Genomic DNA, 96927 nt, shown 5'->3' with positions numbered 1-96927 from the left:
CTGCCGGCCTGGTGGTGCATTCGGATCGCGGCAGTCAGTACGCCAGCGAAGCTTATCGTACGCTGCTCAGCCGACATGGCCTGCTCCTGAGCATGAGTCGCAAAGGAAACTGCTGGGACAATGCCGTGATGGAGCGATTCTTCCTGAACCTGAAAATGGAGCGGGTCTGGCAAGCTGACTATGCCAACCAGGCCGAGGCCATGGCCGACATCGCCGACTATATCGTCGGTTTCTACAACAACGTGCGCCTGCACTCCAGCCTGGGCTACATGCCGCCCACCCGCTATGAGCGCAGGCCACCCATACAACCTATCGCAGTGTCCGAAATTATTTGACCACCACAACCCTTACCGCCAAACGTTCACTGGCTGAACCGCGCTTCCAGTCGTGCCTTGGCCTCCGGCCAGTCGCGGTCGGTGAGGCTATAGAGGACGGTGTCGTCGAGGCGGCCGTCGGCCAATCGGCGATGATTGCGCAGCTGGCCCTCGCGCCGGGCGCCGAGCTTCTCGATGGCCTTCTGCGAGCGCAGGTTGCTGGCGGCGGTCTTGAGCTGCACGCGTACCATCTGCCATTCCTCGAAGGCCTGGCGCAGCATCAGGTACTTGATCGAGTCGTTCAGACCCTTGCCGTGTTCGCCCTGGTCGAGCCAGGTCCAGCCGATCTCGGCGGCCGGCAGCGCCGGAAGAAAGTCGGCGAAACGGGTGGTCCCGACGACGCGGTCCAGCAGCCGGATGGTGAAGACCACCGCACGCCCCTCGCGCTGCTCCGCCAGCGCGTGGCGGTACCAGTCCGGACGCAGCGGGCCGTTGAGATAGCCGAGCACCGCACGGTTGCGCATGGCCAGCTCGACCAGGCCGGGGATGTCCGCCTCCTGCAGCGGATCGAGGCGCAGCGCGCCGCGCTGGAGCATCACCGGTTGCGGTTTGAACATCGATTTCCATCCTCGTCGAAGCCTGCCGGGCGGTTTTCCTGAGAACGCGCCGGCAGCGCGAAGTGCCCTCCGGCGGCCGCCCGCCGGTGTCATGCGACCATGGTGCAAGCCGCGCGCGGGGCGGCCCGATTCATGGTAAATAGCCGGCATCAACAGGCCGCGTGAACGGGGTGAGCGGCGTCGAACGCAGGCGGGTGCGCACTACAGATGGCGCCCGTCCTGCCTTCCCGACCGCCCACGTACCACCCGGCCTGAATGGCGGCCCTTGCCTGCCTGTCGCCACCCTGTTTGCGGAGTACCGATGTCCCTGTCCAGCGGGCTGATCGCCGTGGTCGCCCTTCTTTATATGGCCGTGCTGTTCGCCATCGCCTTCTACGGCGACCGCCGCCGCGAGCCGATGGCGCCGCGTGTGCGCGCCTGGGTCTACAGCCTGTCGCTGGCGGTCTACTGCACCAGCTGGACCTTCTTCGGCGCGGTCGGCCAGGCCGCCGAGCAGCTCTGGGCGTTCCTGCCGATCTACCTGGGCCCGGCCCTGCTGCTGCTGTTCGCGCCGCAGATCATCCAGAAGATGCTGGTGATCAGCAAGCAGGAGAACATCACCTCGATCGCCGACTTCATCGCCGCGCGCTACGGCAAGTCGCAGTTGCTGGCGATCGTGGTGACGCTCATCTGCCTGGTCGGCGTGCTGCCGTACATCGCCCTGCAACTCAAGGGCATCGTGCTCGGGGTGAACCTGCTCAGCGGCGGCAGCGCCGAGAGCGTCGGCACCCGTGCGCTGGACACCGCGCTGATCGTGTCGATCGCGCTGGCGCTGTTCACCATCCTGTTCGGCACCCGCAACCTGGACGTGACCGAGCACCATCGCGGCATGGTCCTTGCCATCGCCTTCGAATCGATCATCAAGCTGCTGGCCTTCCTCGCCGTCGGCGCCTTCGTCACCTTCGGGCTCTACGACGGCCCCGGCCATCTGCTGCAGGCGGCCCACCAGTCGCCCCGGCTGGAATCCTACTGGCAGGAGACGGTGAACTGGCCGTCGATGCTGGTGCAGACGGTGGTGGCGATGATGGCCTTCGTCTGCCTGCCGCGGCAGTTCCACGTCGCGGTGGTGGAAAACACCCATCCGCGCGACTTCCGCCTGGCGCGCTGGGTGTTCCCGCTTTATCTGTTGCTCGCGGCGCTGTTCGTGGTGCCGATCGCTCTGGCCGGGCAGTTGCATCTGCCCAGCGGCATCGTCCCGGACTCCTTCGTCATCAGCCTGCCGCTGGCCGAGCAACACCCCTGGCTGGCGCTGCTGGCGTTCATCGGCGGCGCCTCGGCGGCCACCGGCATGGTCATCGTTGCCAGCGTGGCGCTGTCGACCATGGTCTCCAACGACATCCTGCTGCCCTGGCTGCTGCGCCGGCAGAAGACCGAGCGGCCGTTCGAGGAATTCCGCCACTGGATGCTCTCGGTGCGCCGCATCAGCATCCTGGTGATGCTGTTGCTGGCCTACGTCAGCTACCGCCTGCTCGGCTCCAACGCCAGCCTGGCGACCATCGGCCAGGTCGCCTTCGCCGCCGTCACCCAGCTGGCCCCGGCCATGGTCGGCGCGCTCTACTGGAAACCGGCCAACCGCCGCGGCGTTTTCGCCGGCCTCGCCGCCGGCGCGGCGATCTGGTTCTACACCCTGGTGGTACCGCTGATGGCCGCCGGGCTGGACTGGCCGCTGACGCTGTTCCCCGGTCTGCAGTGGCTGCGCACGCACGCCTCGGACTTCGGCGTGAGCGTGCTGACCCTCGGCGTGATCCTCTCGCTGGCCGGCAACTTCCTGCTGTTCTTCTGGGTGTCGATCATCACCCGCACCCAGGTCTCCGAGCACTGGCAGGCCAGCCGCTTCATCGGCCAGGAAATCAACACCCAGACCGGCAACCGCCGGCTGCTGGCCATGCAGGTGCGCGACCTACTGGCACTGGCCTCGCGCTTCGTTGGCGCCGAACGGGCGCAGGAGAGCTTCCGCCGCTTCGCCGTCCGCCAGGGGCAGAACTTCGCCCCGAAGCAGCCGGCCGACGCCAAGTGGATCGCCCACACCGAGCGCCTGCTGGCCGGCGTGCTCGGCGCCTCCTCGACCCGCGCGGTGGTGAAGGCGGCCCTCGAAGGCCGGCAGATGGAAGTCGAGGACGTGGTGCGCATCGTCGGCGAGGCCTCCGAGGTGCTGGAGTTCAACCGGGCCCTGCTGCAGGGCGCGATCGAGAACATCACCCAGGGCATCAGCGTGGCGGACAAGTCGCTGCGCCTGGTGGCCTGGAATCGCCGCTACCTGGAGCTGTTCGACTATCCCGAGGGGCTGATCACGGTCGGCCGGCCGATCGCCGACATCATCCGCTACAACGCCGAGCGCGGCCTGCTCGGCCCCGGCGACATCGACGAGCACGTCGCCAAGCGCATCTACTGGATGGAAAAGGGCACGCCGCACACCTCCGAGCGCCTGTTCCCCAACGGCCGCGTGGTCGAACTGATCGGCAACCCGATGCCCGGCGGCGGCTTCGTCATGAGCTTCACCGACATCACCGCGTTCCGCGAGGCCGAACAGGCGCTCAAGGACGCCAACGAGGGTCTCGAGCAGCGGGTGGCCGAGCGCACCCACGAATTGTCGCAGCTGAACCAGGCGCTGAGCGAGGCCAAGAGCACGGCCGAGGCCGCCAACAAGTCGAAGACGCGCTTTCTCGCCGCGGTCAGCCATGACCTGATGCAGCCGCTCAATGCCGCGCGGCTGTTCTCCGCCGCCCTCGCCCACCAGCAGGAAGCGCTGCCGCGCGAGGCGCAGGAACTGGTGCGCCACCTGGACAGCTCGCTGCGCTCGGCCGAGGACCTGATCGCCGACCTGCTGGACATCTCGCGCCTGGAAAGCGGCCGCATCACCCCGGACCGCAATCCCTTCCCGCTGGCCAGCCTGTTCGACACCCTCGGCGCCGAGTTCACCGCGCTGGCGCAGGAGCAGGGCGTGACCTTCCGCGTGCACGGCAGCCGCCTGCGCGTCGACAGCGACATCAAGCTGCTGCGGCGAATCCTGCAGAACTTCCTGACCAACGCCTTCCGCTACGCCGAGGGCCGGGTGATCCTCGGCGTCCGGCGCGAGCCCGGCGCCCTGCGCCTGGAGGTCTGGGACCGCGGCCCGGGCATCCCGGAGGACAAGCGGCACGAGATCTTCGAGGAATTCAAGCGCCTGGACAGCCACCGCACCCGCGCGGAAAAGGGGCTGGGCCTCGGCCTGGCGATCGCCGACGGCCTCTGCCGGGTCCTCGGCCATCGCCTGGAGGTGCGCTCCTGGCCAGGCAAGGGCAGCGTCTTCAGCGTCAGTGTGCCGCTCGCCAGCGCACCCAGCCGGGCGAAGGTCGCCGCGCTGCGCGACAACGGGCAGCCCGCCCTGGCCGGCACCCAGGTGCTGTGCATCGACAACGAGGACAGCATCCTCGCCGGCATGCACAGCCTGCTGTCACGTTGGGGCTGCCAGGTGTGGACGGCGCGCAACCGCCTCGAGTGCGAGCACCTGCTCGACGGCGACGTGCGCCCGCAGCTGACGCTGGTCGACTACCACCTGGACGAAGGGGAAACCGGCACCGAACTGATGGCCTGGCTGCGCACCCGCCTGGGCGAACCGGTGCCGGGCGTGGTGATCAGCGCCGACGGCCGCGCCGAACTGGTGGCCGCGGTGCATGCGGCGGGGCTGGATTTTCTCGCCAAGCCGGTAAAGCCGGCGGCGCTGCGCGCCCTGATGAGCCGGCATCTGACTTTGTCGTAGGATCAGCGAGCCGATCGGGCGGAAAGCGGTCTGGCGGCGGTCAGGCCCGCACGCGCTGCCGCTGCAGCAGATGGCGGGCTTCCTGCGAGCCCTGGGCGGCGGCCTGCTCGAGCCAGTGACGCGCCTGCGTCGGCTCGTGGTGACGGGCCTCGGAGTACAGCCGACCGAGCGCCAGCTGGGCCTGGCAATCGCCCGCGCGCGCGGCCTGGCGCAGCATCTCCAGGCCGATCCGGCGGTCGCGCTGGCTGTCGCACTCCTTGCACAGCAGGCGACCGAGCCGACTCTGCGCTTCGACAACGCCCTCGCGCGCCGGCTGCTTGAGCAGGCGCCCGGCGATACGCTTGGCACTGTCGGTGCGGGCCAGCGTTTCGCTGTCCAGCAGCCAGCGCGCCACGCGCAGAGGCAGAACGGAAGTGGTCGGATACTTGGCGGGAGACTTCGAAGTGAGAGAGCGCATTCTCATGGGACGAAGGTAACGTGAACGACGGCCGCGCACTCTACTCCTTTTTTTCAGGAGATAAAGGCTTGTCAAAAACGTGATTTTGCGATCCGCCGCACATGAAAAATTAATCCACAAAAGCTGTGGATAACTCCGTGGACAATTGGCTGACAACTTCCCGAAGGCCCGCTGCCACGGGGCTCCCAGACAAACTGGCGGTTTTTTCACCAATGAAAATTTGTCTTTATTTTCAAGTACTTACCAAAATGCTTATGAAGCGCACCAGTTTGCGACACTTTGTCATAAGCGCTTGACAGCCCTGGAGGTGAATGTGCACAAGTTTGTGGCAACCCGTCGCAACCCCCGGCCGGAAGCCTCCGAAGCCCCCGTCAGCACGCAGTTTCACGGCATTTTCCGGAACCTTTTTGACGCATTGAAGTCATGGGCGCCCCATCGGCGACCGTTCGTCGGAAGCCCGGGGGAGCGGGCAGCGCGCCTTTGCCCATGAGGTCATCCGCTCGGCTGGCGATCGCCCTCGCCCTGTTCGTCGTCCTGGCTGCCGCGATCGGCGCCGGCGCTCATCGCGCCTGGCAGTCGCTGAAGGCCGACCTGGGCATCCACGACCTGCAGTGGAGCCAGCTCCGGCTCGGCTGGAAGTCCATTCGCCTCGGCGAGCTCGAGTTCCTGGCCGCGACGGATGCCGGCAACTTCACGTTGGAAGCACGGCAGCTGGAGCTGACCCTGGAACGGCTGCTGCCGGCGCCCAGGCTGGGCCGTCTCGGCATCGAGACGCTACAGGTACGTCAGCAACGATCGGCGGCGCCCGGAATGGCGGAGGACACCTCCCTGCCGGATATCGACGTCCTGGTGCAGGACCTGGCGCGCTGGCTGCCGCTGCAGGTAGCCATCGAGCGCTTCCAGCTCGCGCTCCCCTGCCCCACCGGATTCTGTGAGGAACAGGGCGGCATCCGCCTCGAACACAGCGGCAATCTTCCGGCTTCCGCGCAGCTCTTCGCCCACCTGGATCACGCCGGCCGGCGCCTGTCGCTGGAGCTCGACGCCAGCGGTCTGCTGGCCGGGCAGACCGACCTCGGCCTGCGCGGCTTCATCGACGGGGAGCCCCGCCTGTCACTGAACAACCGGATCGAGCGGCGTCCCGACGGTCGGCACTGGCAGGGCAGCCTGGCGCTCGCCCGGCTGCCGGAAGCCGCCTGGCTGCAGGCCTGGCTCGGACGCTGGCTCAGCCCCGGCATGGCGCTGCCGGTCGGGCCGCCCGAGGACATGCGCCTCGGCGGGGGCTGGGCATTGCGGGTGCCCGGCTCGGTGCAGCGCTGGGAGGACTGGCGCGCACTCGAAGGGGACGCCTCGCTGGCCCTGCACCTGCCCACGCCCTGGCCGGTGCCGGGCCTGGGGCTGCTCCAGGGCGAGCTGGAGCTGAACGCCAGCCAGCGGGAGGAAGGATGGACGCTCGGCGCGCTGCAGGCGGCGCTCGACCTGCAGCCGGACCCGGCTTCGCTCGCCGAGCTGCCCCCCGCGCTGCGGCCGGGCCGGCTGGCCCTCGAGGCCCGGTCGGAGTCAGGCAACGAGGCGGACGCGCCCCTGAGGGTGCCGGTGAAGTCGACGGCAACCAACGCCGCCGGACTGAACGCCACCTTCGAAGGCACCCTGCTGGCCGACCGCCAGTGGCCACCGACCGTGCAACTGCAGCAGGCGCACCTGCGCGCCGAACTCCCGCCTTGGACCACGCCCGAGCTGACGGCCTCTTCCATACGCGGCGACCTGCGTCTGCAGGGAGGCCTGGCTTCCGACCGCCTGGAGCTGCGACTGGAGAAGGGGTCGCGCGTCACCCTCGGCCCACTGCAACTGCCGTCCGCCGGTATCTCGGCCGAGCGCGTGCAGGCCGATGTCTCGGGGCTCGGGCTGTCGTTCACGCCTCCGGACCAGCGCTGGCAGGTCGCCGGCCCCGTCGACCTCACGGCCGGACGGCTGCTTCACGCCGAGCTCCGTCCGCTGCCGTGGCGCTGGCAGGGCCGGGTGACGGCCGATCCGGCACGCAGCAGCCTGCAGGGGCGGCTGACCAACGAGGCCGGCCTCGCCATCGACACCGAGGTGGAACAGCCGGCTGGCGGCGCGCTTTCCGGCCAGTTCCGCCTGGGCGAATTGTTCCTGCGCGGCGGCAACCCCTTCGCGGCGACATTGCAGGCCTGGCCGGAGTTGCTGCAGCTGGATTCCGGGCGGGTCTCCGCGCAGGCCAGCCTGTCGCTGCCGCCGCAGGGCGCGTCCAGCGGCAGCCTGCAGCTGGACGCCCGCGGCCTGTCGGGCATCTACGACACCACCGAGCTCAACGGCCTGCAGGGCAGCCTGGCGCTCACCTGGGACGCACGCCAGCTGGCGCTCGAGGTGCCGGAGCTGCACCTGGAAGAGGCGAACCCGGGGCTGTCGCTCGGCCCGCTGCAGGTGCGCGGGCGCTACCGTGCGCCACTGGCCGAACCGGCGGCCGGCGTGCTCGGCTGGGACCTGGCTGAACTGCGGCTGCTCGGCGGCCATACCTGGCTCGAACGGGGCAGCCTGGATCTCGCCCGACAGGAACACAGCCTCCACGTCCAGGTGCGCGACCTGAGCGTCGACGCGCTCTTCGCCGCCTACCCCGCCGAGGGCCTGAACGGCAGCGGCACGCTCGACGGCGCCTTCACCCTGGGCCTTGGGCCGCAAGGCCCGACCGTGAACCAGGGGCGCCTCGGCGCACGCCCGCCCGGCGGCGTCCTGCAGCTGCGCTCGCCGCGCATCCAGGCGCTGGGGCGCTCCAACCCGGCGATGCGCCTGGTGACCGAGGCCCTCGACGACTTCCACTACCAGGTACTGACCAGCGACGTCCGCTATGCCGCCGACGGCCGCCTCAACCTCGGGCTGCGCCTGGAGGGCCGCAATCCCGCGCTGGAGGGCGGCCGGCCGATCAATTTCAACATCGATCTCGAAGAGAACATCCCGGCCTTGCTGACCAGCCTGCAGTTGAGCGATCGTGTCAGCGAAACCATCCAGAAGCGAGTCCAGCGTCGCCTGCAATCGGCCGATGAGCCCTCGCCCCGCTGAACAGGAGTCAACCGCATGCGGTGTCGCCCCCTCGTGTTCGTCCTGCTCGCCGGCCTCGCGGCCTGCACCCCGCGCGTGGAGCTGGCCGTCCCCAACGAGCCGATCACGATCAACCTCAACGTGAAGATCGAGCACGAGATCTACATCAAGGTCGACCGCGCGCTCGACGCGATCATCAACGAAGACAGCGGACTTTTCTGAGGAGCCTTTTCATGTTTCGGACCATCGGGACCCTGCTGCTGGCGCTGTGCCTGAGCCTGCCGGCGGCGGCCATGACGCTCAACGAGGCGATGTCGGCCCTGGGATCGGCCAAGGCCAGCGGCCAGCTCGGCGAAAAGCCCGACGGCTATCTCGGCGTGGTGCGCAGCTCGGCGCAGGCCGAGGAGATCGCCGCACAGATCAACCAGGCGCGCCGCGCCGAGTACCATCGAGTGGCGCAGAAGAACGGCGTGAGCGTCGACGACGTCGAGGCGATCGCCGGCAAGAAGGCCATCGACAAGACCCCCGCGGGGCAGTTCGTGCAGATCGACGGCCAGTGGGTACGCAAGTAGCGCAACGGCGGTCAGGCGGGACCGCCGTTGCGTAGCCATCTCACCGTCACGGCTCGGTGAAGGAGCGATGCATCCCGTCGCTCAGCGGGCCGGCGATGTAGTTGAACAGCGAGCGCTCGCCCGTGAGGATGGCCACGCTCACCGGCACGCCCGGCAGCAGCGGATAGCGGGTGCCGCGGTGCACGAAGGCGTCCTCCGCGGGGCGGATGCGCACCCGGTAGTAGGGCACCTTCTGCTCGTCGAGCACCGAGTCCGGGCTGATGTCCACCACCTCACCGTCGATCGGCTGGAAACCGCGGGCGATGGACGACACCAGCTGTATCCGCGCCGTCTGGCCGGGGCTGACCATGCCGATGTCGCCGACCGGCAGCCGCGTCTCGACCAGCATCGGCTCGTCGGCCGGTACCAGCGTCATCAACGTGCCGCCGGGCTGGATGACGCCGCCCTCGGTGTTCACCTGTAGCGTCATCACCACGCCCTCGATGGGCGAACGCACCACCTGCCGCTCGCGGCTGTCGGAATACTTGTGCAGGCGCTCCTGCAGCTCGGCGACCTGCCGACGGACCTCGGCCAACTCCTTTTGCAACTCCTCGTTGCCGCCGGAATCCAGCGAGGTCAGCGCCGCCTGCTCCTGTTTCTGCGCGGCCAGCACACGGCCCAGGGAGGCTTCGGTCTCCTGCAGGGTGCCGCGCAGCTGTTCCTCGTCCTTGAGCAGTTCCAGGTGCTCGTAGCGGTTGGCCAAGCCTTCCTTCATCAGCTTCTCGCTGATGGCGATCTGTTGCCGCAGCAGCTTGAGCTTGGCGTTGGCGTGGGCGCTGCGGGCCTTGAGTTCCTTCTCCTCGGCGTTGCGCTGGGCGATCTTCTGCTGCTGCTCCTCGTAGCGGCTACCCAGGCGGCTCTTCTGCGCGATGAAGAGGTCGCGGTTGACCTTCACCTGCTCGGCGAAGTCCCGGGCCAGCTCCTCCGGCACCTGCATGTCGTCGGCGCCGGCCAGCTGGGCCTCCAGGCGGATGGCGCGGATGCGCAGCGCGCCCAGCAGGGCCTCGGTCTCGCGGCCTTCGGACAGCGTGGAGACGCGCTCCACCTCGGCCAGCGGCTCGCCGGCCGTCACGCGCTGCCCCTCGCGCACCAGGATGCGACGGACGATGCCGCCCTCCAGGTGCTGCACCAGCTTGGTCTGGCCCAGGGAGGTGACCTCACCGGTGGAATGGCTGGCGATGTCCAGGGTGAAGAGCGCCGACCAGAGCAGCAGCGCGCCCAGCAGCAGGGCCAGCAGGCGGATGGTCAGGCGGCTGCCCAGCAGTTCGTCGCCGGGTAGCGCAGGGTCGCTCTTGGCAGGCAGGAAGAGGCCGGTCAGGCGGCTGAGCACGGGGTGGGTGTCGAAGGCGGCCAGCAGGCGCCCCGGCCGCTCGTTCGTCGGCTCGTTCGGCTCACGCATGGCTGGCTCCTTCGCGGGTCGCTTCGCGCACGACGCGAGGCACCGGTTTGTGGTTGAGATCGACGACCGTATCGGCGCCGCCGAGGATGAAGGATTCGTTGCTCATCACCACCAGGGTGCGGCCTTCGCGCAGCAGGCGGCTGAGCAGCGCGGCGATGGCCTTGCAGCCCTCGGCGTCGACGCCTTCGGTAGGGTCGTCGAGCACCACCAGTCGCCCTTCCCCCAGCACCGCGCGCACCAGCGCCAGGCGCCGGCGGATGCCCAATGGAATGTGCGCGCCGCCGTTGCGCAGGGTCAGTCCGAGGCCTTCGGCGCCGCCCTCGACGAACCCACCGACCGCCAGCTCCCGGCAAAGCTCCAGCACGCGCGCATCCGGAGTGTCCGGGGCCAGTACGCAGAGGTTTTCGCGTAGCGTGCCATCGAAGAACTGCGGCTCCTGCGGCAGATAGGCCACCTGCCGGCGCCACCATTGCGGGTCGGCCTGGCGCAGATCCATGCCATCGACCAGCAGGTGTCCGCGCGAAGGCTCGAGCAGGCCCACCAGCAGGCGCGCCATGGTCGTCTTGCCGCTGCCGTTGGCACCGGTGAAGGCCAGCACCCGGCCGGCCTCGAGTGCGTAGTCGAAGTGTTCCAGCACCGGTACCGCCTGCTTCGGGTAGGCGAAGGCCAGGTCCTCGAAGCGCAGGCTGCCCCGCATCTGCCCCAGGCGCACGCCATCGGCGCGCTCGCGAGGAATGGCGCACAACTGGCGCACCAACTCGAGCGCACGCTGGCCACGGCCGATCTGCTCGCCCAGGCCCAGCGCCCGGGTCAACGCCGCCAGGGCACGGCTGGCGAGGATGTTGCAGCCGATCAGCGAGCCGACGTCGAGGTTGCCGGCCAGCACCTCCCGCGCGCCCAGGCCCATGATGGCCATGCTCAGCAGCAAGGTGCCCGCGTAGCTGGCGTTCTGCATGGTGTTCTGCAGGCGGTTGAGCTGGGCACGCTGTTCGGCCTGATCGCTGGCGCAGGCGTGCCACTTCTGCTTGAGCACGTCGGCCGCGGAGAAGGCACGCACCATCTCGCCGCCGGCAGTGAGGTTGTGCTGGTAGCCGGCGAGCTGGATGGCCACGCGGCTCTGCGCCTCCATCGGCTCGCGCAGGCGATGCTGTGCGAGCAGCGAGACCAGCGCCACCCCGGCCATCAGCAGCAGCGTCATGCACGCCAGGAACGGGCTGAGCATGCCCAGCACCACGACGAAGACGAAGGCGAACGGCATGTCCAGCAACGTCACCAGATTGGGGGCGCCGAAGCACTGCTGAACGGTGCCCTGCCCGGCCAGGATCTCGCGGCGAGCGCTGTGCGGCAGCTGCTCGACCAGCGCGTACTGACCCCTCGCGCTGCTTTCGAACAGGTTCTGGCTCAGCTCGCTGTCGGCGCGGGCGCACAACCACTGCGCCACCCGCAAGCGGGCGTTGCGCAACAGCACTTCGAATCCGACCGCCAGCAGCGCGCCCAGGGTCAGGGTCAGCAAGGTGGCGTCCACCCCCAGCGCCAGGTAGCGATTGAGCACGTGGATGCTGTAGAGCGAGCTGGCCAGGCCGAGCAGGTTGATCAACAGCGAGGACAGCAGCAATTCCAGACGGAGCCTGGGCTGCAGGGCGATACGGCGGAGAAACTCGTTCATCTCGGTACTACTCGGTCAAAGCAGGGCTCCCCCGCGCCGGGGCGCGAGGGGAACCGGGGTCACACCGTGTGAGGCTGGATCACGTCCTGTGGCAGGTTGTGTGCATCGGGTTGGTTGGCCAGCTCGGCCAGGGCCACCAGGCCGCTGCCATCCGTGCCGCTGGAGGTGTCGGCGTCGTAGTACAGCCGGGTCACGTCGCCGTTGGAGATCAGGAAGAAGGCCGAACCACTGTGCTGGTCACTACCGCTGATCGCCGCCTCCAGTTCGTCGAGCTGGCCGTCGTTGCCGGTACCGAACTGGAACTGGCCGGAAGCGAAGCTCACCCGGTAAACATCGGCGTTGCCCTGGGCCGCGAGCTTCGCCAGGGTATCCATTACGTCGCCGGTGTAGGCCTGGGAGACCGAGGTCAGGTTGCCCAGGCCACCGAAGGCCGTCGGATCGAAGGTCAGGCGGTCTACGCCGGCCTGGAAGTCCAGGATCGCGTCCATGCCGTCGCCCGGCGAGCTGTAGTGGAAGCGGTCCGCACCGGCGCCACCACGCAGCACGTCCGCCCCGCTGCCGCCCACCAGCAGGTCGTCGCCGTGCCCACCGTCGAGCACGTCGCTGCCGGCGCCGCCGAACAGGCGGTCGTTGCCGCCCAGGCCGGCCAGGTTGTCGGCGCCGGCTGTGCCGCTGAGCAGGTCGTCGCCCGCCCCCGCCTGGTCGTCGTTGCGCAGAGTCACGTCCTTGCTGATCAGCACATAGGGGCTGTCGGCGGCCGAGCGCAGGACGATGGACATCAGCTCATCGGCCTCCACCACCGTGTCGCCGCTGACCGAGAAGCTGAAGCTCGCGGTGGTGCTGCCGGCAGCGAAGGTGACGCTGCCGGAGGGCAGCGCACCGCCGAAGTCGTCGGCGTCCACGCCCTGGCCGGCGCCTGGCTGCAGGCTCCAGTAGAAGGTCTCGGCGTTGGCGGACGGGTTGCGGGTCACCTGGTAGGTCACCAGGGTGCTGCCGGCGTTGCCTTCCATCACGCTGTCCGGGCCGCTGATGCCAAGCCCCAGGTCGTCGTCGCGGATGGTCCCGCCGAGGCTGGTGGAACCGCCGGCGATGGCCGGGTGGCTGAACGTCAGGGTGAAGGACTCGTCGCCCTCGCGCAGGGAATCGCCACGTACCGGCAGGCTGAACACCATCTCCGAAACGCCGGCGGCCAGTGTGATGGTGCCGGTCAGGGGCACGCTGAAGTCGTTGGCGTCCACCGCCCCGGCAATGCTGTAGCTGATGGTCAGCGCCGCGCTGTCCGGGCCCGCGCGCAGGATCCGGTAGGTCAGCGGCGTGGTGGTGCCGGGGCCGCCTTCCAGGCGGCTGCTGTCCAGCGCGAGTACGGTCAGGGCCACGTCGTCGCCCTGGATGGTGGCGCGGGCGCTGCCCTGCAGCGGGTTGACGCTGCTGCCGCCGCCGCTGCTGGAGAGTTGCACGGTGAACTGCTCGTCGGACTCGCCCAGGTCGTCGCCGTACACCGCCACTTCCAGCACCTTGCTGGTCTCGCCGGCGGCGAAGTGCAGCACGCCGCCGGGCAGCACGCCCCCGACGAAGTCGGCCCCATCCGCCGGTGCCGAGCCGCTGCCCGCCACCGACCAGTCGATACTGGCGGCCGAGCTGGTGTCGCCGCTGCGGGTGACGGTGAAGCGGAAGACGGTGGTGGCCCCGCCGTTGCCCTCGGCCAGTACGCTGTCCACCACGCGGATGGCGAACTGGTTGTCGTCGTTGACGATGGTACCGCTGGCGCGGTCGTTGATCAGGTCGACGCCTTGCGGATCGCTCAGCACCACCTCGAAGCTCTGGTCCGGACCGAGCACGTCGTCGCCCTGCACGCGGATGACGATGTCCTTGTAGGTCTCGCCGTCGGCGAAGGTCAGGCTGCCGGAGGGCAGCACGCCGCCGACGAAACTGCCGGCGTTCGCCGGGTAGGTGCCGGCGCCCTGCAGCGCCCAGTCGACGCTGACGCTGCCGGCGCTGTCGCCCACCCGCTCGACGCGGTAGACGAACTCGGTCACCTGGCCCTGGTTGCCTTCGTCCAGGCGGTCACTGCCGAGGGCGGCGATGCTCAGGCCACGGTCGTCGTTGAGGATGGTGACGCTGGCCTCGCCGGTGAGGATGGTCGCTCCCTCCGGGTCGCTGAGAACCACGGAGAAGGTCTCGTCGCGCTCGCCCAGCGTGTCCGAATCCACATGGACGGTGATGGTCTTGCTGGTTTCGCCGGTGCCGAAGGCCACCACGCCGCTCAGGTAGATGCCGCCGAAGTCCTCGGCGTTGACCGGGTTGGCGCCGCTGGGCACCAGGTCCCAGAGCACGCTGACCGGGCCCGAGAGGTCGCCGCCGCGGGTCACGGTGAAGGTCACGGCGGTCTGCAGGCCGTCGCTGCCTTCCAGCACCTGGGCGGCGTCGGCGGCGATCCACAGCACCGGATCGTCGTTGAGCACCATCGAGTCCACCGGACCGGTAGTGATGGTGGAGCCATAGCTGGAGTTCTCCAGCCACACCTGGAAGCCCTCGTCCTCCTCGCCCAGCTCGTCGCCGCGCACGGCCACGGTGAAGGTCTTGCTGGTCTCGCCGTCGGCGAAGTGCACGGTGCCGCTCAGGGCCTCGAACTCGGCGTCGCTCAGAGCGTGGCTGCCCATTCCGGCGGCGCGCCAGTCGACGCTGGCGGTGCCGACCGCGCTGCCGCTGCGGTCGATGCGGAAAGTGAACAGCGTCAGGCCCTCGTCGCCCTCCACCGCTTCACGGGTCACCGCGCTCAGGGCGAGGCTGTCGTCGTCGTTGCGGAAGGTGCCGGTCTGGCCGTTGCCGACGATGTCGGTGTTGCCGGTCGGATTGGACAGTTGCAGGGTGAACTGCTCGTCACCCTCATCCAGGCCGTCGCCCAGTACGTCGATGTAGATGTCCTTGTGGGTCTCGCCGGCGGCGAAGACCAGTTGACCGGAAGGCAGCACGCCGCCGGGGAAGTCGGCGGCCGTGGCGCTGCCGGCCTGGACCTGCCAGTCGACGCGGGTCTCGCCGCTGGTGTCGCCGCTGCGGGTCACTGTGAAGTGCAGGCGGCCCGGGGTGCCGTCGTCACCCTCATGGACCGCTGCCACGACACTGGCCAGGGTCAGGTCGATGTCGTCGTTGCGGATCGCCCCGGCCGCACTGCCGGCGGCCGGATCGACGGTACTGCCGGCGCCCGGCTGGTAGAGCCCGACGCTGAAATGCTCGTCCAGCTCCACGTCGCGGTCGCTGCGCACCGGGATGGTCAGCACCATCTCGCTCTGGCCGTCGGCGAAGGTCAGGGTACCGCCGGTGGACAGGAAGTCGCTGGCGTCGGTGTCACCGTGGTTGATGCGCCAGCTGACCGTGGAGGTACCCTCGGTGCTGCCGGTGCGGGTCACGGTGAAGGTCAGGGCCGTGCCTTCGGCGGCGTCCGCCTCATTCCGTGCGATCGCGAACACGTCGTCGTCGTTGCGGATCAGCACATCCACCTGCTGGGTGGCGAAGCTGTGACTCAGGCTGTCGCCGGGCGCCTGCAGGCCGAGGGTAAAGCCCTCGTCGGCCTCCAGGGCGTTGTCGCCGGCCACCCAGACGACCACGGTCTGGCTCATCTGGCCCTCGGCGAAGGTCAGCTCGCCGAACGGCAGCTGGCCGCCGACGAAGTCGTCTGCCGAGGCCGGATTGGCACCGCTGCCGACGACACTCCAGGCCAGGGTGGTCGCCAGGCCGCTGCCGCTGCGGGTGACCAGGAAGCTGTAGCCGGTGGCGCCGTTGTCGCCTTCTACCGGCGTCGCAACGGCACTGAGGTTCCACTGCACGTCATCGCTGACGATGGTGCCGGTTGCGCTGTCCACCTTGATGTCCGAACCGGCGGAGGCATTGCCCAGCACCACCTGGAAGACTTCGTCCGTCTCCAGGGTGCGGTCGCCCAGCACCACGACGCTGATGGTCTGGCTGGCTTCGCCGGCGGCGAAGGCGAGGCTGCCGCTGGGCAGTACGCCGCCCAGGAAGTCGGCCGCGTCCGCTGCGCCCTGCAGCTGCCAGTCCACGCTGGTGGCGCGGTCCAGGTTGCCGCTGCGGCTGACGGTGAAGGTGTAGACGGTCTGCACGCCGTCGTGGCCTTCGATGTGATGGGCATCGGTGGCGACGATGTTCAGCGAGACGTCATCGTTGATGATGGTGGTATCCGTCGTGGCGTGGGTGAAGACCAAGTCGTCGGGGCTGCTCAAACTGAGACGGAAGTCCTCGTCGGCCTCACCGCTGTAGTCGCCGCGTACCTGTACGCGGATGGTCAGTTGCTCCTGGCCGGCGGCGAAGCTGACGCTGCCGCTGGTGGCTACGAAGTCGTCCGGCGAGGCTGGATTGGCGCCGATGCCGGCGACGCCCCAGTTGATGGTTTCGGTGCCGGAGAGCTTGCCGCTGCGGGTGACCACGAAATCGAACCAGGTGGTCTGGCCGTCGTCGCCTTCCGCCTGAGCGGCGGGGGCGGCGACGTCGATCACCACATCATCGGCGACGATCAGCCCGTCGGCGCTGGCCTGGTCGATCACCAGCCCACTGGACGGGTTGCTCAGCACCACGCTGAAGCTCTCGTCGCTCTCGGCCAGCAGATCGCCGCGCACGTTGACGGTAAGGGTGACGCTGGCCTGCCCCGCCGGCAGCACCAGGGAACCGGAAGGCAGAACGCCGAACGGGAAGTCGCCGCCATCGGCCGGGCTGAGCCCTTTGCCCACCACCGCCCAGTCGACGGTCTTGGCCTGCTCCAGAGCGCCGGTGCGGGTGATGGTGAAGGTGAAAGCGGTGGTGCCGCTGTCGCCTTCGGCCTTGCTGGCGTCGGTGGCGGCGATGCTGATGCTGGCGTCGTCGTTGAGGATGGTGCTGCTGGCGCTGCCGGTCTGGATCTGCGCGCCGCTGGCGTTGCCCAGGACGATGTCGAAGGACTCGTCGCCTTCGACCAGGGTGTCGCCGCTCACCAGCACGGTGATGGTCTTGCTCGATTCGCCGTCGGCGAACACCAGGCTGCCGCTGGGCAGGCCATTGTTGTCGCCGAGCTCATCGGCGCTGGCGAAGTCGGCCGTGCTGGCCGCGCCGGCGCCCAGGCGCCACGCCACCGAGGCACTGCCGCTGGTGTCGCCGGTACGGGACACGGTGAAGGTGAAGGCGGTGCTGCCGCCCTGCCCTTCGGCGCGGCTGACCTGCTCGGCGGCGATGTTGAAGGCCGCGTCGTCGTTGAGGATGGTGCCTTCGGCCGTGGCCTGGCCAATGGTGTCACCGGCAGTGCCCGCGCCCAGGCTGATCTGCACGCCGTAGGTCTCGTCGACCTCCGCCTGGACGTCCTGGCTGGACTGGATGCTGATGGTCTTGGTCAGCTCGCCCGGGGCGAAGATCACCGAGCCGGACATCGCCTGGCCGGCCAGGTCCGCCGCGTCGGCGCTGCCGTTGAGCAGGATCTGCCAGTTGATGGTCTGGCTCTGCTCGGTGCTGTGGCTGCGGGTGATGACGAACGTCTGCGCCTGTCCTTCGCTGCTGGCGCCCTGCAGCGGCGCGATGGAGAAGCTCGCATCGTCGTTGCGGATGGTGCCGGTGGCGGTGGTGCGGATCTGATCGCTGATGTCGCTGCTGAAGCTGCCGAGGACGATGCGGAACTGTTCCACCTGCTCCGGGGTGAGGTCGCCGACCACGGTGACGCTGATGGTCTTGCTGGTCTCGCCTGCAGCGAAGGTCAGGTTGCCGCTGGTGGCGCCGCTGAAGTCGGCGGCGCTGGTGGTGTCATGGAGCAACGACCAGGTCATTGACGAACTGCCGGTGGTCACACCGGAACGGGTGACGGTGAAGGTCAGCGTCTGGTTGGCGTCGCTCTCGGTGATCGAGGCGTCGGCGATGCTGATGCCGGTGTCGTCGTTGACGATGGTCAGGGTGGCGCTGCCCTGGTCGACCGGGCGGGTAATGCCAGGGCCGTTGAGGGTCTCCTCGTAGAACACGACGCGGAAGGCCTCGTTGGCCTCCACGCTGCCATCGCCGCGTACGCTGAAGGTGATGGTGCCGCTGGTGACGCCGTCGGCAAAGCCCAGGGTGCCGCTGGGCAGCACGCCACCGACGAAGTCCGAGGCGTCCGCCGGGTTGCCGTCGACGCCTTCAACGCGCCATTTCACCGAGCCCGAACCGCTGTAGCCACTGCGCACCACGTTCAGCGAGAAGGTGCTGGACTGGCCGCTACCGCTCTCGGCCAGGCTGCTGGCGCTCGGTGTGATGCTGTAGGCGGTGTCGCTGTCGTAGAGCGTGCCGCCGATGGTCATGCTGGTGCTTGAGCTGGCCGTCCAGGCGTCGCTGCCGAAGCGTACGGTGGAGCCGGTGGTGTCGGCCGGCGCGCTGAGGCGCAGGGTGAAGCCCTCGGTGCTCTCGATGGCGCCGTCGAGCTTGAGCAGGTCGGCCAGGGAGATGGCGTAGCTGCTCTGCCCGCCGGCCAGGGTGATGGTGCCGCTGGTGCTGACGAAGTCGGCGCTGCCGGCGGTGCCGCTGTCCAGGGTGTAGTTCAGCGTCACGTCGCTATCCAGACGACCGTTGCGGACGAGGGTGAAGTTCAGCGGCTGCCCTTCGTAGCCGCTGACGCTCGGGGTGTCGTTGCCGAAATAACCCACCCAGAGGCGGATGTCGTCGTTCTTCAGCGTGGTGCTGGCGGTTCCCTGTGCCGGGTCGATGCCCGTGGGGCCGTATTCGTCGCGGTAGCTGCCGGAGACGAAACCATCGTTGTAGGCGTCGTTCGGCGTGAGCAGGGTCAGGGTCAGACCGGCATCCGGTTCGACCACGGTATCGCCCGGGATGGTGAGGGTGACCTGTTTGCTGGTCTCGCCGGCGGCGAAGCTCACCACGCCATAGGTGGTGTTGCTGTACGGCGAAGTCACGCCGACCGCACTGCCACCATAGCCGCTGACCTGAGCCCCCCCGGTGCCGCCCCAGTTGATGTTGTCGCCCACCACCTTCCAGGCCACGCTGCTGGCGTAGTCCACGCTGCCGCCCGGCTGCGCGGTACGGGTAACGGTGAAGGTGATGGTGGTGCTGCCGGAACTGCCTTCGAACACCTGGGTGGCATTGGCGGCGACGGCGAGCAACGCGGCCGGTTCGTCGTTGAGCACCCAGCCATCCTGGTTGTGGCCGACCGATGGAGTCTCGATGTCGCCACCGAGGTTCTGCGGGTTGCTCAGCACCATCTCCACTTCTTCACGCCAGGTCTCGGTCAGGGCGTCGTCGATGGTGCGCAGCGTGACGGTATGGGTCAGCTCACCATCGAGGAAGGTGAAGCTGCCACTCAGGGTGCGCGTGGCGGCATCCCAGGACAGGCCAGGGTTGTTGGCCAGGATCCAGTCCATGTCCAGGTCGGCCGGGTCGATCTTGTACCAGTCGTTGCGGACACTGCTGGATTCGTTGGCCGTCTCCGAGCCGCCCAACACAATCTCCCAGTCCACCGAATCCTGGCCACGCTGGTCGCCGGCACGGGTGATGGTGAAGACCAGATCCGCGCCTTCGGCGACATGCTCGCTGCTGACGTCGAAGCGGGTGTCGTCGTTCTGCAGCACGGCGTAGTTGTTGGTGTAACCCGCAGAGCTGGAAGGGGCCTGGATGCTGCTGCCCGGGCTGGCCTGGGTCAGGTAGAGGCGGAAGGCTTCGTCGAACTCGCCCAGATCGTCGACCTTGGTGCGAATGGTGACGTACTTCACCGATTCGCCATCAGCGAACTCCAGGCGCCCAGACGGAATGGTGTCGTTCCAGAAATCGTCGGCGCTGACCGCGGTGTAGCCACTGACGCTGGTCTGCACCGCCCAGTCGACCCAGGCGGTGCCGGCCGTGGAGACGGTGCGGTACACGGCGAAGGTATGTTCGATGTAGCCATCCGCGGCAGTGCCGCCGTCGTTCTCGGTATCGCCTTCGGCGCGGGTACGCCCCGTGGTGGGGGTGTCCTGGATGTAGAACTCCGCCTCGTCGCGTTGGATCTCGCCGAACAGGTAGACGCCGCTGGCGCTGGTGCCGGTCTGCAGCGAGGTGTCGGTATAGATGTTCTGGTTGCCGGTCTGCGGCGCCACCAGTTCGTCGATGCCGCCGCCGTTGCTGAACAGCACCTTGAACCATTCGTCGTTCTCGATGGCGTCGTCGCCCCGGACGGTGATGGTGATGGTTTTGCTGCTTTCGCCACTGGCGAAGGTCACGCTGCCCGAAGGCAGGGTGCCGCCATTGAAGTCGGCCCCGTCGGCCGCGTACTCCCAGCGGCCGTTGCTGTAGGACCAGACGTCCTGGCCGGTGGTGCTCCAGTTGACGGTGGAGGTCTTGGCCAGGTCGCCGCTGCGGGTCAGGGTGATGGTGTAGGTGGTGTTCTCGCCGGCCACCTTCTCGGCCTGGCTGGCCTGGGCCCATTCGATGGTGACGCGGGTGTCGTCGTTGGCGATGGTGCTCTGGTAGCTGCCGTTGGCGCCGATGGAGGTGCCGCTGCTGGCGCCGCTGAGCACCAGGTTGAAGCGCGCGTTGCCCTCGATGCTGCCCACGCCGGTATCGCCGTAGGCGTAGACGGTGATGGTCTTGCTGCTCTCGCCGGCGGCGAAGCTCAGGGTGCCGGAGGGCGTCAGGTAGGCCGAGCCGTTGGTGAAGTCGGCGGCGTTGGTGTCCAGGTGCTGGACGCTCCAGTTCACCGTGCTGGCCTGGTCCAGGTTGCCGGTGCGGGTCACGGTGTAGGTGAAGGGGGCACCGGTGCCGTGGGCGCCGTCGCCCTCGCTGCGGCTTGTGGTGCCGGCGGTGATGTTCAGCTCGGCATCGTCGTTGCGCACGGTGCCGGTGGCGCTGCCGGTGGTGATCTCGGTGCCGGCGGAGGCGTTCTCCAGCACCAGCTTGAGCACCTCGTCGGCCTCCAGCTTGCTGTCGGCGGCGATGCGCACGGTAATGGTCTTGCTGGTTTCGCCGGCGGCGAAGCTCAGGCTGCCGTAGGGGATGCCGTCGCCGTCCAGGGATACGCCGCCAGGCTGGCTGCCGTAGAAGTCGGCACTGTCCACGGCATTGGCGACGCTCGTGTCGACGCGCCACTGCACGGTACTGGCCTGACTCAGGTAGCCGCCACGGCTGACGCTGAAGGTGTAATCGACGTAGCCGCTGTTGCCCTCGCCCTTGTCCGCCGAGAGCGCGGCGATGCTCAGGGTGGCGTCATCGTTGGCAAGCGTGGTGGTGGCGCTGGCGGTGCCGATGCTGCTGTTGGCCGGCGGGTTGGACAGGGTGACGGTGAGCGCTTCGTCGTTCTCGTATTGCGAGTCGCCCTTGACGCGGATGACCACGCTGGCGGTGGCCTGGCCATCGGCGAAGCTGACAGTGCCGGTGGTGCCCTGGCCGTCGCCCAGGTCGTTGGCGTCGAGGCCGCCGCCGAGGGTCCAGGCCAGGTCGCGGGCACCGGACAGGGAGCCGCTGCGGGTCACGGTGAAGACGACGTCGCGCTCGCCGGTGTTGCCTTCGGCCTGGGTAACAGCACTGGCAGCGATGCTGAAGCTGGCATCGTCGTTGAGGATGCTCGTGGTGGCGCTGCCCTGCCCCGCCTCGACGGTGCCCCCCTGGGGATTGAACAGTTCCACCTGGAGCAGTTCATCGGCTTCCACCAGGTTGTCGCCACGCACGCGGATGGTGATGGTCCGGGTGTCGCTGCCGTTGGCGTCGAAGGCCACCGTGCCGCTGGGCAGGCCGCCGTTGTTGCCGTTGAGGTCCTGGCCGCTGGCGAAGTCGGCGGCGTCGAGACCGTTGGCGCTCTTCAGACGCCACTGCACCGAGCCGGCGGCGTCGCTCAGGCCGCTGCGGGTGACGGTGAAGGTGATGTCGGTGAAGACGCCCTGGGGGCCCTCCGCCTGGTCCGCCGGGGCGCTGATGCTGAAGTTGGTGTCATCGTCCTGCACCGTGGTGGTGGCCGTGGTGCCGGTCACCAGGCCGGCGCTGGGGTTGCTCAGGGTCAGGGTGAAGGATTCGTCGCCCTCCACGCGGGTATCGCCGACCAGCTCGAAGCTGACGGTCAGTTCGGACTGGCCCGGGGCGAAGCTCAGGGTGCCGCTGGGCAGGCCACCCAGGGTGTCGCTGGCATCGCCGCCGTTGCTGCCGGTGACGAGGTAGTCGACCGTGGCGCTGCCGGACAGCTCGCCGCTGCGCACGATGCGGTAGATCACGGTCTGGCTGCCGCTGCTGCCTTCGGTGACGCTGGCGCGCTCGGCGAACACGACGAAACCCTGGTCGTCGTTGCGGATCACGCCTTCGGCGCTGCCGTCCACCACGTTCTGCGGCGCGCCGTCGTCCAGGCGGGCGTTGTCCAGCTCGACGCGGAAGGTCTCGTTGGCCTCCACCTGCAGGTCGCCCTTGACCAGGATGGTCAGGGTCTTGCTCGCTTCGCCGGCGGCGAAGCTCAGGGTGCCGCTGCTGGCGTCGAAATCGGCGGCATCGGCGATGCCGGCCAGTGACCAGTCCACCAGCGCGGCCGAGCCGAGGTCGCCGGCGCGGGTCACGGTGAAGGTGAAAGCGGTGGTGCCGCCGTGGCCTTCGGCCTTGTCGGCGGCCAGCGGAGTGATCGAGAAGCCCATGTCATCGTTGCCGATGCGGGTCTCGGCACTGGCCACCGTCAACTCGGTGTTGCCGTCGCGGGCCTGCAGCTCGACGCTGAAGGTTTCGTCCAGCTCGATATGGCCGTCACCGGCCACGCGCACGGTGATCTGCGCGCTGGTCTGGCCCTCGGCGAAGGCCACGGTGCCAGACGGCAGGCCGGCATTGCCACCAAGAGCGTCCTGGCCGGCCATGAAGTCGGCGAGGCTGGCGGCGTCGATGCCCTGCTCGACCGCGACCTTCCAGTCGACGCTGGTGGCACGCAGGTCGCCGCTGCGGGTGACGGTGAAAGTGAAGCTGCGCTCCTGGCCGGCATCGCTTTCGCTGGCGCTGGCCTGGTCGGCGACGATGGACAGGCCGACGTCGTCGTTGCGCACCAGGGTGCTGGCGCTGCCGGTGAGCAGCTGGGTCTGGCCGTGGGCGGGGTTCTCCGCCGGGTTGCCCAGGGTCAGGGTGAGGGTCTCGTCGTTCTCCAGCACGGCGTCGCCGGCCAGGGTCAGCTCGATGACCCTGGAGGTTTCGCCAGGGGCGAATTGCACCAGGCCGTTGAGCGCGGTGCCGGCGGCGAAGTCGTCCGCCTGCAGGCCGCTGGCGACCCAGCTCACGCTGACCGGGGCGGACAGGTCGCCGCTGCGGGTGACGGTGAAGCGCAGGACCTGGGTCTGGCCGGCAGCGCCTTCGGCCACCTCCGGCTGTTGGGCCTGGATGCTGATCCCCACGTCGTCGGAGATGATGCTGCCCTGGGCCTGGCCGACCAGGATATCGGCGTGGCCGCTGGCGTTGCCCAGGGTGACGGTGAACGACTCGTCGCCCTCGACATCCCGGTCGCCACGCACGGCGACCTGGATCACCTTGCTGGTCTCGCCGGGGCCGAAGGTCAGAATGCCGGTCGGCAACACGCCATCGGCGAAGTCGCCCGCGTCCACCTGACCGGAGAGGCTCCATTCCACGGTGGTGGTGCCATTGGTGACGCCGGAGCGGGTCACGGTGAATTCATGAATGACGCTGCCGCCGTCGCCTTCCACCAGGCCGCTGCGGGTAGTGGTGATGGCCAGGCCGGTATCGTCGTTGGTAATGGTGGCGGCAGCCGAGGCGGTGCCCAGGCTGGAACCGGTGGAGGGGTCGTAGAGCTCCACCCGCAGGCCTTCGCTGGCTTCCAGGCGGTAGTCGCCGGCTACCTGCAGGGTAATGGTCTGGCTGGTGTCGCCGCTGGCGAAGTCGAGGACGCCGCTGGGCAGCACGCCGCCGACGAAGTCGCTGCCGTCCACCGCCGCACCGCCCTCGCCCACCACACGCCAGGCGACGCTGCCGCTGCCGCCGAGGTAACCGGTGCGACCGACGACGAAGCTCAGCTGCGCCACCTGGCCGTCGCCGCCCTCGGCGACGCTGGAGGCCTGGGCCTGGATGGAGAACTGCTGGTCGTCATTGAGCAGCAGGCCACTGAGGCTGCCGTTGCCGACAGTGGCGCCCGGGTTCGGGGTGCCGAGGCTGAGCACGAAGCTCTCGTCGCCTTCCAGCTGAGAGTCGGCGGCGATCTGCAGGACGATTTCCAGGCGGTCGACGCCGGGTGCGAAGGTCAGGGTGCCGCCGGGCAGCACACCGCCGACGAAGTCGCTGCCGTCCACGCCATTCACGGCGCCGGGGGTCAGGCTCCAGGTAATGCTGTCGGTGCCGGCGAGATCGCCGCTGCGCTCGACCACATAACGAATCTCGCGTGCGCCGCCGCTGCCTTCGAAGCTGTCCGCCTGGGGCAGCAGGTCGAATACCACGTCATCGTTGCGGATCAGGCCGTTGGCCTGGCCGACGGCGATTTCCGCGCCGGCGCTGGGGTTGCTCAGCACCACCTGGAAGGTCTCGTCGCCCTCCAGCACGCTGTCCGGGGACAGCGGCAGGGTCACCACCAGGCTCTGCACGCCGCGGCCGAACTCCAGGGTGCCGCTGAAGGCGGTGCCGGAGAGGAAATCGGCGATGCTGGCGGAGTCGGCGTCGCTGCCGAACACCACGCGCCAGTCGACGCTGGCGCTCTGAGTCAGGTCGCCCTGGCGCTGCACGGTGAAGTTGAGCTGGCGCGGAGTGTCGCTGTTGCCTTCGGCGGCGCTCAGGCCGCTGCCATCGAGAGTCAGGCGGGCATCGTCGTTGATCAGGCTGCCGTTGGCGCGGTCCTGGATCACGGTCATGCCCGGGGTAGCGGTGCTGATGACCACCTGCAGGCCCTCGGTGGGCTCGTAGTGGCTGTCGGCGCTGGGGCTGAAGCGGATCACCGCGCTGCTCTGGCCGGCGGCGAACTCAATGGTGCCGGACGGCAGGATGCCGCCGAAATCGGCGGCATCCACCGGGTTGTTGCCGTAGCCCTGGACGTGCCACTGCACGGTGCCCGGCAGGGACAGCTCGCCGGTCCGGGTGACCACGAACTCCAGGGTCTGCGGGCTGACGTTGCCCTCGCGGACATTGGCATTGCGGGCGCTGATGGCCACGGCTTGGTCGTCCGGGTCGATGCTGGCCAGGGCCGCGCCGACGTCGATCTGGCTGTTGGCGTCCTGGGCCTGGAGGGCGACGGTGTAGCTCTCGGTGCCCTCGATCTGGCTGTCGCCGTTGAGGCGCACGTAGATGACCTTGCTGCTCTCGCCGGCGGCGAACTGCACGGTGCCGCTCATGGGCTGGTCGGCAGCGAAGTCGTTGAGGTCGGCCGGCAGCTCGCCATAGCCGGCGATCTGGTAGCCGATCTGTCCGGCACTGCTGGTGTTGCCGGTGCGGGTGACGACGAAGGCCTGCACGCCACCGTTGCCGTTGCCCTCGGCGGTGGATGAGGTCAGTGCCTCGATGCTGTAGGTGGACTCGTCGGTGCGGATGGTGCCGTAGGCCTCGCCGTTGATGACCTGCACGCCGGCCGGCGGGTTGTGCAGGACGATGCCGAAGGTCTCGTCCAGCTCGGCCAGGTTGTCGCCCTTGACCCACACGGTAACCAGCTTCTCGGTCTCGTTGGCGGCGAAGGTCACGCTACCGCTGGGCATGCCGTCGGCCATGCCGAGCTGGTTCTGCCCGGCGACGAAGTCGTTGCCGTCGGCGGCCTGGACACCCACGCGCACGAAGCGCCAGTCGATGGACAACTCCTCCCCGAGCAGCTCGGAACGGGTCACGCGGAAGGTGATCGCGGTCTGCTGGCCCTGGCCGCCCTCGAACACGTCCAGCGCGACGCCGCTCAGGCTGACGCCGGTATCGTCGTTGACGATCCGGGTGCTGGCGCTGCCGCCGGAGACCCGCAGGTTGCTCTGGTCGCTCTGCAGGTTGACGGTGATGGTCTCGTCCTCCTCCACGTCGCGGTCGCCGCGCACGGTGAGGATGATGTCGCGGCTGGTCTCGCCGGCGGCGAACTGCAGGGTGCCGCCGGCGATGCCTTCGACCAGGTCGTCTGCGTCGATGCCACTGACCGACCAGCGCACCGAACCGCTGCTCTGGGCGTCGGTACGGGTGACGGTGAAGCTGACGGTGGTGGTCGTGCCGCTGTCGCCCTCGCTGACCTGCGCCTGGTTGGCGCGGATGGACACCAGGCCGTCGTCGTTGACCACCGTGGTGCTGGCGCTGGCGGTGCCGAGGGTGAGGTTGGCGCTGGGGTTGCCCAGGGTCACCGTCAGCACTTCGCTGGGCTCCACCACGCGATCGCCCAGCAGCGGGATAGTGACGGTCTTGCTCACCTCGCCGACGCCGAAGGTCAGGGTGCCGGAGGGCAGCGGGCCGCCGATGTCGGCTTCGTCCAGGCCGCTGGCGCTCCAGTCCACGCTGGCGGCGGCGCGGCCGTTGTCACGGCTGATCACGAAGGTCAGCAGCTGCCGGTCGCCCTCGTCGCCTTCCAGCATCTGCAGGCGGGTGGCGACGACGCTGACGGTGGCTTCGTTGTCGAGGATCTGGGTGCTGGTGCTGGACTGGCCGCCGAGCTGGCTGCCGGCGCTGGGGGCGCTGAGGGTGACGGTGGCGGTGCGGTCGCCCTGGGCCACATAGTCGCCGGGCACCGCGATGCGGATCTCCTGCGTCATCTGCCCTTCGGCGAAGGACAGCAGGCCGCCCGGCAGATTGCCGTCGAACAGGGCCGGGTCCAGACCATCGAGATTCCACTGCACCTGGGTGGCACCGCTGCCACCGCTGCGGCTGACAGTGAAGACCAGCACCAGGGTGTCGCCGTCGTCGCTTTCCAGCACCTCGGGGGCGCCGGCGACGCTGAGCACGGAGACCGGCTCGCTGGTCTCGCCACGCAGGGTCGGCGCGGGCATCGGTTCGAAGCCGGCCTGCAGCTCGCTGTTGGTGCCGGAGGAGAGGCTGGTGCCGATGCCGGTGTCGCCCCGCAGACTGGGGAACACGCCGAGGCCACCGCCGGCGACGCCGGAAGTGCCCTGGCTGGCCGCGCCGGTGCCGATGCCGGAGCTGACGCCGCCGAGCAGGCCCGGGCCCATGCCGTCGAGGTTGAGCATCGCCAGTTCCGGCGGCACGCCGGGGGGCAGCATGCCGCTGCCGGTCATGTCACCGGTGAGCGCGGCCTGCTCGGGGCGGAAGGTGACGTTTTGCTGGTCCAGGCCGATGTCCTGGCCGAACAGGCCGGTGATCTCGGGCCGGTAGGTGCTGTCGAAGGGCGCCGGCGCAGGAAGGGTTTCGTCCGGCATGGCTGCACTGGCCGGCTCCACCACGGGCGCGAAGGTATCCGCCGACAGCGCCAGCGGATCGACATTGTTGGCCGCGTCCTGCTCGAACAGTGCCTGCGCGGCATCGTCCGCCAACCAGGACCGTACCCAGCCGGAAGCCTCGGGCAGCTCCGCCCCTTCGACACGCGCCCGGGCCGCCAGGTTCTGGCGCAGGGAGGCGATCAGCTGCGGTGGCAGGCCGGCAGCCAGGAGCGTGTCGTGCATGGCCTGCAGCGCCTGCTCGAGCGAGGCGACCTCGGCGGACGCCTGTCCGGCCAGGAAGTCCACCACTCCCTGCACCGCACGCACCAGGGCATCGATCTGTGCGCTCGTCAACTCAGCCATGCTGGCTACTCCTGTCTACAACAACCTGTACGGAAAAGGACGCGCCCACAGCCGGATCGCCGCGAGCGCCGATGGATCGGTTAGCTGGCGTCGGCTTCAGCGTGCCATGGCGGTTTCGAGGACGGCGACGGGCATCGCCTGCTCGGCCGGGACGACGATGCCGGGCTGGCGGAACAGCGACGGGTGCAGGCGGCCGGTGGCCCGCAGCAGACGATAGGCTGCGATGATCTCGTCGATATCGGCGGCAGTGGCGTCGCTCTGCGCGTTGATCAGGCCGATTTCGCCATTGAGGATGTCGAGCAGTGAGCGGCGGCCCATTTCGCGCTCCTTGCGAGCCAGGCCGAGGAAGCTCTCGGCGATGCTGACCTGATTGCGTAGGTGCGCCGAGCGCTCACGCGAGGTCTGCCAGGAAGCCCAGGCGTTGAGCGCCTCCTCGATGGCCTGGACGCGCACGTAGTCGGCCTTTTCCTGGGCGCTGGCCACGGCCTGGTCGGCGGCGCGGGTGACATAGTGGGCGCGCATGCCCAGGTCGAACTGCCAGTCGAAGTTGACCATCGCCTTGGTGTCGTTGCGCAGGCCCGGCATGCCGTCGTAGTCCTCGAAACGGTCCTGGCTCAGGCGCAGCGACAGACGCGGCATCAATTCGCGGCTGCGCGTGGCGTCGCGTTCGGCGAGGGTGACTTCGGCGCGCTTGAGCGCGGCCAGCAGGTCGGGGTTCTGCTCGCCCACGCTGGCGAGGATGTCCTGCTCGGACTGCGGCAGGCGCCCATCGGGAATGGCCAGGGCTTCCAGTTGCTCGGGCGTCATCGCCGCTTCGCCGAAGATCACCCGGTAGCGGTTCATGGCCTCGCGCATGCGGCTGTCGGCCATGACCCGGCGCGCTTCGGCGCCGGCCAGCTGCGACTTGGCCTGCAACACGTCGGTGGCGTAGCCACGTCCGGCTTCCATGCGCGCGTCCTCCAGGGAGGTCTGCCGCTTGATGTTCTGTTCCGACTGGCGGGCATAGGCCTGCACACGCGCCGCCTGGATGACCTGCAGCTGGGCCTCGATGGCCGCCAGCGTCAGGTTCTGGATCTGCAGCTCACGCTCGGCTTCTTCCTTGTTCAGGACCACGCGGGCCGCGTCGACGCGCGACGAGGTGGCGCCGAAATCGGTGATCAGCTGGTTCAGCCCGATGCTCGCCTCTACCGGATCGAAATTGCCGTCGACGCCTTCGTCACGCCGAATGCGCTGGTGGCCGGCGCCGCCGCTCACCGTCAGCTTCGGGAAGTAGGCGGTCTTCTCGACGCTGACTTGCTCACGGGCGGTGGCCACGTCGGCGTCGACCATGCGCACCAGTTGGTGCTCGGTCAGAACGCGCTCGAGCTTGTCGGCGAAGCCCTGCTCAGCGAAAGCGTCGGCCGAACACAGCAACAGGCACGTAGCGGAGAACGCTCGTCGCGCAAGGAAGAAGGACTTCGTTGTCGGAAACATGTGTGCTTACCAATGGTCATCATTAGGGTGCGTTGGCGACGTTGTCGCGGCGGCGCGATACTAGCTTTGTGACATTGATCTAAAACTGACAAAACCTGACATTTGGTGTACCAATAGGAACCATTCGTCCGTACAGCTGTCTCCGCAGCCTTTTCCAAAGGCTCGGACTTTCCTGCCCACATGGGCGACGTGCGCAGAGGGCCCGGCGCACACCATCCATGCCAGAACGACCCGCTTCGCAACCCGCCCATGACCGAACTCATCCTCCTCGAAGACGAACCCGTGCTTGCCGTCGAACTGGACGAATTCCTTCGTGAATGCGGCTACCAGGTGACTGTGACGAATAGCCTCGCCAGCTTCGTCGCGGCTTTCGACGAGCAGCGCCACCGGCTCGCCGTCCTCGATCTCGGTCTGCCGGACGGCGATGGGCTCGAGCTGATAGGGCAATTGCGCGAACGCGGCAGCACCCTGGGCATCGTCGCCTTCACCGCGCGTAGCGCCACCGCCCACAGGGTCAGCGGCTTTCGCCAGGGCGCCGACCACTATCTGGCCAAGGGCTGCGATCTGGACGAGCTGGCCGCGGTACTCGAAGCCCTGCGCCGGCGTCTCGGCCTGCTGCCACAGCCGACGGCCACCTGGCAGCTCAGGCTTGGCCCGCGGCAGTTGCAGGCGCCCAACCAGCAGGACCTGCGCCTTTCGCACCAGGACATCCTGGTGTTGCACTGCCTGATGCGCCGCGCCGGCGAAATCGTCTCGCGCCGCGAAATCGTCAGTGCGCTGGACGAGGACTACCTGACCTACGACCAGCGACGCCTGGATACGCAGATTCGTCGACTACGCCGCAAGGTCGAGGAAACCACCGGCCTGGAACTGCCGCTCAAGACGCTGCGCAACAACGGCTACTGCTTCTACGAGCAGGTGCAGATCGTCGGCTGAACCCCGGGCGCGCCCATCAATCGGCCCACGGAGCCGCCAATGCGCTCAGGCGCCGCATCAGGGCCTGCATCGCCGACGTCAGTTCCTCCTCGTCCGGGCGTCGATCCAGACAATGATCGGCACCCATGGCATAGCCACGCAGCCGCTGCTCCAGGCACCCGGGCTCGATCAGCAGAATCAGGCCGATGCCCGGCCACGTCCGGTGCAGGTGCGGCACCAGCTCCAGACCGGCATCGTCGGCACCGGCTTCCAGCAGCACGATATGGGGTCCGAACCGCGCGACATCCTCGTCCTGCAGGGTGGCGACCAGGCTCATCGCCACGGCCAGGACCTGTCCGTGCAGGCACAGGCACAGCTCCACCAGCGCGTCGGGGACGGCCTCGACGACCAGCACGCGCAGTTGGCTCAGAAGCACGGCCTCGCTCGGCGGCGTCAGTAGCTCGTCCAAATCAGTCTCGTCGATCAGCCCGTTGCGGTTGCGTCACTTCGGCGCTGGCCGAATTGCGCGCAAACTTAGCGCAGCGCCACGGGCCTCAAATCGAGCAAATCTGAGCAAGGCGCCCGAACGCCTTGTCTAGTCATTAGAATCCGACGAACGTTCGTCGCCGTGCGCCTTCTCTCCGATGTTCCAGTCCCGCCTGCCCCTGCTGCTGTCCTGTCTGCTTCTGGTGTTTCCCTGGCACTTGCATGCCGAAATCCTGCGGCTGGATGGCGAGCCCCGGGGAACCACCGGCCATCTCGAGCGCCTGGTCGACCCGGACGGCCGGCACGACTATGCCAGCGCCATGGCGGCCAGCGACTGGGAGCCGTTGCCGGATTCGCTGCGCGCCGGCTTCACGCGCGACGTGGTGTGGCTGCGCCTGAGGGTGGAAGCCGGGGCGCAGGCGCCGGTGGACTGGGTGCTCACCCTGAACAACGCCCTGCTGGACGAGGTCACGCTGTACGATTTCGAAACCGATGGCCCGCCGAAAGTGCTACGCAGCGGGGAAGCGGTCGGCCGACCGCTCTGGCCAGTGGGCTACCGCACCCCCTCCTTCGCCGTGACGCTGCAACCCGAGCAGCCTCGCTGGCTGCTGCTGCAGCTCAAGAGCAAGAACGCGATGTCGGTCAGCGCACGCCTGATGCCATTCCCCCGGTTTGGCGAGTGGACGCGGCTGGAGTACCTGGGTTTCGGGCTGTATTTCGGCATCTACCTGGCGCTGATCGTCTTTCACGGTGTCTTCTGGCGCATGACCCGGGCGCCGGAAAGCGGCTGGTATCTGGTCTACGTAAGCTGCTGCGCCGCGATCGAGGCGCTCAGCTACGGCCTGCTGCAGCAGGCGTTCGGCCTCACGGTGGCGGTGAGCGACCCCATCCTCGGCTGCCTGCTGGCGGCAAGCCTGCCCATCGGTTTCATCTTCGCCCAGCGCCAGTTGCGGGTGCTCGACTACGCCCACTTCAGGCGCGTGCTCACGGGGCTGAGCATCGTGATCGCCCTGCTGTCGGCCAGTGCGGTGCTTGCCGGGCACTATCAGATCGGTGCGCCACTGGTGCAGATCGCTTCACTGCTGACCATCCCGCTGCTGGTGGGCATGGCCCTGCGCCTGCTACTGAAGGGACACGCCCCGGCGCGCTTCTTCCTGCTGGTGTTCGGTATCTACTACGTGGGGGTCGGTATCGCCTTCCTGCGCAACCTTGGCATGGTCCCGGCGACCTTCTTCACGGATAATGCCGTAGCGCTCGGCACCCAGTTGCATATGCTGCTGATGAGCTTGCGCATCATTCACTACTACCGCGAACTCAAGGAAGAAAGGCGCCGTGCGCGCCAAGACTACGAGCGCCTGCTGCAGGACCACAACCTCGAGCTGGAGGCCCAGATCACCGCGCGCACCCACGAACTGCGCGACGAGATTCGCCAGCGCACGCTGCTGGAAGGCGAGCTGCGCGAAGCGCTGCAGCAGGAGCAGCAGGTCCGCGAAGAACAGCGCGACTTCGTGGCCATGGTCTCCCACGAATTCCGTACGCCGCTGGCGATCATCGCCACGTCCGCGCAGCAGATATCGCGTAACCTGGCCGCACCGCCCGAACGCAACAGGGAACGCTGCCAGAACATCCGCGAATCGGCCTCACGCCTGCTGTCGCTGGTCGACAACTATCTCAACCACGACCGCATGGCGGAGAAGACCACCAAGCTGCGCCATGTCGAACAGGACCTTTCGCAATTGCTCGCCCTCGCCGCCACCGATCTTCCGGGCGGCCGCGTGCGGGTCGACTACCATACCGCCGTGCGTACGCTCAGCGGCGACACCGGCCTGCTGAGCATTGCGCTGCGCAACCTGATTGCCAACGCGGATCGCCACGCGCCGGCCGACAGCACGCTGGTGATCGACGTACGCAGTGACGACCGGCAACTGGCCATCCGCGTCATCAACGACGGACCGGAAATTCCCGAGGAGCAGGCCACCCTGCTGTTCCAGAAATATTTCCGCGGCAGCCAGGCACAACAGTCGCCCGGAGCGGGCCTTGGCCTCTACCTGGTGCGGCGCATTGCCGAACTTCACGGCGGCAGCGTCGAGCTGGAAAGCCGCGGAGCACAGGCGCCCATCTGCTTCTGCCTGACCCTGCCGACAACTGCCAGCGAACCCAGGTCGGCCACCGGATAGGGTGGGAGCGAACTGCGAAGCCCTGGAGACATGGACGGAAGGAAACAACGGGATGGCACAAACAGGAAAGCCCCGCTACACGCTTGGTGCGGCGGGGCTTTCCTGTTTCGATAATGGCGGAGAGATAGGGATTTGAACCCTAGGTACGGTTGCCCGTACAACGGATTTCGAATCCGTCCCGTTCGGCCACTCCGGCATCTCTCCAGCGGCGCGCATCATAACAGGTCGGTTGCTTTTGTCGACCCTGCACGCAAAATTTTCCGCTGCTTTCAGGCGCTTGCCGTGCCCGAGGCGATCAGCTCGTCAGCCGGGTCAGCGCCTCGCGGTACTTGTCGGCGGTCTTCTGCGCCACCTCGGCGGGCACGGCCGGGGCCGGCGGCTGCTTGTTCCAGCCGGTGCTCTCCAGCCAGTCGCGCACGAACTGCTTGTCGAAGCTCGGCGGGTTGCGCCCTTCGACGTAGCTGTCGGCCGGCCAGAAGCGGCTCGAATCCGGGGTCAGCACCTCGTCCATCAGGGTCAGGGTACCGCTCTCGTCGAGGCCGAATTCGAACTTGGTGTCGGCTATGATGATGCCGCGGGTAGCCGCGTATTCCACCGCGGCGGTGTAGAGGGCGATTGCCGTGTCGCGCACCTTGGCCGCCAGTTCGACACCGATCAGTGCCTCGCATTGGGCGAAGGAGATGTTCTCGTCGTGATCGCCGACCGCCGCCTTGGTCGAAGGCGTGAAGATCGGCTCGGGCAGGCGCGCCGCTTCCTTCAGCCCAGTCGGCAGCGCGATGCCGCAGACGGTGCCGGTCTGCTGGTATTCCTTCCAGCCGGAGCCGGCCAGGTAGCCGCGCACGATGGCCTCCACGGCGACCGGCTTGAGTCGCTTGGCGACCACCGCGCGCCCCTCGACCAGCGGCAACTCCGCCGCCGGCACCACGTCCTCGACGCGGTCGCCGGTGAAGTGGTTGGGCACGAGGTGCGCCAGCTTGGCGAACCAGAAGTTGGAGATCGCGGTGAGGATCTTGCCCTTTTCGGGAATCGGCTCGGCGAGGATGACGTCGAAGGCCGACAACCGGTCGGTGGCGACCATCAGCATGCGCGTGTCGTCGATCTCGTAGAGGTCACGGACCTTGCCGGAGTAGATCTTCTTCAGGCTCAGGGCGGCGGGTTGGGTCATGGGCTATTCCGCATGTGTCAGAAACGAAGACAGGCGATGTCCGGGGGCTCGCCTGTCAGAGGATCGCAGCAGCACCGGGCGGTCAGCCCAGGTTGTCCTGGATCAGCCGCAGGATGCGTTGGGCCACGTCGGCCGGGGCGACCGTGTCGAGGTTCTTCTCGACCGACACCTGCACGCTGTTGCCGACGTCGGTCAGGCGCACCTGATAGCGCTGGGCGCGCGCTTCGATTTCCTTCTCGTCCGGCTCGCTGCCGAACAGGCGCGCGAAGAAGCCCGGGCGCTCGTCCGGATTGACCGCACCTTCGGCCAGGTTGATGTAGTAGACCCCGAGGCTGCGATTGAGGTCGTCGACCCGTACGTCACCGGCCTGTAGCGCGCGGCCGACGCTCGACCAGGCACGGTTGAGGTCGGTGTCGAGCTCGAGGATCGGGTTGCCGCTGCCGTCCTGGGTCATGGCGACCCGATCCGGCGCGTCGTATTGCCGCTCGGCGAGCAGGGACACCGGCCCGCCCTGCTGGCCGCTGGCCAGGCTGGTGAGCAGGCCGTCGAGCAGGGCGGCATCTACGTTCGGATGCTCCGGGCGCTCGGCGAAGGGCACGTCCGCGCTGCTGCCGGCCGGCCGCTGGGCGCTGAGGATGGAGATTTCGCTGGTGTTGCGCTGTACGCCCGGTTCGACGCGCACGCGCACGCGGGTTTCCGTCGAGCCGTTGCCCAGGTGCCGGGCGAGCGAGCCGTCGAGGTCACCCGGGCGCTGCCACTCGGTGACGAACTCGCCGGTCTGCGGGCGCTCTTCGGCGATCGCGAAGCCGTTGTCGGCGAAGTACTGGCGAACGGCGGTCCAGGCCTGCGCCGGGCTGCGCAGGGCGACCAGCCAGCGCCGCTCGCCGGAGCGCTGCAGGCTGAAATCGCTGGCCTGCTCGACCACCTGCAGCTTCTGCGGGCGCGGCACTTCGTACTTGTCGCCGTTGCGCGGCGACGCGACCTGCTGCGGAACGGGCAGCAGGGGCTCCAGCGGACGCATCTGGACGCCGGCCGGGATCTCCATCGGCGCCGTTTCATGGGCCGCCAGATAATCGCTGCCGCGGTCGCGGAAATAGCCGTCGTCACCCCACAGCCAGCCACAGCCGCTGGTACTGGAGACGATCAGCGCGAGGGTCGAGAATCCGGCCAGTCGTTTCATCCGTGATCCTTCCCTCACGCCAGCATGCCCGACTGGCGCATGGCCTGACGCAGCGGTTCTTGGCAACGGGGGCTCAGCCAGGTCAGCGGCAGGCGGATGCCGTCGGGCATCATGCCCATCTCGTGCAGTGCCCACTTGACCGGAATCGGGTTGGCCTCGATGAACAGCATCTGGTGCAGCGGCAGCAGCTTCTGGTGGATGGCCCGCGCCTTCTCCGCGTCGCCGGCGATCGCCGCGGCGCACAGCTCGCTCATGGCACGCGGCGCCACGTTGGCGGTCACCGAGATGTTGCCTTTGCCGCCCATCAGCATCAGCTCGACGGCGGTGGCGTCGTCACCGGAATAGACGAGGAAGCCCGGCGCGACGCGGTCCAGCACCTCGCGGCCGCGCTGCAGGTCGCCGGTGGCTTCCTTCACGCCGATGATGTTGTCCACCTTCGACAGCCTCTCGATGGTCTCCGGCAGCATGTCGCAGGCGGTACGGCCCGGCACGTTGTAGAGGATCTGCGGGATCGCCACGGATTCGGCGATGTGCAGGAAGTGCTGGTACAGGCCTTCCTGGGTCGGCTTGTTGTAGTAGGGGGTCACCAGCAGGCAGGCGTCGGCGCCGGCGCCCTTGGCCAGTTCGGTCAGCTCGACCGCCTCGCGGGTGGAGTTGGCGCCGGTGCCGGCGATGACCGGGATGCGGCCGTTGACCTGGTCGACGACGCGGCGAATCACCTCGACGTGCTCGTCGACGTCCAGGGTCGCCGACTCGCCGGTGGTGCCGACCGCCACGATCGCGTCGGTGCCTTCCTGCAGATGGAAGTCCACCAGTTTGCCCAGGCTGTCCCAGTCCAGACCGCCCTGTGCATCCATGGGCGTGACCAGTGCCACCATACTGCCCGAAATCATGCGACCACCCCTGCTGGAAAAGAGAGGGCGTAATGGTACAAGGCTCCTTGGCGCTTTGCGATAGCCGAGGCGAGACGCCGCTCCGGCGCGGCACCCGCAGCCACCGCCGGGACCTTACGCATTCCCTCGGCGACCGCTTTTGGCTACCCTTAGCGGTTTTCGGCCCGGCATCCCGAGCCGCTCATTTTTGCAGGATCACCGCATGTCCACCGCTACCGTACGCGAACAGTTCCTCGTCATCAGCGCCCTGGGTCCGAACCCCATGGAGCTGACCAACGTACTCTCGCGCGCCTGTCACGAAAACCGCTGCGCCATCGTCAGCAGCCGCCTGAGCCGGCATGGCGAGTACAGCGCGCTGGTGCTGCAGATCTCCGGCAGCTGGGATGCGCTGGCGCGGATGGAATCGGCCCTGCCAGGGCTGGCCAAGCGCCACGGTTTCAGCACCGACGTGGTACGCAGCGCAGCGATGGAAGTGCGCCCGCAGGCGCTGCCCTACGTCGCCTACGTCAGCGCCGCCTATCGGCCGGACATCCTCAGCGAGCTGTGCCAGTTCTTCAGCGACCACCGCGTCGAACTGGAAAGCATGACCTGCGACACCTACCTGGCACCGCAGACCGGCGGCACCATGCTCAACGCCACCCTGACGGTCACCCTGCCGGCCGGCACCCAGATCAGCTGGCTGCGCGACCAGTTCCTCGACTTCGCCGACGCCCTCAACCTGGACGCCCTGATCGAACCCTGGCGCCCGCAGAACACCTAAGGACACCCCATGGCCGTGACGCTCGACCAACCCGTTCCCGCCTTCGAAGCCCAGGCCACCAGCGGCCAGACGGTCCGCCTGGAGGAGCTGAAAGGCCGGCAGGTGGTGCTCTACTTCTACCCCAAGGACAGCACCCCGGGCTGCACCACCCAGGGCCAGCGCTTCCGCGACCGCCACCAGGACTTCCTCGCCGCCGACACCCTGGTATTCGGCGTCTCGCGCGACGGCCTGAGGAGCCACGAGAACTTTCGCAGCAAGCAGGGCTTTCCGTTCGAGCTCATTTCCGATCCGGACGAGACGCTGTGCAAGCTGTTCGACGTGATCAAGCTGAAGAAGCTCTACGGCAAGGAATACCTCGGCATCGACCGCAGCACTTTCCTCATCGACCGCGAGGGCGTACTGCGGCGCGAATGGCGCGGGGTCAAGGTACCCGGCCACGTGGACGCCGTGCTGGCAGCGGCGCAGGCCCTCGCCCGCGGCTGACCGCCCTCCCCCTCAGGCCTCGCCGAGCGGCGGGGCCACCACCCCCTGCCTTGGCCAGGCGTTGATCACCGCCTTGCACAGGGTGGCCAGCGGAATCGCGAAGAACACGCCCCAGAAGCCCCAGAGCCCGCCGAACAGCAGTACCGCGCAGATGATCGCCACCGGGTGCAGGTTCACCGCCTCGGAGAACAGCAGCGGCACCAGCACGTTGCCGTCCAGCGCCTGGATGATGGCGTAGGCGATCATCAGGTAGAGGAACTGGTCGCCCCAGCCCCACTGGAACAGCCCGATGAGCGCGATCGGGACGGTCACCACCGTGGCGCCGATGTAGGGCACCACCACCGACAGGCCGACCAGCAGCGCGAGCAGGGCCGCATAGTTCAGCTTCATGTAGGCGAACACGGCGTATGACACCACGGCGCAGATGAGGATCTCGATCGCCTTGCCGCGGATGTAGTTGGCGATCTGCTGGTTCATTTCGCCGGCCACCTGGACGATCAGGCCCCGTTCGCGCGGCATGTAGCCGCCGATCCAGGCGGCGATCTGCTCGCGGTCCTTGAGGAAGAAGAACACCAGGATCGGCACCAGCACCAGGTAGATCATCAGCCCCAGCAGCAGGGGCAGGTTCGACAGCGACGAGGTCAGCAGGACCTGCCCGAACCGCCCGAGTTCGCCGCGGAAGCCGCCAATCGCCTGCAGCACCTGAGCCTCGGTAATCAGTTGCGGATAGCGCTCGGGCAACAGCAGGAGCAACGCCTGCCACTCGGTGAGCATGCGCGGCAATTCGTTGAACAGGTTCTGCACCTGCTGCCAGAGCAGCGGAACCAGTACCAGCATGCACAGCGCCAGCGCCCCGACGAACAGCGTGAACACCAGCCACACCGCCGCCAGGTGCGGCACCCGCCACTGTTCCAGCTTGGCCACCACCCCCTGCATCAGGTAGGCGAGCACCAGCCCGGCGATGACCGGCGCCAGGATGTCGCCCAGTGTCAGCACGATCGCGAAAACGGCGATCAGCAGCAGCATCAGGACCAGCGCTTCCTCGTTGGAGAAGTAGCGATGGATCCAGCGGCGCACGACCTGCAGCATGACCGTCCCCTGCCTCACGCCTTGCGCAACCAGTAATGGAACACGCCAGACACGCACTCCTCGCGCAGCAGGGCATGCCCCGCGATAGTGGCGAAGCTGCGGAAGTCGCGCTGCGAGCCCGGGTCGGTGGCGGTCACCTTGAGCACCTTCCCGCTGTCCATGCGGTTGAGCTCGAGCTTGGCCTTGAGCAGGGGCATCGGGCAATTGAGCCCGGAAGCGTCCAGCTCGACGTCGTGAGGGGGCGTCCCGGCAGTGTCTTGTGGCATCCGTCTCTCCTTCAAAGGCGAGAGAATACCGAGCCAGGACCACTGCTGGCCAGCCGCTGCAACAGGAGGCTACAGTAGCGTTTCTGCCTACACGAGCCCGACCGGATGAACCTGCTGCGCCCCACCCTGCTGACGCTCGCCTGCCTGCTGGCCACCCCCGCCCACGCCGCCAGCGACCTGCCTTCGCTGGGCGATGCGAGCTCGAGCATCGTGTCGCCGGAACAGGAGCATCTGCTCGGCCGCGCCTGGCTGAGCCTGCTGCGCCGCCAGGTCGAGCAGCTGTCCGATCCGCTGCTGAAGGACTACGTGGAGACCAGCGTCTACCGCCTGGCCGAAACCAGCCAGCTGGAAGACCGGCGCCTGGCGTTCGTGCTGCTGGAAAGCCCGCAGCTGAACGCCTTCGCCGCGCCCGGCGGGATCATCGGCGTCAACGGCGGGCTGTTCCTGCATGCGCAGACCGAAGCCGAATACGCCTCGGTGCTCGCGCACGAACTGGCGCACCTGTCGCAGCGCCATTTCGCCCGCGGGCTCGAGGCGCAGCAGCGCATGCAGCTGCCGCTGATGGCCGCCCTGCTGGCCGGCGTGGTGGCCGCCGCGGCGGGCGCCGGCGACGCCGGGATCGCCGCCATCGCCTCCAGCCAGGCAGCGGCGATCCAGGCGCAACGCTCGTTCTCGCGGCAGAACGAACAGGAGGCCGACCGCATCGGCCTGCTCAATCTGGAGCGCGCCGGCTACGATCCGCTCGCCATGCCGCAGATGTTCGAACGGCTGCTGCGCCAGTACCGCTACGACCAGAAGCCACCGGAGTTCCTGCTGACCCACCCGGTCACCGAATCGCGGATCGCCGACACCCGCAACCGCGCCTCGCAGCTGCCCACCGGCGGCACCGAGGACAGCGTGCGCTACCAGCAGATGCGCGCGCGCATGGAGCTGCATTTCGAGCAGACCCCGGGCGTCAGCGCCAAGCGCTTCCGCGCCCTGCTCAGCGAGAATCCGGATCAGCCGGCCGCCCGCTACGGCCTGGCCCTGGCCCACATCCGCAGCGGCCAGTTGCAGGAAGCCGCCGCCGAACTCGACGCCCTGCTGGCGCAGGCGCCGGACGACGCGGTCTACAACCTCGCACGCATCGAACTGGACATCACCGCCAACCGCCTGCAGGCCGCGCGCACGCGGCTCGATCGGCTGCGGCAGCTCTATCCCTCCAGCTATCCGGTGCGACAGGCGAACATCGACCTGCTGATCAAGGAAGGCAAGCGGGCGGAGGCCGAGCAGGCGCTCGACGCCCTCGTCGGGCAACGCAACAAGGACCCGGACGTCTGGTATCAGGTGGCGGAGATTCGCGGGCTGACCGGCAACATCGTCGGCCTGCACGAGGCGCGCGCAGAATATTTCTCGCTGGTGGGCGACTACGACCAGGCGATCCAGCAACTGGACTTCGCCAAGCGCCGGGCAAGCAACTTCCAGGTTTCCGCGCGCATCGACGCACGCCAGAAGCAGCTGATGGAAGAGAAGCGCATGGTCGACCAGATGCTGCGCTGAGTCGGCGAGCGGGCGCTCGCCGCCAGCCTCAGGCGTTGCCGGCCAGCTTCAGGCGCGCCGCCTGGGTGAAGTCGAGCATCCGCTTGAGCGGCCGGACCGCCCGCGGGACGAGGGCCGGGTCCACCTGGATCTCGTTGCTGCCGGTGCGCAGGCAGTCGAGCGTTCGCTCCAGCGTGTTCATCGCCATCCACGGGCAGTGCGCGCAGCTGCGGCAGGCCGCCCCGTTCCCGGCGGTGGGCGCCTCGATGAACTGCTTGTCCGGACACAGCTGCTGCATCTTGTAGAAGATGCCGCGGTCGGTCGCGACGATGAAGGTGGAATTGGGCAGCGTTTGCGCCGCCTTGATCATCTGGCTGGTCGAGCCGACCGCGTCGGCCAGTTCGATGACCGTCTCCGGCGACTCCGGATGCACCAGCACCGCGGCATCGGGATACAACGCTTTCAGGTCGGCCAATTGCTTGGCCTTGAACTCCTCGTGGACGATGCAGGCGCCATCCCAGATCAGCATGTCGGCACCGGTCTCGCGCTGGATGTAGCGCCCCAGGTGGCGGTCCGGACCCCAGATGATCGTTTCGCCGTTGTCCACCAGGCTCTCGACGATCTCCAGCGCGCAGCTGGAGGTCACCACCCAGTCGGCCCGGGCCTTCACCGCCGCCGAGGTGTTGGCATAGACCACCACCGTGCGCTCGGGGTGCTGGTCGCAGAAGGCGGAGAACTCCTCCACCGGGCAGCCGAGGTCGAGCGAACAGGTCGCCTCCAGCGTTGGCATCAGCACACGCTTTTCCGGGTTGAGGATTTTGGCGGTCTCGCCCATGAAGCGCACGCCCGCGACCACCACGGTGCGCGCCGGATGCTGGTTGCCGAAGCGGGCCATTTCCAGCGAGTCGGACACGCAACCGCCGGTCTCCTCGGCGAGCGCCTGGATCACCGGATCGGTATAGAAGTGGGCGACCAGGACGGCATCCTGACGCTCGAGCTCCTCGGCGATTTCGCGGCGCAACTGCGCTTCGCGTTCGGGCGTGAGCGGAACGGGCTGTCTGGCAGCCAGATGGGCCTGGACAAGGATGCGCTCGGGTATCTGCGACATGGTACGACCTGCTGGCGCGACGCGCGCGAAACTACGGATATCGGCCTCTGCCGGGCTCGTTCGAGCGTCGTGACGGGACGTTGCGACGGCTCGCATGGGGCTGGAGGCCGGATACTAGCCCATGGTGCGCCGGACTGAAAAGCAATGCAGGCCCCTGGCCGGCTCGGGGCCTGCGGGCTCCACGAGCAGCGGCACAGCCGCTCGAGACGAAAAAAAACCGGACGCCTCGCGGCTCCGGTTTTCTTCTGCATTCAGCGAATTATGGTGGGTCGTGTAGGATTCGAACCTACGACCAATTGGTTAAAAGCCAACTGCTCTACCGACTGAGCTAACGACCCAACGCGAAGCGCATGATACTGATTTTATTGGCTAAATCAATACGTTCCGACAAATAAAATCAGACATAGCGGGTCGGGTCGGCGATTCCCGCATCGGCAAAGCCCCTGGCACGCAGGCGGCAGCTGTCGCAGCGCCCGCAGGCTCGGCCGTCTTCGTCGGCCTGGTAGCAGGACACCGTCAACCCGTAGTCGACGCCCAGCCCCACGCCCGCCTGGATGATCTGCGCCTTGCTCAAGGTCTGCAGTGGCGCCTGGATCCTGAACCCCTGCCCTTCGACACCGGCCTTGGTGGCGAGGTTGGCCACCTGCTCGAAGGCCTGGATGAACTCGGGCCGGCAATCCGGGTAGCCGGAATAATCCACCGCATTGACCCCGATGAAGATGTCCCGCGCACCGATCACCTCGGCCCAGCCGAGGGCCAGCGCCAGGAACACGGTATTGCGCGCCGGCACGTAGGTCACCGGGATGCCCTGGGTCTCATGATCCGGGACGGGGATGCTCGTGTCGGTGAGCGCCGAGCCGCCGATGTCGTCCAGCGTCAGCCCCACGACCTTGTGCCGAACCGCGCCGAGCTGGCGGGCGATGCGCTCGGCGGCCTGCAGTTCGGCCCGATGCCGCTGGCCATAGTCGAAGCTCAGGGTATGGCAGGCATAACCCTCGGCACGCGCCATCGCGACGACAGTGGCCGAATCCAGGCCGCCGGAAAGCAGGATGACCGCCTTCTTTTCGTTCACGGGTATACCTCTGGCTGCGGTAAGAGGTCCGCCCCGTCCGGACGCACGGCGCATCGGAAGCCGGCGCAGCGCTCCGCGTTGCGGACGGAGGACGGTTACTGACGGCTCAGCTGACGCTGCGCGAGCTGGGCGGCGGAGCTGTTGGGGTACTGGGAGACGACCTGCTGCAGAATGCCCTGGGCCTTGTCGCGATTGCCCAGGCGCTGCTCGACGTCGGCCAGCTTGTAGAGCGAATCCGGCACCTTGTTGTGGTCCGGATAGGACTGGCTGACGCGGGCGAAGGCCTGGCCGGCGGCCTGGAGGTCGCCCTTGGCGAGGTTCACCTCGCCGAGCCAGTACTGGGCATTGCCGGCGTACTGGCTGTCGGGATAACGGCGCAGGAAGGCGGTGAAGGCCTGGCTGGCCTTGTCGAAGTCCTTGGCCTTGATTAGGTCGAAGGCCGCGTCGTAGTACAGCTTTTCCTTCGCCGGATCGGCCGACTCGCTGCCGGCCTGGGCGGCGGGCGCGGGCGGCGTCGGGGTGCCGCCGGCATCGATGGCGCCGACAGCGGGGGAATTCTGGCTGCTCGAAGCGCCGGAGGGCGGCGGATTCGTCGAAAGACGTCGATCCAGATCCTGGTAACGCTCGAGGCTCTCGCGCCTCAGGCGCTCGATCTCGTTCTGCTGGACTTCCACCAAGCCACGCAGCTCGGTGATTTCTTCCTGCAACTGCTGCAACTGCATGAACAGCATGCCTTCTGCCGACGCCGGGGTACTGGCCCCGCCGCCGGCATAGGCACCTGCACTGCCGCCGCCAGCGCCCTGCCCGCCAGCGGAAGGGCTCTGGGTACCGTAACCGGCACCGGAGTCGCTCTCGATGATGGGCGCCTGTGCCCAGGCTGCGCAGGGCAGGCTGAGCGCGAGGATGGCGAGGAGGCGGCGGCAGTTCATGGCGACTTACTTGCGCAGTTCGACGCGGCGGTTCTGGGCCCAGGACTGCTCGTCGTTGCCCATGGCGACCGGACGCTCTTCGCCGTAGGAGACCAGTTCCAGCTGAGCCGGGGAAACACCCTGCAGCACCAGGTAACGCTGCACGGCCTGAGCACGGCGCTCGCCCAGGGCCATGTTGTACTCGCGGGTGCCGCGCTCGTCGGCGTGGCCTTCCAGCACGACGCGGGCGCCGTTGGCCTTCAGGTCGCGAGCATGGACGTCCAGGGCACGCATGGCTTCCGGCTTGAGGTCGGAGCTGTCGTACTCGAAGTAGAAGGTGGTGATGGCGCGCAGAGCGGCTTCTTCGCTCGCGGAACCGTCCAGCGTACCGGTGCTGGCGCCATAGCCGGCATTCGGATCGATCGCAGCGCCCGAGCCTTCGCCGGAATCGTCGCCGCCCTTGGAGGAACAGCCCACGGCAACGGCCATGGCCAGCGCCAGCGCGGTGAACTTACCGAATTTCAGCATTTCCATCATGTGACTCCTAATAACCCCAGTGTGTTTTTGGTTTGATTCAAGTGACGCCGCGTCAGTTCAGGTAGGGGGACCAGGATGGCTCTCGGACTTCGCCTTGAGCGGTAGGAAGTGGGAGCCTCACTCGGCCGTTGGTGGACACGAGCATCAAGACTCCCCGGCCCTGCTGGCGGGTGGCGTAGATTAGCATGGTGCCATTAGGCGCAACAGTGGGCGACTCGTCGAGACTGGTCTCGGAAAGTATCTTCACGTTACCGCGCTGAAGATCCTGGGCCGCCACGCGAAATACGGTGTAACCCTCCTGGCGATGGACCATCACCAGGGTCTTCTCGTCGGCCGACAGCTTCGGGTTGGCGTTGTAGTTGCCGACGAAGGTGACGCGCTCCACGGCCCCGCTGGCGATGTTCAATTTGTAGATCTGCGGCTTGCCGGCGCGGTCGGAGGTGAAGTAGATCGTCTGGCCGTCACGCCCCCAGAAGGGTTCGGTGTCGATGGCGAAATGGTTGGTCACGCGCTGCAGCTGGCGGCTCGCCAGGTTCATCACGTAGATCTCGGGGTTGCCGTCCTTGGACAGGACGAAGGCCAGGCGGTTGCCGTCGGGCGACCAGGCCGGCGCGCCGTTGAGGCCTTCGAAGTTGGTGATCTGCTCGCGGCGCCCGGTGTCGACGTACTGGATGAAGATGCGCGGCTTGCGCTGTTCGAACGAGACGTAGGCGATGCGCTTGCCGTCAGGCGAGTACGACGGCGACAGGATGGGCTCGCGCGACTGCAGCAGGGTCACCGCACGGGCGCCGTCGTAGTCCGAGCGCTGCAGGGTGTAGCGGGTGTTGCTGGTGCCCAGACGCTCGACGGTGACGTACAGCAGCCGCGTGGAGAACGCGCCCTTGATGCCTGTCAGCGATTCGAAGGCTTGGTCGGCGGCGTAGTGCGCCATGTCGCGCAACTGGTCCTGCGAACCGCTGACCGTGCCGTTCATGACCTGCTGCTCGGTGGCCACGTTGAACACCGCGAACTGCACCTGCAGGCGCCCGCCGGACGGCTGGATGCTGCCGACCATCAGGTACTGCGCCCCCAGCGCGCGCCAGTCGCGATAGATGATCTCGCTGGCGCGGGTCGGCAGGCTGATCATGTTCTGCCGCGGAATCGGCTGGAAGAAACCGGAGTTGCGCATGTCGTTGCCGATGATCTCGGACATGTCCTCCGGCAGCACGGTGCCGCCCTGCCAGCCGAACGGCACGACGGCGATCGGGACGGCGCGGTCGTTGCCGCCGGAAATGATCAACGGGTCGGCCGCCTGCGCGGAACCGGCGATCAGGGCCAGCCCGAGCAGGACGATGCGGATCAGTGTGTTCACAGACTCAGGTCCTCTGGTTTGAAGATGACGCGCCGCTGACGATACAAGCGATCGAAGGTGGCGCGATCGAGTTGCTGCATTTCTGCGATACGGCCCACGCTGCGGACAGCGGCGACCGCGGAATTGTCGAAAGGCTTGTCGCCACTGGAGCGGGTCACGCTGGCGTTGGTGATGGTACCGTCGGGCAGCATTTCGATCAGCACCTCGACGGTCATGCCGTTGCGTGCCGAGGGGGGTCTGCGCCACTGCTCGCTCACCAGACGCACGATGAGATCGTCGAGGTTGCCCGCCACCTGATCGCCGACCTCGTCGGCCAGCGCCTGCTGGTAACCGGTGTCTTCGGACAGCAGCTCGGCCAGCGCCTGCGCCTTCTTGTCCTCGACCGCCTTGCGTTGTGCCTCCTCTGCAGCGGCCTTCTTCTTCGCCGCTTCGGCTGCCGCCTTCTTCTTGGCCGCCTCTTCGGCAGCTGCCTTTTTCTTCGCCGCCTCGGCCGCCGCCTTTTTCTTCGCTTCTTCCGCGGCCTTCTGCTTGGCTGCGGCCTCTTCGGCGGCTTTCTTCTTTGCCTCCTCGGCCGCTTTCTGCTTGGCCGCGGCCGCCTCGGCTGCCTTCTTCTTGGCGATCTCGGCCTGCTTCTGCTGCTCGGCGCGCTTGGCTTCTTCGGCCTTCTTCGCCACAGCCGCCGCCTGCTCGGCCTTTCGAGCCTCGGCCGCTCTCTTTTGTTCCGCGGCCTTTTGTTCCGCGGCCTTGCGCTCGGCTTCGCGCGCCGCGGCCAGGCGCTCCTGCTCCGCGCGCTTCTGCTCGAGCTGCTCGGTTTCGTGAGTCGGCGCCGAGGTCTTCTGCTGCTCGCCGGCGATCTTCTGGTTGGTCTGGGTGGTGGCCTGGCTCTGCGACTTGAGCTGGTAGAGGGTCGCCTGCACCACCGGACGGGCCGGCGGCAGCTCGGGGGTCATGGCGAAGCTGACGAACAGCAGGCCGAAGATGATCACGTGCAGACCGACCGCCAGCACGGTCGGCCAGAACAGGCTCTGCGAGGAAGAGCGCTCTTCGCGTTGCATCAGGGGGCCTCGGTGATGAGTCCGACGTTGCCCACGTCGGCCTGCTGCAGCCCGCCCATTACGGCCATCACGGAGCCGTAGTCGACCGCCTTGTCGCCGCGCACGAAGACCTGGATCTGCTTACCCTGCGAGCGGTTCTGCGCCACGATGGCGCGCGCCGCCTGCACCAGTTGTTCCAGCGACACCGCGGTTTCCTGCTGCGTCTCGACGTCCACCTCGGTGCCGACGTTCCAGTAGTAGGTCTTGTCCGCCTTGATCGAGATGGTGAGGATCTGCGCGTCGTTGTCCTGCGGCAGCACGTCGCTGCTGACCTGCGGCAGATCGACCTTGACGCCCTGGTTGAGCATGGGCGCGGTCACCATGAAGATGACCAGCAGCACCAGCATCACGTCGATGTAGGGCACCACGTTCATCTCGGCGACGGGTTTGCGTCTGTTGCGGATTCTGGCCATGGGCCACTGCCTCAATCGTCGGAAGTGTGCACTTTGCGGTGGAGGATCGCCTGGAACTCGTCGGCGAAGGTGTAGTAGCGGCCGATCAGCAGCTCGCCGCGCGCGGCGAAACGGTTGTAGGCGATGACCGCGGGGATCGCGGCGAACAGGCCGATGGCGGTGGCGATCAGCGCCTCGGCGATGCCCGGCGCCACGGTGGCGAGCGTCGCCTGCTGCACCTGGGCCAGCCCGCGGAAGGAGTTCATGATCCCCCAGACGGTGCCGAACAGGCCGATGTAGGGGCTGGTGGAACCGACCGTGGCGAGGAACGGCAGGCTGGTCTCCAGCTTCTCCTCCTCACGCGAGATGGCCACGCGCATGGCGCGGTTGACGCCGTCCATGACCGCATCCGGGTCGACGCCCGGCTGCTGGCGCAGGCGGGAGAATTCCTTGAAGCCGGCGCGGAAGATCTGTTCGACACCCGAATCCGGATCCGGATTGCTGCCGGCCTGGCGATACAGCTTGGACAGGTCGATGCCCGACCAGAAGCGCTCCTCGAAGGCGTCGAGCGCGCGCTTGGCGGCGCGCAACATGTTGCCGCGCTGGAAAATCAGAATCCACGAGGTGACCGATGCGGCCACCAGCAGCAGCATGACCAGCTGAACCACGAAGCTGGCGTTGCTGACCAGGCTCCACATGGACATGTGATCGACGTTGGCTTCCACGCTTACTCTCCTGCAGGGGATAGACCCGAGCCCGCGAAGGCCGCACGCAGCGCCGCCGGCATCGCTCGGGGTTTGAGACTGTCGGTACGTACACAGGCCACGGTGAAGTGGCCGTCGCAAAGCAGCGCATCGTCCGCCGCCCGCCGCACCTGCTGATGAAAACGCAGGCTGGCACGATTGAGCTCCACCAGTTCCGCGGTCACCAGCAGTTCGTCGTCCAGGCGCGCCGGCGCGTGATAGCGGGCCTCGCTCGAATGCACGACGAACAGCAGGTTCTCGCCGACCAGCTGCGACTGGGCGAAACCCAGGTGCCGCAGGCGCTCGGTGCGAGCCCGTTCCATGAACTTGAGGTAATTGACGTAGTAGACGATGCCTCCGGCATCGGTGTCTTCGTAATACACGCGACACCGGTGGACGAACGGCTCAGCTTGGGTTTGCGCGCGCATACTCTAGTGCCAGCCCCGGTGCTTGCCAATTGGGAGAGGTAACAATATTTATTTGCCTCACGACTCGTCGGGGCCGAACAGGTCACCGGAAGCGCCGTCCGTACCCGCGGCGGCCAGCCGCCGCGGCAGGTTCAGGCCGAAGTGCAGGTAGGCGTGACGGGTCACCACGCGCCCGCGCGGCGTGCGCATCATGTAGCCCTGCTGGATCAGGTAAGGCTCGAGCACGTCCTCGATGGTGTGGCGCTCCTCGCTGATCGCCGCGGCGAGGCTGTCGACGCCCACCGGGCCACCGTCGAATTTCTCGATCAGCGTCAGCAGCAGCCGGCGGTCCTGATGATCGAAGCCGCGCTCGTCGACGTCGAGCATGTTCAGCGCCTGGTCGGCGATCGGGCGGGTGATCTCGCCGCGGCCGCGCACCTCGGCGAAGTCGCGCACGCGGCGCAGCAGGCGATTGGCGATACGCGGCGTGCCGCGGGCGCGCCGGGCGATCTCGAAGGCGCCCTCGGGCTCGATCGGCAGGCCGAGGATGCCGGCCGAACGGCTGACGATGGTCGCCAGGTCCTCGGTGGAGTAGAACTCCAGGCGCTGCACGATACCGAAGCGGTCGCGCAGCGGGTTGGTCAGCATGCCGGCGCGGGTGGTGGCGCCGATCAGCGTGAACGGCGGCAGGTCGAGCTTGATCGAGCGCGCAGCCGGCCCCTCGCCGATCATGATGTCGAGCTGGAAGTCCTCCATCGCCGGATAGAGCACCTCCTCGACGATGGGCGAGAGCCGGTGGATTTCGTCGACGAACAGCACGTCGCCGGCCTCGAGGTTGGTCAGCAGCGCGGCCAGGTCGCCGGGGCGCTCGAGCACCGGCCCCGAGGTGCTCTTGATGGACACGCCCATTTCCGTGGCGATGATGTTCGCCAGCGTGGTCTTGCCGAGGCCGGGCGGGCCGAAGATGAGGGTGTGGTCCAGCGCCTCGCCGCGCCCCTTGGCCGCCCGGATGAACAGGTCCATTTGCTCGCGTACGCCGGGCTGGCCGATGTACTCGGCGAGCTTGAGGGGACGGATCGCGCGGTCCAGCTGATCGTCGCGATCACGCGGGGAGGCGGTGATGATTCGGTCGGCTTCGATCACTTAGACCATTCCCTTGAGTGCGCGGCGGATGAGTTCCTCGCTGCTCAGACCTTCTTCCTGTACGGCGGACACTGCGCGGCTGGCCTCCTGGGGCTTGAATCCGAGCGCGATAAGGGCGCTGACGGCGTCGCTTTCGGCGCTTGAGACTGCCACACCCGAGCGGGGTTCCACCACCAGCGGGGCGATGGACGGCATGGTTTCCCAGGCCTTGAAGCGATCCTTGAGCTCGACCAGCAGGCGCTCGGCGGTCTTCTTGCCGACCCCGGGGACCTTCACCAGCGCCGAGGTGTCCTGCGCCTGCACGCAACGCACCAGCTCGTCCACCTCGAGCCCGGACATCAGCGCCAGCGCCAGCTTCGGCCCGACGCCATTGAGCCGGATCAGCTCGCGGAACAGCTCGCGCTCGCGCTTCTCGGCGAACCCGTACAGCAGGTGCGCGTCCTCGCGAACCACCAGGTGGGTATGCAGGGTGACCGGCTCGCCCACCGAGGGCAGCCGATAAAGAGTCGTCATCGGCACTTCGACTTCATAGCCGATGCCGTTCACGTCGAGAATCAGGTACGGCGGTTGCTTTTCCGCCAGGTTGCCACGCAAGCGTCCAATCACGAAGGTATTGCCTCTTCAGCCAAGGGCCGAATTCTGAGGCAATGCGCCGGCGCCGAACAGCGTTTCGGCAGCTTCTACAGCCTCAACCGCCCGCCGCGCCTTCTGGCGCCGAGCAGCCCGTGGGGAATCAGGCTCTGCCGATGGTGGGCGTGGCAGAGCGCGATGGCCAGCGCGTCCGAGGCATCGATCTGCGGTTTCTGCACCAGCTTGAGCAGGTGCATGACCATCATCAGCACCTGCTGCTTGTCGGCGCCGCCGGTACCGGCGATCGCCTGCTTGACCTGGGACGCGGTGTATTCGGAAATCTCCAGGCCCTGCTCGGCGGCGGCGACGATCGCCGCGCCGCGCGCTTGGCCGAGCTTGAGCGCCGAATCCGGGTTGCGCGCCATGAACACCTGCTCGATGCCCATGGTCACCGGCCCATGCAGGCGGATCACCTCGCAGATACCGCGGTAGACCGCCTGCAGCCGCTCGTGCATCTCGCCGCTGCCGGTGCGGATGCAGCCGGAGGCGACGTACTCGCAGCCGCGCCCGGTATCGCGCACCACGCCGTAGCCGGTGATGCGCGAGCCGGGGTCGATTCCCAAAATCAGCGTCATGGCGTGGCATCCGTCGAGCGACGGCCGTCCGCCACGCGCATCGATCCCGACATCCTCGACCCGGCGCTCAGCCGAGCTGCTCCATGACATCGTCGGGAATATCGGCGTTGGAATAGACGTTCTGTACGTCGTCCAGGTCCTCGAGCATGTCGATGAGCTTGAGGACTTTCTGCGCCGTTTCCAGGTCGAGCGTCGCGGTGGTCGAAGGAACCATCGCGATCTCGGCCTCTTCCGGCTTGAAGCCGGCCTCGGTCAGCGCCTCGCTCACCGCGATGAAGTCGGTGAACGCGGTGAACACCTCGATCGAACCGTCGTCGTTGGTCACGATGTCGTCCGCGCCGGCTTCCAGCGCCGCTTCCATCAGGGCATCCTCGTTGACACCCGGGGCGAAGCTGAGCTGGCCCTTGCGCTCGAACAGGTAGGCCACCGAACCGTCGGTGCCGAGGTTGCCGCCGCACTTGCTGAACACATGGCGCACTTCGGCCGCGGTGCGGTTGCGGTTGTCGGTCATGGCCTCGACGTACACGGCGACGCCGCTCGGGGCGTAGCCTTCGTAGGTCAGCTCCTCCATGTTGTCCGCATCGCCGGAGCCGGCGCCACGGGCGATCGCACGGTCGATGGTGTCGCGGGTCATGTTGGCGGTCAGCGCCTTGTCCACCGCCAGGCGCAGACGCGGGTTATCCGCGGGGATGCCACCGCCCTGCCTGGCCGCGACCGTGAGTTCGCGGATCAGCTTGGTGAAGATCTTGCCTTTCTTGGCATCCTGCCGCTCTTTGCGGTGCTTGATGTTGGCCCATTTGGAATGACCAGCCATAACTCACTCCATCTTGTCTTCGACTGCAGGAGCGAGCTTGCTCGCGAAAGAACGGGTGCTATGCCGGTTCGCGAGCAAGCTCGCTCCTACGTGGATCCAGATCGCGAGCAAGGGCTCGAACGCCCTCCTCGCCCCCACAGGGTTCGTGTGTTTATTCCGCCTTCGGCTGCTCGCGCAGGCGGATGTGCAGTTCGCGCAGCGCCTTGGCGTCGACCGCGCCGGGCGCCTGGGTCATGACGTCGGCGGCGCTCTGGGTCTTCGGGAAGGCGATGACCTCGCGGATCGAGCTGGCGCCGGTCATCAGCATCACCAGACGGTCGAGGCCGAAGGCCAGGCCACCATGCGGCGGCGCACCGTACTTGAGCGCATCGAGCAGGAAACCGAACTTCTCCTGCTGCTCTTCCTCGCTGATGCCCAGCACGCGGAACACCGCCTGCTGCATGGCCTTGTCGTGGATACGGATCGAGCCGCCGCCGAGTTCGGTCCCGTTGAGCACCATGTCGTAGGCGCGCGACAGCGCGGCGGCCGGATTGGCCTCCAGCTCCTCGGGCGAGCACTTGGGCGAGGTGAACGGGTGGTGCAGCGCCGACAGCGAGCCGTCGTCGTTCTCCTCGAACATCGGGAAATCCACCACCCACAGCGGCGCCCACTCGCAGGTCAGCAGCTTGAGGTCGTGCCCCAGGCGGATACGCAGCGCGCCCAGCGCCTCGGAGACGATCTTCGCCTTGTCGGCGCCGAAGAACACGATGTCGCCGTCCTGCGCACCGACGCGATCGAGGATCACGTTCAGGTTCGCCTCGGGGATGAACTTGACGATCGGCGACTGCAGGCCCTCCACACCCTTGGCGCGCTCGTTGACCTTGATGTAGGCCAGGCCCTTGGCGCCGTAGATGCCGACGAACTTGGTGTAATCGTCGATCTGGCTGCGCGGCATGCTCGCCGCGCCCGGTACGCGCAGGGCCGCCACGCGCCCCTTGGGGTCCCTGGCCGGGCCGCTGAATACCTTGAATTCGACCTCCTGCAGCTGGTCGGCGACGTCCACCAGCTCCAGCGGGATGCGCAGGTCGGGCTTGTCCGAGCCGTAGCGGCGCATGGCTTCTTCGAACGGCATGTGCGGGAACTCGCCGAACTCGATGTCGAGCACTTCCTTGAACAGCTTGCGGATCATGTTCTCGGTGATGCCGATGATGTCCGCCTCGTCGAGGAAGCTGGTCTCGATGTCGATCTGGGTGAATTCCGGCTGGCGGTCGGCGCGCAGGTCCTCGTCGCGGAAGCACTTGGCGATCTGGTAGTAGCGGTCGAAGCCGGCCACCATCAGCAGTTGCTTGAACAGCTGCGGCGACTGCGGCAGGGCGAAGAAGCTGCCGGGATGGGTGCGGCTGGGCACCAGGTAGTCGCGCGCGCCTTCCGGCGTGGCGCGGGTGAGGATCGGGGTTTCGACGTCGAGGAAGCCGTTGTCGTCCAGGTAGCGGCGGATGCTGGAGGTGATGCGCGAACGCAGCTTCAGCTTGGCGGCCATCTCCGGGCGACGCAGGTCGATGAAGCGGTAGCGCAGGCGGGTTTCCTCGCCGACATCGGAGTACTCGTCCAGCGGGAACGGCGGGGTCTCGGCCTGGTTCAGCACCTCGAGTTCGTAGCCGAGCACCTCGATCGCGCCCGAGGCCATGTTCGGGTTGACCGCGCCGGCCGGCCGCAAGCGGACCTTGCCGGTGACCTTGACCACGTATTCGCTGCGCACCCGGTCGGCCTTGACGAACGTCTCGGCCCGATCCGGATCGAACACCACCTGCGCCAGACCTTCGCGGTCGCGGATGTCGAGGAAGATCACCCCGCCATGATCGCGGCGGCGATGGACCCAACCGCAAAGAGTGATCTCCTGGCCATCCAGGCTTTCGTTCAACTGGCCGCAATAGTGGCTGCGCATCATGGTGGTGGTCGCTTCTCGTCTCGATTTTCGAGCGGCCTGAGCCGCGGGAACAAGCGCGGAAGTATATCCGCTTAATCGCCGAGGCGCAGCCGTGCCGACCACCGCCGGGCGAGCGGAACGATAGCCATAGCGCATGTCGGACATAGGGTCTGTTGCCGTTTCGTCGCGAGCTGCGTTGCCGCGAACGAAATGGCAACAGACCCTAGAGATCGCCGATAGAACCGGCGGCCTTGATCCAGCTCAAAACAGCGACAATCCGTCAGCGCGCCCGGCTCGCCCAAGGGCGGCTTTTCTGGCATAACGAGCGACAGAACCACAGAGGAGACTCGCATGGACATCAACATCGGTATCGAAGAGCAGGATCGCAAGGCAATCGCCGAAGGCCTTTCGCGGCTGCTGGCCGACACCTATACGCTGTACCTGAAGACCCACAACTTCCACTGGAACGTCACCGGCCCGATGTTCAACACCCTGCACGCCATGTTCGAGCAGCAGTACACCGAGCTGGCGCAGGCCGTCGACCAGATCGCCGAGCGCATCCGCGCCCTGGGCCAGTACGCGCCCGGCACCTACGGCGCCTACGCCAAGCTGTCGTCGATCAAGGAAGCCGAAGGCGTCCCGGCCGCCGAGGACATGATCAAGCAACTGGTCGAAGGCCAGGAAGCGGTGGTCCGCACCGCGCGCAGCCTCTTCCCGCTGCTGGAGAAGGTCAGCGACGAGCCTACCGCCGACCTGCTGACCCAGCGCATGCAGGTCCACGAGAAGACCGCCTGGATGCTGCGCAGCCTGCTCGCCGCCTGAGCCCTTCCCGGGATGCGGGCACCCGCCTGCATCCCTTACCTTCCAGCGCCCATTTGAGGCGCTTTCTTCTTTTGCTGTTAAATACGCGCCCTGCAGTGACCCCGCGTCCGGCTTCTCTTTTTCACCGGCCGCGCGAGCCACTGCAGTCGTCCTTTATTTAACGAGTCAAAAGAAAATGTCGAGAGCCTTACCCTTGATCGCAGGCGCCATCGCCCTGCTGCTTGCACTGTTCACTGCCATTCAATCCGGCGCAGCCGACTCCTCCTCCAATTCCGCCATCGCACTGGCCCTGCTGGGCCTGATGAACATTCAACTGGCAGCGGCGCACTGGCACCGCACGCCGGCGCGCACGAAGCATGGTGTACCGGTGGCCGCCAGCAGCCTGCTGGCCGCCGCCGTGGTGGTGCAGGCGAGCACCGCGCTGTTGCTGGCCCCCGAGTTCGAAGTGGCAGCGACCGTCGCCGCCCTGGCGCTGGTCATCATCGCCACCGCGCTGCAGTTTCAGCCGTCCGAACACCGCACCCCGCGGCCGCACCGCGCGCCGCGTCGGCAGCCAGCGGCGGCACTGGCGAGGGGCCGCGAGACCGGCACGGTCAAATGGTTCAATACCTCGAAGGGATTCGGCTTCATCTCTCGCGATTCGGGGGAGGACATCTTCGTCCACTTCCGCGCCATTCGCGGCGAAGGGCACCGCGTGCTCGCCGAGGGGCAGCGCGTGGAGTTCTCGGTCACGCAGCGCGAAAAGGGGCTGCAGGCCGAGGACGTGGTCTCCCTGGCCTGAGCGGGCCGGATTCAGTAGTGAGGGGGCGGCGCTTCGTCGCCCTCCTCGATCCGCCCGGACAATTCCTCCTGGCGCCGGGCAAGCACGGTGAGCTGCGCGCCCAGCCGCTCGATCAGGCCCTGCAGCCTGACCACCTCGTCGTTCAAGGCCTGGATGGTGTCATCCTGAAAGGCCAACCGCACTTCCAGCTCCGCGATTCTCGACTCCAGCTCGTTCATGCCTCGCTCCAGGTAAAGTCTCGGGTCAGCACCAGCTTGAGCTTCTGCCGTATGGACGCGACCTGCCCGGCGTCATAGGGAACCGCAGCCCCCCGCCCCCAGACCGGCGCCGGCCAGGCGGCATCGTCACGGCGGCGCGCCACAACATGGACGTGCATCTGCGGCACCATGTTCCCCAGGCTGGCGATGTTCATCTTCTGCGCCCCGAAGGTGTCCTTGATCTTTTCCGCCAGCATTGCCACCTCGCCCCACAGGCGGGCCTGGTCGGCGGCATCGAGCTGAAAAACCTCGGTCACCTCCTCCCGCCGCGGCACCAGGATGAACCAGGGGTAGCGCGCATCGTTCATCAGCAGCAGGCGGGACAGGGGCAGGTCGCCAAGCATGAGGGTATCGCGGGCAAGCTGTGGATCGAGTTCGAACATGGCTCGACTCCTGTGTCGAAACGGCATGGGTTGGATCACCGCGGCAGGATACCGCAGGCCCGGGGAAGCGAGCACCAAGGGCACGCGCACCAACAAGGCGCACTCGCACGAAACTGGTGCGCAAGTGCTACCGCAATTCCCACTTCCTTGTTATAGAAACAGCGCCCACCAGCGAAAGTGCGGGCCTGACAACGGCTGGCGCGTTCTGTGCACGGTAATTGCTACTGCCCCAAACAGCCGGCAAGTGTTTCCACTTACCGGCAATAAGGGCCGCCTGAAGTCTGCCGCTTTCTCCGTGAAAGCAGGCCGAATCAGGAAAAAACCCCAAAAAAATTGCCGTTTAAGCTGACGCACAAGCTAGGGCTCGCGTGTAGAATCCCGCCGAGAATAAGAAAGCGCAGCTTCTCTTCGGTGGGAAGTGAGCATTATTTGAAAAACCAATGGAGCAAAACTCGATGCAAGTGATGAAGTGGAGTGTCATCGCCTTGGCCGTTGCGGCCGGCACAACCCAAATGGCCGTCGCGAGCCAGCAATCCGAGTCCAAGGGCTTCGTCGACGACGCCAGCCTGAGCCTGTTGCTGCGCAACACTTACTGGAATCGCGACCATAAAGATGGCGTTGATGATGTCGATACCTGGGCTCAAGGTTTCATCGCCACTTTCGAGTCCGGCTTTACCCAAGGCCCGGTCGGCTTCGGCGTCGACGCCTTCGGCCTGCTGGGTGTAAGACTTGACGGCGGGCAGGGCGACATGTTCCCGCAGAATTCGGATGACGATTGGGCTGATGACCTGTCCCAAGCCGGTGCGGCGGTTAAGGCCCAGTTCTCGAATACTGTTATCAAATACGGCGATCAGTTCACCGCCCTTCCCGTATTCTCCTCTGATGACTCCCGCCTGCTGCCGCAGTCTTTCACCGGCACCATGATCACAAGCAGCGAAATCGAAGGGCTTGAACTCAACGCAGGTCACTTTACCGCTGACAGCCCCATGGGCTCGCCAAGCCGCGACCCCAACGGACTGAAGAGCCTTGACCTGTTCGGCGGCAGCTACAGCTTCACCGACAACCTGAGCGTCGCGTTCTACATGTCGGACGTCGAAGATACCTATAAGAAGAAGTATGCCAACATCAATTATGTAATGCCCCTGTCCGACACGCAGGCTCTGACCTTCGATGTCAACTATTACAAAACCACCGATATTGACGAGCGCATCAGCGAAAACAGCGCCGTTGACGACAACACGTTCTGGAGTGCTTCGGCCAAATACAGCGTCGGCGCTCATGCGTTCATAGTCGCTCACCAGCGCGTTTCTGGTGATACCGGCTACCTCTACGACAACGGCGACGGCGGCGGCACTATCTGGGTAGCGAACTCCTATCTCTCCGACTTCAACTTCAAGGACGAGCGCTCCTGGCAAGCCAGCTATGAACTCGATTTCACTGGCTATGGCGTTCCTGGCTTGTTCTGGAAAACCGCATACGTGCGCGGCGACAACATCGACGCAGCATTCTACGGCGGCGAAGGCGAAGCGACCGAACGCGAGATCTTTAACCAGGTTTCCTATACCTTCCAAGATGGTCCGGCCAAGGATCTCAAGCTGAGGGCACGCAATTCGATCCTGCGGACTAACAACCCGGCCTGGAACGATATCAACGAATGGCGCCTGTTCATTGAGTATCCGCTCAGCATCTTGTAATTAGGGAACTAGGTACCACTCGGAAAGCCCGGCAAACTCGCCGGGCTTTTTTATTTCGGCTTATCAGGGTGAGCCATCGCAAAGCCTATTCTTTCAGCCAGAGCCCTTCTGTACGCGCCTACCGCCCCGCCGTACAATGCCCGGCCAACCCCGCCTGCAAGCACGAAGACGGCCACCATGCGCACCAGTCAGTACCTGCTCTCGACCCTGAAAGAAACGCCCTCCGATGCGGTTGTCATCAGCCACCAGCTGATGCTGCGCGCCGGGATGATCCGCAAGCTCGCTTCCGGCCTGTACACCTGGCTGCCGATGGGCCTGCGGGTGCTGCGCAAGGCCGAGGCGATCGTGCGCGACGAGATGAACAAGGCCGGCGCGCTGGAAGTGCTGATGCCGGCCATCCAGCCGGCCGAGCTCTGGCAGGAATCCGGCCGCTGGGTCCAGTACGGGCCCGAGCTGCTGCGCCTGAAGGATCGCCACGACCGCGAGTTCTGCGTGGGCCCGACCCACGAGGAAGTGATCACCGACCTGTGCCGCAACGAGCTGAACAGCTACAAGCAGCTGCCGATCAACTTCTACCAGATCCAGACCAAGTTCCGTGACGAGATCCGGCCGCGCTTCGGGCTGATGCGCGGGCGCGAGTTCATCATGAAGGACGCGTACTCCTTCCACCTTGACCAGGCCTCGCTGCAGGAAACCTACGACCGCATGCACCGGGCCTACTGCAACATCTTCACCCGCCTGGGCCTCGATTTCCGTCCGGTCCAGGCCGACACCGGCTCCATCGGCGGCACCGGTTCGCACGAATTCCACGTGCTCGCCGAATCGGGCGAGGACGACATCGCCTTCAGCAGCAGCTCCGACTACGCGGCCAACATCGAGAAGGCCGAAGCCATTCCGCGCGAAACCGAACGCGCGCCGGCGAGCGAAGAGCTGCGCCTGGTCGACACCCCGGATACGCGCACCATCGCGGATCTGGTCGAACGCTATCAGTTGCCCATCGAGCGCACCGTGAAGACGCTGGTGGTGCGCGGCATCGAAGCGGGCCAGCTGATCGCCCTGCTGGTGCGCGGCGACCACGAACTGAACGAAATCAAGGCCGCCAACCTGGCCCAGGTGGCCAGCCCGCTGGAATTCGCCTCGGAAGCCGAAATCCGCAGCGCCATCGGCGCCGGCCCCGGCTCACTCGGCCCGCTGAACCTGCCCATTCCCTGCATCGTCGATCGCTCGGTCGCGCTGATGGGCGATTTCAGCGCCGGCGCCAACATCGACGGCAAGCATTACTTCGGCATCAACTGGGAGCGCGACCTGCCGCTGCCAGAGGTCGCCGACCTGCGCAACGTGGTGGCCGGCGACCCCAGCCCCGACGGCCAGGGCACGCTGGAGATCAAGCGCGGCATCGAGGTCGGGCACATCTTCCAGCTCGGCACCAAGTACAGCGAGGCCATGGGCTGCAGCGTGCTCGGCGAAAGCGGCAAGCCGGTGACCCTGGTCATGGGCTGCTACGGCATTGGCGTGTCGCGCGTGGTGGCCGCGGCCATCGAGCAGAACCACGATGCGCGCGGCATCCTCTGGCCGGCCGCCCTCGCCCCGTTCCAAGTGGCGATCGTGCCCATGAAGTACGAGAACGCCGCGGTACGCGAGGCCACCGATCGCCTCTACGAGCAACTGGTCGCCGCCGGCCTCGACGTGCTGCTGGACGACCGCGACAAGAAGACCAGCCCCGGCGTCAAGTTCGCCGACATGGAGCTCATCGGCATTCCGCATCGCATCGTGGTGAGCGAGCGCGGGCTGGCCGAAGGCACCCTCGAATACAAGCACCGTCGCGACGACCAGCCCCGTGCCGTGGCCATCGACGACATCCTCACCTTCATCAACGAAGCCCGTACTTCTCGCTGATCGGAAATCATGCCCCACCCACGCCTGTCGGTCCTGACCGTTGCTGTCTGTACAACCCTTCTGCTGGGTGGGTGCGCCAACCAGCTTCCGCAGCGTAGCGAGCAAGAGGCACGCGCCGAGCGCAAACTGCTCGACCACGGGCTGCGAATCGAGGTCGGCGAGCCCGGCGTACTGCAGCTGCCGCAGCGGCGCGTACGGGTGCTGGAGCAGAAGACCTTCGAGGTGACCGACTTCGAGGTCACCCGGCACTACGACCGCTACACCCCCTACCAGGCCTGGCGCGAACTCTACGAGATTCCGCTCGGCGCGGTGGCGGTGGTCGCCGGCATCGGCGCCAACGTGCTGAACGTGGTGATGCTCGGCACCCTGCCGGAGCAGGCCACGCGCAACTGGATCAGCTACGGCTTCGCCGGACTCAACCCCTTCCTCAACGTCGAGTCCAACGGGCGCTCGGAGCAGAACCTGGCCAGCCTGGTGGAAGACCGTCGCGACGCCCGCCTGGAATACACCAGCCTGCCCTGGGCCGAGCGGCCGGTCACCGTGCTGGCGGGCGAGGAGCGCCACGAACTGCTCACCGACCGCAACGGCATCCTGCGCCTGAACCTGCTCGACGGCCCCTTCGCCGAGCAGAACATCACCAGCATCGGCAAGCTGGTCCTGCAGGTGCGCGACCCGCAGGACGGCACCGAGGCCGAAGCGCAGCTGCTGGTCAGCCGCGACCTGCGCGCCAAGCTCGGCGAGGCCCACGACCTGGTGTTCCGCGACCTCGAGGGCGACGACGTCGACCAGTGGGTCTACCGGGTCAAGCGGCTGTCCGAGCTGGGGCTCGAGGAAGAAGCCAGCGAGCTCGAGCAGAGCCTGATCGAACTGACGCGCAACGACCCGGAACTCCAGCAGGCCTTCCTGCAGCGCCTGCTGCAGGACACCGGACGCGTCGCAACCGATCGCAACGAAGACGACTGAGCACCAGCGGATGGCCCGGTCCCTGCTGCTGGTCGCCCTGCTCGCCCTCGCCACGCCGCTGGCCGCCAGCGTGCGCCAGGCGCCGGAACCGGAGCTGCGCGAACTGCTGCAGGAAACCGTCGCCCAGGCCGACAGCTTCGAGGACCGCTTCGACGCCGAGGTCTGGCTGCTGGACATGTCCACCCGCCTGGCGCGCTACCTGCCCGATGCCCGCGAACGCCTGACGCTGCTGCAACAAGTTCATCGCGAGGCCAGCCGGGCCGGGCTGAGGCCCGACCTGGTGATCGCCCTGATCCACGCCGAAAGCCGTTTCGACCGCTTCGCCGTATCCAGCGTGGGGGCACAGGGGCTGATGCAGATCATGCCGTTCTGGAAGGCCGAACTCGGCCGCCCGCAGGACAACCTCACCGACAACGCCACCAACCTGCGCTACGGCTGCACCATCCTCAGCTACTACCTGAAGAAGGAGAACGGCGACCTCAGCCGCGCGCTGGCGCGCTACAACGGCAGCCTCGGCCAGCTCCGCTATCCGACCAAGGTGATCGGCTTCTGGCAGGACTACTGGTACGTCAGGCCCTGAGCACGGCCGAGGCGATTCGGCGTGCCTCCCTCATCCGGCCCTGCGGGCCACCTTCTCCCGGCGGGAGAAGGGACAGGCTCGGCGCCACCGCCCGCAGGGTGCGCCACGCATCTCCTGCTCCGGCGAACCGTCTCCAAGAGGAGAAGGGAACGACATCGCAACGCCTGCGCCTCGGCAACCGGCTGCGGTCCGAAATCTGCCGGCAGGGCTGAACCGGGTCGCGGCCGGGACCACACCCACCAAATGCGCTTTTTGTAGGAGCGGTCTTGGCCGCGAACCGGGCCTGCACTCGGCCAGCACCAACACAAACCAAACCGCGCGCCAAGGTGAGGACTAGGTGACGGCGCGGTCTCCCTCATCCGGCCCTGCGGGCCACCTTCTCCCGGTGGGAGAAGGGACAGGCTCGGCGCCGCCGCCCGTAGGGTGCGCCACGCACCTCCTGCCCCGGCGAACCTTCCTCGGGGGCGAAAGGAAAGACATCGCAACGCCTGCCGCCTCGGCAACCGCCTGCGGTCCGACATCTGCCGGCAGGGCTGAACCGGGGCGCGGCCGGGACCACACCCACAAATGCGCTTTTTGTAGGAGTGGCCTTGGCCGCGAACCGGGCCTACACAACGCCTGCCACCTCGGCAACCGCCTGTAGGAGCAGGCTCTGCCTGCGACCGAGGCCTGCACCGTACCCTGCACCGGCACCCGACCAAACCCGTCTCCTTCCGGGAGACGGCAAAGCTGCCGGGCAGACAGCCTCCTAGCCGTCGCCCGAAAGCGCCGCAATGCGCTGACGCAACCCTTCTGCCGTCTGCTCGCCGACCAGTTGCTCGCGCACCCTGCCCTCGCCGTCGACCAGGTAGGTCACCGGCAGCACCGGACTGCGCGGCAGCTCGAGCCGCTCGGCCGGGTCCTCGGTGAGCACGCGGAAGCGGATGCCGAGCGCATCGGCCGCTTCGCGCAGCTCGCCGCCCTGCAAGCCGTCGAAATTCACCCCGAGCACCAGCGGCGCCTCGGCGGAGGCGGACAGCCTGTTCAGCTCCGGCACCTCCTTGCGACAGGGCGCGCACCACTCGGCCCAGTAGTTGATGACCTTCCAGCGGCCGTCCATCTGGTCGGCGGTCACCGCCTGCCCGTCGAGGTCCGTCCCCCAGTCCTCGGCGCAGCCGGCGAGCAGCAGGGCGGCGAGCAGCCCCAGCCAGGGCCTGCGTGGCGATTGCATTTCACTGTCCTCCTTCGGCCGGCGTTTCACGTCCCGCCCGCAACCAGTCTGCCAGGCTGCCGCCGAACAGCGCGCCCTGCTCCTGCCCGAGCAGCGCGAGCGAGCGGCGCAGGGTCGGATACCAGGGTTCCTCGAGCTGCTCCGGCAACTGGTCGAGACGGGCGAGCGGCCAGGGATTGGCGCGCATCAACTGGTCCAGGCTGTATTGTCCCAGGTCGCGGCACAGCACCCAGCCACCGCCGCCCGTGCGGCAGACCAGGTGCTCGTGGGTGAAGAATTCCATGATCTCGTCCCATTCGTCCTCGGGCAGGTGCCACCCAGCGCGATGCGCGTGGCCGAGGCGCAGTTCGCGTCCCGCCTGCTGGCAGTCGTGCAGCATCCGCAGCAGCACCAGCATCACCACCAGCCGGGGAATGTTGCGGCAACGCCATTCCCGCGAGGAGGACAGGCCGCAGACGATCTCGGCGCCGAACAGCACGATCAGCCAGGACAGGTAGATCCACAGCAGGAACAGCGGAACCGCGGCAAAGGCGCCGTAGATCAGCTGGTAGCTGGGGAAGAAGGTCACGTAGAGGCTGAACGCCTGGCGCGCCAGCTCCAGCAGCGTGGCGGTGAAGGCCCCGCCGATGAGCGCGTGCCGGATCGGCACCCGGGTGTTCGGCACCGCGGCGTAGATGAGCGTGAAGGCCAGCACGCTGAGCACCAGCGGCATGACCTTCAGCAGCGCCCCGGTCCCCAGCAGGGCGTCGGGCCCGGAGATCAGCGACAGCGAGGTGATGTAGGTGCTCACCGCGAAGCCGGCGCCCAGCAGCAGCGGGCCGAGGCTGAGGATCGCCCAGTACAGCAGGAAGCTGGACATCCCGCGCCGGGGCTGACGCACGCGCCAGATGGTGTTGAAGGTCTTCTCGATGGTCACCAGCATCATGAAGGCGGTGATCATCAGGAAGCCCACGCCGATCCAGGTGAGCTGGCGCGCCTGCGTGGTGAAGGCGCCCAGGTACTCCTGCACGGTGGCGCCGGCCGAAGGCACGAAATTCTGGAAGACGTACATCTGGATCTGCTCGCCGACGCCCTGGAACGCCGGAATCGCCGCCAGCATGGCGAAGGTCACGGTCATCATCGGAACAACCGCGAACAGCGTGGTATAGGTCAGCGCGGCCGCGCTGTAGGGGCCCTGGTCGGCAAGGAAGCGCTGGACGAGGAAGCGGCTGAATTCGAAAAAACCCTGTACCCGCTGGTGCATGCCTTCTCCTTAGCGTTCCGGCTCGGACCGGCCTGTACGGCCGATCGTTCCCGCCGCCCTTCCGGAACCGCGCCTGCCGGGAAGATTGATTACCGCAACGAGCCGGCGGTTCCGGCCGGATGCCGAGAGCGGTAGAGAGAGGGGTAGAATACCCAACTTTCCCGACGAGACACCTGAGGCGATGACCGAGCTGACGCTGTACCACAATCCTCGCTGTTCCAAATCCCGCGCCGCGCTGGAGCTGCTCGAGCAGCGTGGCCTGGCGCCCACCGTGATCCGCTACCTGGAAACTCCGCCGAGAGAAGCTCAGCTCGCCGAGCTGCTGCAGCGCCTGGGCATCGGCGCGCGCGCCCTGCTGCGCACCGGCGAGCCCGAATACCAGACGCTCGGGCTGGCGGAGCCGTCGCTCAGCGAGGCGCAGCTGATCGCCAGCATGGCGGCCCATCCGAAGCTCATCGAGCGACCCATCCTGGTGGCCGGCGACAAGGCGGTCATCGGCCGTCCGCCGGAGCGCGTGCTGGAGATCCTGCCGTGAGCGCACCCTACATCTTGGTGCTCTACTACAGCCGCCACGGCGCTACGGCGGAAATGGCCCGGCAGATCGCCCGCGGCGTCGAACGGGCCGGCCTGGAGGCGCGCCTGCGCACCGTGCCGGCCGTCTCCACCGAGTGCGAGGCGGTGGCGCCGACGATTCCCGACAGCGGCGCCCCCTACGTGACGGCGGAGGACCTGCGCCAGTGCGCGGGCCTGGCGCTGGGCAGCCCGACGCGATTCGGCAACATGGCTGCGCCGCTCAAGTATTTCCTCGATGGCACCAGCAGCCTGTGGCTGACCGGCGAGCTGGTGGGCAAGCCGGCGGCGGTCTTCACCTCCACCTCCAGCCTGCACGGCGGCCAGGAAAGCACCCTGCTGTCGATGATGCTGCCGCTGCTGCACCACGGCATGCTGCTGCTCGGCCTGCCCTACAGCGAGAGCGCGCTTCTGGAAACCCGAGGCGGCGGCACGCCCTATGGCGCCAGCCACCATGCCGGGAGCGACGGCAAGCGCCCGCTGGACGAGCACGAAACCACCCTGTGCCGCGCGCTCGGACAGCGCCTCGCGCAAACCGCCCGCAATCTGGAGTCGACCCGTGGCTAAAACACCCAAGCCGTTGCCCGCCCTGGAATGGCTGAGGCCACGGGTGAAAGCCAGCCGCGCACTCGCCCTCGCCGCCTTCGTCGCCCTCGCCGTGCTGGTCGCCGGCTACACCCTGCTGTTCGCCGACCTGCACGGCGCCCGCACCTGGGTGGTGCTGAGCATCCAGCTCGTTCCGCTGCTGCTGGTGGCGCCGGGGATGCTGGCCGGCAGCCCGCGCGCGCATGCCTGGACCTGCTTCATCGTCAACCTGTACTTCATCCAGGGCGTGCTGGCCGCCATCGACCCGGCGCGGGCGGCCTATGGCTGGATCGAGGCGGTCCTCAGCGCGGTACTGTTCAGCGCGGCGCTGCTGTACACCCGCTGGGGCTACCAGTACCAGCGCCGGGCCGCCGGCGAGCAGTGAGCAGTGAGCAGTGAGCAGCCGGACTACCAGTCCAGCGTCTCCTTGAGGAAGGGAATGGTCAGCTTGCGCTGAGCCTGCAGCGACGCGTGATCGAGGCGGTCGAGCAGTTCGAACAGGGCGCTCATGCTGCGCGAACCACGGGTGAGGATGAAGCGCCCGACGTCGTCGGGCAGGTTCAGGCCCCGGCGCGACGCCCGCAGCTGCAGGGCGCGCAGCTTGTCCTCGTCGGACAGTTCCTTGAGCTGGAACACCAGCGCCAGGGTCAGGCGCGACTGCAGGTCCGGCAGCGCGACCGGCAGTTCCCGCGGCGGCTCGCTGGCCGCCAGCAGCAGCCGGCGGCCGCTGTCGCGCAGCCGGTTGAAGAGGTGGAACAAGCCCTCCTCCCAGGCGCTGTCGCCGACGATCGCGTCGAGGTCGTCAAGGCACACCAGGTCGCACTGCTCGAGGTTGTCGAACAGCTCCGGGCCGTAGCCCGCCACCTCGGCCAGCGGCAGGTAGATCGCCTGCTGGCCGCGCTCCTCAATACGCAGGCAGGCGGCCTGCAGCAGGTGGCTGCGCCCGGCGCCCACCTTGCCCCAGAGAAAGATCAGCTCGTCGGACCAGCCCGCCTCGGGCGAGCACAGCCGCTCCACGTAGCCCAGCGCCGCGGCGTTCGCGCCCGGATAGAAATTGGCGAAGGTGGCATCGTCGCGCAGGCGCACGCCGAGTGGCAGCTGGATCGGCTTCATGGCTCGGGAAGGTCTTCGGTGGACACCGGCTCGGCGTAAAGGTCGGAGAGTTTATAGAGATCGTGCACGTGGCGCAGCAGGACCATGATCACCGCCGCCACCGGCAGCGCCAGCAGCACGCCGGTGAAGCCGAACAGCTGGCCGCCGGCGAGCACCGCGAAGATCACCGCCACCGGGTGCAGGCCGATACGGTCGCCGACCAGCCAGGGCGTGAGCAGCATGCCCTCGAGGAGCTGCCCGACGGTGAAGACCGCCGCGACGCCGAGCAGCGGGTAGGGATCGAGGCCGAACTGGAAGAGCGCCGCCACCACCGCCACGCCGATCCCCACCACGAAGCCCATGTAGGGCACGATGCTGGCCAGCCCGGCGAGCACGCCGATCAGTAGCCCGAGGTCGAGCCCGACCAGCATCAGCCCGCCGGCGTAGATCACCGCCAGCGCCAGCATGACCAGCAGCTGCCCGCGCAGGAAAGCGCCGATGACCTCGTGGCACTCGCTCATCAGCCGCACCACCAGCCCCTCGCGCCGGCGCGGCAGCAGGCCGCGCAGCTTGGCCATGATCAGGTCCCAGTCGCGCAGCAGGTAGAAGCTCACCACCGGAATCAGCAGCAGGTTGCCGACCCAGGCGAGCAGCGCCAGGCTCGAGGCGGTCGCCCGGCTGAGCACCATGCCGACCAGATCGGTGGTGCTGCCCAGGTGGCCGGCGAAGGCCGTCTTCAAGCGGTCGACGCGCCAGAAGTCCGGATCCAGCCCCAACTGCGACTCGACCCAGGGCAACAGGCTCTGCTGCAGCCAGTCCAGCGCCAGCGGCGCGAGCTGATACAGATGCACCAGCTGCCGCCCGAGCATCGGCACCAGCACCAGCAGGGCCAGCAGGCACAGCAGCGAGAACAGGGCGAAGACCACCACCACGCCCCAGGTGCGCGACAGCCGCCAGCGTTCCAGCCGGTCGACCAGTGGGTCGCCGAGATAGGCGAGCAGCATGCCCACCAGGAACGGCGTCAGGATGGGTATCAGCAGGTAGATCAGCCAGCCGGCGAGGGCCAGGCCGAGCAACCAGGGCCAACGGGCGGGAGGGGTCAGGGACATGCCTTGTGCCTTCTGTAGAGCGTGGTCCATTGCCACACATAATGGGCGCCGCTGGACAGCGTCAGCAACGCCACCAGCGGCAGGAGCACGTGGTTGGCCGGGCCCATGCCCGGCAGCAGGCTGGTTTCCAGCAGCAACGCCAGGACCAGCACGATCTGCAGCACGGTCGAGCACTTGCCGAGCCAGGTCGGACGGATGTCGAGCGCACCGACGCGATAGCGAAAGGCGCCCGCGCCGCCGACGATGACCAGGTCACGCAACAGCAGCACGGCGGTCAGCCAGACGGGCACCAGCCCGTTCAGCGTCAGACAGACATAGCTGATCACCAGCAGCAGCTTGTCGGCGATCGGGTCGAGCCAGGCCCCCAGCCGGCTGGTCCAGCCGAACCGGCGCGCCAGCAGGCCGTCGAGCGCATCGCTGAGACCGGCGAGGAGAAACAGCCAGAGCGCCTGCGGGTACTGCTGGCGCAGCAGCAGCCAGGCGACCGGCAGCACCAGCGCCAGGCGCAGGCAGGTCAACAGGTTGGGCAGATGACGCATGGCATCCCTGACATAGGTTCGCGCCCGGCCCGCCGTCCGAGGCTACGGCCTGCAGCGGCATACGGCCGGGCGGGCCTACCAGCGGTAATGCAGCACCTGGCGTCCGCCGGCAGGATCGACCAGCGGGCGTTCGGCAGGCGGCTGCGCGGCGTCCACCGATGGCTCCGACAGGGGCGGCACGGGCATGGCAGGCACCTGCACCGGCACGGGCGGCGTCTCGCTGGCCGGCACTTCCTGCAGGCGCGCCAGCGCCAGCTGCGAACGCAGCTGCTCGGGCGCGACCCGCAGGTGATAGACCAGATTGCCGCCCTCGAGCCGCACCAGCTGCGCGCCGAGCGGCTGCAGCAGGCGGTCGAGCTCGGCATACCGGGCCAGATCGGCACCCTCGACCCAGAGCGTCACCTCGGCGGCCTGGCCGGGATCGGCGACATAGCGCGGCGCCAGGTGATCGGTGACTGCCTGCATCACCGCGTCGGCGACCTGCTCCCGGCTGTCCCCGCTGGCCTGCCCCTGGCCGCGCTCCTCGCCGAGCCACAGGCGCCAGTCGGCCTGCCAGCGGCCCTCGCTCTCGCGCGCGTGCACGCTCATCAGCCCGTCGGCATCGTAACGCTCGGAGAGATCGTGCAGCGCGCCGGCATCGCCGGCGTCCAGCGCATCGGGAGTGGCCGCCAGTTGCTCGTCGAGATCGGCCAGCGGCAGGCGCAGCACCACGCCGCGATGCTGCGCCGCGTTGCGCAGCACGCTGGCGCCCTCCTGGCCGTCCCCCACCAGTTGCGTACCCTCGGCGCTGTCGAACAGCCACCAGCCGAGCAGCGCGGGACGGCTCTCGCCCCACAGCTTGACGCCGGCATCGCGCAGACCGCGCTGGACGGTGGCCGGGTCGAACTCGACGACCAGGCTGTCGCCCTTGTAGCCGTACTGGCGCACCAGCTGCTGCGGGTCCTGTCGAAGCGCGGCCACGGCCGAGGACTCGCTCACCGAGGCATCGCCGGTCAGCCGCCGCACCAGCGTATCGAAGGCCCGTTGCAGCGCTTCGTCACGCTCGCTCGCCTGCTGGCTGGCGACCGGCTCGCGCACCAGGTAGAGGTCGGCCAGGGTAGCCGCCTGGGCGGGCAAGACGAGCAACGCGCAACAGAGGGCGAACAGACGAACGAGCGGGCGCATGCGGGATCCTCGAGAGCGCGAGCGGGCGCCGCGCGATGGGAAAAGGGCAAAGGGCCTATACCTTAATCAGCCGCCCGACCAGCGGCAACCGACCACCCCACACGCGGCTCGTACAAACTGACCCGGGGAAGCGCCCGGGGTTTCCTCCGGCCGGCGCGGGATGGTGAGCCCGGGGCAAGCCTGATAAAATCGCGCGCCTTTCACTGGCGCGGTACGGCACAGGCCGGACCCTCGCGCCAGCACGGCCATCGCCGACGCGCCCGAGGCGCCGGCGCATCCGGCCCGGCCCTTATCCCCTCACGCACTCCAGCACAGGCCCGGACTCCCATGAGCAAGCAACCCTCCATCAGCTATAAGGACGCAGGCGTCGACATCGATGCCGGCGAAGCGCTCGTCGAACGCATCAAGGGCGTCGCCAAACGCACCGCGCGCCCCGAAGTGATGGGCGGCCTGGGCGGGTTCGGCGCGCTGTGCGAGATCCCCGCGGGCTACCGCAGGCCGGTGCTGGTTTCCGGCACCGACGGCGTCGGCACCAAGCTGCGCCTGGCGCTCAACCTGAACCGTCACGACAGCATCGGCATCGATCTGGTCGCCATGTGCGTCAACGACCTGGTGGTCTGCGGGGCCGAGCCGCTGTTCTTCCTCGACTACTACGCCACCGGCAAGCTCGACGTCGAGGTCGCCGCCCAGGTGGTCACCGGCATCGGTGCCGGCTGCGAAATGGCCGGCTGCTCGCTGGTCGGCGGGGAGACCGCCGAGATGCCCGGCATGTACGAAGGGGAAGACTACGACCTGGCCGGCTTCTGCGTCGGCGTGGTGGAAAAGGACGAGATCATCGACGGCTCCCGCGTGCAGCCGGGCGACGCGCTGATCGCGCTGCCCTCCTCCGGCCCGCACTCCAACGGCTACTCGCTGATCCGCAAGATCATCGAGGTGTCCGGCGCCGACATCGAGGCTACCCGGGTCGACGGGCAGCCGCTGGCCGACCTGCTGATGGCGCCCACGCGCATCTACGTCAAGCCCCTGCTGGCGCTGATCCAGCGCACCGGCGCGGTCAAGGCGATGGCCCACATCACCGGCGGCGGCCTGCTGGACAACATCCCGCGCGTGCTGCCCGAAGGCGCCCAGGCGGTCATCGACGTCGCCAGCTGGACCCGCCCCGCGGTGTTCGACTGGCTGCAGGCGCAAGGCAACGTCGACGAGACGGAAATGCACCGGGTGCTCAACTGCGGCGTCGGCATGGTGATCTGCGTGGCCCGGGACAAGGCCGACGAGGCCCTGGCGGTGCTGCGCGAACAGGGCGAGTCGCCCTGGCTCATCGGGCGTATCGAAAAGGCCGCTGAAGGCACCGCGCAGGTCCAGCTGAACAACCTGAAAACCCACTGATGCCCGATCCTTGCGATGTGGTGGTGCTGATCTCCGGCTCCGGCAGCAACCTCCAGGCGCTGATCGACAGCCAGGCCCCCGACAATCCGGCGCGCATCCGCGCGGTCATCTCCAACCGCGCCGACGCCTACGGCCTGCAGCGCGCCGCGGCGGCGGGCATCGCCACGCAGGTGCTGGATCACAAGGCCTTCTCCGGTCGCGAGGCGTTCGACGCCGCGCTGACCGAGGCGATCGACGGCTACCGCCCGCAACTGGTGGTGCTCGCCGGCTTCATGCGCATTCTCACCGCCGGCTTCGTGCGCCACTACCGCGGGCGCCTGCTGAACATCCATCCCTCGCTGCTGCCGCGCCACAAGGGGCTCGATACCCACCGGCGGGCGCTGGAGGGCGGCGACCCTGAGCATGGCTGCAGCGTGCACTTCGTGACCGAGGAACTGGACGGCGGCCCGGTCGCCGTGCAGGCGGTGGTGCCGGTGCACGCCGGCGATGACGTGACGTCGCTCAGCCAGCGCGTGCACGCCGCCGAACACCGGATCTACCCGCTGGCCGTGCGCTGGTTCGCCGAGGGGCGCTTGCGCCTGACCGACGGAGGCGCGATGCTGGATGGCCAACGACTGCCGGACACCGGCTTTCTCATCCGTCCCTAGGAGACCCTATGCGTAGTGCCCTGCTGCTCGTCCTCGCCCTGCTCGCCCTTCCGCTCCAGGCACTCGAGCTTCAGCCGTTCTCCGCCAGCTACACCGCCGACTGGAAGCAGGTGCCCATGAGCGGCACCGCCGTCCGCAATCTCACCGCCGAGGACGACGGCCGCTGGAAGCTGGAATTCGAGGCCTCGATGCTGGTGGCCGGCCTCAACGAACGCAGCACCTTCACCGTCGAGGGCGACACCTTCCTGCCCGAGCGCTACCGCCACGAACGCAGCGGCCTGGGCAAGGGCAAGCGGATCGACCAGCGCTTCGACTGGGCCGCCAAGCAGGTGGTCGGCACCTACCGCGGCGACCCCATCAGCCTGCCGCTCAACCGCGGCCTGCTGGACAAGTCGACCTACCAGGTGGCCCTGCAGCACGACGTCGCCGCCGGCAAGAAGAGCATGAGCTACCAGGTGCTCGACGGCGACGAGGTGGAAACCTACGACTTCCGCGTGCTCGGCGAGGAGACCGTCGAGACCAAGGCCGGACGGCTCGACGCGGTCAAGGTCGAGCGCGTGCGCGACCCGACGCAGAGCAAGCGCGAAACCCTGCTCTGGTTCGCCAAGGACTGGGACTTCCTGCTGGTGCAGCTCTACCAGGTGGAGAAGGACGGCAAGGCCTACCAGATCATGCTGCAGGAAGGCACGGTGAACGGCCGCACGGTCGAAGGCAAGTGAACCGCGCACTGCCCCTGGCCGGCCTGCTCGGGCTGCTCCTGCTCGGCGCCGGCTGCCAGACGAGGATGCCGGAAGGCGCCAAGCCGCCGCCCGGCGAACGCCTGCAGGGGCAGCTGCTGGCCATCGACGGAAACTGGTACCTGCAACCCTGCGGCAAGACCACCCGCCTGACCCTGGATGACGCCCCGGCGCTCGACCTCTTCCCCCAGGCACGCCGCCTGGCGGCCGCCGGCCCCGTTTACGCCGACCTGCGCGGCACGCTCAGCGCGCGCAACGGCACCTTCGAATCCGGGCGGTTCAGCCCCTCGCACCTCTATCGCCTGGAGAACGGCGATACCGTCTGCAGCGATCCCCTCTTCCCCCGCCTGGTGATGCGTGCCGGCGGCCAGCAGCCCGGCTGGCTGTTGACGGTGACCGCCGACGGCATGGCGCTCGAGCGCGAAGGCAGCGCGCCGGTGGTACTGCCCTATCTCGAGGAACAGCTGCCGGACGGCACGCTCGGGCTCAGCAGCGAGGCCGACGGCCAGCATTTCGAGGCCTGGGTCCGCCCTGCGCGCTGTGAATCGGCGCGCCTGGTCACGTCGCTGACCGCCGAGCTGCGGGTCGGCAGCGAACGACTGCGCGGCTGCGCGTACTTCGGCGGCGCGCGCCGCTGAAGCGCTCGTCAGTCGAGGGTCGCCGAGGCCGGCGGCGCCTCCACCCTGCCCTTCCACTGACTGAGCAGCACACCGAGGAACACCAGGCCGGCGGCACACAGTTGAGGGGCGTTGAGCCGCTCGCCGAGCAACAGCGCGGCGAACAGCAGGGTGAACACCGGTATCAGATTGATGAAGCCGGACGCCTGGCTGGCCGGCATCAGCGACAGCCCGTAGTTGTACAACCCGTAGGCGCCGACCGTCACCACCACGCCCAGGTAGGCCACCGTCAGCCATCCGCGGAGGCTGACGTCCGCCGGCAGCGGTTCGAACACCAGGGCGAGCGGCAGGAAGAACAGCGCACCGGTCCAGGCCTGCATCGCCGTCAGCAGGAAGGCCGAGTAGCGGCTGGCGAGGCGCTTGACGATGAGCATGTAGCCGGTGGCGCTGACCATCGCCAGGAATTCGAGGAAGTTGCCCAGCAACGGCGCCGGCGCCTGCTCGCTGGCCTCGCCGGCGAGGCTCAGCCATACCGCCCCCAGCAGCGCCAGCAGGAAGCCGGCCCAGGTCACCTTGCCGACCCGCTCGCCGAGCACGAAGAACGCACCCACTGCCACCATCAGCGGTAGCAGCGCGGTGATCATTCCGGCCTGCGAGGCACTGGTACGCTCCAGCGCCAGCGCTTCGAAGACGAAATAGAGGCACGGCTCGCAGACCGCCAGGCCGATCAGATACTTCCAGTCGCCCCGCCGGTACTCCCAGCGCCCCCGCCAGCGCCAGGCCAGCACGAACACCAGGCTGCCCAGTGCCATGCGGCCGAAGATGACCCACAGCGGCGGCAGTTCCTCGAAGGCGATTTTCAGCCCGATGAAGGCGCTGCCCCACAGCGCCATGGCCAGCACCAGGCAACCGATCGCGCCGGTCTTGAGCCGCTCCATTCACCATCACTCCCGGCAAAAGGACCGGAGTCTAGTCTCCGGCCAGGGGCCGGCACAGATACAGGAGGGACGCAGAACTGTGCCTGTCGGCGCTGTCAGTCCCAGGGCTTGCCGCGGGTCTTGGGAATGACCGGCAGGCGCTCCTGCAGGGCGGCCTTGGCCAGCATGTGGGCGCTGACCGGAGCGGTGATGAAGAGGAACAGCATGACGAGGATCTCGTGCAGGCTGCCACCCTCGCCCTGGCTGCTGAAGAACAGCATCGAGCCGAGCACCACGCCACCGACCCCCAGCGTGGTCGCCTTGGTCGGACCGTGCAGGCGGGTGAAGAAGTCCGGCAGACGGTACAGGCCTATGGCGCCGACCAGCGCGAACAGGCTGCCGAGCACGAGCAGGACACAGATGACGGCTTCGAGCCAGAGCGGCATGGTGTCTACCTCAGTCGATGATGTCGCCGTTGAGCAGGTGCTTGGCGACCGCCACGGTGCCGACGAAGCCCATCACCGCGATGAGCAATGCGGCCTCGAAGAACAGGTCGGTGTTCAGCCAGATGCCGAACAGCACGATCACGGCGAGCGCGTTGATGTAGAAGGTGTCCAGCGCCAGCACCCGGTCGGGCATCGAGGGCCCCTGGATGAGGCGGACGACGTTGAGGGTCGCGGCGACGCCCATGACGGCCATGCAGAACGGAATCACGTATTCGAGCATTCGAATATCTCCAGCAGCGGCGTCTCGTAACGGGTGCGTATCTCGGCCACCAGCGCCTCCGCATCCGGCGCATCGAGCGCATGCACCAGCAGAGTACGGCGGTCCTCGCTGAGCGAGGCCGATACGGTGCCGGGCGTGAGCGAAATGATGCTGGTGAGGGCCGTGAGCACGAACTCGTCGTCAATCCGCACCGGCACCTCGACGAAGGCCGGGCTCAGGCGCCCCTTCGGCCCCAGCACCAAGCGTGCGACATGCAGGTTGGCCACCACGATGTCGAGGATCACGCGCAGCAGGAAGCGCACCAGCAGCAGCGGACGGCGCACCCGCGGCACGGGCATGACGAAGGGGCCGACCAGCAGCGGGATGCCCCAGCCGAGGAAGGCGCCGAGCAGCACATGCCCGGGCGCCAGGGTGTTGTTGAGCAGCAACCAGAGCCCGGCCAGCGCCACGCTCAATGCCGGATGCGGCAGCCATCGGCGGATCATCGGGCACCTCCGCGGACGATGTCGAAATAGGGGCCGAGCTGGTGCACCTGCGCCGCGGCCGCCTGGACGTAGGCCTGGATCGGCTGCGCCGCGACGACCAGCACCAGGCTGCCCGCCAGCAGCCAGACGCAGGCGAGCAGCCGCACGCCGTCGGCCCTCTCGCGCAGCGGCGCCTCGTCGGTGGCCCGCCAGAACAGCAGACTGCCTGCGCGGCTCAGCGCGACGACCATGCCCAGGCCCCCGATCAGTACCACCGGCCACAGCGCCAGCGCCTGCTCGCCGGGCCCGACCGCACGCAGCAGCATGACCTTGCCGAGGAAACCGGACAGCGGCGGCAGCCCGGCGACCGAGATCGCGCCGAAGAAGAACATCGCGCCGAGCAGAAGGGGCTGCCGCAGGGCCGGCGACACCACCAGGCGGCCTTCCACCTCGCCGCGCTGGCGCACGATGAGATCGGCCAGCAGGAACAGCGCCCCGCTGATCAGCGTACTGTGCAGCAGGTAATAGAGGGCGGCCGACAGCCCCTGTTCGCTGCCCAGAGCGATACCGGCCAGCAGCGTGCCGACCGAGACCACCACCAGGTGCGCCATCAGCAACTGCAGCTCCTTGGCGGCCAGGGCGCCGAACACGCCGAACGCCAGGGTCAGCATCGCCAGGGGCCACAGCCAGGCCTCGATCATGCCGGCCAGCGTGCCCGCCGCATCGCCGTAGACCAGGCTGAACACCCGCACGATGGCGTACAGCCCGACCTTGGTCATGATCGCGAACAGAGCGGCCACCGGCGCGGTCGCCGAGGCGTAGGCACGCGGCAGCCACAGGTGCAGCGGCAGGATCGCGGCCTTCAGGCCGAACACCACCAGCAGCAGGAATCCGGCGGCCGCCAGCAGCGGGGCCTCCGAGGGCTCGGCGGCGGCGACCCGGACGCCGAGGTCGGCCATGTTCAGCGTCCCGGTGAGTCCGTAGAGAATGGCCGCAGCGATCAGGAACAGCGAGGAACCGACCAGGTTGAGCACCACGTAGTGCAGCCCCGCCCGCGCGCGCCCCGGTCCCTGTCCGTGCAGCAGCAGGGCATAGGACGCGATCAGCAGAATCTCGAAGAACACGAAGAGGTTGAACAGGTCGCCGGTGAGGAAGGCCCCGTTGATGCCCAGTAGCTGGAACTGGAACAGCGCATGGAAATTCGGCCCGCGGTCGTCGTCGCCGCGGCTGGCATAGAGCACCGCCGCGCTGGCCAGCACCGAAGTGACCGCAAGCATCAGCGCGCCCAGGCGATCGAGCATCAGCACGATGCCGAACGGTGGCTGCCAGTTGCCCAGCACATAGACGTGAATGCGGTCGTCGCCGGCCAGAACCAGCAGCCACCCGGCCAGCGGCATCAGCGCCCAGGTGGCGAGCACGGACAGCCAGCGCTTGAGGGCAGGGCTGGCACGATGAGCGATCAACAACCCGCTGCCGAAGAACAGCGGCAGCAACAGCGGCAGGATCAAGGCGTGGTTCATTCAGTCGGCTCCTGCCCGTCGACGTGGTCGGTCCCGACCTCCCCCATGCTGCGCAGCGCGAGCACGACGGTGAAAGCGGTCATGGCGAAGCCGATGACGATCGCCGTCAGCACCAGCGCCTGGGGCAGCGGATCACCGTAGCGCTCGCTGTGGCCGACGACCGCCACCGCGCCGGTCGCCAGGCGCCCCATGCTGAAGATGAACAGGTTTACCGCATAGGAAATGAGCGTGAGCCCCATGACCACCGGAAACACGCGCGCACGCAGCAACAGGTAGACGCCGCTGGTCACCATGATCCCGAGGGTGATTGCGAATAACGCCTCCATCACAACACCTCCTGGCCGGCTTCGCCCTTGCTGACATGACCGATGTTGGCGAGGATCATCAGGGTCGCGCCGACCACGGTCAGGAACACGCCCAGATCGAACAGCATCGCGGTGGCGAGCTCGAACTCCCCGGCCAGCGGCAAATGGAAATGCCCGAACGACGAGGTGAGGAAGGGATAGCCGAACGCCCAGCTGCCAAGGCCCGTCAGGCCAGCGATCATCACCCCGGCGCCGGCCATGCCGTGATAGCTGAAAGGCAGGCGCTCCTGGCTCCAGGGCACCCCGAGCGAGACGTACTGCAGGATCAGCGCCACCGCGGTGATCAGACCGGCGATGAAGCCGCCGCCGGGCAGGTTGTGCCCGCGCAGGAAGATGAACGCCGAGACCACCAGGGCGAGCGGCAGCAGCGCGCGCGAGACCACCGCGAGGATCAGCGGGTGACGGTCGCCCGACCAGGGCCTGCCGAAGTAGTCGAACGTCGGGTGCGGCAGGCGCAGCCCGTGCAGCAGCCCGAAGATTCCTACCGCGGCGATCGCCAGCACGCTGATCTCGCCCAGCGTATCAAAGCCGCGGAAGTCGACCAGGATCACGTTCACCACGTTGGTGCCGCCACCGCCGGGCAGGCTGTTTTCCAGGAAGAAGGACGCGATGCTGTCGTACGGACGGGTCAGCACCGCATAGGCGAGCAGCGCTACCAGCGTCCCGCAGCCGCCGGCCAGCACCAGGTCGCGCGTCCCGCGCAGGCTGCTGGACTCGGCGGGGGTGCGGTCCGGCATGAAATACAGCGCCAGCACCAGCAGGATCATGGTCACCATCTCGACCGACAGCTGGGTCAGCGCGAGGTCGGGCGCGGAGAAACGGGCGAATGCCAGCGCGACCATGAGCCCGGCGCCGCTGAGGATCATAAGGGCGACGATGCGGCGGCGATGGAAGACCACCGTCAACGCCGAGGTCACCGCCAGGATCGCCATGCCCAGTACCGTATAGGCATCGACCGGGCTGCGCGGCACCGACCCGCCGAGCTCGCTCAGCGGCACCAGCGCGACCACCACGGTCAGCAGCACGCTGCCGAGCATCAGCGCCAGGTAGCGCTGCAGCGAACCATTCTCAAGCAGTCGGTTGAGACGCCCGGAGGTGAGGATCACGCCCTTGATGACCTGGTCGAAGGTGAGCAGCGAGTCAATCGCCGGCAGTCCCTCGTACCAGCGGAACAGGAACTTGCGCAGCGAATAGATGAGGATGCCGCCGACCAGCGCGACCACGCTCATCAGCAACGGCAGGGAGAAACCGTGCCAGATCGCCAGGCTGTACTCCGGGACGTTGCCGACCAGGCTGGCGCTCACGGCGGCGGCGAGCAGGGGCGCGACCGTATAGCCCGGCAGCATGCCGACCAGCAGGCAGAGCAGCACCAGGATCTCCACCGGGATCTTCATGTACCGGGCCGGCTCGTGCGGAGGGAATTTCGGCAGGTCGATCGGGTCGCCGTTGAAGAAGACGTCATGGATGAAACGCAGCGAATAGGCCACCGAGAACACGCCCGCCAGGGTCGCGGCGACCGGAATGGTCCAGTAGAAACTGCCCAGCAGGTGCTGCTCGAGCGTCTCGGCGAAGAACATCTCCTTGCTCAGGAAGCCGTTCAGCAGCGGCACCCCGGCCATGGCCAGCGAGGCCACCATGGCCAGCGCGGCGGTGTGCGGCATGTACTTCCACATGCCGTTGACCCGCCGCATGTCGCGCGTGCCGGTCTCGTGGTCGATGATGCCGGCGGCCATGAACAGCGAGGCCTTGAAGGTCGCGTGGTTGATGATGTGGAAGATCGCCGCGACCGCCCCGAGGTGCGAATCCAGGCCGAACAGCAGCGTGATCAGGCCCAGGTGACTGATGGTGGAATAGGCCAGCAGCCCCTTGAGGTCGTGCTGGAACAGCGCCATGAAGGCGCCGATCAGCAGGGTCGTCAGGCCGGTCAGGCTGACCAGGTAGAACCACCACTCGGAGCCGGACAGCGCCGGGTACAGGCGCGCGAGCAGGAACACCCCCGCCTTCACCATGGTGGCCGAATGCAGGAAGGCGGAAACCGGCGTCGGCGCGGCCATCGCCTGCGGCAGCCAGAAGTGGAACGGGAACTGCGCCGACTTGGTGAACACGCCCAGCAGCACCAGGATCAGCGCCAGCGGGTAGAGCGCGTGGTTGCGGATGGTGTCGCCGGCGGCGAGCACCGCCGACAGCTCGAAGCTGCCGACGATGTGCCCCACCAGCAGGATGCCGGCAAGCAGGGCAAGGCCGCCGCCACCGGTGACGGTCAGCGCCATGCGCGCGCCCTGGCGGGCATCCGTGCGGTAGCCCCAGAAGCCGATGAGCAGGAACGACGACAGGCTCGTCAGCTCCCAGAACATCAGCATCAGCAGCAGGTTTTCCGATAGCACGACGCCGAGCATGGCGCCCATGAACAGCAGGAAATAGCCGTAGAAGCGACCGGTCGGCTCCTGCTTGGAGAGGTAATAGCGGGCGTAGAGGATGACCAGCAGGCCGATGCCGAGAATCAGCAGGCCGAACAGGAAGCCGAGGCCGTCGAGGCGCAGGCTGAGGTCAAGGCCGAGCTCCGGCAGCCAGCTCTGGCGGACGACGATCACTTCGCCAGCGAAGACGCGCTCACGCTGCCAGAGCAGCAGCACCAGCGCCGCGAGCGGCGCGAGGCCGGCGCCGAACGCACAGGCCGAGCGGCCGTAGCGCTCGAGCCACAGCGGCAGGACGATGCCCAGAAACGGCAAGGCAATGATCAACGCTAGCGCCATGTGCTAAACCCCTGAAGCCACCGCGTTACGAATGACGCGCAGAATCTCGACGGGTCGGATTTCTGCAATAGCCCTGACAAGGGCCGGTGATGGCCGCTGATTATCCATATCAATGGTCCCAGCGTCATGCCCTGATGATTTTTTGAAAAACAAAAGCATGGCTCGCTGCCAGCAGCCGCGAGCCATGCCTTCTACAAGGGCCGGGGAGGGAAAACGAGCACGTCAGGGGGCGACGCGGCTGGTACCGTTGACCGTCAGAATGCGGACCCGTTGTCCGACCCGGAACACCTGGTTGGGTTCGACTTCCTGGACGTAGGCGCGGATGTTGCCGTCGTCCTCGCGGACGGTCACCTCGACGCCCTGCGCCCGGGTGACACCCTCTTCGGCCGCGGCACCGAGCATGCCGCCGGCCACCGCACCGATGACGGCTGCCACCGCGCTGCCGCGCCCGCCCCCGACACCGCTGCCCGCAATGCCGCCGACCACGGCCCCGGCGCCAGTGCCGATCGGGGTCTTGGTGCCTTCGATCTTCACCGGACGCAGCGACTCGATGGTGCCGTAGCGCACCGTCTGGACGGCGCGCGCCTCGTCCCTCGAATAGGTGTCGCCGGTCAGGTTGGATGCGCAGCCGGCGGCCGTCAGCGCGACAACGGCAATCGGCATCAGTAGAAGAGATTTGCGCATTGCGGTTTCCCTCGAAAACTTGAGGCCCGGGAGGGCCTGAGGCAGTTGAACGCGGCGACCTGACGCTTGGCAGCTGCCGCGGGCTGGTTCAGCATTCGCATGCCGATTCCGCTTCCCACTTTACGCGAGCCGTTCGCACAGGGCACCCCATGGACTATTTCATCGTCGTCGTCACCACGCTGGCGGGCCTGGCGTTCCACGCCTGGCTGTTCGTCCGCTTCCGGCGCTGGGCGGACCGTGACCTGGCCCTGTCCATGGCCAGCAACGATGCTGGCAAGCGGACCTGGATGCTCGAACGGCTGGCCGAGGCCCGCGCCCAACGCGTGCCCCGCCGCCAACTGCCCGCCTGGCTGGAGCAACGGGCCAGCGAATATCCGTCCGCCGAACAGAGCATGGGCGAGACGAACTGAGCGGCTCAGGGCGCCAGCCGCTCGCGCAGCCAGCAGTCACCCTGCCAGCGAAAGTTGAGCCGATCGTGCAGACGACTGGAGCGTCCCTGCCAGAACTCCATGCGCTCGGGCAGCAGCCGATAGCCGCCCCAGTGCGGCGGACAGTGCGGCGGCTCGCCCTGGAAGCGCCTCTCGGTGTCTGCCAGCAGTTGCTCGAGTTCGGCGCGGTCGCGAATCGGACGGCTCTGCGGAGACGCCCAGGCCCCCAGCCGGCTGCCCAACGGGCGCACCTGGTAGTAGGCCTCGGACTCGGCCGCGCTGACACGTTCGACACGCCCCTCGATGCGCACCTGGCGCTCCAGGCCGGGCCAGAAGAAGGTCATGGCCGCGAACGGACAGGCCTGCAGCTGCTCGCCCTTGGCGCTCTGGTAGTTGCTGAAGAAGGTGAAGCCTCGCTCGTCCAGCCCCTTGAGCAGCAGCACCCTGCAATGCGGTCGCCCCTGGGCGTCGACCGTGGCCAGGGTCATCGCGTTCGGCTCCACCGGCGGCCGCTCGGTCTCGACCGCCTCGTCGAACCAGCGCCGGAACAGCGCGAAGGGCTCGTCGGGCGCGTTGCTCTCGCTGAGCCCGTCACGGGTGTAATCACGGCGCATATCGGCCAGGGTCTGGGTCATCGCACTCCTCCTCCTGTGGCTGGACCAGCAGCATATAGAGTGGCGCGCGGCATGGCTTGACTCAACGCAAGCCTGGTTGTCCGGCGGACGGCAGCGAGCGGACCCGAACCTGAAGCGCAATGCCGCGAAGAATCCTGTGGGAGCGGGCTTGACCGCGAATAACGACAGCGCGCAATGGCATGCTCGCTCGCCTCAGGTTCCTTGGCGGGAGCGATACCGGCACGGTATGTGGTGTTTGTCGGGAAACGGGCCCGAGCGCTTCGCCCCGGCCGGTGATAGTGCGCCATTCGCGCAGGCTCGCGGCTACCGTGATGCCGTGCGCCGAATCCGTTCGCGACCAAGGTCGCTCCTACGTCCGGTATCGCTGCCGTTCTGCTGGTACGCCGTCGGTTGGGGTGGGCTTCAGCCCACCCCAAATGCCGGAAGGGCAACCAGCGGCAAACGACCGAGCCGTCCTCCTCCGGCGCCCAACCCTCGTCACCCTCAGCCCCGAGGGCGACAAGCCTCTCGCTTGGGGCCGGATATCCGCAGAAACTACTTCTCGACCTTCGCCGTGGCGACCTGGACAGCCGCGGGCTGGCTGTACTGCAGAGCCAGCGTCTGCAGGGTGACCTGGGGCGCCAGCACCATCTCGACCCGGCGATTCTTCGCCCGCCCCTGCTTGGAGTCGTTGTCGGCACGCGGCATGTCCGAGCCCAGGCCGCGGATCAGCAGGCGGTCCTGCTTGAGCCCGCTGAGCCGGAAGATCGCCGCGACGGCGCCGGCGCGCTCGCGGCTGAGGGTACGGTTGGCCTCGACTTCGCCGCTGCTGTCGGCATGTCCGAGCACCACCACCGCCGTGGCAGCGTCGCCCTCGACCAGCTTGGCGACGCGAGTGATCGGCCCGAGGGTGACCGGCAGCAGCATGCCGGGACGATCGGGATTGAAGGAGGCATCCACCGGCGCGGTGACGACGAGCATGCTGTCGCGTCGCTCCACTTCGAAGGCGCTGCCCTCGAGTGCGGTGCGCAGCCGCGACTCGTAACTGTCCAGCCAGGCCGGATCGACCGTCGCGGCAGCCGGCGCCGCGGGGGCTTCGGCCAGGGTCTTGTCTTCATGGGTGCTGCAGCCTGATACGGTCATGCAGAGAATCAGGGTGACGCTCTTGAGCAGCTTCATGTGCAGTGGTGTCCGTCAGGTCGTTTGTTCGGAGCGGGTGGCAAGATTCGGCCATTAACGTGCCGAACCTTAGTTACAGTCTCAAATTCTGGACGCAAGCCCTTAATACGCAAAGCATTGCCCATCGAAAACGACGAGCGGTTCACCCCACACAGCGTGCCACCGTTCGGGCGAGCAACTGAGCCCGCGGGTCCATCAGCACATAGGGGCCGAGCGTGTTGGTGACAAAACCGAACGCCACCTCCCGTTCCGGGTCGGCAAAACCAATGCAGCCGCCGGCGCCCGGGTGCCCGAAGGTCAGCGGTCCCATGCCGAAGGTGGCATTGGCCACATCCGGCTGGTCCCGCCAGCAACCGAGCGCGAAACGCGTCGAGGTCAGCAGCGTGCGGTCGACACCGATGCAGTGCTCGCGGGTCATCTCGTCGAGCAGGGCATCGTCCAGCAGCCGCCCCTGCAACAGCCCGTTGTAGAAGCCGGCCAGGGAGCGCGCGTTGCCGTGCCCGTTGGCCGCCGGCTGCGCCATGCGCCGCCATTCGGGCTTGTTGCCACTGCTGAGAATCGACGGCGGATTGCCGAACGCCAGCGCCGTCATCGACCGCGGATCGCCGGTCATGGCCTGGAACAGCCGCCTGGCCGCATCATCCCCGAAATTGTTCTTCATGCGTGTGAGGTACCCCACACGCTCGAACTCGCTATCGGCCAGCCCCAGGTGAAAATCGAGCCCCAGCGGACGAGCGGTGCGCTCGACGATGGCGGCCCCGGGCTCGCGGCCGTCGACCCGGCGGATGAGCTCGCCGACCAGCCAGCCGTAAGTGATGGCCGCATAGCCATGCGCCTCCCCGGGCGTCCACCAGGGCGCCTCCGCGGCCAGCGCGGCGGTCATCCTGTCCCAGTCGTAGAGCGCTTCGGGTGGCAGCGCAGTGCGGATGGCCGGCAGCCCGGCCTGATGGCTGAGGAGCTGACGCAGGGTGATTCCGCCCTTGCCGTTGGCGGCGAACTCCGGCCACACCCGGGCGACCGGCGCATCCAGCTCCAGCTTGCCGGCCTCGACCAGCTGCAGCGCGGCGACCGCGGCGAAGGTCTTGGTGCAGGAGAACAGGTTGACCAGCGTGTCGGCATGCCAGGGCTGCTGCTCGTCGTTGTCGGCCATCCCGGCCCACAGGTCGACGACCGTCTCCCCGCCGACCTGCACGCAGACCGCGGCGCCGCGCTGCCGGCCCTCGGCGAACAGGCCGGCGAAGGCCTCCCTGACCGCTTCGAAACGAAGATCGAAATATCCCTGGATCTGCACTGCTACCGCCTCTGTCGTCGAACGAAAGGGCCGCATTGTTTCAATTGCGCAGGGACAAGGGAACAGCCACGTGCAGGCCGGCTGCCGTCGCGCAGGCGAACCCGCTCAGTCGATGACGCGGCGGAAAGGCGGCAGCGCGTTGAGGATGGCCTTGCCATAGCGCTGGGTCACCACGCGCCGGTCCAGCAGCGTGATGGTGCCGCGGTCCTGCTCGGTGCGCAGCAGGCGCCCGCAGGCCTGGATCAGCCGCAGCGAGGCGTCCGGTACGGCGATTTCCATGAACGGGTTGCCCCCGCGCGCCTCGATCCATTCGGCCAGCGCCGCCTCCACCGGATCGTCCGGCACGGCGAACGGAATCTTGGCGATCACCACGTGCTCGCAATAGGCGCCGGGCAGATCCACGCCCTCGGCGAAGCTGGCCAGGCCAAACAGCACGCTCGGCTCGCCCTCGTCGACCCGCGCCTTGTGCCTGTTCAGCGTCTCCTGCTTGGACAGGTTGCCCTGGATCAGCACGCGTCGCCGCCATTCCCGGTCGAGCCCGTCGAACACGTCCTGCATCTGCCGCCGCGAGGAGAACAGCACCAGGGTCCCGCGCGTGCCCTCCACCAGCGCCGGCAGCTCGCGGACGATCGCCGCGGTGTGTCCGGCGGCGTCGCGCGGATCGGCGCGCAGGTCCGGCACCCGCAGCAGGCCGGCGTCGGCATGGTGGAAGGGGCTGGGCACCACCGCGGTCACCGCGGCCTTGGGCAGCCCGGCGCGCATGCGGAAACGGTCGAAGGTATTCAGCGCGGTGAGGGTCGCCGAGGTCACCAGGGCGCCATAGGCGACGTTCCACAGGCTGCGCCGCAGCGTCTCGGCGGCGAGGATGGGGCTGGCGTTGACCTCGATGTCGTACAGCGCCCCGCTTTCGGCGAGCGTCAGCCAGCGCGCCATGGGCGGGCTGTCCTCCGGGTCCTCGACGGTGAAGGCGGTCCACAGCTCCCAGTTCGCCTGTGCCCTGGACAGCAGGCTGCCGAACAGCGGGTACCATTCCTCGGCCTGATGGCTGGCGATGCCGACGCCGGCCTCGCCATCCATGGCCTGCTTGAGCAGTTCGGCGAGGCGGGTGAACAGGTCGGTGAGCTTGGCGAAGCCCTTCTTCAATTCCACGCCGAGATCGCGCAGGTGCTCGGGCACCACGCCGCCGACGAACCGGTGGCGAGGGCGCTCGCGCCCCTCCATGTCCTCGCCGGCGCGGAAGTCGGCGAGCTGCTCGCAGGCGGTGAACATGAACTGCTGCTGCGTACGCAGCTCGCGCGCGAGCTCCGGAACGGCCTCGACGAGCCGGCCGAGTTCGCCCGGCAGCGGATGCTGGGCCAGCAGCTTGGTGAGATTCTTCTCCGTCTGGCCGAGCCAGTCGGCGGTCGAGCGCAGCCGGGTGAAATGGGCGAAATGACCGATGGCCTTGTCCGGCAGGTGATGCCCTTCGTCGAACACGTAGAGGGTTTCACGCGGATCGGGCAGCACCGCGCCGCCGCCGAGCGCGAGGTCGGCCAGCACCATGTCGTGGTTGGTGACGATCACGTCGACCTTAGTCATGCCCTCGCGGGCGCGGTAGAAGGCGCACTGCTGGAAGTTCGGGCAGTGCCGGTTGGTGCACTGGCTGTGGTCGATGGTCAGGCGCGCCCAGTCGGCATCCTCGACCGCTTCCGGCCAGCTGTCGCGGTCGCCGTCCCAGCGGTTGCCGGCCAGCTTCTCGATCATCCGGGTGAACAGCTTCTGGCTGGCCTCGTCGACCTCCAGGCGAAAGCCCTCCTCCTCGAACAGCTGGGCGGTGGCGTTCTGCGCCTCGCCTTCCTGCAACAGCATGTCCAGGCGCGACAGGCACAGGTAGCGGCCGCGTCCTTTGGCCAGGGCGAAGCTGAAGTTCAGCCCGCTGTTGCGGATCAGGTCGGGCAGGTCCTTGTGCACGATCTGCTCCTGCAGGGCCACGGTCGCGGTGGCGATCACCAGCCGCTTGCCGGCCGCCTTGGCCGCCGGAATCGCCGCCAGGCTGTAGGCGACCGTCTTGCCGGTGCCGGTTCCGGCCTCCACCGCCACCACTGCCGGCTCGCCTTCGCGGTGCCCTTCGTCGTTGGGCTTGATCGAGCCGAGCACCTTGGCCACTTCGGCGATCATCAGCCGCTGGCCATAGCGGGGCTTGAGCCCCTTGGCCTCGAGAAAGCGGGAATAGGCGCCCTGGATCTGGGACTTGAGTTCGGTGCTGAGCATGGGCGCGTGGCTGTATAAATTTTCAGTAGTATCGCGGGCGGCTATGATAGCGCGCGTTTTCCCCACCGCCACCCGGAGTTTCCCAGATGACGATCTATGCCCTGCCCTACACCCTGCATGTACTGGCCGCCCTGCTCTGGGTCGGCGGCATGTTCTTCGCCTGGATGGTGCTGCGACCGGTGGCCGCCGGCACGCTGCAGGCGCCGGAACGTCTGCGCCTGTGGGTTGCGGTGTTCCAGCGCTTCTTCGTCTGGGTGTGGGTCGCGGTGATCGTGCTGCCGGTGACCGGCATGGGCATGCTGCACATGCACTTCGGCGGCTTCGCCTCGGCGCCGCGCTATGTCCACGTCATGGCCGGGCTGTACCTGGTGATGCTGGCGCTGTTCCTGCGCGTGCGGCTGCTGAACCTGCCGCAGCTGGCGCGCCATACCGCGGCCGAACTGTGGAGCGAGGCCGCGGCCGATCTCGCCGGGATACGCCGGCTGGTCGGTTTCAACCTGCTGACCGGGCTGGTGGTGGTGGCGATCGCCGCCGCCCGCCTGCATTTCTGAGCGCCCATGAAAAAGCCGGGCGCTCGGGCCCGGCTTCTCGGGGTTTCCGCTTGCCTCAACGTTGCGGAGTGGCTTCCACCTCGGCCTCGACGCGGCGGTTCAGTTGGCGACCAGCATCGGTGGAGTTGTCGGCGATCGGGCGCGACTCGCCATAGCCGACCGCGCGAACGCGGCTGCTCTCGATGCCATGCTGGTTGACCATCACGTCGCGAACCGCGCTGGCGCGACGCTCGGACAGGCGCTGGTTGTAGGCATCGGTGCCGATGGAGTCGGTGTGCCCTTCGACCGTGGTGCTGGTCTCCGGATACTGCTTCATGAAGTCGGTGACGTTCTGGATTTCCGCGTAGCTTTCCTCGCGGACCCGGGCGCTGTCGAAGTCGAACAGCACGTCCAGTTCCACGCGCACCGGCTCGGCGGCCGGTTCGGGCTCCTGGACGGGCGTCACGGCGACCGGTTCTTCGGCCACGGCGACGGTTTCCATCTGCTCCTCGGTGCCGTTGGCCCAGCAGTAGGCCGCGCCGACGCCGGCGCCGATCAGCGCGCCATAGCCGGTGTAGGTCGAGCTTTCTATCGCGCCGAGCGCGGCGCCGGTCACGCCGCCGACGGCGGCGCAGGTCGGCCAGTCTTGTTTCTGCACGCCAGCGCATCCTGCGAGGATGCCGGTCATGGCAATCAGGGGTACTGCTGTCCGTAAAGCACTCATTGGTTTAAACCTCCTGGTTGGGATCGGTCAGAACCGCCACTTCGTAACGCCAGACGCCGGCTCTGGGTACATCGGGGGCTAGGCCGTCGGGCCGCTCCACGCTAGTCTCAAGACCTCTGCGAGGATCATCGATTGACTGACACCATCTCATCACGCTCGCCCCAGCAGGCCCTGGCGGCCCTGCTCGAGCAATACGCCCCGAGCCGGGTGCTCTGTGTCGGCCGGAGCGAGCTGCCTGCGCTCGATGCCTTCGCCGGGGCCCATCCCGACAGTCACCTGGACCGTACGGAAACCGTGCCCCTCCCCGCCGACCTGGCCGGCCAACGCTACGACCTGGCCCTGGTGGCGGATTGCCTTGAGCATCTCCCCAAACGAGACGGCCTGCAACTGCTGGGCGGCATACGCAACCTCAATGCCAACCGCATGGCCGTGCTCGTCGATCTGGATGCCGCCAACTGGCGACACACGGACCTCTACGCCTTGGCCCTGCAGGCCAGTGAGCGTTTCCAGCGTGAAGATCAGACGCTGACCCTCTTCACCTACGACCTGTTGCAATACAAGCAGGTTCCGGACTGGTTGAACGCCAAGTTCTGGGCCAATCCGCATCTTTACGGCAAATACTGGTGGTAAGCCCATGAGCGCCTCCGCGATTCCGGAGTCCGTCAACTGCCCCTGCGGCAGCGGCGACAGCCTCGCCGCCTGCTGTGGACACTACCATGCGGGCACTCCTGCGCCGAGCGCCGAGACGCTCATGCGCTCGCGCTACAGCGCCTATGTGCTGGGGCTGATCGACTACCTCGCGGCCACCACGCTGCCGGCGCAGCAGGCCCGCCTCGACCTCGAGGCCATGCGGCACTGGAGCCACGCCAGCACCTGGCTGGGGCTGGAGGTCGAGCAGAGCCTGGTGCTCGGCGGCAAGCCGGAGCATGCCCTGGTGACCTTCGTCGCGCGCTGGCACGACGGCACCGGCGAACACGCCCACCGCGAGCGCTCGGCCTTCGTCCAGCATGACGACCGCTGGTATTTCATCGACCCGAGCGTGCCGCTGGATGCCGGGCGCAACGACCCGTGCCCCTGCGGCAGCGGGGCGAAGTTCAAGAAGTGCTGTGCGCCCTTTCTCTGAGCCATGCGCGGGCATGCCAAGGATTGGCGTAGATTGGGCTGAGTCGCGTGAGACGAAGCCCAACGATGCCCAGCCAGCCTCTTGCGATGGCACGATTCTTCGCGCGTTGGGCTTCGCAGCGCGAAGCCCAACCTACGTCAGGCGAAAAACAAAAGGCCGTGCAATGCACGGCCTTTGATCGATGCTCGCAAGCGACCTGGTCACTTCTCGACGAAGGCACGCTCGATCAGGTAATCCCCCGGCTCGCCCATGCGCGGCGAGATCTTCAGGCCGAAGCCGTCCAGCACTTCGCTGGTCTCGTCGAGCATGCTCGGGCTGCCGCAGATCATCGCGCGGTCGTCCTGCGGGTTGATCGGCGGCAGGCCGATGTCGGTGAACAGCTTGCCGCTGCGCATCAGGTCGGTCAGGCGGCCCTGATTGCGGAACGGCTCGCGGGTGACGGTCGGGTAGTAGATGAGCTTTTCCTTCACCGCATCGCCGAAGAATTCGTTCTGCGGCAGCAGCTCGGTGATGAAGTGCTCGTAGGCGACTTCGCTGACGTAGCGCACGCCGTGGATCAGCACCACCTTCTCGAAGCGCTCGTAGGTTTCCGGGTCCTGGATGACGCTCATGAAGGGCGCCAGGCCGGTGCCGGTGCTCAGCAGGTAGAGGTGCTTGCCGGGCAGCAGGTCGCTGAGGATCAGCGTACCGGTGGGCTTGCGGCTGACCATGATCTGGTCGCCTTCGCGCAGGTGCTGCAGGCGCGAGGTCAGCGGGCCGTTCGGCACCTTGATGCTGAAGAATTCGAGGTGCTCCTCCCAGTTCGGGCTGGCGATGGAATAGGCGCGCATCAGCGGCCGACCCTCGGTCTCGAGACCGATCATGACGAATTGGCCGTTCTCGAACCGCAGGCCGGGATTGCGGGTGGTCTTGAAGCTGAACAGGGTGTCGTTCCAGTGATGGACGCTCAGAACCCGCTCGACATTCAGGTTGCTCATGCTCGTCTCGTTCCTCTAATGATTCGTGCCGATTCGCAGGCAGCGTGGCGCACAGTTTATAGTGGCGCCAATTATCTGTTAATCAGATTATTGAGATATCCAAAATCGGTTATATCGATATGCACTTTACGCTCAGACAACTGCAGGTCTTCGTCGCCATCGCCCAGCACGAAAGCGTCTCCCGCGCGGCGGAATACCTGTCGCTGTCGCAATCGGCGGCCAGCACCTCGCTCGCCGAACTGGAGCGGCAATCCAGCTGCCGCCTGTTCGACCGCGCGGGCAAGCGTTTGAGCCTCAACGCGCTCGGCCGGCAACTGCTGCCCCAGGCCGTCGCCCTGCTCGACCAGGCGCGCGAGATCGAGGACCTGCTCAACGGCCGCACCGGTTTCGGCTCGCTGGACGTAGGCGCCACCCTGACCATCGGCAACTACCTGGCCACGCTGCTGATCGGCAGCTTCATGCAGCGGCATCCCGAATGCCGGGTGAAGCTGCACGTGCATAACACCGCGACCATCGTGCATCAGGTCGCCCAGCACGAAATTGACCTGGGTCTGATCGAGGGCGATTGCAACCATCCGGACATCGAGGTGCACCCCTGGGTCGAGGACGAGCTGGTGGTGTTCTGCGCCCCCGGCCACCCGCTCGCCACCGAGGGCGACGTGGGCATCGAACGGCTCGGCCGGGAAGCCTGGATTCTCCGCGAGCAGGGTTCGGGCACGCGCCTGACCTTCGACCGCGCCATGCGTCACCACACCAGCCTGCTCAACGTGCGCCTGGAACTCGAGCATACCGAGGCGATCAAGCGCGCGGTGGAGTCGGGGCTCGGCATCGGCTGCATCTCGCGCCTGGCGCTGCGCGACGCCTTCCGCCGCGGCAGCCTGGTGCCGGTGCAGACGCCCGGGCTGGACCTGATGCGGCAGTTCTATTTCATCTGGCACCGGCTGAAGTACCAGACGCCGGCCATGCGCGAGTTCATCGACGGCTGCCGCGCCTTCACCGCTGGCGTGCGCCGCAGCGACGAGATCGTGTTGCCGCCGATCGCCTGAGCGGCCCGGTCAGGCCCCGGGAATCGCTTCCATCTGCTGCAGCAGCAGCGCCGCCTGGGTCCGGGTACGCACCCCGAGCTTGCGGAAGATGGCGGTCACGTGTGCCTTGACGGTCGCCTCGGAGACGTTCAGCTCGTAGGCGATCTGCTTGTTCAGCAGGCCGTCGCAGACCATGGTCAGCACGCGGAACTGCTGCGGCGTGAGGCTGGACAGGCCGGCGCTGACCGCCTTCGTCTCATCGTTCAGGCCCGCGTCGGCATCGGTGCTGGTCGGCCACCAGACGTCGCCGTCGAGCACCGCGCGCACGGCAGCCTGTATGGTTTCCAGCGAACTGGACTTGGGAATGAAGCCGCTGGCGCCGAACTCCCGGGCACGGGCCACCACCGCGGCCTCTTCCTGGGCGGAGATCATCATCACCGGCAGGTGCGGATACTGCCCGCGCAGCGAGACCAGGCCGGAAAAGCCATGGGCGCCGGGCATGTTCAGATCGAGAAGGACCAGGTCCCAGGCATCGCTGCCTTCGAGACAGGCCTGCAGTTCACCGATGCTGGCGGCTTCCACCAGCCGCACGTCCGGGCCGAGCCCAAGGGTCAGGGCCTGCTGCAGGGCGCTGCGAAACAGAGGATGGTCGTCGGCGATGAGGATTTCGTATGCGGCCATGGCAATTCCCTTTCTTGTTATGAGCGCTCGGCTGTTGCCGGGCACACCCTAGGGCCTGCCCAACGATCTCTGCAGGCGCCTGCGCGCCCGAGGCTGAAACCGCAATCCCGCGCCGTTCCGCCATCCGACGAGAAAGAAGGAGAGCGGCGCAAGCATGCCGAGGCTGGAATGAGTGGTCAAGCCATTCGCTTTGCGGCAAAGTCTGCGCCCCTTTTCGACTGCGAGCGCCGCCATGCGAAGCCAGGCCCTGCGTGCCGATCTGCTGATGCTGATCACCGCCATGATCTGGGGCTCGGGTTTCGTCGCCCAGCGGGTGGGCATGGATGACATCGGCCCGTTCCTCTTCACCGGCCTGCGTTTCACCCTCGGCGCGCTGGCCCTGCTGCCGCTGCTGCTCTGGCAGAGCCGCGGCGGCGCCCGGACCGAGCCCTTCCTGCAACGCGGCCTGCTGGTCGGCGGCGTGCTGATGGGCGTGGCGCTGACGCTCGGCATCAACCTGCAGCAGGTCGGCCTGCTGTTCACCAGCGTGACCAACTCGGGCTTCATCACCGGGCTCTACGTGATCGTGGTGCCGCTGCTCGGCCTGTGCATCGGCCAGCGCACCGGCGCCGGCACCTGGCTGGGCTGCGCCCTGGCGGTGGCCGGCATGGCGCTGCTGAGCATCGGCGACGGCTTCCAGGTGGCGCCAGGCGACTGGATCCAGCTGGTCGGCGCGGTGGTCTGGGGCCTGCACGTGCTGCTGGTGGGCGTGTTCGTCAGCCGGCACGATGCCATCCGGCTGGCCTTCCTGCAGTTCGTCACCTGCGCGATCGCCAGCCTGCTGATCGCCCTGGCGCTGGAAGAAATCCACCTGGAGGCGATCCTGCGCGCCGGCCCGTCGCTGATCTACGGCGGCGTGTTCGCGGTCGGCGTCGGCTACACCCTGCAGGTGGTCGCCCAGCGCCATGCGATCGCCTCGCACGCGGCGATCATCCTCTCGCTGGAGGCGGTGTTCGCGGCGATCGCCGGAGCCCTCTTCCTCGACGAGAGCCTGAGCCTGCGCGGCTACCTCGGCTGCGGGCTGATGTTCGCCGGCATGCTCGCCGCCCAGCTGTGGCCGAAGACGCATCCGCAGCCGATCAGCCCGGACCCGGCCAACCTGCCGCTGGCCGACGGGCGGGCGCCGGCTCAGCACTGAGCGCGAAAGCCGGCGAGGCGGAGGTGCGCGGCGTCCTGCAGGTCCGGCACGCGATGGGTCTTGGCGGCGAGGTAGTGGTCGGAAAAGACGTCCAGCCAGGCATCCAGCGCCGCGCTCGCCCGATGATCGCCGGCCTGTTCGAGGCACAGCGCGGCCACTTCCGCCGTGCACAGGTGGTCGCCACGCTTCGAGCGTCGCAGGCGGTAGCGCGACAATGCCTCGGGCGACAGGCTGAGCACCGGCAGCCGGTCCAGGTAGGGACTCTTGCGGAACATCTTGCGCGCCTCGGTCCAGGTGGCGTCGAGCAGCACGAACAGCGGCCGGCGGCCGGGCTCGACGGCCACCGCCTCGACCACCCGCTCGGCGCCGGCATACTCGCCCGGAAACACCAGGTACGGCTGCCACTGCGGATCGGCCAGCAGCGCCAGCAGCCCGGCGTCCACCGCCGTGCGGCTCCAGCCGAACGCCCGGGTGTCCGGCACCACGTCAGCGATCAGCCAGCCGGTATTGCTCGGCTTCAGCGGCTCGATGTCGTGCATCAGCAGGCAGACTCCGGCCTGGGCCGTCACCTGCGGCTGCCAGGCGCACAGGCAGTGGCTGGCCGCTACACGGCAGCGCAGGCAGCGAAGGGTGCGCGAACCGCGCGCGTGGAAGGGCTTGAGGCTGCGGGCCAGGCGCTCGTCGCGCAGACGGGCTACGGCATGGGACATGGATCGGCAACGGTCGACGGAGGGCCGGCCAGTCTAGCAGCGCGCCGCCCCTGTGCCGAACGCGCAGCGCGGCCGGACTGAACCGCACAGGGGCCGATGGGTCGAACGCGCCATACCCTGTCAGGAGAAATGCATGATCCGTCGGACCCTCCTGCTGGCCGCCTGCCTGGCCAGCACTGCCCTGCAGGCGCAGACGCTCAAGGATTACGAGCTGGGCCAGCTGCTCGAGCGCGTCGCCCGCGAAAGCAGCGTCGGCACGCCGCGAGCGATCAACGAGAACCTGCTCGACCGCGGCTACACCGTCGACGGCAACGTCCTGGTCAACCATATCGCCGTGCAGCCGCGGCAGGCGGCGATGATGCGCGACAACCCCGACGTGGTGCGCCGCCAGCTCGCCGAAAGCGTCTGCGCCAACCAAGGCTTTCGCCAGCTGATGGCGCGTGGCGCGACCCTGCGCTACGAATTCAGCGAGTACCAGTCCGAGCAGCCGATCACCAGCGAGCGCTTCGCGGCGAACGACTGCCAGTGACGCCGGCGCCTCAGCGCAGCACCGTAGGATCCCCCTTGCCGGCCACCGCCGCCGCTTCCGCCGGCGTCAGCAGGGCCGTGCGCGGCAGCCCCAGCAGGCGCGCGCAGGCCGCCAGCACGTTGGCCCAGGTCGAGCGGTTGGCGAACTGCATCCCGGCCACGTCCAGGGTGCCGCCGCGATTGCGATAACCGAGCACGGCGGTGGCATTGATATCCGGCAGGATCGGCCACAGATGTCCGCGCGCCACCTCGGGGCGCATGTGGGTGAGCAGCACGCGCTTGTGGAAGCGGTCGGGGAACAGCTCCGCCACCCGCTCCGGTTCGGCCAGCGACTGGCGCTCCCAGTCGTCGCGCGGCGAACGGAACCGTCCCGGCTCCTGCAGATAGACCAGCCGATAGGCGCAGCCCGCGCTGCGCAGGCGCTCGGCCGCCCGACGCATCTCGCCCAGCTGGTAGCTGCCGTTGGCGATCAGCAGCAACGCGCCCCGACCCGCGGCTTCCTCGACCAGGATCGCGCCGTCGCGCGCCAGCCGCTCGGCCTGTTCCCGGTCGAACACCGCCGGGCGCTCGCGCTTGGGCGCCACCACGCAGGACAGCACGCCGCGGCGCTGGTAGATCGACGGCAGCAGCGCCAGCAGGCTGTTGTGGTCGGCCGGGAACAGCACCCGCGAGACGTCGCTCATCTCGCCCAGCAGCGCCTCGCAGAAGGTAGTGTCCTGGTGCGACTGCTGGTTCTTGCCGTTCTCCCAGGTGTGCGAGGTGGCGATCAGCGGCCAGCCCAGCCAGCCGGCGGGCCGCCCCGCCTCCTTCTGCTGGCGGGCGAAGATCAGCGTCTGGCGTACCGCACCGAGCATCTTCACGCAGAAGGCCTCGTAGCTGGCGACCAGGTTGAGCCCGCCCTGGTTGGCCAGGCAGGCGGACACCACCGCCTCCTCGTTGAGCGCGGTGATGATCTTGCCGTCCACCGCCTCGAGCTCGCTTTCCGGCTCCACCACCCGGTGCCGCAGCGCCCTGAGCACGCCGCCGAGGCGATTGCTGGCCAGCTCGTCCGGATTGCCGACGCGCGGCCGCAACTGCGGGTTGGCGGCGGTCAGCTCGACGAAAAAGCGATCGACCGCCGCCATCGGCGAACAGGCCTCGTCGCGGTAGTGCAGCGCCGGCAGCACCGGTTCGGCAGGGCGCCGGTCGGCCAGCGGATTGTCCCGTTCCAGCGGGCGGCCCTGGCGGTGGTTGTTCAGCCGCGCGCAGGCTTCGGCGAGCGTCTCGGCGGGGACGAACAGGCGCGCGGCATGCTCGTTGAACAGCGCCCGCGCCTCGGCATCGCGGCGCGGATTGCCGGGCAGCGGCAGGTTGTGCGCGGCGTTGCTGCCGGCGCCGTAGAAACCGAAGCCCTTGGTAGTCTCGGCGACCACGTAGGGGATCGGCAAGGGGTAATGGAGAATCCCCCGGGCCTTGTCCTCGATCCGGTGCGCCAGCCGCTGCTCCATGTCCCACAAGGCGCAGACGAAGGCGGCGGGGTCGCGGCCGTCGATGGCGATGGGGTCGAATCCGCAGCGCGCCAGGTGCTGGCGAAAGCCTTCCAGCCCTTCGTGGGTGCCGAGCTGGGTGCGCTGCTCGATGCGCCGGCCGTTGGCGATCATCACCGGCAGGGCGATCCCGCAGTCCTCCGCGCGCCACCAGCGCGGAATCCAGTCGCTGCCACGCTGCTCTTCGGCGGCGCCGTCGGACAGGAAGGCCACCAGCGTTTCGCCCGGCAACGGCATGTGCGCGTATTGCAGCTCGGCGAAACCGAGGTAGCCGCCCTCGGCCAGCCCGCCGGCGGTGTGCGGGTTGACGTGACTGCCTAGCGGCGCCGCCGGGCGCCCGGCGCCATCCTGCTCGTAGCTGTAGAAGTCCTGCAGCAGCCGCTCCAGCCCGGCCTGCCCTTCGGCGTAGCGCCGCTGTTCCTCGTGGAGGTTGCCGGTCAGCACGTTCAGCGCCTCGATCGCCGCCACGCAGTGCCCCTGTCCCATCAGCCAGCCGCGGGTCTGGCCGGTGAGCGCGTTGAGGGCGAGGTAGCCGGCATAGGCCGGCACCATGTTCAGCGCCCCGCCGGTGTGGCCCTCGGGCTCGTCCTTGAAATCTTCCGCCTCGAGCGGTCCGCCATCCGGATGCAGGCGCCGAGCATAGGTCATGTGCACCACCAGACGCAGGCCCGCGCAGCTCAGCCGGTCGAGCGCCTGGAGCGTCAGGTAGACCTCGTCGAGCGAGGGCTGCAGACCGGCCTGCACCAGCTGGTGGGCCATCCGGTAGACCGCCGCGCGGGTCTCGTCGGTGTGCTGGAAGGGGCCGTAGCCGGCCTGCCAGGCGGCGAAGGCGGGCGAGGCCGCGGCGTGTGCGTCGAGTTCGGCGCGGCTGGGCAGTAGCTGAGTCATCGGGCGCTCCGGGCAGGATGTGGGCTCGCGACTAGTCTAGTTGCCCCAGCCCGACCGCAAGCTGACCCATATCAAGCCCGCCCCGGAGGGTCTGCGGCATGCTGGACGCAGTCCACACAAGGAACCTGGCATGGCCTCCCTCTGCTTTCTCGGCGCCGTTCAGCAAGTGACCGGCTCCTGCCACCTTCTCGAAACCGACACGGGCGTCCGTGTGCTCCTGGACTGCGGCCTCTACCAGGGCCGCCGTGCCGATGCCGAGCACAACCGCGCGGCGTTCGCCTTCGATCCGAAGACACTCGATGCCGTGGTGCTGTCGCACGCCCACCTCGACCACAGCGGGTTACTCCCGCGGCTGGTGGCCGCCGGCTTCCGCGGGCGGATCCATGTCACCGATGCCACCTCCGAACTGCTGAGCCTGATCCTGCTGGACGCGGCGCACCTGCAGGAAAAGGATGCCGAGTGGGAGAACAGGTGGCGCGCGCGCATCGGCAAACCGCCGATCCAGCCGCTGTACACCCGCGCCGACACCGAACGCATGCTCGAACGGCGTAGCCCGCATGCCTACGGCGTGACCTTCGAGGCGGCGCCGGGCGTGCGCGTGACCTTCCACGACGCCGGGCACATCCTCGGTTCGGCGATCGTCGCGGTGCAGGTCGGCGACGGCGCCGGCAGCCGTCGCCTGGTGTTCTCCGGCGACCTGGGCAACGAGAACTCGCCGCTGATGCGGCCGCCAGCCATCATCGAAGAGGCGGACACGCTGCTGCTCGAATCCACCTACGGCGACCGCGACCACCGCGATCAGCAGGCGACCATCGAAGAACTGGCGGACGTGCTGGCGCAGGCCGACCGCGAGGGCGGCAACGTGCTGATTCCCTCCTTCGCCGTGGGCCGCACGCAGGACCTGATCTATCACCTTGGGCGGCTCTACCGGGCCGGCCGGGTGCCACAGCAGGCGGTGTTCCTCGACAGCCCCATGGCGATCGGCGCCAACGCCATCTACTCGCGCTTCTACCAGCAGCTCGACCCGGTCGACCTGGCCGCGCTCAAGGGCAGCAAGCCGCACGTCGAGGCCTGGCTGCCGATCCTGCGCACCACGCCGACACCGGAGGAATCCATGGCGATCAACCGCTTCAAGAGCGGCGTGATCATCATCGCCGGCAGCGGCATGTGCACCGGCGGACGCATCCTGCACCACTTCAAGCACAACCTCTGGCGCCGTGAATGTCATCTGGTGATCGCCGGCTTCCAGGCCAGCGGCACGCTCGGCCGGGCGATCGTCGACGGTGCCCGCAGCGTCAAGCTGCTGCACCAGCGCATCGCGGTGAAAGCCCGGGTGCACACGCTCGGCGGCTTCTCCGCGCATGCCGGGCAGAGCCAGTTGATCGACTGGGTCGCGAATTTCCACGTGCCGCCCGCGCTCTACCTGGTGCACGGAGAACGTGAAAAGATGGTCGCCCTGCAAGAGGCCCTGCAGCGACGTCTCGGCCTCGCGACGAACATTCCGGAACCCGGCCAGCGCATCGAACTCTGAGCTAGCCCGGCCGCCATGCCGCCGGCCCGACGGACGTCAAGCCTCGACCCGTCGCCCCACGGGCCCGGCGCTCAGTCAAAGCGGCCGCACAAGGAGAAGCCGATGCCGTTCGAACCGGACGAGTACCTGTCACGCCATTTCAAGACCAGCGGCGCGGACCTGTCGCGCAAGCTCGACGAACTCGTCGCCCTGGTCGCGCCGGATGACAGCCCCAACCTGCCGCTGTACCGGGAAATGCTGCTCACGGTGATCCGCATGGCACAGGCCGACCGCAGCCGCTGGGACGCCAAGATCATGCTGCAGACGATGCGCGAGATGGAGTCCGCCTTCAGCCGCCTGGAGCCCTTCAAGCGGCGGCGCAAGGTCACCGTGTTCGGCTCCGCCCGAACGCCCATCGAGCACCCGCTGTACGCCCAGGCTCGGCAGCTCGGCGAGACCCTGGCGCGCTACGACATGATGGTGATCACCGGCGCCGGCGGCGGCATCATGGCCGCGGCCCACGAAGGCGCCGGGCTGGACAACAGCATCGGGCTCAACATCACGCTGCCCTTCGAGCAGCACGCGAACCCGACCGTCGACGGCAGCGACCACCTGCTGTCCTTCCACTTCTTCTTCGTACGCAAACTGTTCTTCATCAAGGAGGCCGATGCCCTGGTGCTCTGCCCCGGCGGCTTCGGCACGCTGGACGAGACCATGGAGGTGCTGACGCTCATCCAGACCGGCAAGAGCCCACTGGTGCCGGTGGTGCTGATGGACCAGCCCGGCGGCAGCTACTGGGCCGAGGCCTTGACGTTCGTGCGCCACCAGCTGCAGGAGAACCGCTACATCCTGCCTACCGACCTGCGGCTGATTCGCCTGGTCGACAGTGCCGAGGCGGCCGCCGAGGAAATCGCCACCTTCTACGGCAACTACCACTCCAGCCGCTGGCTCAAGGACCTGTTCGCCATCCGCATGAACCGACGCCTGACCGAAGGAGCGCTCGCGGCCCTGGACGAGCGGTTCGCCGACCTCTGCCTGCAAGATGGATTCCGGCAGGTGGCGGGAGCCGACGCCGAGCAGGACGAGCCCGAGCTCCAGACCCTGCCGCGCCTGATCTTCATGTTCAACGGACGCGACCATGGCCGCCTGCGGGAGCTGGTCGATTTCATCAACCTGCCGCAGAACTGGGCGCAGTAATGCCGGAGTGTGGCAGCTACGAGATGACTAAGGCGTCGCCGGGTGTCTCGTTCGTTGGGGCCTCGCTGCGCTCACCCCACTTCCACAACCGCCTTCTTTGCGTGGGAGCGGTGCATGGGCTTGGGCTCGGGCTTGGGCTTGGGCTTGGGCTTGGCCGGCGATGTCGCCGCGAGGGCGCGCCTCCCACAGGTCCGGTGCAGCACCGCTTGCTTTTGTGGGAGGCCCGACCTCGGGGCGATGCTCTTGTGGGTCTCGACC

84 protein-coding genes and 2 tRNA genes are annotated in these 96927 nt (G+C 67.7%); 32 read left to right on the top strand and 54 right to left on the bottom strand.

What is annotated here, in order from left to right; translation table 11 throughout:
* Positions 1-335 (top strand): integrase core domain-containing protein (locus H610_RS0104355; protein WP_028238548.1); only part of this gene is annotated, 335 nt, incomplete at its 5' end.
* 26 nt (positions 336-361) lie between these two features.
* On the opposite strand, the gene H610_RS0104350 is transcribed toward H610_RS0104355, so the two are convergent.
* Positions 362-931, bottom strand: coding sequence for a GNAT family N-acetyltransferase (locus tag H610_RS0104350; protein ID WP_028238547.1), 570 nt, complete (start codon positions 929-931; stop codon positions 362-364).
* Positions 932-1232: 301 nt separating this feature from the next.
* Here H610_RS0104350 and H610_RS0104345 point away from each other — a divergent pair, with 301 nt between their 5' ends.
* The gene (locus H610_RS0104345; protein ID WP_028238546.1) at positions 1233-4709 is read left to right on the top strand and encodes a hybrid sensor histidine kinase/response regulator; all 3477 of its coding nucleotides are present in this window, start codon (positions 1233-1235) and stop codon (positions 4707-4709) included.
* Between the two features lie 40 nt (positions 4710-4749).
* Here the strand turns inward: H610_RS0104345 and H610_RS0104340 are convergent, their stop codons facing one another.
* On the bottom strand, positions 4750-5166 hold the full coding sequence (locus tag H610_RS0104340; RefSeq protein ID WP_236614267.1) for a tetratricopeptide repeat protein: 417 nt from the start codon (positions 5164-5166) through the stop codon (positions 4750-4752).
* Positions 5167-5652: 486 nt separating this feature from the next.
* Here H610_RS0104340 and H610_RS0104335 point away from each other — a divergent pair, with 486 nt between their 5' ends.
* From H610_RS0104335 to H610_RS0104325, 3 genes are read left to right on the top strand one after another with little or no spacing between them, the layout of a single operon-like run.
* Complete coding sequence (locus tag H610_RS0104335) at positions 5653-8238, top strand: intermembrane phospholipid transport protein YdbH family protein (RefSeq protein ID WP_028238544.1); 2586 nt, start codon at positions 5653-5655, stop codon at positions 8236-8238.
* A 15-nt stretch (positions 8239-8253) separates the two neighbouring features.
* The gene (locus tag H610_RS0104330; RefSeq protein ID WP_028238543.1) at positions 8254-8439 is read left to right on the top strand and encodes a YnbE family lipoprotein; all 186 of its coding nucleotides are present in this window, start codon (positions 8254-8256) and stop codon (positions 8437-8439) included.
* 11 nt (positions 8440-8450) lie between these two features.
* A complete protein-coding gene (locus tag H610_RS0104325) occupies positions 8451-8789 on the top strand; it encodes a YdbL family protein (protein ID WP_028238542.1) in 339 nt (112 codons plus the stop codon).
* Between the two features lie 46 nt (positions 8790-8835).
* Here H610_RS0104325 and H610_RS0104320 read toward each other — a convergent pair whose 3' ends face one another.
* From H610_RS0104320 to H610_RS0104295, 4 genes are all read right to left on the bottom strand, one after another.
* Positions 8836-10227: an HlyD family type I secretion periplasmic adaptor subunit gene (locus H610_RS0104320; protein WP_028238541.1), complete on the bottom strand. Its 1392-nt coding sequence runs from the start codon at positions 10225-10227 to the stop codon at positions 8836-8838.
* Positions 10220-11893: an ATP-binding cassette domain-containing protein gene (locus tag H610_RS0104315; RefSeq protein ID WP_028238540.1), complete on the bottom strand. Its 1674-nt coding sequence runs from the start codon at positions 11891-11893 to the stop codon at positions 10220-10222. Before H610_RS0104315 ends, H610_RS0104320 begins: the two co-directional genes overlap by 8 nt.
* Before the next feature lie 59 nt (positions 11894-11952).
* On the bottom strand, positions 11953-27522 hold the full coding sequence (locus H610_RS23215; protein WP_051231490.1) for a Calx-beta domain-containing protein: 15570 nt from the start codon (positions 27520-27522) through the stop codon (positions 11953-11955).
* 96 nt (positions 27523-27618) lie between these two features.
* Entirely contained in the window at positions 27619-28995 is a 1377-nt protein-coding gene (locus H610_RS0104295; protein ID WP_084166373.1) for a TolC family protein, read from the bottom strand.
* Between the two features lie 249 nt (positions 28996-29244).
* Between H610_RS0104295 and H610_RS0104290 the strand changes: the two genes are divergently transcribed.
* Complete coding sequence (locus tag H610_RS0104290) at positions 29245-29931, top strand: response regulator transcription factor (protein ID WP_028238538.1); 687 nt, start codon at positions 29245-29247, stop codon at positions 29929-29931.
* 16 nt (positions 29932-29947) lie between these two features.
* On the opposite strand, the gene H610_RS0104285 is transcribed toward H610_RS0104290, so the two are convergent.
* A complete protein-coding gene (locus tag H610_RS0104285; protein ID WP_028238537.1) occupies positions 29948-30379 on the bottom strand; it encodes a response regulator transcription factor in 432 nt (143 codons plus the stop codon).
* A gap of 175 nt (positions 30380-30554) precedes the next feature.
* Between H610_RS0104285 and H610_RS23210 the strand changes: the two genes are divergently transcribed.
* Positions 30555-32573 (top strand): sensor histidine kinase, encoded by a 2019-nt coding sequence (locus H610_RS23210; protein ID WP_051231488.1) that lies wholly within the window; start codon positions 30555-30557, stop codon positions 32571-32573.
* A 114-nt stretch (positions 32574-32687) separates the two neighbouring features.
* On the opposite strand, the gene H610_RS0104275 is transcribed toward H610_RS23210, so the two are convergent.
* The 4 genes from H610_RS0104275 to dapA form a co-directional block, all read right to left on the bottom strand.
* Positions 32688-32777, bottom strand: a tRNA-Ser gene (locus tag H610_RS0104275).
* Positions 32778-32868: 91 nt separating this feature from the next.
* The gene (locus H610_RS0104270; RefSeq protein WP_028238536.1) at positions 32869-33738 is read right to left on the bottom strand and encodes a phosphoribosylaminoimidazolesuccinocarboxamide synthase; all 870 of its coding nucleotides are present in this window, start codon (positions 33736-33738) and stop codon (positions 32869-32871) included.
* 82 nt (positions 33739-33820) lie between these two features.
* Positions 33821-34918, bottom strand: a complete 1098-nt coding sequence (gene bamC / locus H610_RS0104265) for an outer membrane protein assembly factor BamC (RefSeq protein WP_028238535.1) — start codon at positions 34916-34918, stop codon at positions 33821-33823.
* Between the two features lie 14 nt (positions 34919-34932).
* Complete coding sequence (dapA, locus tag H610_RS0104260) at positions 34933-35811, bottom strand: 4-hydroxy-tetrahydrodipicolinate synthase (protein ID WP_028238534.1); 879 nt, start codon at positions 35809-35811, stop codon at positions 34933-34935.
* Between the two features lie 202 nt (positions 35812-36013).
* On the opposite strand from dapA, the gene H610_RS0104255 reads away from it, so the two are divergent.
* Positions 36014-36571: a glycine cleavage system protein R gene (locus H610_RS0104255; RefSeq protein WP_028238533.1), complete on the top strand. Its 558-nt coding sequence runs from the start codon at positions 36014-36016 to the stop codon at positions 36569-36571.
* 9 nt (positions 36572-36580) lie between these two features.
* Positions 36581-37054 (top strand): peroxiredoxin, encoded by a 474-nt coding sequence (locus H610_RS0104250; protein ID WP_028238532.1) that lies wholly within the window; start codon positions 36581-36583, stop codon positions 37052-37054.
* Positions 37055-37066: 12 nt separating this feature from the next.
* On the opposite strand, the gene H610_RS0104245 is transcribed toward H610_RS0104250, so the two are convergent.
* The gene (locus H610_RS0104245; protein ID WP_028238531.1) at positions 37067-38143 is read right to left on the bottom strand and encodes an AI-2E family transporter; all 1077 of its coding nucleotides are present in this window, start codon (positions 38141-38143) and stop codon (positions 37067-37069) included.
* A gap of 14 nt (positions 38144-38157) precedes the next feature.
* A complete protein-coding gene (locus tag H610_RS0104240) occupies positions 38158-38409 on the bottom strand; it encodes a sulfurtransferase TusA family protein (protein WP_028238530.1) in 252 nt (83 codons plus the stop codon).
* A 105-nt stretch (positions 38410-38514) separates the two neighbouring features.
* Here H610_RS0104240 and H610_RS0104235 point away from each other — a divergent pair, with 105 nt between their 5' ends.
* Positions 38515-39948, top strand: a complete 1434-nt coding sequence (locus tag H610_RS0104235; protein ID WP_028238529.1) for a M48 family metalloprotease — start codon at positions 38515-38517, stop codon at positions 39946-39948.
* Between the two features lie 28 nt (positions 39949-39976).
* Here H610_RS0104235 and nadA read toward each other — a convergent pair whose 3' ends face one another.
* The 15 genes from nadA to aspS all read right to left on the bottom strand — a co-directional run bounded on the left by nadA (position 39977) and on the right by aspS (position 52628).
* A complete protein-coding gene (gene nadA / locus H610_RS0104230; RefSeq protein ID WP_028238528.1) occupies positions 39977-41035 on the bottom strand; it encodes a quinolinate synthase NadA in 1059 nt (352 codons plus the stop codon).
* Between the two features lie 262 nt (positions 41036-41297).
* Positions 41298-41373 (bottom strand) — tRNA-Lys (locus H610_RS0104225).
* 59 nt (positions 41374-41432) lie between these two features.
* Positions 41433-42107: a 7-cyano-7-deazaguanine synthase QueC gene (gene queC, locus H610_RS0104220; RefSeq protein ID WP_028238527.1), complete on the bottom strand. Its 675-nt coding sequence runs from the start codon at positions 42105-42107 to the stop codon at positions 41433-41435.
* A 95-nt stretch (positions 42108-42202) separates the two neighbouring features.
* Positions 42203-43036 (bottom strand): tol-pal system protein YbgF, encoded by an 834-nt coding sequence (gene ybgF / locus H610_RS0104215; RefSeq protein WP_043237583.1) that lies wholly within the window; start codon positions 43034-43036, stop codon positions 42203-42205.
* A 6-nt stretch (positions 43037-43042) separates the two neighbouring features.
* Positions 43043-43549 (bottom strand): peptidoglycan-associated lipoprotein Pal, encoded by a 507-nt coding sequence (pal, locus tag H610_RS0104210; protein WP_028238525.1) that lies wholly within the window; start codon positions 43547-43549, stop codon positions 43043-43045.
* 55 nt (positions 43550-43604) lie between these two features.
* Entirely contained in the window at positions 43605-44903 is a 1299-nt protein-coding gene (gene tolB, locus H610_RS0104205) for a Tol-Pal system beta propeller repeat protein TolB (protein WP_028238524.1), read from the bottom strand.
* Positions 44900-45961, bottom strand: a complete 1062-nt coding sequence (gene tolA, locus H610_RS0104200) for a cell envelope integrity protein TolA (protein WP_028238523.1) — start codon at positions 45959-45961, stop codon at positions 44900-44902. Before tolA ends, tolB begins: the two co-directional genes overlap by 4 nt.
* The gene (gene tolR / locus H610_RS0104195; RefSeq protein ID WP_028238522.1) at positions 45958-46410 is read right to left on the bottom strand and encodes a protein TolR; all 453 of its coding nucleotides are present in this window, start codon (positions 46408-46410) and stop codon (positions 45958-45960) included. The genes tolA and tolR overlap by 4 nt, the downstream gene beginning before the upstream one ends.
* Positions 46411-46421: 11 nt before the next feature.
* Positions 46422-47114 (bottom strand): protein TolQ, encoded by a 693-nt coding sequence (gene tolQ, locus H610_RS0104190; RefSeq protein ID WP_028238521.1) that lies wholly within the window; start codon positions 47112-47114, stop codon positions 46422-46424.
* Between the two features lie 2 nt (positions 47115-47116).
* Positions 47117-47560 carry a tol-pal system-associated acyl-CoA thioesterase gene (gene ybgC, locus H610_RS0104185; RefSeq protein ID WP_028238520.1) on the bottom strand — a complete coding sequence of 148 codons (444 nt, stop codon included), beginning with the start codon at positions 47558-47560 and terminating at the stop codon, positions 47117-47119.
* A gap of 57 nt (positions 47561-47617) precedes the next feature.
* Complete coding sequence (gene ruvB / locus H610_RS0104180) at positions 47618-48682, bottom strand: Holliday junction branch migration DNA helicase RuvB (protein WP_028238519.1); 1065 nt, start codon at positions 48680-48682, stop codon at positions 47618-47620.
* Positions 48683-49288, bottom strand: a complete 606-nt coding sequence (gene ruvA / locus H610_RS0104175; RefSeq protein WP_028238518.1) for a Holliday junction branch migration protein RuvA — start codon at positions 49286-49288, stop codon at positions 48683-48685.
* 74 nt (positions 49289-49362) lie between these two features.
* Entirely contained in the window at positions 49363-49887 is a 525-nt protein-coding gene (ruvC, locus tag H610_RS0104170) for a crossover junction endodeoxyribonuclease RuvC (RefSeq protein ID WP_028238517.1), read from the bottom strand.
* Between the two features lie 67 nt (positions 49888-49954).
* The gene (locus H610_RS0104165; RefSeq protein WP_028238516.1) at positions 49955-50701 is read right to left on the bottom strand and encodes a YebC/PmpR family DNA-binding transcriptional regulator; all 747 of its coding nucleotides are present in this window, start codon (positions 50699-50701) and stop codon (positions 49955-49957) included.
* A gap of 151 nt (positions 50702-50852) precedes the next feature.
* Positions 50853-52628, bottom strand: a complete 1776-nt coding sequence (gene aspS / locus H610_RS0104155) for an aspartate--tRNA ligase (RefSeq protein WP_028238515.1) — start codon at positions 52626-52628, stop codon at positions 50853-50855.
* 330 nt (positions 52629-52958) lie between these two features.
* Here aspS and H610_RS0104150 point away from each other — a divergent pair, with 330 nt between their 5' ends.
* On the top strand, positions 52959-53429 hold the full coding sequence (locus tag H610_RS0104150; protein ID WP_028238514.1) for a Dps family protein: 471 nt from the start codon (positions 52959-52961) through the stop codon (positions 53427-53429).
* A gap of 175 nt (positions 53430-53604) precedes the next feature.
* Positions 53605-54210: a cold-shock protein gene (locus tag H610_RS26105; protein ID WP_028238513.1), complete on the top strand. Its 606-nt coding sequence runs from the start codon at positions 53605-53607 to the stop codon at positions 54208-54210.
* 11 nt (positions 54211-54221) lie between these two features.
* Here H610_RS26105 and H610_RS0104140 read toward each other — a convergent pair whose 3' ends face one another.
* Positions 54222-54428, bottom strand: a complete 207-nt coding sequence (locus H610_RS0104140; RefSeq protein WP_028238512.1) for a SlyX family protein — start codon at positions 54426-54428, stop codon at positions 54222-54224.
* The gene (locus tag H610_RS0104135) at positions 54425-54850 is read right to left on the bottom strand and encodes an HIT domain-containing protein (RefSeq protein ID WP_028238511.1); all 426 of its coding nucleotides are present in this window, start codon (positions 54848-54850) and stop codon (positions 54425-54427) included. The genes H610_RS0104140 and H610_RS0104135 overlap by 4 nt, the downstream gene beginning before the upstream one ends.
* 455 nt (positions 54851-55305) lie before the next feature.
* Here H610_RS0104135 and H610_RS0104130 point away from each other — a divergent pair, with 455 nt between their 5' ends.
* The 4 genes from H610_RS0104130 (at position 55306) to H610_RS0104115 (ending at position 59983) form a co-directional block, all read left to right on the top strand.
* Positions 55306-56544, top strand: a complete 1239-nt coding sequence (locus H610_RS0104130; protein WP_028238510.1) for an OprD family porin — start codon at positions 55306-55308, stop codon at positions 56542-56544.
* A 177-nt stretch (positions 56545-56721) separates the two neighbouring features.
* Entirely contained in the window at positions 56722-58440 is a 1719-nt protein-coding gene (locus tag H610_RS0104125; protein ID WP_028238509.1) for a proline--tRNA ligase, read from the top strand.
* A gap of 9 nt (positions 58441-58449) precedes the next feature.
* The gene (locus tag H610_RS0104120) at positions 58450-59403 is read left to right on the top strand and encodes a hypothetical protein (protein WP_043237575.1); all 954 of its coding nucleotides are present in this window, start codon (positions 58450-58452) and stop codon (positions 59401-59403) included.
* A gap of 10 nt (positions 59404-59413) precedes the next feature.
* The gene (locus H610_RS0104115) at positions 59414-59983 is read left to right on the top strand and encodes a transglycosylase SLT domain-containing protein (protein ID WP_028238507.1); all 570 of its coding nucleotides are present in this window, start codon (positions 59414-59416) and stop codon (positions 59981-59983) included.
* 748 nt (positions 59984-60731) lie between these two features.
* Here H610_RS0104115 and H610_RS0104110 read toward each other — a convergent pair.
* Together H610_RS0104110 and H610_RS0104105 are read right to left on the bottom strand one after the other, a co-directional pair.
* Positions 60732-61193, bottom strand: a complete 462-nt coding sequence (locus H610_RS0104110; protein ID WP_028238506.1) for a TlpA family protein disulfide reductase — start codon at positions 61191-61193, stop codon at positions 60732-60734.
* Position 61194: 1 nt separating this feature from the next.
* Positions 61195-62436 (bottom strand): virulence factor BrkB family protein, encoded by a 1242-nt coding sequence (locus H610_RS0104105; protein ID WP_028238505.1) that lies wholly within the window; start codon positions 62434-62436, stop codon positions 61195-61197.
* A 181-nt stretch (positions 62437-62617) separates the two neighbouring features.
* On the opposite strand from H610_RS0104105, the gene arsC reads away from it, so the two are divergent.
* The 3 genes from arsC to H610_RS0104090 are packed head-to-tail and all read left to right on the top strand — an operon-like array spanning position 62618 to position 63976.
* Entirely contained in the window at positions 62618-62971 is a 354-nt protein-coding gene (gene arsC, locus H610_RS0104100) for an arsenate reductase (glutaredoxin) (protein ID WP_028238504.1), read from the top strand.
* Entirely contained in the window at positions 62968-63573 is a 606-nt protein-coding gene (gene wrbA, locus H610_RS0104095) for an NAD(P)H:quinone oxidoreductase (protein WP_028238503.1), read from the top strand. Before arsC ends, wrbA begins: the two co-directional genes overlap by 4 nt.
* On the top strand, positions 63566-63976 hold the full coding sequence (locus H610_RS0104090) for a DUF2069 domain-containing protein (RefSeq protein ID WP_028238502.1): 411 nt from the start codon (positions 63566-63568) through the stop codon (positions 63974-63976). Before wrbA ends, H610_RS0104090 begins: the two co-directional genes overlap by 8 nt.
* Positions 63977-63999: 23 nt before the next feature.
* Here the strand turns inward: H610_RS0104090 and hda are convergent, their stop codons facing one another.
* From hda to H610_RS0104070, 4 genes are all read right to left on the bottom strand, one after another.
* Positions 64000-64704, bottom strand: a complete 705-nt coding sequence (hda, locus tag H610_RS0104085; protein ID WP_028238501.1) for a DnaA regulatory inactivator Hda — start codon at positions 64702-64704, stop codon at positions 64000-64002.
* Positions 64701-65792 (bottom strand): AI-2E family transporter, encoded by a 1092-nt coding sequence (locus H610_RS0104080; protein WP_028238500.1) that lies wholly within the window; start codon positions 65790-65792, stop codon positions 64701-64703. The genes hda and H610_RS0104080 overlap by 4 nt, the downstream gene beginning before the upstream one ends.
* Complete coding sequence (locus H610_RS0104075) at positions 65783-66331, bottom strand: CDP-alcohol phosphatidyltransferase family protein (protein ID WP_028238499.1); 549 nt, start codon at positions 66329-66331, stop codon at positions 65783-65785. Before H610_RS0104075 ends, H610_RS0104080 begins: the two co-directional genes overlap by 10 nt.
* A 75-nt stretch (positions 66332-66406) precedes the next feature.
* Positions 66407-67495: a DUF2066 domain-containing protein gene (locus H610_RS0104070; RefSeq protein ID WP_028238498.1), complete on the bottom strand. Its 1089-nt coding sequence runs from the start codon at positions 67493-67495 to the stop codon at positions 66407-66409.
* A gap of 327 nt (positions 67496-67822) precedes the next feature.
* Between H610_RS0104070 and purM the strand changes: the two genes are divergently transcribed.
* The 4 genes from purM to H610_RS0104050 are packed head-to-tail and all read left to right on the top strand — an operon-like array spanning position 67823 to position 70903.
* Entirely contained in the window at positions 67823-68881 is a 1059-nt protein-coding gene (gene purM / locus H610_RS0104065; protein WP_028238497.1) for a phosphoribosylformylglycinamidine cyclo-ligase, read from the top strand.
* Positions 68881-69528, top strand: a complete 648-nt coding sequence (gene purN / locus H610_RS0104060) for a phosphoribosylglycinamide formyltransferase (RefSeq protein ID WP_028238496.1) — start codon at positions 68881-68883, stop codon at positions 69526-69528. The genes purM and purN overlap by 1 nt, the downstream gene beginning before the upstream one ends.
* Before the next feature lie 8 nt (positions 69529-69536).
* The gene (locus H610_RS0104055; RefSeq protein ID WP_028238495.1) at positions 69537-70247 is read left to right on the top strand and encodes a DUF3108 domain-containing protein; all 711 of its coding nucleotides are present in this window, start codon (positions 69537-69539) and stop codon (positions 70245-70247) included.
* A complete protein-coding gene (locus tag H610_RS0104050) occupies positions 70244-70903 on the top strand; it encodes a hypothetical protein (RefSeq protein ID WP_051231486.1) in 660 nt (219 codons plus the stop codon). The genes H610_RS0104055 and H610_RS0104050 overlap by 4 nt, the downstream gene beginning before the upstream one ends.
* Before the next feature lie 8 nt (positions 70904-70911).
* Here the strand turns inward: H610_RS0104050 and H610_RS0104045 are convergent, their stop codons facing one another.
* The 8 genes from H610_RS0104045 to H610_RS0104010 all read right to left on the bottom strand — a co-directional run bounded on the left by H610_RS0104045 (position 70912) and on the right by H610_RS0104010 (position 78311).
* Positions 70912-71820 (bottom strand): DMT family transporter, encoded by a 909-nt coding sequence (locus tag H610_RS0104045; protein ID WP_028238493.1) that lies wholly within the window; start codon positions 71818-71820, stop codon positions 70912-70914.
* 95 nt (positions 71821-71915) lie between these two features.
* Positions 71916-72245, bottom strand: a complete 330-nt coding sequence (locus H610_RS0104040) for a Na+/H+ antiporter subunit G (RefSeq protein WP_028238492.1) — start codon at positions 72243-72245, stop codon at positions 71916-71918.
* A 10-nt stretch (positions 72246-72255) separates the two neighbouring features.
* A complete protein-coding gene (locus tag H610_RS0104035) occupies positions 72256-72525 on the bottom strand; it encodes a K+/H+ antiporter subunit F (protein ID WP_028238491.1) in 270 nt (89 codons plus the stop codon).
* On the bottom strand, positions 72510-73010 hold the full coding sequence (locus H610_RS0104030; protein WP_028238490.1) for a Na+/H+ antiporter subunit E: 501 nt from the start codon (positions 73008-73010) through the stop codon (positions 72510-72512). Before H610_RS0104030 ends, H610_RS0104035 begins: the two co-directional genes overlap by 16 nt.
* Positions 73007-74509 carry a monovalent cation/H+ antiporter subunit D gene (locus H610_RS0104025; protein ID WP_028238489.1) on the bottom strand — a complete coding sequence of 501 codons (1503 nt, stop codon included), beginning with the start codon at positions 74507-74509 and terminating at the stop codon, positions 73007-73009. Before H610_RS0104025 ends, H610_RS0104030 begins: the two co-directional genes overlap by 4 nt.
* Positions 74506-74835, bottom strand: a complete 330-nt coding sequence (locus tag H610_RS0104020; protein WP_028238488.1) for a Na+/H+ antiporter subunit C — start codon at positions 74833-74835, stop codon at positions 74506-74508. Before H610_RS0104020 ends, H610_RS0104025 begins: the two co-directional genes overlap by 4 nt.
* The gene (locus tag H610_RS0104015; RefSeq protein WP_028238487.1) at positions 74835-77627 is read right to left on the bottom strand and encodes a monovalent cation/H+ antiporter subunit A; all 2793 of its coding nucleotides are present in this window, start codon (positions 77625-77627) and stop codon (positions 74835-74837) included. Before H610_RS0104015 ends, H610_RS0104020 begins: the two co-directional genes overlap by 1 nt.
* Positions 77628-77849: 222 nt before the next feature.
* Complete coding sequence (locus H610_RS0104010; protein ID WP_028238486.1) at positions 77850-78311, bottom strand: outer membrane lipoprotein; 462 nt, start codon at positions 78309-78311, stop codon at positions 77850-77852.
* Between the two features lie 149 nt (positions 78312-78460).
* Here H610_RS0104010 and H610_RS0104005 point away from each other — a divergent pair, with 149 nt between their 5' ends.
* A complete protein-coding gene (locus tag H610_RS0104005; protein ID WP_028238485.1) occupies positions 78461-78721 on the top strand; it encodes a hypothetical protein in 261 nt (86 codons plus the stop codon).
* Positions 78722-78726: 5 nt separating this feature from the next.
* Here the strand turns inward: H610_RS0104005 and pdxH are convergent, their stop codons facing one another.
* The 4 genes from pdxH to dinG all read right to left on the bottom strand — a co-directional run bounded on the left by pdxH (position 78727) and on the right by dinG (position 84073).
* Complete coding sequence (gene pdxH / locus H610_RS0104000) at positions 78727-79374, bottom strand: pyridoxamine 5'-phosphate oxidase (protein WP_028238484.1); 648 nt, start codon at positions 79372-79374, stop codon at positions 78727-78729.
* 534 nt (positions 79375-79908) lie between these two features.
* Positions 79909-80532: an OmpA family protein gene (locus H610_RS0103995; RefSeq protein WP_028238483.1), complete on the bottom strand. Its 624-nt coding sequence runs from the start codon at positions 80530-80532 to the stop codon at positions 79909-79911.
* A 142-nt stretch (positions 80533-80674) separates the two neighbouring features.
* The gene (locus H610_RS0103990) at positions 80675-81823 is read right to left on the bottom strand and encodes an EstA family serine hydrolase (protein ID WP_028238482.1); all 1149 of its coding nucleotides are present in this window, start codon (positions 81821-81823) and stop codon (positions 80675-80677) included.
* A gap of 105 nt (positions 81824-81928) precedes the next feature.
* On the bottom strand, positions 81929-84073 hold the full coding sequence (gene dinG, locus H610_RS0103985; protein ID WP_028238481.1) for an ATP-dependent DNA helicase DinG: 2145 nt from the start codon (positions 84071-84073) through the stop codon (positions 81929-81931).
* Between the two features lie 86 nt (positions 84074-84159).
* On the opposite strand from dinG, the gene H610_RS0103980 reads away from it, so the two are divergent.
* Positions 84160-84624: a CopD family protein gene (locus H610_RS0103980; RefSeq protein WP_028238480.1), complete on the top strand. Its 465-nt coding sequence runs from the start codon at positions 84160-84162 to the stop codon at positions 84622-84624.
* Positions 84625-84679: 55 nt separating this feature from the next.
* Here the strand turns inward: H610_RS0103980 and H610_RS0103975 are convergent, their stop codons facing one another.
* Positions 84680-85291 (bottom strand): OmpA family protein, encoded by a 612-nt coding sequence (locus H610_RS0103975; RefSeq protein ID WP_028238479.1) that lies wholly within the window; start codon positions 85289-85291, stop codon positions 84680-84682.
* A gap of 168 nt (positions 85292-85459) precedes the next feature.
* On the opposite strand from H610_RS0103975, the gene H610_RS0103970 reads away from it, so the two are divergent.
* Together H610_RS0103970 and H610_RS0103965 are read left to right on the top strand one after the other, a co-directional pair.
* A complete protein-coding gene (locus H610_RS0103970; protein WP_028238478.1) occupies positions 85460-85957 on the top strand; it encodes a DUF6231 family protein in 498 nt (165 codons plus the stop codon).
* A gap of 4 nt (positions 85958-85961) precedes the next feature.
* Positions 85962-86450: a YchJ family protein gene (locus H610_RS0103965; protein ID WP_028238477.1), complete on the top strand. Its 489-nt coding sequence runs from the start codon at positions 85962-85964 to the stop codon at positions 86448-86450.
* 200 nt (positions 86451-86650) lie between these two features.
* Here the strand turns inward: H610_RS0103965 and fpr are convergent, their stop codons facing one another.
* Positions 86651-87427 carry a ferredoxin-NADP reductase gene (gene fpr, locus H610_RS0103960; protein WP_028238476.1) on the bottom strand — a complete coding sequence of 259 codons (777 nt, stop codon included), beginning with the start codon at positions 87425-87427 and terminating at the stop codon, positions 86651-86653.
* 119 nt (positions 87428-87546) lie between these two features.
* Here fpr and H610_RS0103955 point away from each other — a divergent pair, with 119 nt between their 5' ends.
* Complete coding sequence (locus H610_RS0103955; RefSeq protein ID WP_028238475.1) at positions 87547-88473, top strand: LysR family transcriptional regulator; 927 nt, start codon at positions 87547-87549, stop codon at positions 88471-88473.
* 9 nt (positions 88474-88482) lie between these two features.
* Here H610_RS0103955 and erdR read toward each other — a convergent pair whose 3' ends face one another.
* Complete coding sequence (gene erdR, locus H610_RS0103950) at positions 88483-89133, bottom strand: response regulator transcription factor ErdR (protein WP_028238474.1); 651 nt, start codon at positions 89131-89133, stop codon at positions 88483-88485.
* Positions 89134-89365: 232 nt separating this feature from the next.
* Here erdR and H610_RS0103945 point away from each other — a divergent pair, with 232 nt between their 5' ends.
* The gene (locus H610_RS0103945; RefSeq protein ID WP_028238473.1) at positions 89366-90310 is read left to right on the top strand and encodes a DMT family transporter; all 945 of its coding nucleotides are present in this window, start codon (positions 89366-89368) and stop codon (positions 90308-90310) included.
* Here the strand turns inward: H610_RS0103945 and H610_RS0103940 are convergent.
* Entirely contained in the window at positions 90301-91020 is a 720-nt protein-coding gene (locus tag H610_RS0103940) for a tRNA-uridine aminocarboxypropyltransferase (protein ID WP_028238472.1), read from the bottom strand. The two genes, H610_RS0103945 and H610_RS0103940, sit on opposite strands and share 10 nt — an antisense overlap.
* Positions 91021-91153: 133 nt before the next feature.
* Here H610_RS0103940 and H610_RS0103935 point away from each other — a divergent pair, with 133 nt between their 5' ends.
* Positions 91154-91549: a PA3611 family quorum-sensing-regulated virulence factor gene (locus H610_RS0103935; protein ID WP_028238471.1), complete on the top strand. Its 396-nt coding sequence runs from the start codon at positions 91154-91156 to the stop codon at positions 91547-91549.
* A gap of 10 nt (positions 91550-91559) precedes the next feature.
* Here the strand turns inward: H610_RS0103935 and H610_RS0103930 are convergent, their stop codons facing one another.
* Positions 91560-93962, bottom strand: a complete 2403-nt coding sequence (locus H610_RS0103930; RefSeq protein WP_028238470.1) for a phosphoketolase family protein — start codon at positions 93960-93962, stop codon at positions 91560-91562.
* A 130-nt stretch (positions 93963-94092) separates the two neighbouring features.
* On the opposite strand from H610_RS0103930, the gene H610_RS0103925 reads away from it, so the two are divergent.
* Both H610_RS0103925 and H610_RS0103920 read left to right on the top strand, forming a co-directional pair.
* The gene (locus H610_RS0103925; protein WP_028238469.1) at positions 94093-95493 is read left to right on the top strand and encodes an MBL fold metallo-hydrolase RNA specificity domain-containing protein; all 1401 of its coding nucleotides are present in this window, start codon (positions 94093-94095) and stop codon (positions 95491-95493) included.
* A 102-nt stretch (positions 95494-95595) separates the two neighbouring features.
* Entirely contained in the window at positions 95596-96669 is a 1074-nt protein-coding gene (locus H610_RS0103920; RefSeq protein WP_028238468.1) for an LOG family protein, read from the top strand.
* A 71-nt stretch (positions 96670-96740) separates the two neighbouring features.
* On the opposite strand, the gene H610_RS25900 is transcribed toward H610_RS0103920, so the two are convergent.
* Positions 96741-96927 (bottom strand): hypothetical protein (locus H610_RS25900; protein WP_236614266.1); only part of this gene is annotated, 187 nt, incomplete at its 5' end.

Origin of the sequence: Stutzerimonas azotifigens DSM 17556 (assembly GCF_000425625.1) — a bacterium.
GTDB lineage: Bacteria > Pseudomonadota > Gammaproteobacteria > Pseudomonadales > Pseudomonadaceae > Stutzerimonas > Stutzerimonas azotifigens.
This window is presented reverse-complemented; position numbering and strand designations above follow the sequence as displayed.

Coding starts and splice junctions, on each gene's coding strand:
- purM (WP_028238497.1), top strand. CDS start 67,823: ATGAGCAAGCAACCCTCCATCAGCTATAAGGACGCAGGCGTCGACATC.
- arsC (WP_028238504.1), top strand. CDS start 62,618: ATGACCGAGCTGACGCTGTACCACAATCCTCGCTGTTCCAAATCCCGC.
- aspS (WP_028238515.1), bottom strand. CDS start 52,628: ATGATGCGCAGCCACTATTGCGGCCAGTTGAACGAAAGCCTGGATGGC.
- H610_RS23210 (WP_051231488.1), top strand. CDS start 30,555: ATGTTCCAGTCCCGCCTGCCCCTGCTGCTGTCCTGTCTGCTTCTGGTG.
- dinG (WP_028238481.1), bottom strand. CDS start 84,073: ATGCTCAGCACCGAACTCAAGTCCCAGATCCAGGGCGCCTATTCCCGC.
- tolR (WP_028238522.1), bottom strand. CDS start 46,410: ATGGCCAGAATCCGCAACAGACGCAAACCCGTCGCCGAGATGAACGTG.
- H610_RS23215 (WP_051231490.1), bottom strand. CDS start 27,522: ATGGCTGAGTTGACGAGCGCACAGATCGATGCCCTGGTGCGTGCGGTG.
- H610_RS0104320 (WP_028238541.1), bottom strand. CDS start 10,227: ATGCGTGAGCCGAACGAGCCGACGAACGAGCGGCCGGGGCGCCTGCTG.
- H610_RS0104240 (WP_028238530.1), bottom strand. CDS start 38,409: ATGCCACAAGACACTGCCGGGACGCCCCCTCACGACGTCGAGCTGGAC.
- ybgF (WP_043237583.1), bottom strand. CDS start 43,036: ATGAACTGCCGCCGCCTCCTCGCCATCCTCGCGCTCAGCCTGCCCTGC.
- H610_RS0104325 (WP_028238542.1), top strand. CDS start 8,451: ATGTTTCGGACCATCGGGACCCTGCTGCTGGCGCTGTGCCTGAGCCTG.
- H610_RS0104030 (WP_028238490.1), bottom strand. CDS start 73,010: ATGATCCGCCGATGGCTGCCGCATCCGGCATTGAGCGTGGCGCTGGCC.
- H610_RS0104075 (WP_028238499.1), bottom strand. CDS start 66,331: ATGCGTCATCTGCCCAACCTGTTGACCTGCCTGCGCCTGGCGCTGGTG.
- H610_RS0103995 (WP_028238483.1), bottom strand. CDS start 80,532: ATGAAGCTGCTCAAGAGCGTCACCCTGATTCTCTGCATGACCGTATCA.
- H610_RS0104105 (WP_028238505.1), bottom strand. CDS start 62,436: ATGCACCAGCGGGTACAGGGTTTTTTCGAATTCAGCCGCTTCCTCGTC.
- H610_RS0104025 (WP_028238489.1), bottom strand. CDS start 74,509: ATGAACCACGCCTTGATCCTGCCGCTGTTGCTGCCGCTGTTCTTCGGC.
- H610_RS0104345 (WP_028238546.1), top strand. CDS start 1,233: ATGTCCCTGTCCAGCGGGCTGATCGCCGTGGTCGCCCTTCTTTATATG.
- H610_RS0104125 (WP_028238509.1), top strand. CDS start 56,722: ATGCGCACCAGTCAGTACCTGCTCTCGACCCTGAAAGAAACGCCCTCC.
- H610_RS26105 (WP_028238513.1), top strand. CDS start 53,605: ATGTCGAGAGCCTTACCCTTGATCGCAGGCGCCATCGCCCTGCTGCTT.
- H610_RS0104290 (WP_028238538.1), top strand. CDS start 29,245: ATGACCGAACTCATCCTCCTCGAAGACGAACCCGTGCTTGCCGTCGAA.
- H610_RS0104350 (WP_028238547.1), bottom strand. CDS start 931: ATGTTCAAACCGCAACCGGTGATGCTCCAGCGCGGCGCGCTGCGCCTC.
- H610_RS0104165 (WP_028238516.1), bottom strand. CDS start 50,701: ATGGCTGGTCATTCCAAATGGGCCAACATCAAGCACCGCAAAGAGCGG.
- H610_RS0104135 (WP_028238511.1), bottom strand. CDS start 54,850: ATGTTCGAACTCGATCCACAGCTTGCCCGCGATACCCTCATGCTTGGC.
- H610_RS0104010 (WP_028238486.1), bottom strand. CDS start 78,311: ATGCGCAAATCTCTTCTACTGATGCCGATTGCCGTTGTCGCGCTGACG.
- H610_RS0104315 (WP_028238540.1), bottom strand. CDS start 11,893: ATGAACGAGTTTCTCCGCCGTATCGCCCTGCAGCCCAGGCTCCGTCTG.
- H610_RS0103925 (WP_028238469.1), top strand. CDS start 94,093: ATGGCCTCCCTCTGCTTTCTCGGCGCCGTTCAGCAAGTGACCGGCTCC.
- ybgC (WP_028238520.1), bottom strand. CDS start 47,560: ATGCGCGCGCAAACCCAAGCTGAGCCGTTCGTCCACCGGTGTCGCGTG.
- H610_RS0104035 (WP_028238491.1), bottom strand. CDS start 72,525: ATGCTCGAATACGTGATTCCGTTCTGCATGGCCGTCATGGGCGTCGCC.
- bamC (WP_028238535.1), bottom strand. CDS start 34,918: ATGAAACGACTGGCCGGATTCTCGACCCTCGCGCTGATCGTCTCCAGT.
- purN (WP_028238496.1), top strand. CDS start 68,881: ATGCCCGATCCTTGCGATGTGGTGGTGCTGATCTCCGGCTCCGGCAGC.
- H610_RS0103955 (WP_028238475.1), top strand. CDS start 87,547: ATGCACTTTACGCTCAGACAACTGCAGGTCTTCGTCGCCATCGCCCAG.
- H610_RS0104070 (WP_028238498.1), bottom strand. CDS start 67,495: ATGCGCCCGCTCGTTCGTCTGTTCGCCCTCTGTTGCGCGTTGCTCGTC.
- H610_RS0104140 (WP_028238512.1), bottom strand. CDS start 54,428: ATGAACGAGCTGGAGTCGAGAATCGCGGAGCTGGAAGTGCGGTTGGCC.
- pdxH (WP_028238484.1), bottom strand. CDS start 79,374: ATGACCCAGACCCTGGCCGATATGCGCCGTGATTACACCCGTGACGGG.
- H610_RS0103965 (WP_028238477.1), top strand. CDS start 85,962: ATGAGCGCCTCCGCGATTCCGGAGTCCGTCAACTGCCCCTGCGGCAGC.
- dapA (WP_028238534.1), bottom strand. CDS start 35,811: ATGATTTCGGGCAGTATGGTGGCACTGGTCACGCCCATGGATGCACAG.
- H610_RS0104340 (WP_236614267.1), bottom strand. CDS start 5,166: ATGCGCTCTCTCACTTCGAAGTCTCCCGCCAAGTATCCGACCACTTCC.
- H610_RS0104255 (WP_028238533.1), top strand. CDS start 36,014: ATGTCCACCGCTACCGTACGCGAACAGTTCCTCGTCATCAGCGCCCTG.
- H610_RS0104250 (WP_028238532.1), top strand. CDS start 36,581: ATGGCCGTGACGCTCGACCAACCCGTTCCCGCCTTCGAAGCCCAGGCC.
- H610_RS0103920 (WP_028238468.1), top strand. CDS start 95,596: ATGCCGTTCGAACCGGACGAGTACCTGTCACGCCATTTCAAGACCAGC.
- H610_RS0104245 (WP_028238531.1), bottom strand. CDS start 38,143: ATGCTGCAGGTCGTGCGCCGCTGGATCCATCGCTACTTCTCCAACGAG.
- H610_RS0104270 (WP_028238536.1), bottom strand. CDS start 33,738: ATGACCCAACCCGCCGCCCTGAGCCTGAAGAAGATCTACTCCGGCAAG.
- H610_RS0104295 (WP_084166373.1), bottom strand. CDS start 28,995: ATGTTTCCGACAACGAAGTCCTTCTTCCTTGCGCGACGAGCGTTCTCC.
- H610_RS0103980 (WP_028238480.1), top strand. CDS start 84,160: ATGACGATCTATGCCCTGCCCTACACCCTGCATGTACTGGCCGCCCTG.
- H610_RS0104020 (WP_028238488.1), bottom strand. CDS start 74,835: ATGGAGGCGTTATTCGCAATCACCCTCGGGATCATGGTGACCAGCGGC.
- fpr (WP_028238476.1), bottom strand. CDS start 87,427: ATGAGCAACCTGAATGTCGAGCGGGTTCTGAGCGTCCATCACTGGAAC.
- H610_RS0104045 (WP_028238493.1), bottom strand. CDS start 71,820: ATGGAGCGGCTCAAGACCGGCGCGATCGGTTGCCTGGTGCTGGCCATG.
- H610_RS0104335 (WP_028238544.1), top strand. CDS start 5,653: ATGAGGTCATCCGCTCGGCTGGCGATCGCCCTCGCCCTGTTCGTCGTC.
- H610_RS0104005 (WP_028238485.1), top strand. CDS start 78,461: ATGGACTATTTCATCGTCGTCGTCACCACGCTGGCGGGCCTGGCGTTC.
- H610_RS0104080 (WP_028238500.1), bottom strand. CDS start 65,792: ATGTCCCTGACCCCTCCCGCCCGTTGGCCCTGGTTGCTCGGCCTGGCC.
- pal (WP_028238525.1), bottom strand. CDS start 43,549: ATGGAAATGCTGAAATTCGGTAAGTTCACCGCGCTGGCGCTGGCCATG.
- H610_RS0104055 (WP_028238495.1), top strand. CDS start 69,537: ATGCGTAGTGCCCTGCTGCTCGTCCTCGCCCTGCTCGCCCTTCCGCTC.
- hda (WP_028238501.1), bottom strand. CDS start 64,704: ATGAAGCCGATCCAGCTGCCACTCGGCGTGCGCCTGCGCGACGATGCC.
- ruvC (WP_028238517.1), bottom strand. CDS start 49,887: ATGACGCTGATTTTGGGAATCGACCCCGGCTCGCGCATCACCGGCTAC.
- H610_RS0104040 (WP_028238492.1), bottom strand. CDS start 72,245: ATGCCGCTCTGGCTCGAAGCCGTCATCTGTGTCCTGCTCGTGCTCGGC.
- H610_RS0104110 (WP_028238506.1), bottom strand. CDS start 61,193: ATGCAATCGCCACGCAGGCCCTGGCTGGGGCTGCTCGCCGCCCTGCTG.
- H610_RS0104150 (WP_028238514.1), top strand. CDS start 52,959: ATGGACATCAACATCGGTATCGAAGAGCAGGATCGCAAGGCAATCGCC.
- erdR (WP_028238474.1), bottom strand. CDS start 89,133: ATGGCCGCATACGAAATCCTCATCGCCGACGACCATCCTCTGTTTCGC.
- H610_RS0103945 (WP_028238473.1), top strand. CDS start 89,366: ATGCGAAGCCAGGCCCTGCGTGCCGATCTGCTGATGCTGATCACCGCC.
- H610_RS0103930 (WP_028238470.1), bottom strand. CDS start 93,962: ATGACTCAGCTACTGCCCAGCCGCGCCGAACTCGACGCACACGCCGCG.
- H610_RS0104015 (WP_028238487.1), bottom strand. CDS start 77,627: ATGGCGCTAGCGTTGATCATTGCCTTGCCGTTTCTGGGCATCGTCCTG.
- nadA (WP_028238528.1), bottom strand. CDS start 41,035: ATGTCGCAGATACCCGAGCGCATCCTTGTCCAGGCCCATCTGGCTGCC.
- H610_RS0104130 (WP_028238510.1), top strand. CDS start 55,306: ATGCAAGTGATGAAGTGGAGTGTCATCGCCTTGGCCGTTGCGGCCGGC.
- H610_RS0103935 (WP_028238471.1), top strand. CDS start 91,154: ATGATCCGTCGGACCCTCCTGCTGGCCGCCTGCCTGGCCAGCACTGCC.
- H610_RS0104235 (WP_028238529.1), top strand. CDS start 38,515: ATGAACCTGCTGCGCCCCACCCTGCTGACGCTCGCCTGCCTGCTGGCC.
- H610_RS0104120 (WP_043237575.1), top strand. CDS start 58,450: ATGCCCCACCCACGCCTGTCGGTCCTGACCGTTGCTGTCTGTACAACC.
- H610_RS0104115 (WP_028238507.1), top strand. CDS start 59,414: ATGGCCCGGTCCCTGCTGCTGGTCGCCCTGCTCGCCCTCGCCACGCCG.
- H610_RS0103975 (WP_028238479.1), bottom strand. CDS start 85,291: ATGACCGGCATCCTCGCAGGATGCGCTGGCGTGCAGAAACAAGACTGG.
- H610_RS0104330 (WP_028238543.1), top strand. CDS start 8,254: ATGCGGTGTCGCCCCCTCGTGTTCGTCCTGCTCGCCGGCCTCGCGGCC.
- H610_RS0103940 (WP_028238472.1), bottom strand. CDS start 91,020: ATGTCCCATGCCGTAGCCCGTCTGCGCGACGAGCGCCTGGCCCGCAGC.